This is a genomic window from Thalassospira sp. B30-1 (assembly GCF_015767575.1).
Lineage (GTDB): Bacteria > Pseudomonadota > Alphaproteobacteria > Rhodospirillales > Thalassospiraceae > Thalassospira > Thalassospira xiamenensis.
Window position 1 is genome coordinate 1,470,000 of the sequence record NZ_CP065232.1, and the last position, 115,343, is coordinate 1,585,342.

101 protein-coding genes, 2 tRNA genes and 1 pseudogene (1 of these 104 only partly in view) are annotated in these 115,343 nt (G+C 55.6%); 59 read left to right on the forward strand and 45 right to left on the reverse strand.

Annotation, left to right across the window (positions count from 1 at the left end; genetic code table 11):
• The 7 genes and pseudogenes from tolB to IT971_RS06960 all read left to right on the forward strand — a co-directional run.
• A protein-coding gene (gene tolB / locus IT971_RS06930; RefSeq protein WP_007092133.1) for a Tol-Pal system beta propeller repeat protein TolB crosses the window boundary here: on the forward strand, window positions 1-1,281 show its 3' portion. 90 nt of this gene lie to the left of the window's left edge; only the last 1,281 of its 1,371 coding nucleotides appear in the window; its start codon lies beyond the left edge, outside the window; the stop codon is at window positions 1,279-1,281.
• Between the two features lie 129 nt (window positions 1,282-1,410).
• Window positions 1,411-1,910 (forward strand): annotated as a pseudogene (gene pal, locus IT971_RS06935) (peptidoglycan-associated lipoprotein Pal).
• Window positions 1,911-2,292: 382 nt separating this feature from the next.
• Entirely contained in the window at window positions 2,293-3,453 is a 1,161-nt protein-coding gene (gene ybgF / locus IT971_RS06940) for a tol-pal system protein YbgF (RefSeq protein ID WP_223305050.1), read from the forward strand.
• Between the two features lie 10 nt (window positions 3,454-3,463).
• Window positions 3,464-4,936: a tRNA lysidine(34) synthetase TilS gene (gene tilS, locus IT971_RS06945; protein WP_063096136.1), complete on the forward strand. Its 1,473-nt coding sequence runs from the start codon at window positions 3,464-3,466 to the stop codon at window positions 4,934-4,936.
• An 86-nt stretch (window positions 4,937-5,022) separates the two neighbouring features.
• Window positions 5,023-6,966: an ATP-dependent zinc metalloprotease FtsH gene (gene ftsH / locus IT971_RS06950; RefSeq protein WP_007092129.1), complete on the forward strand. Its 1,944-nt coding sequence runs from the start codon at window positions 5,023-5,025 to the stop codon at window positions 6,964-6,966.
• Between the two features lie 13 nt (window positions 6,967-6,979).
• A complete protein-coding gene (gene folP / locus IT971_RS06955) occupies window positions 6,980-8,095 on the forward strand; it encodes a dihydropteroate synthase (protein ID WP_007092128.1) in 1,116 nt (371 codons plus the stop codon).
• 261 nt (window positions 8,096-8,356) lie between these two features.
• The gene (locus IT971_RS06960; RefSeq protein ID WP_063096134.1) at window positions 8,357-9,142 is read left to right on the forward strand and encodes a response regulator transcription factor; all 786 of its coding nucleotides are present in this window, start codon (window positions 8,357-8,359) and stop codon (window positions 9,140-9,142) included.
• Between the two features lie 15 nt (window positions 9,143-9,157).
• Here the strand turns inward: IT971_RS06960 and IT971_RS06965 are convergent, their stop codons facing one another.
• The gene (locus IT971_RS06965) at window positions 9,158-11,149 is read right to left on the reverse strand and encodes a sensor histidine kinase (protein WP_063096132.1); all 1,992 of its coding nucleotides are present in this window, start codon (window positions 11,147-11,149) and stop codon (window positions 9,158-9,160) included.
• Complete coding sequence (locus IT971_RS06970) at window positions 11,146-13,152, reverse strand: sensor histidine kinase (protein ID WP_063096130.1); 2,007 nt, start codon at window positions 13,150-13,152, stop codon at window positions 11,146-11,148. Before IT971_RS06970 ends, IT971_RS06965 begins: the two co-directional genes overlap by 4 nt.
• Before the next feature lie 279 nt (window positions 13,153-13,431).
• Here IT971_RS06970 and glmM point away from each other — a divergent pair, with 279 nt between their 5' ends.
• The 3 genes from glmM to IT971_RS06985 are packed head-to-tail and all read left to right on the forward strand — an operon-like array spanning window position 13,432 to window position 16,018.
• Window positions 13,432-14,781, forward strand: a complete 1,350-nt coding sequence (gene glmM, locus IT971_RS06975) for a phosphoglucosamine mutase (RefSeq protein WP_007092124.1) — start codon at window positions 13,432-13,434, stop codon at window positions 14,779-14,781.
• Between the two features lie 50 nt (window positions 14,782-14,831).
• A complete protein-coding gene (gene thiD, locus IT971_RS06980; RefSeq protein WP_063096129.1) occupies window positions 14,832-15,632 on the forward strand; it encodes a bifunctional hydroxymethylpyrimidine kinase/phosphomethylpyrimidine kinase in 801 nt (266 codons plus the stop codon).
• A gap of 29 nt (window positions 15,633-15,661) precedes the next feature.
• The gene (locus tag IT971_RS06985) at window positions 15,662-16,018 is read left to right on the forward strand and encodes a hypothetical protein (RefSeq protein ID WP_007092122.1); all 357 of its coding nucleotides are present in this window, start codon (window positions 15,662-15,664) and stop codon (window positions 16,016-16,018) included.
• Window positions 16,019-16,028: 10 nt separating this feature from the next.
• Here the strand turns inward: IT971_RS06985 and IT971_RS06990 are convergent, their stop codons facing one another.
• Entirely contained in the window at window positions 16,029-16,904 is an 876-nt protein-coding gene (locus tag IT971_RS06990) for an AEC family transporter (RefSeq protein WP_063096127.1), read from the reverse strand.
• 217 nt (window positions 16,905-17,121) lie between these two features.
• Between IT971_RS06990 and IT971_RS06995 the strand changes: the two genes are divergently transcribed.
• Complete coding sequence (locus IT971_RS06995; RefSeq protein ID WP_063096123.1) at window positions 17,122-17,766, forward strand: HAD-IIIA family hydrolase; 645 nt, start codon at window positions 17,122-17,124, stop codon at window positions 17,764-17,766.
• Window positions 17,767-17,779: 13 nt separating this feature from the next.
• On the opposite strand, the gene IT971_RS07000 is transcribed toward IT971_RS06995, so the two are convergent.
• Complete coding sequence (locus tag IT971_RS07000) at window positions 17,780-19,843, reverse strand: tetratricopeptide repeat protein (protein WP_063114454.1); 2,064 nt, start codon at window positions 19,841-19,843, stop codon at window positions 17,780-17,782.
• Window positions 19,844-20,343: 500 nt separating this feature from the next.
• Here IT971_RS07000 and ilvD point away from each other — a divergent pair, with 500 nt between their 5' ends.
• Window positions 20,344-22,197, forward strand: coding sequence for a dihydroxy-acid dehydratase (gene ilvD, locus IT971_RS07005; protein ID WP_037987909.1), 1,854 nt, complete (start codon window positions 20,344-20,346; stop codon window positions 22,195-22,197).
• Between the two features lie 73 nt (window positions 22,198-22,270).
• Here the strand turns inward: ilvD and IT971_RS07010 are convergent, their stop codons facing one another.
• Window positions 22,271-22,936 (reverse strand): LysE family translocator, encoded by a 666-nt coding sequence (locus IT971_RS07010; RefSeq protein WP_063093431.1) that lies wholly within the window; start codon window positions 22,934-22,936, stop codon window positions 22,271-22,273.
• A gap of 131 nt (window positions 22,937-23,067) precedes the next feature.
• Complete coding sequence (gene ald / locus IT971_RS07015) at window positions 23,068-24,183, reverse strand: alanine dehydrogenase (protein WP_063093319.1); 1,116 nt, start codon at window positions 24,181-24,183, stop codon at window positions 23,068-23,070.
• 168 nt (window positions 24,184-24,351) lie between these two features.
• Here ald and IT971_RS07020 point away from each other — a divergent pair, with 168 nt between their 5' ends.
• Window positions 24,352-24,810 (forward strand): Lrp/AsnC family transcriptional regulator, encoded by a 459-nt coding sequence (locus IT971_RS07020; protein ID WP_007092109.1) that lies wholly within the window; start codon window positions 24,352-24,354, stop codon window positions 24,808-24,810.
• Between the two features lie 50 nt (window positions 24,811-24,860).
• Here IT971_RS07020 and IT971_RS07025 read toward each other — a convergent pair whose 3' ends face one another.
• On the reverse strand, window positions 24,861-25,943 hold the full coding sequence (locus IT971_RS07025) for a M48 family metallopeptidase (RefSeq protein WP_063093320.1): 1,083 nt from the start codon (window positions 25,941-25,943) through the stop codon (window positions 24,861-24,863).
• Between the two features lie 12 nt (window positions 25,944-25,955).
• Entirely contained in the window at window positions 25,956-27,221 is a 1,266-nt protein-coding gene (locus tag IT971_RS07030; RefSeq protein ID WP_063093321.1) for a YjgN family protein, read from the reverse strand.
• 478 nt (window positions 27,222-27,699) lie between these two features.
• Between IT971_RS07030 and IT971_RS07035 the strand changes: the two genes are divergently transcribed.
• Window positions 27,700-28,413, forward strand: coding sequence for a TetR family transcriptional regulator (locus tag IT971_RS07035; protein ID WP_007092106.1), 714 nt, complete (start codon window positions 27,700-27,702; stop codon window positions 28,411-28,413).
• 89 nt (window positions 28,414-28,502) lie between these two features.
• On the opposite strand, the gene IT971_RS07040 is transcribed toward IT971_RS07035, so the two are convergent.
• The 5 genes from IT971_RS07040 to IT971_RS07060 form a co-directional block, all read right to left on the reverse strand.
• Window positions 28,503-29,342 carry an ABC transporter permease subunit gene (locus IT971_RS07040; RefSeq protein WP_007091765.1) on the reverse strand — a complete coding sequence of 280 codons (840 nt, stop codon included), beginning with the start codon at window positions 29,340-29,342 and terminating at the stop codon, window positions 28,503-28,505.
• Window positions 29,339-30,268: an ABC transporter permease subunit gene (locus IT971_RS07045; protein ID WP_037987892.1), complete on the reverse strand. Its 930-nt coding sequence runs from the start codon at window positions 30,266-30,268 to the stop codon at window positions 29,339-29,341. The genes IT971_RS07040 and IT971_RS07045 overlap by 4 nt, the downstream gene beginning before the upstream one ends.
• Entirely contained in the window at window positions 30,265-31,425 is a 1,161-nt protein-coding gene (locus tag IT971_RS07050) for an ABC transporter ATP-binding protein (RefSeq protein WP_007091767.1), read from the reverse strand. The genes IT971_RS07045 and IT971_RS07050 overlap by 4 nt, the downstream gene beginning before the upstream one ends.
• 412 nt (window positions 31,426-31,837) lie before the next feature.
• Window positions 31,838-32,941: a polyamine ABC transporter substrate-binding protein gene (locus IT971_RS07055; RefSeq protein WP_063093322.1), complete on the reverse strand. Its 1,104-nt coding sequence runs from the start codon at window positions 32,939-32,941 to the stop codon at window positions 31,838-31,840.
• Window positions 32,942-33,145: 204 nt separating this feature from the next.
• Complete coding sequence (locus IT971_RS07060; protein ID WP_063093323.1) at window positions 33,146-34,495, reverse strand: glutamine synthetase family protein; 1,350 nt, start codon at window positions 34,493-34,495, stop codon at window positions 33,146-33,148.
• Window positions 34,496-35,029: 534 nt separating this feature from the next.
• Between IT971_RS07060 and dgcN the strand changes: the two genes are divergently transcribed.
• The 3 genes from dgcN (at window position 35,030) to IT971_RS07075 (ending at window position 38,593) form a co-directional block, all read left to right on the forward strand.
• Window positions 35,030-36,034, forward strand: a complete 1,005-nt coding sequence (gene dgcN / locus IT971_RS07065) for an N-acetyltransferase DgcN (RefSeq protein ID WP_007091770.1) — start codon at window positions 35,030-35,032, stop codon at window positions 36,032-36,034.
• A 1-nt stretch (window position 36,035) separates the two neighbouring features.
• On the forward strand, window positions 36,036-37,016 hold the full coding sequence (gene dgcA, locus IT971_RS07070; RefSeq protein ID WP_063093324.1) for an N-acetyl-D-Glu racemase DgcA: 981 nt from the start codon (window positions 36,036-36,038) through the stop codon (window positions 37,014-37,016).
• A gap of 413 nt (window positions 37,017-37,429) precedes the next feature.
• A complete protein-coding gene (locus tag IT971_RS07075; RefSeq protein WP_063093325.1) occupies window positions 37,430-38,593 on the forward strand; it encodes a diguanylate cyclase in 1,164 nt (387 codons plus the stop codon).
• Between the two features lie 823 nt (window positions 38,594-39,416).
• Here IT971_RS07075 and IT971_RS07080 read toward each other — a convergent pair.
• Together IT971_RS07080 and IT971_RS07085 are read right to left on the reverse strand one after the other, a co-directional pair.
• The gene (locus tag IT971_RS07080; RefSeq protein ID WP_007091774.1) at window positions 39,417-39,986 is read right to left on the reverse strand and encodes a GNAT family N-acetyltransferase; all 570 of its coding nucleotides are present in this window, start codon (window positions 39,984-39,986) and stop codon (window positions 39,417-39,419) included.
• 41 nt (window positions 39,987-40,027) lie between these two features.
• Entirely contained in the window at window positions 40,028-40,894 is an 867-nt protein-coding gene (locus tag IT971_RS07085) for an N-formylglutamate amidohydrolase (RefSeq protein WP_037987882.1), read from the reverse strand.
• 206 nt (window positions 40,895-41,100) lie between these two features.
• Between IT971_RS07085 and IT971_RS07090 the strand changes: the two genes are divergently transcribed.
• From IT971_RS07090 to IT971_RS07100, 3 genes are all read left to right on the forward strand, one after another.
• Window positions 41,101-41,177 (forward strand) — tRNA-Val (locus IT971_RS07090).
• 17 nt (window positions 41,178-41,194) lie between these two features.
• Window positions 41,195-41,271 (forward strand) — tRNA-Val (locus IT971_RS07095).
• A 213-nt stretch (window positions 41,272-41,484) separates the two neighbouring features.
• The gene (locus IT971_RS07100) at window positions 41,485-41,745 is read left to right on the forward strand and encodes a SemiSWEET transporter (RefSeq protein ID WP_007091776.1); all 261 of its coding nucleotides are present in this window, start codon (window positions 41,485-41,487) and stop codon (window positions 41,743-41,745) included.
• A 23-nt stretch (window positions 41,746-41,768) separates the two neighbouring features.
• On the opposite strand, the gene IT971_RS07105 is transcribed toward IT971_RS07100, so the two are convergent.
• A complete protein-coding gene (locus tag IT971_RS07105) occupies window positions 41,769-42,458 on the reverse strand; it encodes a FadR/GntR family transcriptional regulator (protein WP_063093326.1) in 690 nt (229 codons plus the stop codon).
• 177 nt (window positions 42,459-42,635) lie between these two features.
• On the opposite strand from IT971_RS07105, the gene IT971_RS07110 reads away from it, so the two are divergent.
• From IT971_RS07110 to hydA, 5 genes are all read left to right on the forward strand, one after another.
• Window positions 42,636-43,433, forward strand: a complete 798-nt coding sequence (locus tag IT971_RS07110; RefSeq protein WP_063093327.1) for an ABC transporter substrate-binding protein — start codon at window positions 42,636-42,638, stop codon at window positions 43,431-43,433.
• 71 nt (window positions 43,434-43,504) lie between these two features.
• Window positions 43,505-44,176 carry an amino acid ABC transporter permease gene (locus IT971_RS07115; RefSeq protein WP_063093328.1) on the forward strand — a complete coding sequence of 224 codons (672 nt, stop codon included), beginning with the start codon at window positions 43,505-43,507 and terminating at the stop codon, window positions 44,174-44,176.
• Entirely contained in the window at window positions 44,176-44,913 is a 738-nt protein-coding gene (locus tag IT971_RS07120; protein WP_063093329.1) for an amino acid ABC transporter ATP-binding protein, read from the forward strand. The genes IT971_RS07115 and IT971_RS07120 overlap by 1 nt, the downstream gene beginning before the upstream one ends.
• 39 nt (window positions 44,914-44,952) lie before the next feature.
• Entirely contained in the window at window positions 44,953-46,218 is a 1,266-nt protein-coding gene (locus IT971_RS07125) for a cysteine desulfurase-like protein (protein WP_063093330.1), read from the forward strand.
• A gap of 13 nt (window positions 46,219-46,231) precedes the next feature.
• Entirely contained in the window at window positions 46,232-47,653 is a 1,422-nt protein-coding gene (gene hydA / locus IT971_RS07130) for a dihydropyrimidinase (RefSeq protein WP_063093432.1), read from the forward strand.
• Window positions 47,654-47,693: 40 nt separating this feature from the next.
• Here the strand turns inward: hydA and IT971_RS07135 are convergent, their stop codons facing one another.
• The 4 genes from IT971_RS07135 to IT971_RS07150 form a co-directional block, all read right to left on the reverse strand.
• Entirely contained in the window at window positions 47,694-48,836 is a 1,143-nt protein-coding gene (locus IT971_RS07135; protein ID WP_063093433.1) for an ABC transporter permease, read from the reverse strand.
• Between the two features lie 5 nt (window positions 48,837-48,841).
• Window positions 48,842-51,607: a ribosome-associated ATPase/putative transporter RbbA gene (gene rbbA, locus IT971_RS07140; protein ID WP_063093331.1), complete on the reverse strand. Its 2,766-nt coding sequence runs from the start codon at window positions 51,605-51,607 to the stop codon at window positions 48,842-48,844.
• Window positions 51,604-52,617, reverse strand: a complete 1,014-nt coding sequence (locus IT971_RS07145; RefSeq protein ID WP_037987877.1) for an HlyD family secretion protein — start codon at window positions 52,615-52,617, stop codon at window positions 51,604-51,606. The genes rbbA and IT971_RS07145 overlap by 4 nt, the downstream gene beginning before the upstream one ends.
• Before the next feature lie 198 nt (window positions 52,618-52,815).
• Window positions 52,816-53,958: an endonuclease/exonuclease/phosphatase family protein gene (locus IT971_RS07150; RefSeq protein WP_063093332.1), complete on the reverse strand. Its 1,143-nt coding sequence runs from the start codon at window positions 53,956-53,958 to the stop codon at window positions 52,816-52,818.
• A gap of 248 nt (window positions 53,959-54,206) precedes the next feature.
• On the opposite strand from IT971_RS07150, the gene IT971_RS07155 reads away from it, so the two are divergent.
• The gene (locus IT971_RS07155; RefSeq protein WP_158526645.1) at window positions 54,207-55,376 is read left to right on the forward strand and encodes an EAL domain-containing protein; all 1,170 of its coding nucleotides are present in this window, start codon (window positions 54,207-54,209) and stop codon (window positions 55,374-55,376) included.
• A gap of 35 nt (window positions 55,377-55,411) precedes the next feature.
• On the opposite strand, the gene IT971_RS07160 is transcribed toward IT971_RS07155, so the two are convergent.
• Window positions 55,412-55,720 (reverse strand): Dabb family protein, encoded by a 309-nt coding sequence (locus tag IT971_RS07160; protein WP_065702192.1) that lies wholly within the window; start codon window positions 55,718-55,720, stop codon window positions 55,412-55,414.
• A gap of 265 nt (window positions 55,721-55,985) precedes the next feature.
• On the opposite strand from IT971_RS07160, the gene IT971_RS07165 reads away from it, so the two are divergent.
• Window positions 55,986-57,473, forward strand: a complete 1,488-nt coding sequence (locus IT971_RS07165; protein WP_063093334.1) for a PAS domain-containing methyl-accepting chemotaxis protein — start codon at window positions 55,986-55,988, stop codon at window positions 57,471-57,473.
• An 87-nt stretch (window positions 57,474-57,560) separates the two neighbouring features.
• On the opposite strand, the gene IT971_RS07170 is transcribed toward IT971_RS07165, so the two are convergent.
• The gene (locus IT971_RS07170) at window positions 57,561-58,880 is read right to left on the reverse strand and encodes an aspartate aminotransferase family protein (protein ID WP_063093335.1); all 1,320 of its coding nucleotides are present in this window, start codon (window positions 58,878-58,880) and stop codon (window positions 57,561-57,563) included.
• 124 nt (window positions 58,881-59,004) lie between these two features.
• Between IT971_RS07170 and IT971_RS07175 the strand changes: the two genes are divergently transcribed.
• The gene (locus IT971_RS07175) at window positions 59,005-59,865 is read left to right on the forward strand and encodes a LysR family transcriptional regulator (protein WP_063093336.1); all 861 of its coding nucleotides are present in this window, start codon (window positions 59,005-59,007) and stop codon (window positions 59,863-59,865) included.
• 45 nt (window positions 59,866-59,910) lie between these two features.
• On the opposite strand, the gene IT971_RS07180 is transcribed toward IT971_RS07175, so the two are convergent.
• From IT971_RS07180 to IT971_RS07195, 4 genes are all read right to left on the reverse strand, one after another.
• Complete coding sequence (locus tag IT971_RS07180; RefSeq protein WP_037987864.1) at window positions 59,911-60,618, reverse strand: hypothetical protein; 708 nt, start codon at window positions 60,616-60,618, stop codon at window positions 59,911-59,913.
• On the reverse strand, window positions 60,611-61,468 hold the full coding sequence (locus IT971_RS07185) for a hypothetical protein (RefSeq protein WP_037987861.1): 858 nt from the start codon (window positions 61,466-61,468) through the stop codon (window positions 60,611-60,613). Before IT971_RS07185 ends, IT971_RS07180 begins: the two co-directional genes overlap by 8 nt.
• A 260-nt stretch (window positions 61,469-61,728) precedes the next feature.
• Complete coding sequence (locus tag IT971_RS07190; protein ID WP_063093337.1) at window positions 61,729-64,815, reverse strand: FAD-binding and (Fe-S)-binding domain-containing protein; 3,087 nt, start codon at window positions 64,813-64,815, stop codon at window positions 61,729-61,731.
• A 684-nt stretch (window positions 64,816-65,499) separates the two neighbouring features.
• Window positions 65,500-66,801 carry a pentapeptide repeat-containing protein gene (locus IT971_RS07195; protein WP_063093338.1) on the reverse strand — a complete coding sequence of 434 codons (1,302 nt, stop codon included), beginning with the start codon at window positions 66,799-66,801 and terminating at the stop codon, window positions 65,500-65,502.
• Window positions 66,802-66,991: 190 nt separating this feature from the next.
• Between IT971_RS07195 and IT971_RS07200 the strand changes: the two genes are divergently transcribed.
• Together IT971_RS07200 and IT971_RS07205 are read left to right on the forward strand one after the other, a co-directional pair.
• Window positions 66,992-67,138 (forward strand): hypothetical protein, encoded by a 147-nt coding sequence (locus tag IT971_RS07200; protein ID WP_156487962.1) that lies wholly within the window; start codon window positions 66,992-66,994, stop codon window positions 67,136-67,138.
• A gap of 62 nt (window positions 67,139-67,200) precedes the next feature.
• Window positions 67,201-68,403, forward strand: coding sequence for a LysR family transcriptional regulator (locus IT971_RS07205; protein ID WP_063093339.1), 1,203 nt, complete (start codon window positions 67,201-67,203; stop codon window positions 68,401-68,403).
• Window positions 68,404-68,527: 124 nt separating this feature from the next.
• On the opposite strand, the gene IT971_RS07210 is transcribed toward IT971_RS07205, so the two are convergent.
• Window positions 68,528-69,295, reverse strand: a complete 768-nt coding sequence (locus tag IT971_RS07210; RefSeq protein WP_223305052.1) for an outer membrane protein — start codon at window positions 69,293-69,295, stop codon at window positions 68,528-68,530.
• Between the two features lie 297 nt (window positions 69,296-69,592).
• On the opposite strand from IT971_RS07210, the gene IT971_RS07215 reads away from it, so the two are divergent.
• From IT971_RS07215 to IT971_RS07225, 3 genes are all read left to right on the forward strand, one after another.
• Window positions 69,593-70,708, forward strand: coding sequence for a patatin-like phospholipase family protein (locus IT971_RS07215; RefSeq protein WP_082822546.1), 1,116 nt, complete (start codon window positions 69,593-69,595; stop codon window positions 70,706-70,708).
• A 285-nt stretch (window positions 70,709-70,993) separates the two neighbouring features.
• Window positions 70,994-71,464, forward strand: coding sequence for a hypothetical protein (locus IT971_RS07220; protein WP_063093341.1), 471 nt, complete (start codon window positions 70,994-70,996; stop codon window positions 71,462-71,464).
• A gap of 177 nt (window positions 71,465-71,641) precedes the next feature.
• Window positions 71,642-72,202, forward strand: a complete 561-nt coding sequence (locus tag IT971_RS07225) for a sugar O-acetyltransferase (protein WP_063093342.1) — start codon at window positions 71,642-71,644, stop codon at window positions 72,200-72,202.
• A gap of 66 nt (window positions 72,203-72,268) precedes the next feature.
• Here IT971_RS07225 and IT971_RS07230 read toward each other — a convergent pair whose 3' ends face one another.
• Window positions 72,269-72,802: a cytochrome b/b6 domain-containing protein gene (locus IT971_RS07230; protein WP_063093343.1), complete on the reverse strand. Its 534-nt coding sequence runs from the start codon at window positions 72,800-72,802 to the stop codon at window positions 72,269-72,271.
• A 115-nt stretch (window positions 72,803-72,917) separates the two neighbouring features.
• Window positions 72,918-73,235, reverse strand: coding sequence for a PepSY domain-containing protein (locus IT971_RS07235; RefSeq protein WP_063093344.1), 318 nt, complete (start codon window positions 73,233-73,235; stop codon window positions 72,918-72,920).
• A gap of 187 nt (window positions 73,236-73,422) precedes the next feature.
• Between IT971_RS07235 and IT971_RS07240 the strand changes: the two genes are divergently transcribed.
• Together IT971_RS07240 and IT971_RS07245 are read left to right on the forward strand one after the other, a co-directional pair.
• On the forward strand, window positions 73,423-74,094 hold the full coding sequence (locus IT971_RS07240) for a response regulator transcription factor (protein WP_040060702.1): 672 nt from the start codon (window positions 73,423-73,425) through the stop codon (window positions 74,092-74,094).
• Between the two features lie 9 nt (window positions 74,095-74,103).
• A complete protein-coding gene (locus IT971_RS07245; protein ID WP_063093345.1) occupies window positions 74,104-75,504 on the forward strand; it encodes an ATP-binding protein in 1,401 nt (466 codons plus the stop codon).
• Window positions 75,505-75,646: 142 nt separating this feature from the next.
• Here the strand turns inward: IT971_RS07245 and IT971_RS07250 are convergent, their stop codons facing one another.
• Complete coding sequence (locus IT971_RS07250; protein ID WP_139190011.1) at window positions 75,647-76,531, reverse strand: DUF3800 domain-containing protein; 885 nt, start codon at window positions 76,529-76,531, stop codon at window positions 75,647-75,649.
• Between the two features lie 708 nt (window positions 76,532-77,239).
• Between IT971_RS07250 and IT971_RS07255 the strand changes: the two genes are divergently transcribed.
• The 6 genes from IT971_RS07255 to IT971_RS07280 are packed head-to-tail and all read left to right on the forward strand — an operon-like array spanning window position 77,240 to window position 82,966.
• The gene (locus tag IT971_RS07255; protein WP_063093348.1) at window positions 77,240-78,280 is read left to right on the forward strand and encodes a LacI family DNA-binding transcriptional regulator; all 1,041 of its coding nucleotides are present in this window, start codon (window positions 77,240-77,242) and stop codon (window positions 78,278-78,280) included.
• 11 nt (window positions 78,281-78,291) lie between these two features.
• Window positions 78,292-79,296, forward strand: a complete 1,005-nt coding sequence (locus IT971_RS07260) for an ABC transporter substrate-binding protein (protein ID WP_110252305.1) — start codon at window positions 78,292-78,294, stop codon at window positions 79,294-79,296.
• A 51-nt stretch (window positions 79,297-79,347) separates the two neighbouring features.
• Entirely contained in the window at window positions 79,348-80,217 is an 870-nt protein-coding gene (locus IT971_RS07265; protein WP_269061594.1) for an ABC transporter permease, read from the forward strand.
• 2 nt (window positions 80,218-80,219) lie between these two features.
• Window positions 80,220-81,038, forward strand: a complete 819-nt coding sequence (locus IT971_RS07270) for an ABC transporter permease (RefSeq protein WP_063093349.1) — start codon at window positions 80,220-80,222, stop codon at window positions 81,036-81,038.
• A complete protein-coding gene (locus tag IT971_RS07275; protein ID WP_063093350.1) occupies window positions 81,035-82,111 on the forward strand; it encodes an ABC transporter ATP-binding protein in 1,077 nt (358 codons plus the stop codon). The genes IT971_RS07270 and IT971_RS07275 overlap by 4 nt, the downstream gene beginning before the upstream one ends.
• Before the next feature lie 24 nt (window positions 82,112-82,135).
• Window positions 82,136-82,966 (forward strand): phosphodiesterase, encoded by an 831-nt coding sequence (locus IT971_RS07280; RefSeq protein ID WP_063093351.1) that lies wholly within the window; start codon window positions 82,136-82,138, stop codon window positions 82,964-82,966.
• A 29-nt stretch (window positions 82,967-82,995) separates the two neighbouring features.
• On the opposite strand, the gene IT971_RS07285 is transcribed toward IT971_RS07280, so the two are convergent.
• Complete coding sequence (locus IT971_RS07285; RefSeq protein ID WP_063093352.1) at window positions 82,996-84,186, reverse strand: FAD-dependent oxidoreductase; 1,191 nt, start codon at window positions 84,184-84,186, stop codon at window positions 82,996-82,998.
• A 232-nt stretch (window positions 84,187-84,418) separates the two neighbouring features.
• On the opposite strand from IT971_RS07285, the gene IT971_RS07290 reads away from it, so the two are divergent.
• The 4 genes from IT971_RS07290 (at window position 84,419) to IT971_RS07305 (ending at window position 85,985) form a co-directional block, all read left to right on the forward strand.
• Window positions 84,419-84,745: a multidrug efflux SMR transporter gene (locus tag IT971_RS07290; protein WP_037987828.1), complete on the forward strand. Its 327-nt coding sequence runs from the start codon at window positions 84,419-84,421 to the stop codon at window positions 84,743-84,745.
• A gap of 170 nt (window positions 84,746-84,915) precedes the next feature.
• Window positions 84,916-85,341: a hypothetical protein gene (locus IT971_RS07295; protein ID WP_139190012.1), complete on the forward strand. Its 426-nt coding sequence runs from the start codon at window positions 84,916-84,918 to the stop codon at window positions 85,339-85,341.
• Window positions 85,342-85,413: 72 nt separating this feature from the next.
• A complete protein-coding gene (locus IT971_RS07300) occupies window positions 85,414-85,770 on the forward strand; it encodes a hypothetical protein (protein WP_063093438.1) in 357 nt (118 codons plus the stop codon).
• A 47-nt stretch (window positions 85,771-85,817) separates the two neighbouring features.
• Window positions 85,818-85,985, forward strand: coding sequence for a DUF3309 family protein (locus tag IT971_RS07305; protein ID WP_065701942.1), 168 nt, complete (start codon window positions 85,818-85,820; stop codon window positions 85,983-85,985).
• Window positions 85,986-85,988: 3 nt separating this feature from the next.
• Here IT971_RS07305 and IT971_RS07310 read toward each other — a convergent pair whose 3' ends face one another.
• Window positions 85,989-86,948 carry an NAD-dependent epimerase/dehydratase family protein gene (locus IT971_RS07310; RefSeq protein WP_063093354.1) on the reverse strand — a complete coding sequence of 320 codons (960 nt, stop codon included), beginning with the start codon at window positions 86,946-86,948 and terminating at the stop codon, window positions 85,989-85,991.
• Between the two features lie 181 nt (window positions 86,949-87,129).
• Between IT971_RS07310 and IT971_RS07315 the strand changes: the two genes are divergently transcribed.
• Window positions 87,130-87,891: a S9 family peptidase gene (locus IT971_RS07315; protein ID WP_063093355.1), complete on the forward strand. Its 762-nt coding sequence runs from the start codon at window positions 87,130-87,132 to the stop codon at window positions 87,889-87,891.
• A gap of 43 nt (window positions 87,892-87,934) precedes the next feature.
• Here IT971_RS07315 and IT971_RS07320 read toward each other — a convergent pair whose 3' ends face one another.
• Complete coding sequence (locus IT971_RS07320) at window positions 87,935-88,399, reverse strand: RidA family protein (RefSeq protein ID WP_007091979.1); 465 nt, start codon at window positions 88,397-88,399, stop codon at window positions 87,935-87,937.
• Window positions 88,400-88,627: 228 nt separating this feature from the next.
• On the opposite strand from IT971_RS07320, the gene IT971_RS07325 reads away from it, so the two are divergent.
• The 3 genes from IT971_RS07325 to IT971_RS07335 all read left to right on the forward strand — a co-directional run bounded on the left by IT971_RS07325 (window position 88,628) and on the right by IT971_RS07335 (window position 92,145).
• The gene (locus tag IT971_RS07325) at window positions 88,628-89,533 is read left to right on the forward strand and encodes a DMT family transporter (protein ID WP_007091978.1); all 906 of its coding nucleotides are present in this window, start codon (window positions 88,628-88,630) and stop codon (window positions 89,531-89,533) included.
• A 193-nt stretch (window positions 89,534-89,726) separates the two neighbouring features.
• Entirely contained in the window at window positions 89,727-91,445 is a 1,719-nt protein-coding gene (locus IT971_RS07330; RefSeq protein WP_223305053.1) for a phosphoethanolamine transferase, read from the forward strand.
• 67 nt (window positions 91,446-91,512) lie between these two features.
• Window positions 91,513-92,145 carry a TetR/AcrR family transcriptional regulator gene (locus tag IT971_RS07335; protein WP_063093356.1) on the forward strand — a complete coding sequence of 211 codons (633 nt, stop codon included), beginning with the start codon at window positions 91,513-91,515 and terminating at the stop codon, window positions 92,143-92,145.
• Between the two features lie 15 nt (window positions 92,146-92,160).
• On the opposite strand, the gene IT971_RS07340 is transcribed toward IT971_RS07335, so the two are convergent.
• The 8 genes from IT971_RS07340 to IT971_RS07375 form a co-directional block, all read right to left on the reverse strand.
• Window positions 92,161-92,583: a secondary thiamine-phosphate synthase enzyme YjbQ gene (locus IT971_RS07340; RefSeq protein ID WP_063093357.1), complete on the reverse strand. Its 423-nt coding sequence runs from the start codon at window positions 92,581-92,583 to the stop codon at window positions 92,161-92,163.
• A gap of 42 nt (window positions 92,584-92,625) precedes the next feature.
• Window positions 92,626-93,459 carry a class III extradiol ring-cleavage dioxygenase gene (locus IT971_RS07345; RefSeq protein ID WP_063093358.1) on the reverse strand — a complete coding sequence of 278 codons (834 nt, stop codon included), beginning with the start codon at window positions 93,457-93,459 and terminating at the stop codon, window positions 92,626-92,628.
• A gap of 149 nt (window positions 93,460-93,608) precedes the next feature.
• Window positions 93,609-93,821, reverse strand: coding sequence for a DUF3185 family protein (locus IT971_RS07350; protein WP_063093359.1), 213 nt, complete (start codon window positions 93,819-93,821; stop codon window positions 93,609-93,611).
• Between the two features lie 183 nt (window positions 93,822-94,004).
• Window positions 94,005-95,861, reverse strand: a complete 1,857-nt coding sequence (locus tag IT971_RS07355; protein ID WP_196871138.1) for an autotransporter outer membrane beta-barrel domain-containing protein — start codon at window positions 95,859-95,861, stop codon at window positions 94,005-94,007.
• 179 nt (window positions 95,862-96,040) lie between these two features.
• Window positions 96,041-96,604, reverse strand: a complete 564-nt coding sequence (locus tag IT971_RS07360; protein ID WP_063093440.1) for an isochorismatase family protein — start codon at window positions 96,602-96,604, stop codon at window positions 96,041-96,043.
• Window positions 96,605-96,668: 64 nt separating this feature from the next.
• Complete coding sequence (locus tag IT971_RS07365) at window positions 96,669-96,917, reverse strand: hypothetical protein (protein WP_063093361.1); 249 nt, start codon at window positions 96,915-96,917, stop codon at window positions 96,669-96,671.
• On the reverse strand, window positions 96,910-97,488 hold the full coding sequence (locus IT971_RS07370; protein WP_063093362.1) for a hypothetical protein: 579 nt from the start codon (window positions 97,486-97,488) through the stop codon (window positions 96,910-96,912). Before IT971_RS07370 ends, IT971_RS07365 begins: the two co-directional genes overlap by 8 nt.
• A 146-nt stretch (window positions 97,489-97,634) precedes the next feature.
• On the reverse strand, window positions 97,635-101,345 hold the full coding sequence (locus tag IT971_RS07375; protein WP_063093441.1) for a vitamin B12-dependent ribonucleotide reductase: 3,711 nt from the start codon (window positions 101,343-101,345) through the stop codon (window positions 97,635-97,637).
• A gap of 967 nt (window positions 101,346-102,312) precedes the next feature.
• On the opposite strand from IT971_RS07375, the gene IT971_RS07380 reads away from it, so the two are divergent.
• The 7 genes from IT971_RS07380 (at window position 102,313) to IT971_RS07410 (ending at window position 106,415) form a co-directional block, all read left to right on the forward strand.
• A complete protein-coding gene (locus tag IT971_RS07380) occupies window positions 102,313-102,675 on the forward strand; it encodes an NADH:ubiquinone oxidoreductase subunit NDUFA12 (protein ID WP_007091965.1) in 363 nt (120 codons plus the stop codon).
• A 156-nt stretch (window positions 102,676-102,831) separates the two neighbouring features.
• Window positions 102,832-103,347: an outer membrane lipid asymmetry maintenance protein MlaD gene (mlaD, locus tag IT971_RS07385; protein ID WP_037991687.1), complete on the forward strand. Its 516-nt coding sequence runs from the start codon at window positions 102,832-102,834 to the stop codon at window positions 103,345-103,347.
• A 154-nt stretch (window positions 103,348-103,501) separates the two neighbouring features.
• Window positions 103,502-103,747, forward strand: a complete 246-nt coding sequence (locus IT971_RS07390; protein ID WP_007091962.1) for a hypothetical protein — start codon at window positions 103,502-103,504, stop codon at window positions 103,745-103,747.
• Between the two features lie 6 nt (window positions 103,748-103,753).
• The gene (locus IT971_RS07395; RefSeq protein ID WP_063093363.1) at window positions 103,754-104,197 is read left to right on the forward strand and encodes a DUF2155 domain-containing protein; all 444 of its coding nucleotides are present in this window, start codon (window positions 103,754-103,756) and stop codon (window positions 104,195-104,197) included.
• Window positions 104,198-104,618: 421 nt separating this feature from the next.
• A complete protein-coding gene (locus IT971_RS07400; protein WP_063093364.1) occupies window positions 104,619-105,212 on the forward strand; it encodes a YceI family protein in 594 nt (197 codons plus the stop codon).
• A 73-nt stretch (window positions 105,213-105,285) separates the two neighbouring features.
• Window positions 105,286-105,840 carry a cytochrome b gene (locus tag IT971_RS07405; protein ID WP_063093365.1) on the forward strand — a complete coding sequence of 185 codons (555 nt, stop codon included), beginning with the start codon at window positions 105,286-105,288 and terminating at the stop codon, window positions 105,838-105,840.
• Window positions 105,841-105,842: 2 nt separating this feature from the next.
• Complete coding sequence (locus IT971_RS07410; RefSeq protein WP_063093366.1) at window positions 105,843-106,415, forward strand: YceI family protein; 573 nt, start codon at window positions 105,843-105,845, stop codon at window positions 106,413-106,415.
• A gap of 89 nt (window positions 106,416-106,504) precedes the next feature.
• Here the strand turns inward: IT971_RS07410 and IT971_RS07415 are convergent, their stop codons facing one another.
• Both IT971_RS07415 and IT971_RS07420 read right to left on the reverse strand, forming a co-directional pair.
• Window positions 106,505-108,199 carry a methyl-accepting chemotaxis protein gene (locus IT971_RS07415; protein WP_063093367.1) on the reverse strand — a complete coding sequence of 565 codons (1,695 nt, stop codon included), beginning with the start codon at window positions 108,197-108,199 and terminating at the stop codon, window positions 106,505-106,507.
• Between the two features lie 240 nt (window positions 108,200-108,439).
• Complete coding sequence (locus tag IT971_RS07420; protein ID WP_063093368.1) at window positions 108,440-109,138, reverse strand: alpha/beta hydrolase; 699 nt, start codon at window positions 109,136-109,138, stop codon at window positions 108,440-108,442.
• Between the two features lie 708 nt (window positions 109,139-109,846).
• Here IT971_RS07420 and IT971_RS07425 point away from each other — a divergent pair.
• Window positions 109,847-111,184 (forward strand): MATE family efflux transporter, encoded by a 1,338-nt coding sequence (locus IT971_RS07425; RefSeq protein WP_063093370.1) that lies wholly within the window; start codon window positions 109,847-109,849, stop codon window positions 111,182-111,184.
• 20 nt (window positions 111,185-111,204) lie between these two features.
• Here IT971_RS07425 and IT971_RS07430 read toward each other — a convergent pair whose 3' ends face one another.
• Window positions 111,205-111,681 carry an Lrp/AsnC family transcriptional regulator gene (locus IT971_RS07430; RefSeq protein ID WP_007091953.1) on the reverse strand — a complete coding sequence of 159 codons (477 nt, stop codon included), beginning with the start codon at window positions 111,679-111,681 and terminating at the stop codon, window positions 111,205-111,207.
• Between the two features lie 481 nt (window positions 111,682-112,162).
• Between IT971_RS07430 and IT971_RS07435 the strand changes: the two genes are divergently transcribed.
• Together IT971_RS07435 and IT971_RS07440 are read left to right on the forward strand one after the other, a co-directional pair.
• Entirely contained in the window at window positions 112,163-112,660 is a 498-nt protein-coding gene (locus tag IT971_RS07435) for a GNAT family N-acetyltransferase (RefSeq protein WP_223305055.1), read from the forward strand.
• 4 nt (window positions 112,661-112,664) lie between these two features.
• The gene (locus IT971_RS07440) at window positions 112,665-113,111 is read left to right on the forward strand and encodes an Rrf2 family transcriptional regulator (RefSeq protein ID WP_007091951.1); all 447 of its coding nucleotides are present in this window, start codon (window positions 112,665-112,667) and stop codon (window positions 113,109-113,111) included.
• 86 nt (window positions 113,112-113,197) lie between these two features.
• On the opposite strand, the gene IT971_RS07445 is transcribed toward IT971_RS07440, so the two are convergent.
• Window positions 113,198-115,174 (reverse strand): DEAD/DEAH box helicase, encoded by a 1,977-nt coding sequence (locus IT971_RS07445; protein ID WP_063093371.1) that lies wholly within the window; start codon window positions 115,172-115,174, stop codon window positions 113,198-113,200.
• Window positions 115,175-115,343 lie beyond the last annotated feature (169 nt).

A 115,343-nucleotide genomic window follows, 5' to 3' on the forward strand; every position in this document is an offset into this window, starting at 1 on the left:
GTTGTACCCTCGGCACCGGCGCATGCCGAACTCCGTATCGACATCACCCGGGGTGAAGTCAAACCGATGCCGATTGCCGTTACCCGTTTCCCGGGTGAAGGTGTTTCGGAAACCGAAGTCGGTCAGAACATCACGTCGGTGATCAGTGCCGATCTGGCGCGATCGGGTCTGTTTGCGCCAATTGACGAAAAAGCCTTTATCCAGAGTGCCAGTTCGCTGGCGGTCAATCCGAACTTTGCCGAGTGGCGCGCGATCAATGCGCAGGCACTCGTCAATGGCCGGGTTGTTACCGAACCGAACGGGCTTCTGCGTGTCGAATTCCGCCTTTGGGATGTTCTGGCTGAAAACCAGATGGCAGGGGTGGCCTATCGCACCCAGCCGAACAACTGGCGGCGTATCGCACACAAGATTGCCGACGAGATCTATAAACGCATTACCGGGGAATCGGGTTATTTCGATACCCGTATCGTTTATGTCTCCGAATCGGGCCCGGGCGATAAACGCGTCAAGCGGCTTGCCATCATGGATCAGGACGGTGCGAACCACCGTTTCCTGTCGGACGGCAAGTTTCTTGTTCTGAACCCGCGTTTTTCTCCGACGGCCCAGGAAGTGGTTTATATGTCGTATTTCAACGATAAACCACGTGTCTATGTTCTGGATATCGATACCGGCGAGCTTGAATTGCTTGGCGATTTCCCGGGCATGACCTTTGCCCCGCGTTTTGCCCCAGACGGCAATTCCGTGGTGATGTCCCAGGCTTTGGACGGCAATAGTGAAATCTACCAGCTGGATCTGCGTACGCGCGAAAAACGCCAGTTGACGCGGCATCCTGCAGTTGATACATCGCCGTCATATTCTCCTGATGGTTCGCGAATTACGTTCAACTCGGACCGTAGCGGATCACAGCAACTTTACGTGATGAATGCGGATGGAAGCGGTGTCCAGCGCATCAGTTTCGGTGGTGGTCTTTATGCCACACCGGTCTGGTCGCCACGCGGTGACCTGATCGCATTCACCAAGTCACAAGGAGGTCGGTTCTATATCGGTGTCATGCGTCCAGATGGCAGTGGAGAGCGGCTTTTGGCCGAGGGCTTCCTTGTCGAAGGCCCGACATGGGCACCGAACGGAAGAGTGTTGATGTATCACCGCCAGCACCCGTCCAGGGACGGGACCAAGGATCGCTATCGTCTGTATTCGATCGATTTGACCGGTTTTAACGAACGTGAGATCGTGACACCGGCAGATGGATCGGATCCGGCATGGTCACCCTTGATTCCCTGATATCTCAAGAGTATAGTCATCGCGAAGCACTGAATGCGATTCGCATTAATCGCGGGCATTTTCGGTGTCGCGAGACATGGAAAACACCACAATCGGGCGAATGCGTCCGGTGTTAAGGGGAAAACTTAAATGAAACTTCGGATTCTGAGTGTTTTTGCTGCTGCCGCACTTCTGGCTGCCTGTGAAACCGCACCTGACAGCTCGGCTACTTCTGCTGGCGAAGGTGTTTCGACCACCAATCAGCCGTCTTCCACTTCGAGCACGCTTTCGGAAAGCAGCCCGGAATGGTTCGCGGTTAATGTTGGCGATCGCGTATTCTTTGGCTTCGACAAATATGACCTGTCGGGCGAAGCACGCCGTACGCTGGAACTTCAGTCTCTGCCTGGCTGAAAAAATACCCGCAGTACAAAGTGGTTGTCGAAGGCCATGCCGACGAACGCGGTACCCGTGAATACAACCTTGCACTGGGTGAGCGTCGCGCGAACTCCGTGAAAGATTACCTCGTTGCGCTTGGTATCGATCCGTCACGTGTCGAAACCATTTCTTATGGTAAAGAACGTCCGGTCGCGCTTGGCCACGACGAAGAAAGCTGGGCTAAAAACCGCCGCTCTGTTTCGGTTATCCGTTAAGCGCGTGCAGGTGAAAGCCTGAATTTCAAGGCGCCTGTTCCGAAAGGGACAGGCGCCTTATTTTTGCCGCCTGAAAATGTTGCAACATAGGGTCAGAACCCCCTAATTTGATTGGAATGGCAGGTGTTATATTTGCGAACTCCGACGTCAAATCCCTCGTCCGGGATGCCAACCCGCACCGCTGGCTTTTCCTTGGATTTCGCAAATATAACACCTGTCCTTCGGATCAATCAGATTTGCACGGGCTACTTTGTCGCAAAACCTTGAAAGATATATATCTTCCTGCGATTTTGCTTCGCGTATCCGCACAAATCTGATTGACCATTGCAACCAAATTAAGGGGTTCTGACCCTGGATGTTCCTTGATGATACTGGGAATGTGATGTTCGAAATTACGACGAAGGACCCGAAAATGATCCGAGTTGGCCCGAAAACCGGTTATCGAAATGACGCCCTGCCGCACCAGATTTCCGCGGCGGCGCATTCACCAACCGTTGGGGGAAAACAGGGGGCGCTGCGCCGTCGCCCGGTCGGCTATTTGTCGGTGTTTGCCGTCGCGGCGCTGCTGGGGATGACTGTTCCTGGCGGTGCACCGGTACGGGCGCAAGAATCCAACATGACCCGTCAGGTCGAACAGCTGCGCAAGGATCTTGATCTGTTGCAGCGTTATGTCTACCGCGAGGGTGTTCCTTCGGGTGGTGTTGCCGATGGTGGTTCAAGTGATGGAAGTCCGGCCGCGGCGCGCCAGCAGGTTCAGATCAACGAGATCGAACGCGCGGTGACCCAGCTTACCGGCCAGATCGAAGAATTCGACTTCCGCATTCGCAAGATTGAAGATCGCCTTGATCGTCTGGTTTCCGATGTTGATTTCCGCCTTGGTCAACTTGAAGGCGGCGCCAATGCTGGTGGCACGCAGACCGGTGCTGTTGCCCCGTCGGCAGCGGCCGGGGCCGCGGCAAACGGTGCGAGCGCATCGAATGCCCAACCAAATACCGCCGGTACGGGGCAACGGGTTGATGACCGTGGCACCCAATTGTTCGGTGTGATCGAGAATGAAGGTTCGCCGCCCTCTGTTCCGTCCGGCCCATCCAATACAGGGGCAGGTAGGCAGGCACCTGCCGCGGCCGCATCTGGTGGCAGTGGTGCCCTTCCGGCCGGGACACCGGAAGAACAGTATCGTTATGCTTTTGATCTTTTGCGCAAACAGAACTTTGCGGCGGCGGAAACCGCCCTTGCCGCGTTTGTCAAAAGCCATCCGGACAATGCATTGGCCGGGAATGCGCAATACTGGCTTGGCGAAACGTTTTATGTTCGCGAACAGTATGATCAGGCGGCTGTCGCGTTTACCGAAGGTTTCCAGACCTATCCCGATAGCAGCAAGGCGGCCGATAACCTGCTTAAACTTGGCATGTCGCTTGGCAATCTGGGCAAGAAGGACGATGCCTGCACGACGTTTGGCCATCTGATTTCAAACTTCCCGAATGCGTCGGCGGTCGTGCTTGACCGTGCCCGTCAGGAACGCAAGAACCGCGGCTGTTCCTGATGGCAGTCTGATGGCAGACCAACCGGAAAATATGATCAATCCCGATCCGGCGTCCGATGGAACCCCATTGGACGCCGTTGTCTTTTCACGCCTGATGAATGTTTTTGGCCCGTTTGAAGATCGGCCGAAAATTGCCGTGGCGGTTTCGGGGGGCGCGGACAGCATGGCGTTGGCGTTACTGGCGCATGAATGGTGCGGGTCAAAGGGCGGCGAATTGACCGCCATCACGGTTGATCACGGCCTGCGTGCGGAGGCGGCAGAGGAAGCGATCCGGGTTGGGGAGCAGCTTCGAAAACATGGCATTGATCATCGTATTTTGCGCTGGGACGGGACCAAACCGCAAAGTGGTATTCAGGAAGCGGCGCGCAAGGCCCGCTATGACCTGCTGGACCTCGCGTTGGGGGAAATGGGCATCCTGCACCTTTTGGTCGCCCATCATCGCGATGATCAGCATGAAACGCTTGTGATGCGGCAACAGCGCGAGAGTGGCGTGATCGGCCGGGCCGGGATGGCGGCGCGGCGTTATCTGCGCAATGGCAGAGTGTTGCGGCCTTTGCTGCCCGTGGCCAAGGTTGATCTGATTGCAACGCTTCGGACCCGCCAGCAGGACTGGATCGAAGACCCGTCCAACCGCAATGTCCGTTTTGAGCGCGTGCGCATCAGACACAGCCCGATGATGGACGGCCCGAAAAAAGAGACGGTTCAAAGCGGTGCCGATGCACGCCAGACCGCGGAATACCGGATTGCCGATCTTCTGGCATCGGCAGTGCAGATTAAAAATTGCGGTATTGCACGTATCGATTATTCGAAATGGCAGGATGCTGGCGGTGATGAAGTAACCGCACGCTATGCCCTTGGGCATATTGTCCGGGTGGTTGGCGGGGAAAATTATATGCCGGCACTGGGCGCGTTGACGGCGGCCCTGCTGCAAATCAACGAGAAGGAAGATGCGCGGGTCAGTCTGGGCGGATGTGTGTTGCATCGCCGGGGAGGCATTTTGCTGGTTTATAGAGAGATCGGGCGCGTGGACGCCCATCCGGTTCGCATCAATGCCGATTGGATGCGCGATGGTTTCGGGCAGCGTTGGGACAATCGGTTCGAGCTTTTTTTCGCAGATCATGGCGCGGGGGTAACCGCGGATTACAGTGATTTGGGGCGGTTTGTGATTGCGCCGCTGTCGGCTTGTGATGCGTTTCACACGCGTGCCTTTCGGACCGCCATTGGCAAAATCGCGCCATTTGTTGATCATTTGCCGCGCGCGGCCCTTGCATCCATACCCGCATTTTATGATAAAGAAGTTCTGCTTTCCGTTGGCGGGCTTGAGGTTTCAGGCATTTCCGACGTATTATCCGCCGCCGGTTGCCGCACGGCCCCGATGGGGGTAGAAAACGCAATCGGCATGCGATGGCGGTTTGCACCCCCGACACCTTTGTGGGAAAGTGGGTTTAAATCGTCGCCGAAACCCGACGTCCTACTTGCGTAAAGGTACCTTATCATTATCTGATGGTCAGGCCGTGCGCAGGGCGATTGCGCGTCATGGCGAACACAAATTGCGATCAGTAGCTTGGAATGAATATGGGAAAAAATCTCGCACTGTGGGTTATCATAGCCATCCTTTTGGTGGCTTTGTTTAACCTGTTTCAGTCGCCATCAGGACGGAGCGGCCAGTCAACGCTGGCGTTTTCGGACTTCCTGGCCGAAGTTGACAGCGGCCAGATTTCAGAAGTTACGATCCAGGGCAACACTCTTACAGCGCAAACCCGCGATAACCGGACCGTTAGTGTTTATACTCCTGATTATCCGAGCCTTGTCGAACGTCTGAACGACAAGGGCGTTCGTATTATTGCCCAGCCGGAAGAAAGCCTGTCGCCGCTTATGAGCGCGCTGATCAGCTGGTTCCCGATGCTGCTGATTATTGGTGTGTGGATTTTCTTCATGCGTCAGATGCAGGGCGGCGGCGGCAAGGCCATGGGCTTTGGCAAATCAAAGGCCAAGATGCTGACCGAGAAATCCGGTCGGGTGACCTTTGAAGACGTGGCCGGGATCGAGGAAGCCAAGGGCGAGCTTGAAGAAGTCGTCGACTTCCTGCGCGATCCGCAGAAATTTCAGCGCCTTGGCGGTAAAATCCCCAAAGGCATGCTTCTTGTCGGACCTCCGGGTACTGGTAAGACGCTTCTGGCACGTGCGATTGCCGGTGAAGCCAATGTGCCGTTCTTTACGATTTCGGGTTCCGATTTCGTGGAAATGTTTGTTGGTGTCGGCGCATCGCGTGTGCGTGACATGTTCGAACAGGGCAAAAAGAACGCGCCCTGCATCATCTTTATCGATGAAATCGACGCCGTTGGCCGCCATCGTGGTGCTGGTCTTGGCGGCGGAAACGATGAACGCGAACAGACCCTGAACCAGCTTCTGGTCGAGATGGACGGTTTTGAGGCCAACGAGGGTGTTATCCTTGTGGCAGCAACCAACCGTCCGGATGTTCTGGACCCGGCATTGCTGCGCCCCGGTCGTTTTGACCGTCAGGTTGTTGTGCCGAACCCCGATCTTGAAGGTCGTGAACGTATTCTTGGTGTTCACGCCCGCAAGGTTCCGCTGGGGCCGGATGTTGACCTGCGCACGGTTGCGCGTGGCACGCCGGGCTTCTCGGGTGCGGATCTGGCAAACCTTGTCAACGAGGCAGCGCTTCTTGCCGCCCGTCTTGGCAAGCGTGTCGTCACCATGGCCGATTTTGAAAACGCCAAGGACAAGGTGATGATGGGGGCGGAACGCCGTTCCATGATCATGACCGACGATGAGAAGAAGCTGACGGCTTATCACGAAGGTGGTCATGCGCTTGTTGCGCTGCATACCCCGGCATCCGATCCGATCCACAAGGCAACCATCATTCCGCGCGGTCGTGCACTGGGTATGGTGATGCGCCTGCCGGAACGCGATCAGGTTTCCAAATCCTACGAACAGCTGATTTCCGACCTGGCGGTTGCCATGGGTGGCCGCGTTGCCGAGGAAATCATCTTTGGCAAGGACAAGGTCACCACGGGTGCATCTTCGGACATCAACATGGTGACGCAGTATGCGCGCAAGATGGTGACCGAATGGGGCTTTTCGGACAAGCTTGGCAATGTCAAATATGTGGATAATCAGGAAGAAGTGTTCCTGGGTCACAGCGTTGCCCAGCATAAGAATGTTTCGGAAAAAACAGCCCAGCTGATCGATGAGGAAGTCCGTCGTTATTCCGACGAGGCCTATGTTTTCGCCAAGCGGGTTCTGACCGAGCATCTTGACGATCTGCATGTTCTTGCCAAGGGGCTTCTGGAATACGAAACCCTGTCGGGCAAGGAAATCGATGCGCTTCTGCGCGGCGAGGAAATCAACCGTGCGGGCCATTCCAATGGTGGTGGCAAGGACGCGGGCGGCGGACGCCGTTCGACGGTTCCGACCACCGGTGGTGCGCGCAAGGAAAACCCGGGTGAAGGTGGCGGGGATTTGTCCCCGGAGCCGCAGCCGGGCAGCTAACTGAAAGAGACTGATGGACAAGATCGAAGGATCGGTCCTGCGAAGCCCCGCCGATGTGCGGGGCTTTGCTGATTTTGACGGACCGTTATATTACGCACCTACCGGTTTCATCGACCATGCCGATGATCCCAATACGTTACCACTTGCCGGATCGCGCCGCGGCTTTTCCGCGCTTGAAATCATCCGCCGTCGCGACGGCGGCGGTGCCGAAAGCATGATCCTGCCGTTGCTGGCCCTTGAAGGCTGGGTCCAGAATTCCGGGCGGGTGGATGAAATCAATGACGTTCTGAACCGTCTGACAACCAAACGCGCCGATTTTGCCGGGCTTGATATGGCGTCCTGTCATGTGATGGGTATTATCAATGTCACGCCGGACAGTTTTTCGGATGGCGGCGATTACAACAGCACCGATCAGGCGATTGCGCGCGCGCGCGCCCTGGCGGCACAGGGGGCATCCATCCTTGATATCGGCGGGGAGTCGACCCGGCCGGGGGCGGAAGCCGTGTCCGAAGCCGACGAGATCGCCCGCGTTGTTCCGGTGATCCGGGCCCTGGCCGAAGACGGTCATTGCGTTTCCATCGATACCCGCCATGCAAGCGTGATGGAGGCCGCGATTGAGGCTGGTGCGGCGATCATCAATGACGTGACCGGGCTTGAAGGCGATGAACGGTCGATGGAAGTCGCCGTGGCATCGGGCAGGCCCGTGATGCTGATGCATATGCAGGGCGAACCGGGCACGATGCAGGAAAACCCGCAATATGATTGTGCGGTTCTGGATGTGTATGACTATCTGCTGGACCGGATCGAAAGTTGCGAACGGGCTGGGATTGCGCGCGATCGTATCTGTGTCGATCCGGGCATTGGTTTTGGCAAGTCGCTGTCGCACAATCTGGAACTGCTATCACGTCTGGCGATTTTCCATGGGTTGGGCTGCCCGGTGTTGCTGGGCACGTCGCGCAAATCATTTATTGGCAAGATTGATCCGGCAGCATCCCCGAAAGAGCGGCTGGGCGGATCGATTGCATCGGCGGTCAATGGATGGCGGCACGGTGTTCAGATGATCCGGGTGCATGATGTTCATGACACGGTTCAGTCGATTTCGGTCGCGACTGCGACATCGATGGTATAGCCATTTTCGACTATCAATCTATGGATGTATAGGTTGACCGGTTTGAACAACGAATTATAAAAGGCCCGCCGTTCTGGTGCATTTTCGGGTGCCAGAATTGCGGGTCTTTTTTGGTCCGGTGAATCTGGCAATTTCTGACAGATCGTGCTTGGGGCTTGCGGATTTTACCCAATCGCCACATACCATTAAAGATAAAGAGAATTGCGATCAGGAAGATCGCGCAAATGGTTGGTTTCGTGCAAACAGCGAAGGCGAAGTTGAATGAATGGATACAGCGCGCACGCGCGCGTTGAACAGCCGGAAAAGGCTGCGGGTCAGGAAACGATGGCGACTTGTGTTTTCGTGGTCGAGGACAATGCCGATCTTAATCGGGATTTGTGCGAATACCTCGAGATGTGCGGTTTTGATGTTGTCGGTTGTGAAACTGGCGCAGCGTTTCATCGCGCGCTGAAATCCAAAACACCTGCGGCGATCATTTTCGATATCATGCTGCCGGATGCCGATGGCTATGAATTGGCCAAATATGCGCGCGCCAACCTTGATTGCGGCATCATGATGCTGACATCCCTTGCGGGGATGGATCATCATCTTACGGGGTATAAATCCGGTGCGGATGTTTACCTGACGAAAGACAGCCCGCTTTCGGTGATCGAGGCGGCCTTGCGCCCGTTGTTGCGCCGGGTTGGCAAAAAAGATGACGATGCGGTTGAAGACCCGGAAAAAGACGGGACCTGGACCCTTGATATGCTGAACTGGACGCTGAGCAATTCGAGCGGCGGTTCTTCGACTTTGACCGCGACGGAACGCACCATCGTGCAATTGCTGGTCGAAGCAAACGGGGCGTGGCTGACACGCCCGGAAATCGTCATGGCGCTGGGCAAGGCCGATACGGCCGAAAATTGCCGTAACCTTGATACGGCGATCCGGCGCGTTCGTCAGAAAGTCCTGCGCGAAACGGGCGATGAATTGCCGGTTCGGACCGCATATGGGCGGGGCTATGCCTTTACTTCGCCCGGTATCATTTTGGGTGCTGGCGAAACCGCCTGATTGACTGTTATCCGTTCAGATGTCGAACGACCCGGTGCTGTCTTCGCATGGCAGCAACAGGCATAGCTCGATCCCGTCGGTGCCCTTGTCACGCAATTTGATTGATCCGCCATGTGCATCAACGATGCGCTGCGAGATATGAAGCCCCAGCGCATTCTGCATTGCGGTTGGCCCGATATCCTGGCGGAAGAGGGCGTCACTGATGCGCAGAATTTCCTGGCTGTTCAAATCTTTGCCGTGGCAGGGAATATCGATTTCCACCAGCCATTCGCCATTGCGACGGACGGTGATATGGATTGGAGCTCCTTGAGCGTAGCGCCGTGCGGTTTCAATCAGGTTGGTGATCGCAAGCCCGACCAGTGTGGCATCGACATAGGTTTCAAGCTGTTCGGTTCCGACGCATTCCAGAGTGATTTCGGCATCGGCGCGCGATGTATCTGCGACAAAGTCCGTCAGCAGACGATTGACCGGCACCAGTTCGCAGGCCAGCGCAAAGTCACCGTCATCGATGCCATCCTTGTTGAGGAAAATATCCACCAGACGCGATAGTTTGCGTGCCTGATCCTGAATGCGCTGCAGGCGGTCGGTGACGTCGCTGCGGGCATCGCGCAGCCGAAGCAGCAGCATTTCGGAAGACCGTTGAATAACCGCAAGCGGTGTGCGGAATTCGTGCGAGAGCATGGAAATCAGTTTTCGCTGTTCCCCGACAAGCGAGGTTGTTGCCGCGGTGACCCTGAGCATGTTCATGCGTTCCTTTTCGATCTGCGAAAGGCGGAACCCCATGAGGATGCCCATCGCGCACATATGGAAAAACAGCGTGAACTGATGCAAGCCAAGCCGGAACGGCGTGGCGGCAATCAATCCGGCATGGGTCAGTTGCAACAGCACGGCCCCGCCGATCGGGATCACAATGACAACCAGATAGATCCACAAAAGCCACTGCCTTGGTGCCCGGATGATCCGGTAGGCAACAATCAGGGACAGTGTCGTGAGTAACGCGGCATGCAGCGGCACGACATATGTGCCGTAAAGCGCATAAAAATCGGTGGTCACGGTTAGAGCGCAGGCAACCGAAAGCCCGCAATAGACTTTAGCGATCCGCGCGATCACAACATTCTGTTTGCCAAGATCAAGAATATAGAACCAGAGAAAAATGGAGGCAGCCGAGCCGACGACATTGGTCACCCCGACAATCAGGTCATTGGCATAGGGCCATTCGGGTTGAATGACCGCGAGCACAAGCCCGTTGACCGCGGATGCCAGTGTGCCAATCAAAATAACGCAGACACCATATGTCGCAATCGCACGATCCCGGACGAGAGAGCCCAGAACCGTGTAAACCACGCCGAGCATCAGGATGACACCGAAATAGATGCTCATTGCCCCGTCGCGGAGCGTCAGACTGGAAATAAGCTGATCGGTTGGCCAAAGTTTGGCGATCAATAACTGGGTGCTGTTCGATTTGGTGCGGATGAAAAGAGTATAATCACCCGGTTCGAGTGGCGGGAAGCGGTCGACATGCTGACTGCCGCGGGTGGGGCGCAGGCCTGCCGGGACATGATCGCCCATATGGCTTTGCCACAGATGGCGCGATGTTCCCTGCCTGATCAGATAAGCATCGATGAAATTCATGTAGTTTGGCTGAATTTCAAGTTGCAGGGATTGTGTCTGGCCCTGCGGAACAGACAGTTGCAGCCGGTACCAGACGCTATCGCCCGTATAGCCAAAACTTGGCACGCCGGTACTTGGGGTGAAATCATCGATTGGCAGGTTCAAAACGTCATTGAGTGTCAGATCGTTTGTCCGGTCTTCAAGCCACAGAACGTGATCATGCAAATTCACAGGGGCCGCGATGTCCGGCAGAAGGGTCAGTTTGCCGACTTCCGTTGCCGTTGCCGTTGCCGTTGCTGTGGCCGGGGACAGCGGGGCCGTGACCGACAGCATGGTCAGTAGCGCCAGCAGGAGCCGGAAACAGAAAAGCATCGGTCTGTTTTTCGGATGGCTCATGACGCATTTTCCGGGTCGGAGGCAGGTACCGTCGGGGGATCAAGATTGGCGGTGCGCGCCGCTTCAATGTTGTTTTTGGTCAGTTCGCGGTCATAGGGCAGGCGGATCAGGATGGTGGTGCCACCGTTTTCGCCGACGCTGACTGTCATGCGACCCATATGCCCGATGATGATCCGGTTGGTGATATGCAGACCCAGACCGACGCCATGGGTGCTGCCCGATCTGTTGCCACGGTAAAATGCGTCGGCAACAAGCGACAGATCATCGGGCGAAATTCCCGGCCCATTGTCGGTGACGCGGATATAGACATTTCCATCGCTGCGGTGGGTGAATCCGATGCGAACACTGGCATCCGGGGCATATTTAAGCGCGTTTTCAATCAGATTGCATATCGCGCGTTCGATCAGGGTTCTGTCGATGCTTGCGACGGTAAAATCCACCTCTTCCAGCTCAATGTCATGATCGGGCGTCTCGCGCTGACGTCGGAGGACAAGGTCGCGCAGGAACGGTGCCAGAACGGTTGGTCTGGGGGAAATACGGAAATTGGTGCTATCAAGTGTTTCCTTTGTCAGGAACACATTCACCAGTTCAGACAGTTGGGTCGCATTTCTGCGAATGGTTGCGATCCGGCTGGTTATGGCTTCCGGGGCGTCGCGAACATGAAGCGAAACCATTTCGGCGGCGCGCTGTATAATCGCCAGTGGTGTTCGGAATTCATGGGATAGCATGGTGATGAATTCGCGCTGCTCGTCGGCGAGCTGATTGGCGCGCGTGCTGTTTTGAACGGCTGTGACGCGCTGGCTGGCAAGTGCGTATGTTCGGCCTGCCATGGCAATGCCGAGCAATAGCAGGTGCACAAGTGATGCCACCTGATAGCAGTTGCTGGTAAATCTGTTGGCCGGAACAAGGCCCATCAGCATCAGCAGATGCACGATAGCCGCAGCGGCGGGCAATCCCAATGCGACGAAATAGATCCGAAGCTTTCGCGCATCGGGCTTGGTCGCACCAAAATAGAACAGATAGCCATAGAGGATCAGCAGCACACCGATATGGAACAGGAAAAAGCTGCGCGCAAAATGGATGTACAGGTCGCTGACCGATGTCAGGGAACACAGGCTTGCAAGTGCCGCGTAAACCGCAAGAGCGGTGAATACGGTGCGCTTGTATTTGTCCAGTTCAATGATGTAGGCCCACATCATCACACTGGTCGCAAGCGAGAAGGCCGTGCCGGCACCGGTGATGGCATCACTGGCAAATTGCCATGTGCCGGACAGAAGAAGCTGGGCATAGCCAGAAATGCCCGCCGTTCCGGCAAACAGGGCCAGAACATAAAGCCCGTACCAGACAATCGCCCGGTCGCGGATCAGCAGACCCAGCGTGAAATAGACCATGAAGCCGATTAAAAGGATGCCAAGATAAAGCCCGTACAGAAACGTATCCTGCACGTTTTCGGTGATCAGGGATGTATCGGATTTTATAGACGCATTCAAAAGCTGGGCGCTGTTGCTTGAAACGCCGATCACCAGCCAGTATTTTCCTGCCGGAAGGTTGGGCCATTCGCTTAGATGCTGGCGACCCCGGGCTTCGGATGGGTTCGGGGGGATATGATCCCCAACGACATCGTTCCAGACGGTTATCCGTGTATCGGCATCAAGGATCGCAAGCCTTATCCGGTTCAGATAAGGCGGTGAAATTTCAAGATAGCGTTTGAGTTCAAGCGGTTTTTCACCGTCTTTTGTGACAAGAATCTGCATCCGGTACCAGACGGCTTCAAGCGTGTAACCGGGGCCGGTTGATCCCATAAGCGGTGTGAAATTGTCTGCCGGGAGCATGGCGACATCGGCGGCTGTTCGAACCTGCCGTTTGGTTGACAGACGTTCGATCAGCGGTGCGAGGTCAATATCATCCTGATCGGCGGAATAGGATCCGATGACAAGTTCAAGAGGGCCCATATTGGCAAGGGCAGGGCGGGTCATGAAAATCATCGCGATGATGACCTGCACTATGATCCCTGTGATATAACCCTTGCGGCAACCGGTTTTCCGCAAAATGCCCCCGATTTCGGAATATTCAAACGCTTCGTATCCTAGATACCGGGTTTTAAAAGCAAGGTCATGGCTTTTATAAGCGAAGGGTAAAGGACGCGATTAACGGATCGGTTGCTTATGAGAGGTATAATCGGTCACTTGCCGGTAGCATTGCGCGGACACTTTGATATAACCGGCAGTCAGGAAAAATAACCCGCACGCCGATGTGCCGGGATGGAAGCAGAGAAGACGAGCATGAGCCGTAAATATTTCGGGACCGACGGTATTCGCGGAACCGCCAACACCGCCCCCATGACAGCCGAAGTTGCGCTTAAGGTCGGGATGGCCGCTGGCCATTATTTCACCCGTGGCGATCATCGTCATCGTGTGGTGATTGGCAAGGATACCCGTCTGTCGGGCTATATGCTTGAACCGGCCCTTGTTGCCGGTTTTACGTCGATGGGGATGGATGTGATGCTGGTCGGGCCGATGCCGACCCCGGCCGTTGCCATGCTGACCAAATCGATGCGGGCTGATATCGGCGTGATGATTTCCGCCTCGCACAATCCGTTTCAGGATAACGGCATCAAGCTTTTTGGCCCGGATGGCTTCAAACTGTCCGACGAGGTCGAACTTGAGATCGAAGCGATGATGGATAGCGACATGTCGGCGTTGCTGGTGGCTGCCGACAAGCTAGGCCGTGCGCAGCGCATTGATGATGCGCCGGGCCGCTATATTGAGGCGGTCAAATCATCGCTGCCGTCTTCGGTGACGCTTGAGGGGCTCAAGATCGTTCTGGATTGCGCCAATGGCGCGGCTTATTCCGTGGCGCCCAAGGTCCTGCGTGAACTTGGCGCGGATGTCATTGAAATCGGGACCAAACCGAACGGTCTTAACATTAATGCCGAATGCGGATCGACGCATACCCAAACCATGTGCGACCGGGTGTTGGCCGAAAAGGCCGATGTCGGGATTGCCCTGGATGGTGATGCCGACCGGGTTCAGATGTGTGATGAAAAAGGCCAGCTGATCGATGGGGATCAGTTGATGGGCCTTGTCACCACCCATTGGAAACGCACCGGGCAGTTGCGCGGCAATGCGCTGGTTGCGACGGTGATGTCAAACCTTGGTCTTGAACGTTACCTTGAAAGTAATGGGTTGCGCCTGATCCGTACCAAGGTCGGGGATCGTTACGTTGTGGAACAGATGCGCGCCCTTGATTGCAATGTCGGCGGGGAACAGTCCGGGCATATCGTGCTGTCGGATTTTGCATCGACCGGTGATGGCTTGCTGGCGTCCCTTCAGGTTCTGGCGGTTCTGGCGGATCGCGATGGTCCGGTTTCGGAAGTCAGCCGCGTTTTCGATCCGCTGCCGCAAATCCTTAAGAACGTGCGTTATGTGGCGGGTTCCGATCCGCTGTCACACAGCAGTGTGGTCGATGCGATTTCCAGTGCCGAACGGGCCTTTAACGGCGATGGTCGCGTCCTGATCCGCAAATCGGGAACCGAACCGCTGATCCGTGTGATGGCCGAAGGCGATGACGCGATCAAGGTTGAACAGATTGTTGATGGCATTGTTGCTGAAATCATGGCTGTTGCGGGTTAAGGCAGCAGGACTATCTTGAGGCGAATATCAGAAGTGCTTGGAGGTCGATCATGAAAGGTCGCGTATTGATCATTGCCGGCTCTGATTGTTCCGGCGGGGCCGGAATTCAGGCCGACATCAAAACCGTGACTGTTCTGGGTGGATATGCCGCAACCGCGATCACGGCGCTGACGGTGCAAAATACCACCGGTGTTTTTGATGTTCTGGGCATTGATCCGAAACTGATCGTCCATCAGGCCGAAGTCACGATTGATGATATCGGGGCCGATGCGATCAAGACTGGTATGCTGCATAGTGTGCCGGTGATCGAAGCGGTTGCAAAATTCATCCGGCACAAAGCCGCCGATATTCCGATTGTTGTTGATCCGGTGATGATATCGCAAAGCGGATCGCGTCTTTTGAACGAAGACGCGGTTGATGCGCTGATCAAAAACATGGTGCCGCTGGCGACCGTCCTGACACCCAATATTCCAGAGGCCGAAGTGCTTTCGGGGATGAAGATTTTGACCGAGGGTGACATGATCGAAGCCGCCCGCAAGATCGGTGAGCTGGGGGCCAAGGCGGTGCTGGTCAAGGGCGGCCATGCCGACGGCGAGCGGATTGTTGATATCCTGTGGCGGCATGATGGTGATATCGAAGGGTTTGAGGCGGATCGTATTCCGTCGGAAAACAACCATGGGACGGGTTGTTCGCTTGCCAGTGCGATTGCGACGGGGCTTTCGCAGGGCATGGGGCTTAGCGATGCGGTGGCGCGCGCGCGGGCGTTTGTACGCGAAGCGATCCGCACGGCCCCTGATTTTGGCAAGGGCAATGGCCCGTTGAACCACGCGCATCCTGTTACTGGTGAATAGTCAGAATACAACCTCCGTCGGGATTTCTAATGGCTTTTAACATTTCACACCGTACGAAGCGCCGGTTGTTCCTGATTGCGATCATCGCATTGGTTGCCGCAACCGTGGCAGAAGAATCACGGCGTTTCATTGCCGATCAGATCTGGACGGATGATGCCGCACCCTGGGAAAAGGTGACGGCGGTTTATTATCCCGATACGCAGAAACAAACCGATATCCGTATTTCGGATGCAAGGTTTGATGACGTTGCGCAATGCCGCGAACATATTGCCAAGCTGGCAACTGAAAACGGGGATGCGGACCTGCAAAAGGGACGGTCAGAATGTGCCGTCGGGTTTTACCGCGATGGTACGGGCGAGGGTAGCTATCGCCTGATCATCGAATAGGACGCCGGACCTAAAGCACGTACCACAGCAAGCCGGGCAGGGCGATCGCGGCAAGGAAGCTTGAACTGATGACCACACCGGCGACTTCTTCGGGTTCGCGGTTGTAAAGCTGGGCAAACAGATAGCAGAACACCGCAACCGGCATCGAACATTGCAGGATGACGACCCCGCGTTCGATCCCGGTAAGCCCCATGGCTTCGGAAAGGCCGACGCCAACCACAAAGCCCATCACAAGGCGCAGCATGCTAAGTGCGGTGCTGCGCGCGAGGCTGACCGGGCGGAGGCGGGCAAGTGACACACCCAATGTAAACAGCATTAACGGAATGGTGAGCTGTCCGATCAGGTTGGTCGTGTTGTAAAGCCATGCCGGGACTTCGGTATTGGTCGCAAGGAAGCCGGTTGCAATCAGGGTTGCCGGGATGATCGGCATTTTGATGATCGATTTAAGCGAGAAACTGCCCGAAACGAACGCCACCCCGATGGTCAGTTGCAAAACCACGTAAACCGCAAAGAACGCGACCGACAGCGCCAGACCATCCTGCCCGTATGCCAGCATGCAAAGCGGCAGACCGACATTGCCGACATTCGGCCAGGTCAGCGATTGCAGATAGGTCCGCGGGGCCAGTTTGAAAACTTTCAGGATCGGCCAGCCGATCAGAACGAAAATGATGTTCGCGGCAAGGGCGGCAGTACCCATCGATACCAGCGCATCCGCACCAAGATCAACCGTGGCAAGGGCGGCAAAGGTCAGGCAGGGGGTGGCAAAATAGGTGACGATGGATGTCACCAGTCCCGTATCGAAATGTCTGCCGGACCGTGCCCAGATATAACCAAGACCCGTGGTTATGAAAACCGGCGCAAGAATGGCAAAGATATCGGCAAACATGAAATTCAGTATCCCCAGATGGCTTGGCCCCGATGGCCCCCGGGTGAAATTGTCATGACCGATAGTCGCGGGGCAAGCGAATAATGGTAATACCAGTTGGTTTTCCGCATCGCGATAAGTCGACACAAACCTGCGTCGTGAAAACTTGTCATTCCGGATGTTGATGGTGCATGTTAGCCCGTCCATCAGCCCCAGAGACAAAAAGACAGGGTCAGGCATGAGCCCCAGAAAATACGATTTCGTTCACCGCCATTTCATTGATCCGGCTCCGCGCTGGCGCGATCAGCGCCATCCTGTGCCTGCGGTTTTTCTTGATCGTGATGGGGTGGTGAATGAAGAAGTCCATTACCTGTCAAAGATTGACGATCTTGCCCTGATTCCCGGAACCGCCGCAGCCATCAAACAGCTTAATGATGCCGGTATTCCGGTGATGATCGTGACCAACCAGTCGGCGGTGGCGCGGGGCTATCTGACCGAGGCGGGCCTTCGTGACCTGCATGAGGCGATGCTTGCGATGCTGGCGCGCGAGGGGGCATCGGTGCAGGGGATTTATTATTCGCCCTATCATCCCGACGGGGTTGAGGGATATCGCCGCGAAAGCGAATGCCGCAAACCAGGCCCAGCCATGATCCTTGCCGCGGCCGAGGATTTTGTGATTTCGCTGGGCGATAGTGTTCTGATCGGGGATCGGATCAACGATATTCGTGCCGGACGTGCGGCGGGCACCCATGCGGTGATCGTTAAGACCGGGCATGGGGCAAAGGAAACAATCTGGCCCGAGGCGGCAGAGGCGGACTTTATCGCCGATGATTTGCAGGCCGCAGTGACCGAACTTTTCGCGCGCGGTGTTCTGGCGCGCTAGGGCTGCTTGGTGATCATAACGCACACCAGGTTTTCCACATATCCCGGCAGGATTCTTCAAGTTCGCGCGCGGTGGCTGCACCGTTCATGGCCCTGCTGTTTTTCATCCGGTCGCGCATGCCGGCCCGAATGGTGGTAAGGGCGTTGATGTCCTGTGTCAGAAGGACGGCCTTTTCGACGTAACCCTTTTGCGTTTCCGCCGCCAGCGCATCGAGCCCGATATCGGATAACAGGCAAAGCCCTGCGCGTGATGCCGGTGTTTCACCTGCCATCGTGACAAACGGAATACCGTGCCACAGCATATCGAAATAGCGCGCGATATCAATCATCGGGAAGGGCGCCAGTCCGATATCGATCCGGGCGTAAAGATCGGGTTTATCTTCGGGGCTGACCGCACCAATCAGATTGACACGATCCGTATGAAGCCCGGCCTGGCGCAGACGATCCAGCATTGTCTTTCTGGCAAAGGCATCGCCCAGAACATCATCCTGAACGACAAGGCGACTGTTCCTGACCTTGTTTAATATGCGCGCAAAGCAGTTCAGGCTGGCGTCACTGATGTTTGATAACCGGTCAAAGCAGCCAAAGGTCACGGCTTCGTCAATTGCGGCTGGAAGCAGGCTGAGCATGGCGGCATCATCCGAGCCGACATAGGCAAAAGGCCCCGATCCCAGATGCTGCACATTTTCACAAAAAAGCCTGTTTTCGGCCGGTTTGGTCGGGATCGCGCGATGATGGACAAGGATGTAATCCATCTGACTGATGCCCGTCGTCATTGGTGCGATGCTGGCCTGAACCGGGGCGGCGCGATGGGCGAATACCGTGATCGGTTGATCCGTCACCGGGCCGGTCAGGTCAAACAGGATATCGACCCGGTCCTTCCGGATGCGCTCAGCAATCTGAAGCGGGCTTTGGCCGTAAACCTCGCGCCAGCCATCGGCCATGACCTGCCATGAACGGGTGGTCTGATCCGGGCGCGGGGTGGCCGAATACAGAAACAGTTCGACCTCGTTGCGGTTCAGGTGCCGGGCAACCCCCGCCAGCAGGGCAAAGGAGGCATGTTCGCAAAAATGCGGTGACAGCCAGCCGATGCGAAGCCGTTTATCAATCTGTTTGCTGTTGATAAATTTCGGTTCGGGCATTGTCGGCATGTGGCTTCGTGCCCATTGGCGGGCCTGTTTGAGATATTCGACCCCGCCGATATCGGGCAGCCTGGCAACCGCTGCCAGAAGGGCTGTGTGGGCATCCACATTTGCCGGGTGTTTTTCTACAAGCACGGTCAGTTCGGCAATCGCACTTGCGATATCGCCGCACCGCAATTCGATATCAGCAATTTCAAGATCGATTTCGATCCTGCCTTTGGCAAGGCGCTTGGCGGTTTTAAGGATCGCAATCGCCTTGGCATATTCGCCTTGTGCCGATAGGGCCCGCCCCAGCCCATGCAGGGCGGGGACATGACGGGGATCGATGCTGAGCGCGCGTTGATAAAGATTTTGCGCCATACCGGGATATCCAAGGCGCAGCGACACATCACCAACACGGCAAATCATATCTGGGGTGATCCCGGCGGCCTCGGCAGCGCGGTCAAGGGATGTGAGTGCTGCTTCTTCCTGTCCCAGTGCGTGCAATGCCTCGCCAAACAGCAAAAGTCCGTCAAAGTGATCGGGTTTCAGACCCAGCAACCGCCCCAGAAGGTCTACCGTCTGTCCGATATGTCCACGCGGCATTTCAAGGCGTGCCAGATGATAAAGGGCGGTCGGGAAATCGCCATGATAGCTGATGGCCTGACGGAATTCGTCAATCGCCTTTTCGATCTGCCCGGCCCGTTCGAGTGCAATCGCGAAATTGCACCGCACTGCCGGGTTGGCACCAAGTCGCGGCAGGCAGCTATCAAACAGTTCAAGGGCTTCGCGGTGGCGATCAAGGCTGGTCAGAAGAGTCGCCAGAAGATGTTCGACTTCGGGGTTGCCGGGCGACAGCGACAGTGCACGACGGTAAATTTTTTCGGCCTCGTCAGGACGGTTGCCTTCATGCGCGCTTAGTCCACGCCTGAGCAGGGTCTTGAGATCGGCCGACATCGATATGCTTTACCTCGTAAGATGGACAGTCCTGATTGCTGTCATATCAATCAGCATGCAGAAAAAGGAACGTTCTGTCATTGCTTTAAAGCATTTCGTTCTTTGATCAAAAGGAATGATCGGGCCGGAAAAAGCATAAAAAAAACCCCGGGCCTGCGACGCAGGCCGGGGCGAGAATGGGAGTGGGAGAATCGCCTGGCGGCGATAATCACCTGTTAAGATATGGATTATGGTCGAGGTCGTCGCCTATCTAATGGGATAGGATTGCGGGTCTTTGGTGTAGGTTCGCCCCCGAGAGGTGATGGAATTCCCGAAACTTAACCCGATGAGTGAAAGTGCTGCCTTGGAAATGGTGGTTATCTTTCAGGTAGCATTCGTTCCATATGGCGCAAAAACACGAAATTTTCGGGCAAAAAACTGTCATTGGGCGCGAAGACTGTGCTAGAACCGCTAAATATGTAACAATGATAAACACCCCGCGAAGATAGAGAGGTTCGACCATGCCGGAATATCGGTCCCGTACAACCACCCATGGCCGCAATATGGCCGGTGCGCGCGGCCTTTGGCGCGCCACGGGCATGAAGGATGAAGACTTTGACAAGCCGATCATTGCGGTCGTCAACAGCTTTACCCAGTTCGTGCCTGGTCACGTTCACCTGAAAGACCTTGGTCAGATGGTGGCCCGCGAAATCGAAGCCGCCGGTGGTGTTGCCAAGGAATTCAATACCATTGCGGTCGATGACGGTATCGCGATGGGCCATGACGGCATGCTTTACAGCCTGCCGTCGCGTGAAATCATTGCGGATTCCGTCGAATATATGGTCAATGCCCATTGTGCGGACGCGATGGTCTGCATTTCCAATTGTGACAAGATCACGCCGGGCATGTTGATGGCCGCCATGCGCCTTAACGTTCCGGCGGTGTTCGTTTCCGGTGGCCCGATGGAGGCCGGGAAGGTCACCATTGATGGCAAGGAACGTCATCTTGACCTTGTTGATGCGATGGTCGAAGCCGCCGATCCGAAAATCTCGGACGAACAGGTTGCGGTTGTCGAACGGTCGGCATGCCCGACCTGCGGTTCGTGCTCCGGCATGTTTACCGCCAACTCGATGAATTGCCTGGCCGAGGCGCTTGGCCTTGCACTGCCGGGGAATGGTTCGGTGCTGGCGACGCATGCCGCGCGTCAGGAACTGTTCCTTGAGGCGGCGCGCACATCCGTCAAGCTGGCGCGCCGTTATTACGAGGAAGAAGACGTTACCGCGACCCCGCGGGGCATCGCGACGTTCAAGGCCTTTGAAAATGCCATGGCGCTTGATATCGCGATGGGCGGTTCGACCAATACTGTTCTGCATCTGCTGGCGATTGCGCGCGAGGCCGAGGTCAACTTTACCATGGCCGACATGGATCGTCTGTCGCGCCAGATTCCGCATCTGTCGAAGGTTGCGCCCTCGCATCCGCTATATCACATGGAAGACGTCCATCGTGCCGGCGGCATCATGCGTATTCTGGGCGAGCTGGAACGCGGTGGGTTGCTGCATACCGATGTGCCGACGGTTCATAGCAAAACCATGGCCGATGCCCTTGAAAAATGGGACATCCGGCGCACCAAGAACGAAGCGGTGCATAAATTCTTCCGCGCCATGCCGGGGGGCATCCCGACCCAGACCGCGTTCAGTCAGGAACGGTATTGGGATGATCTTGACCTTGACGAAAAAGAAGGCTGTATCCGCGATATCGAACATGCCTACAGCAAGGATGGCGGTCTGGCGGTTCTGTTTGGCAATATGGCGGTCAATGGCTGTATCGTTAAAACCGCCGGTGTCGATGCCAGCATCCTGAAATTTACTGGTCCGGCCGTGATCTGTGAAAGCCAGGACGAGGCGGTTGCCAAGGTTCTGGGGGGCGAGGTCAAGGAAGGCGATGTTGTCGTCATCCGTTATGAAGGCCCCAAAGGTGGTCCGGGCATGCAGGAAATGCTGTATCCGACCAGCTATCTGAAATCGATGGGGCTGGGCAAGGCCTGTGCGCTTGTCACCGATGGGCGTTTTTCGGGCGGGACGTCGGGTCTTTCGATTGGCCACGTATCGCCGGAAGCCGCGGCAGGCGGGGATATCGCATTGATCGAGCCGGGCGATATCATCGAAATCGATATTCCGAACCGGTCGATCAGGATTGCGGTTGATGATGCGGTTCTGGCGGCGCGCCGTCAGGAAATGGAAGCCAAGGGCAAGGATGCCTGGAAACCGGCCAAGCCGCGCAAACGCAAGGTGACAACGGCCCTTCGTGCCTATGCCGCGCTTGCAACCAGTGCCGATCAGGGTGCGGTTCGCGATGTGACGCAGGTCGAATTTTAAGTCGTCCAAACCATAACAGCCAAAAAGCCGCCCGGTTCGCCGGGCGGCTTTTTGTTTGGGGTATCAAGAATGATTAGGGTTTGCGAAGCGTGCTGAACCCGTGTGCAAGGCTGTGGCCGAGGTTGGGCAGGGCATTGGCGATTGCCTGAACTGCAAAACCGATAAATAAAACCCCGGTGGCGCGCACGATCCAGATTTCGTGGCGCTGATACATCCGGCGCAACACGCCAAGTCCGACAATCCAGATCAGGATCAGATCGGCGATCAGAAACCCGACGGCAGAGGCCAGTAAAAGCCCCGTCATACTGTCCCAGCCAAGCGACGCGGCATCCTGTGCCAGAAGGGCTGTGAACATCGCGACCGCGACTGGGTATCCCTTTGGGTTGGTGATACCGAAAATGATGCCGCGCCGCCACGGGTGGCGGACGGTCATGCTCACCGCACCATCGACCTTGCGCTTGGCGGTGACAGCCCGGATACCAAGCCAGAACAGGTAGACCCCGCAAATCATCGCCAGAATATCAAACACCATCGGATCAAGGACGCGTGACCCGATGATCGCCACCAGCGCCAGACTGGCCCACATGATGTCCCCGGCAAAATGCCCGAACAGGAAACCGGCACTTGCCTTTCGCCCCTGTGCGGCACCAATGCCCAGCATCGCCAAAAAGGCCGGGCCGGGTGTCAGGGTATAGATGGCGGCCGCGACCATCGCCCCGATCAGCATCGATATTTCCATGATCATTTCATCCCGAATGTATTTTTCAGCAAGGCTAGCATAGCTCAGGACAACAAACCCCGCCAAAATGATTGGCGGGGTTTGCGTGGGGCAGGGTGACTAGTCCTGCCGGGAGGTTACGTTAAGCTGGTTTACGCCAGCACACGATCAAGGGGCAGGTAATCGTACCCAAGATCACGTGCGACGGCCTCATAGGTGATGCGACCTTCGTGAACGTTTAGCCCTGCCGCCAGATGCGGGTCGTCCTGGCAGGCTTTTTTCCAGCCCTTGTCGGCAAGGGCAAGGGTGAAGGGCAGGGTCGCGTTGTTGAGCGCAAAGGTCGATGTGCGGGCCACCGCACCGGGCATGTTGGCAACACAGTAATGCACCACGTCATCGACGATATAGGTCGGATCGGCATGGGTGGTGGCTTTGGATGTTTCAAAGCAGCCGCCCTGATCAATCGCGACATCGACAATCACCGAACCCGGCTTCATTTTTGAAAGCTGGTCCTTGTGGATCAGTTTCGGGGCGGCGGCACCCGGGATCAAAACCGCACCGACAACCATGTCGGCATCATAGACCAGTGCCTCGGTATCATCGATGGTGGCATATTGCGTTTTGATGCGCGGGCCAAACACATCGTCAATATAGGTCAGGCGTTTGACATTCTTGTCGAGAATGATGACATCCGCGCCCATGCCCGCGGCAATGCGGGCGGCATTGGTGCCGACAACGCCGCCGCCGATTACAACGACCTTGGCCGGGGCAACACCGGGCACACCGCCTAGCAACATGCCACGTCCGCCATTGGCCTTTTGCAGGGCCGCTGCACCGACCTGCGGTGCCATGCGCCCGGCAACTTCGGACATCGGGGCCAGCAATGGCAGACCACCATTTTTATCGGTAACGGTTTCATAGGCAATCGCCGTCACCCCGGATTTGATCAGACCCTCGGTCTGTTCCGGATCGGGCGCCAGATGAAGGTAGGTAAACAGAAGCTGCCCTTCGCGGAGCTGCTCGTATTCGACTTTCTGCGGTTCCTTGACCTTTACGATCATTTCGGATTTGGCAAAGATTTCGGCCGCGGTATCGACGATTTTTGCGCCGGCGGCGACGTAATCATCGTTGCTGCAACCGATACCGGCACCAGCATTGGTTTCGATGATGACGTCATGCCCGTGGGCCGTGGCTTCACGCACGGAACTCGGGGTCAGGCCGACGCGATATTCATGGTTTTTGATTTCTTTCGGAATGCCAATCAGCATTGTTTCTCTCCCGGACAAACGTGGCGATGATAACGGTTCTCCCGTTTTTAGTTATCTATGCAGGATACCCGAAAATTGTGGCAATTTCCCTTCAATCATCGGTGAGTTTGATGGTATTAATGCTATATAATTTTAAAAAATCCGCTTCAGGCAGGGAGAATATTCGAAATGCAGATGGACGAACGTGACCGGATGATCCTGCGGCTGCTTCAGCGCGACGGTCGTATCAGCAACGCCGAACTGGCCGAAAAGGTCAATTTATCGGCGTCGGCCTGCTTGCGCCGTGTCAGGCTTCTGGAAGAAGCCGGTCTGATTGATCGTTACACGATGCTGCTTAATCCGGCCCGCATCGGCAAACCGGGCAATGCATTCGTCAATATCTCGATCGCACGCCAGACCCGCGAGGCGCTTGAAACCTTTGAAAAGGAAATCCAGTCGGTCCCGGAAGTCGTGGAATGTTACCTTCTTGCGGGGCAGAGCGACTATCTGGTGCATGTGGTTTACAGCAATACTGCCGACTATGAACGCATCCACAGCGAAGTCCTGACCCAGCTTCCGGGGGTGGAACGGGTCCAGACCATCATCACCCTGCGCGAAGTCAAACGCACGACCGAATTGCCGGTCTGATCCGCTCAAGCGAGGCGGGCAGTTTTATGGCCTGTCCGGTTCCAACGTGGTTAGTCGCAGACCGTTTGCAAGGCTTTCCAGTCCTGCGGATTGATATCAAGCGTACCTGTGATGTCGCTTTGTTCAAACAGGTCGATCCGACCTGTCATTTCCGGGTGCGAGCTTAGGATTTCCGGCAGGAAACTGGCAATTTCGGCATATCTGCTTTCGGTGGAGATTGTGCGAAACAGCTTTGCCGTGCTTTGGGTTTCGATGCTGGCGTCACCCATCAGTTCAAGAGCAAAGTGATCGGCATCGGTTTCCATGTCCCGGGAATAGCTTTGTTCCATGACAAAGCCGACCGGAAGGTCGGCTCCGCCGGTCATCAATCGGACAAGCTGCCCAAGCGCGATACCTGAAAACAGTTTTTTAAGGCCATGCTGCATTTCCGTATGGCCGATTTCATGGGCCAGAACGCCAGCCAGAGCTTCGGGATTTTCCGCCTTTTTTATCAGTTCGGAAAATACAATGATCTGCCCGCCGGGCAGGGCAAGGGCGTTTTCGATATCGCTGCGCAGTACGGTGGTTTGGTAGTCATATGTCAGTGCGCCGGTTTGTTCAAAGCGGCCCAGAATGGTGGTGATGACCTTTTGTGCGGGATCGTTGATCGCACACGCACTTGTCCCGTCGCGGTCTTCGCCCATGATCGCCACGATCTGTTCGCGTGCGTTGCGTCCCATATCCGTTTCCATGGAACGTGGATACACCGCGATGACCAGATCGATCATCAACGGCATGCCCTGCCAGATCAGCAGGGCAATTGCCGCGGAGAAACCGATGATACCAGACGCAAGCCGGACTTTTGCCCGTGTGGCCCCTTCGTCCACGGCAAGTCCGGGCAGGTTTTCGACAATGAAGGCCTTGGAGTGCGGATCGTCAAAAATCAGGCGAAATCCATCATCCTTGCGCTTTCGCAAACGAAGCGGTTTTCCCTTTTCGATCTTTTCACACAGATAAACACTGTCTTTTGACAGCACCTGTTCCCCGCCGTCTGGCAGATACAGGGTAATGTAACGGTCGGATATGCCGACCGTTACATTCGTTGCCAACGATGTTTTACCGTCAAAAAGACGGGCATTGGGCAAGCTGTTCATCAAAATGCCTTGTTAAATCCCGCCCAGATCAAAGGCTTCTGCAAGACCTTCGCCGGTGCGCGGGACGTTCTGTGCATCCGTGTTCTGATGCAGTTCTGCGATGTCACCGTCATATACCAGCGATGAAACATGCAGTGCCAGCATCGGATGGGTCAGCCCGACAAATGTCAGGATGCCGAAGACAGGTGTTGCAAGCAGCATCAGGATAAAGAACGGTGCCAGGATCGCCAGAACCTGTTCCGGTGGCATATAGGATGCCGCGTTATTTGCAAGGATCGAGAATGCGGCAAAACCACCGGTGACCGACAGCAGGGCAACAAAGACAATCCCCGCCAAAACCATCAACAGCAGGAAGCGCAGCAACAGTTTGATATATTGCCTGGTCGCTAGCGTGCTGCCAAATTGCAGGCCTGCAAGGGTGGTGTTTTCGCTTTGATACCGGAAGCACCATACATGGTACCAGGCCATCCCGAAGACGATCACGAGATACGGAATAAAGGCCAGCGGCACGATATAAAACGGGGAGTGCGTAAAGTTAACCGCCGCCGCAATAATGCCGCCCGATATGGCAATCGCGACCAGACACAGGAGCCAGGTCAGGATCCACTTTTTGAAGGCAGGGCCGAATGTACCGGTAAAGCGTGCCTGATGGTCGCCGATCCAGGTGTTGTTGGTTTCATAGCGGGTCAGCGTAATAAAGCTGAGCGGCATCAGAATGCCCAGCGACAGGATGGCTGCCAAAAAGCTGCCAAAGCCGATCAGGGCATATTTGAAGGACGAACCGCCCAGTTTCCCGCGAATGCCGCGCCAGAAGGTGCGGCTCATGCGATAGCGCGTGGCGCGATAGATCGCGACAAAAATCAGAAACAGAATGACGGCATACATCACGATAATCTGCAATCCCTGCATGGCCGGGGGCAGTTGGGCCGAGATAAAGCCCAGCAGCAGGGACGCGGGGATAAAGATGACCGAGATAATCAGGAAGCCAAGGAAAAGTTCCAACCCGCGGCCGGTATATTCCAACGCATCACCATCAATGACGATGTTGCTCCAGATATAGCGGCGCATCCGGGTTTTGGCCCAGAAACGGAATATGCCCAATGTCAGGATGGTCCAAAGCGTGTTCCAGCAGCAAAGTTTCAGAACGTCCTGCCAGCGACCGTAATATTGAATCTGGCCGTTATGGTATTCGGCGTTTTCGCTGTTTTCAGCAATATCTGCCGCCGCCTGAGAGCCATTATTGGCTTCAGGAAGTTCATTTTCGTCGTGTGTGCTCATAGTCCCCTCGGTTCTAAGACCAGTTTCAGGATCAGTGGTGAAAAATGACACCGCTTGTTTTCGCGGATTTTAATCTTCCCCAAGTTTGATTTAACGTGGTTTATCAACAAGATCACCCACTCAAAAGGTTAGGGACGCCCAATCAGGGCCATTTTTGTTACCAGAAGTAGCTGGCGGTTGAATGGTTTTGGTATGAAGGCTACCCATCAGGTATTTCGCGCGTGCCGCAATCGGGACTTCGCAGCCGCAGCGAATCAAATCTGTACAGATTCGCGATTTTTGTTCGCAAATACGTTTCGTGATTGCTGTGTGGTGACTATTGTTCATCTAACGTGCGCTCAAAAAATGCAGGCGAACTGTTTGTTACATCGACGTTTCTTTGATTTTATCTATCGAAAGTCACCGCGCGATTTGACTTTTGAATGAATTAATAGGCATTAATATAAGTTCAGGGAGAATGTTGGGGGAATAATTCTCTATGGAAAACGAATGTCTTGTTCGTGCGCGTAGCCACGAGCAAAAACTGAAACGTAGAAACGATATACTTGTCGCAGCCGAGGCGCTTTATCTTGAGGGGGACGGACAACTGCCATCGGCAGCCGAAGTCGCCAAAAAGGCCAGTCTCGCCAAAGGCACGCTGTATCTTTATTTTTCAAGCAAGGAAGCCCTTTTTCTGGAAGTCCTGCGCGGGTTCCTGAAGGGGTGGTTTGAAAACAACCTTGAAGTGATTGAACAGGAAGCGTTACGCCGTCCCGAAGAACGGGATTCAGCACGCGTTGCACAACAATTCGTGCAGTATCTTGTCAAACGGAAGCAATTCCTGCATCTGGCGTCCCTGTCACAGGGGGTTCTTGAGCAGGGGACGGACGATGAAGCGGTTCTAAGCCATCGAAGATTTATTTCTTCCATGGTGAAACGGACGGCAGATGCCCTGTCCGAGCTGTATGCCATCACGCCCGAGAATGCCAACAAGCTGATGCGGACATCCTATGCATTGGTGATTGGCATGTGGCAGATGTCACAGATTCCGGAACGTGTTGCCGAACTGATGCGCCAGAACGCGCTTGATAATCTGATTATTGATTTCAGTGTGGCAACCGAAGAAGCGGTGGTGTCGTACTGGCGTGTTCTTGCGCCGGGTATGAAATGTCGTGAATTCCTGCGTCAGATGGAAGAACAGAACCGGGCCTGATTTCGGTTTTGCCATCGGCTTTTCAATCAGCATCAAAAAAAAAGCAGCACCCGCGAAGGTGCTGCTTTTTTGCATTGGGCGACATGACATCAGGTATCGATTGTCGTCTGGTTCATGGATCGGGTTCGCGCCCGTTCTGACCGCAGGATCAGCAGGCTAGAAATTACGATCATCACCGATACGGCAAGGATGATCAGTGTCGCGAGCGCGTTGATTTCCGGCGAAACACCCAGTCGCACGGATGAGAAAACCTTCATCGGCAGGGTGGTGGAGCCCGGACCGGCGACGAAGCTTGCAATCACCAGATCGTCAAGCGACAGGGTAAATGACAAAAGCCACCCGGCCAACAGGGCCGGCAGGATCATGGGCAGGGTAATGACAAAGAAAATCTTTGCCGGTTTGGCACCAAGGTCCATCGCGGCTTCTTCGACCGAGGTATCCATGCCCGCCAGTCGCGATTGCACAACAACTGCGACATAGGCGGCACAGAAGGTCGTATGTGCGATCACAATCGTGGTTACACCACGCCCGGCTGGCCATCCGATCAACTGTTCAAGGGTGACAAACAGCAATAGCAGGGACAGGCCGGTGATGACTTCGGGCATCACAAGCGGGGCGGCAACCATGCCCGAAAACAGGGTGCGGCTTTTGAACCGTCCGAAACGGGACATGACAAGCCCGGCCGGTGTGCCAACCGCAAGGGCCAGCGTTGCCGACATCACCCCGATCCGAAGGCTGTTCCAGGCGGCATCGATCATGCCGTCATTGGAAAACAGCGATACATACCATTTGAACGAGAAACCGGTCCAGACGGTGACCAGCTTGCCCTCGTTAAACGAATAAATGATCACAAGCAGGATCGGGACATACAGAAATGCAAAGCCGAACACCAAGGCGCTTAGAAGGAAAGTCGAACGTTTGCCGGTCATTGTCCGTTTTCCTCCTGCTTGGTCTGGATATGCTGGAACCACATGATCGGTACGACAAGGAACAGCAGCATCGCAATCGCGACCGAGGATGCAATCGGCCAGTCACGGTTGGCAAAGAATTCGTTCCAAAGCGTGCGACCGATCATCAGGGTATTCGGCCCGCCCAGAAGTTCCGGGATGACAAACTCGCCAACGGACGGAATGAACACCAGAAGCGATCCGGCCAGAATGCCGGGCATCGATAGGGGCAATGTCACCTTCATGAAGGCTTTCCATGGCTTGCAGCCAAGATCAAGGGCGGCCTCGATCAGGCTGACATCCATTTTTTCCAGCGTGGAATAAAGCGGCAGGATCATGAAGGGCAGGTAAGTATAGACAATGCCGATATAGACCGCGAATTCGGTCTGACGCATGATCAATGGCTCGGAAATAATGCCAAGGTTCAGCAACAGCGCATTGATCAGCCCCTCGCGGTCCAGAATGCCGATCCAGGCATAAACGCGGATCAGGAAGCTGGTCCAGAACGGCAGGATCACCATCATCAGCAGCACACTGCGAAGCGATCCTTGCGCGCGTGCAATGCCATAGGCCATCGGATAACCGATCAGAAGCGTGATCACGGTTGAAATCGCAGCAATCCGGATCGAATTCAGATAGGCCGATATATAAAGACTGTCGCTAAGCAGAAACAGGTAATTGCCGAAATTGATCGTGATATTGACCCCTTCGTCAATCCACGTGAACAGCGCGCTATAGGGCGGCTGGGCGTATTCGGCGGTGGCGAAGCTGATTTTCAGAACGATCAGGAACGGGATCAGGAAGAACAGCATCAGCCAGAGATAGGGCAGGCCGATCACAAGGACCCGGCCATGCTTGAGCATCAGGCGATCATAACGTTGTTTCAGGGTTGGCTTGTCACTGCTCATTGGTTCAGAACCGAAGCAGCCCCGGCCTCCCACGTTACCCAGACGCGATCTTCCCACGTGTAACGTGGTTCGATATGGCGGCTGGAATTGGGTTCGGTGACCTTGATGCGGAAACCGCTATCAAGGCGCACGTGATAGGTCGAAAGCCCGCCAAGATAACCGATTTCCTCGACCTTGCCAGACAGGCAATTATATTTCGTATCGGTCGGTTTTTCGGTCAGCAGGCGCAAACGTTCCGGGCGAAGCGCGATCCAAAGTGTCGCCCCTTCGTGGCCCTGAACGGCGTGATCGATATAAATTTCACCACCGGCATCGTCGGAATGAATGACGGCGTATTTTTCGTCATCATCGACAAGCGTTCCTTCGATCAGGTTGACCTGACCGAGGAAGTTCGCGGTAAAGCGGCTGTTGGGATATTCGTAAAGTTCGAACGGGGTGCCAAGCTGACGGATCACACCTTCATTCATCACCGCAATGCGCGATGCCATTGTCATGGCTTCTTCCTGATCATGGGTGACCATGACAAAGGTGGTGCCGACCTTTTCCTGAATGTTGACCAGTTCGAACTGTGTCTGTTCGCGCAGCTTTTTATCAAGTGCGCCAAGCGGTTCGTCGAGCAGAAGAACCTTTGGCTTTTTGACAAGGGATCGCGCCAGAGCAACACGCTGGCGCTGCCCGCCGGAAAGCTGATGGGGTTTGCGTTTGGCAAACTTGGTCATTTGCACAAGGGCCAGCATATCGGAAACTAGCGTGCGGATTTCCGATTTCGGCAATCCGTCCTGATGCAGGCCAAAGGCCACATTCTGTTCAACTGTCATGTGCGGGAACAGGGCATAGGACTGGAACATCATGTTGGTCGGGCGTTCATAGGCCGGGACGCCTGCCATATCGACACCATCGATGAAGATTTTGCCCGCTGTCGGTTCCTCGAACCCGGCCAGCATCCGCAAAAGGGTTGTTTTGCCGCAGCCCGATCCGCCCAGAAGGGCAAATAATTCATGCCGGTAAATATCAAGCGACACATCATCGACGGCATAAAAGTCGCCGAACTTCTTGGTCACATTCTCGAAACGGATAAACGGGACCGCTTCGGGATTGTTCCAAGGCTGAGTCTTGTGCACATCCTCGTGTGCTTTCTGCAAAGCCCCCTGCGACACCAAGCTTCTCCCCTTGTTTGTTGTCGAGATATACCCAAAACATCGGGCGACATGCCCGGCTATGCATTCGAGCGCGGTCGGCCGAAGCTTGCCGTCCGATGTTTTGGTTCTGCCTGATTAACAGGATGAAGCAATTCCACAATCTGTAAAGAGGGGTGTGCGATATTTCGAACGTTTCGTGGTTGAAATTGCGATAAATGGCGGAAAAGTCAGCAGAGGTGTTCAGAAAATGTGCATTATTGACGGTTTCATCTTCGTTTAGCGCGGCTTTGGCACCCTGCGCAATTTCACGCACGTCATCACGAGTCACAGTTCGCAATGTCACAAAAAAGGGGCGCTGCGAACTGTGCAGCGCCCCTTTGGGCATGTCTGGTATTAACCGGACCGATTACTTGATCGATTTATTGATCGATTACTGGCCGGTTTTAAGCTTGGTCCACAGACGGGTACGGGTCCGAAGTTCTTTCGAGCCCGGCTCGATCTTGGAACGCAGGCGTTCCTTGACTTCCTGCGACGGGTAAACACCCGGATCGGCTTTCAGATCTTCGTCGATGAATTCCATGGCAGCCTCGTTCGGGCTGGCATATTCGACATAGTTGGCAAGATCGGCACCGACATCGGCGCGCAGGATGTAATCAATGAATTTGTGGGCCAGATCCGGGTTCGGCGCGTCGGCCGGGATCATCATCACGTCAAACCAGATCAGGGTGCCTTCTTTCGGGATCACGTATTTGATCTGGTTGCCATTGCCGGCTTCTTCGGCGCGAAGGGCGGCCTGGCCAACGTCACCTGACCAGCCGATCGATACGCAGACGTTACCATTGGCAAGGTCGTTGATATATTGCGAGCTGTGGAAATAGGTGATGTAGGGACGGACTTTTTCAAGCTCTGCCATTGCGGCTTCGATATCCGCGGTCGACTGTTTGGAATCCGGCTTATCCAGATAGAAGTTGACGAGCGGCACGATTTCGCCCGGATCGTCAAGCATGGTCAGACCGCATTTTGACAGTTTTTCGGCATATTGCGGATCAAAAACCAGCGCCCAGCTATCGAGCGGGGCATCGTCACCCAGAGCTTCCTGAACCTTGGCAACGTTATAGCCAATGCCGTTGGTGCCCCAAAGGTACGGAACAGCGTAATCGTTGTTCGGGTCGTATTTGGCGGTCTGGTTCAGGATCACCTTGTCCAGATTGCCAAAGTTTTCCAGTTTGGATTTGTCGACTTTCTGGAAGATGCCTGCCTGGATCAGGCGCTGTGCATCGGCCAGAGTCGGAACGACAAGGTCATAACCCGAATTGCCAGCCAGCAGTTTGGCTTCGACAACCTGGTTGCTGTCATAGACGTCGTAATTGACCTTTACGCCATATTCCTTTTCGAAATTGGCGACGGTTTCTTCGCCGATATAGTCAGACCAGTTATAAACGTTAAGGACTTCCTGTGCCGATGCGCTTGCGGCAAAGCCCGAAAGGGCTGCGGCAAGGACAACCAGGCTGGAAGATTTAAGAAGTGATTTCATTTCGCTGAGCCTCCCATGTGGCAGCGTTTGAAAATTTGAAGGTCCTGTTATTGCTTTCTCCAAGACCCTCATATCCTTCGAATGCCTCAGGTTTTTGTCAAATACAAGATGGATTTTTGGGCATTTTTCGCATCAAGTGAAAAATTAGGCATTCATCATGCAACATTCTTGCGCCAGAGATGATGCCCTGGCGCAAGAATTCAATCAAACGTTCAGCAGAAGGTGTTCACGCTCCCACGCGCTGATCACCGTCTGATAGGCATCCCATTCGGCTTCCTTGACGGCGAGAACGGCGGCCGAAAATTCTTCGCCCAACAGGTCTTTTAGCGGTTTGCACCGATGGAATTTGGCCAGTGCTTCGTGGATGTGACGGGGCAGGGAATGCGCCCGGTCATAACCCGACCCTTCGATCTGGGCGGTCGGATCGACTTCCTCGATAATACCCAGCAGGCCACAGGCAAGCGATGCCGCAATCGCCAGATACGGGTTGGCATCGGCCCCCGGAATGCGGTTTTCGATACGGCGTGCATTGGCCGGGCCGTTCGGCTGACGCAGGCCGACAGTCCGGTTATCAAGTGACCAGTGCATGTTGATCGGGGCATCCGACCAGGGCTGCAAACGGCGATAGCTGTTCATGTTCGGAGCCAGAAGCGGCATGGCAGCAGGCAGATAACGCTGCAAGCCGCCGACATAGTTCAGGAACATCTGCGAGTTATCGCCATTGTCATCGGCAAACAGGTTTTTGCCTGTCTTGATGTCGATGACGCTTTGATGGATATGCATGGCACTGCCCGGATGGTTGCCCATCGGTTTGGCCATGAATGTGCCATAGACCCCGTGCTTGAGCGCGGTTTCACGCAGCGTGCGTTTAAACAGGAAGGCCTGGTCGGCCAGTTCAAGCGGCGCGCCGTGATTGAAGTTCATTTCAAGCTGGGCGGGGCCCGACTCGTGGCTCATGGTATCGGCGTCGATATTCATGGCCTCGCAATAGTCGTAAAGGTCTTCGATCAGTGGATCGAATTCGTTGATCGCATCGATGCCAAAGGCGTTCGATGCCCGTTCCGGGCGGCCCGAACGTCCGATTGGCGGTTCAAGCGGGTTGTCCGGGTCGGTGTTTTTTGCCACCAAATAAAATTCAAGTTCCGGGGCAATGATCGGTTTCATGCCGCGTTCTTCAAAGGCCGCCAGGACACGTTTCAGAACGTGGCGCGGTGAGATCGACACCTCGTCGCCATAAAAATGATAACAGTCGCAAATAATCTGTGCTGTCGGTTCTTCGTACCACGGCACGACGCGAATGGTTTCCGGATCAGGGACCATGACAACGTCTTTTTCCGCCGGGTCGAGAAACGCGTCGGTTTCTTCCGGGTAGCCCCCGGTGACCGTCATGGAAAAAATTGCCTCGGGGATGGCAAGGCTTTTGGCTTCAAGCCCGCGCAAAAACTTTTGCGTCGGCAGAACCTTGCCGCGTGCCACCCCGGACATATCTGGGACAATACATTCGACTTCTTCAATTTTGCGGTCAGAAAGCCACTTTTTGAGATCGGTACTCATATGTAGTCGGACGCTTTCGCGCCAGTCCTTCAAAATTGCATTTTCTTGCTTTTTCCGGGCGTTTCCCGGTCAAATTCACAAGAAAGGAGGTTTGTCTTCGATGAATTCAGAATGTTTTTTTGTTATTTGCTTCGATATTCGAATTTTGTGCGAGTATTTCGGTGGATAGTCGAAGATATCAATTCATATATCTGGATGGCTCCCACCAAGTTGCGTTATAAGCAGGGGTCTGGACCCACTAACATGATCACAATGGTCGGTCAGATTTGTACGGATACGCGAAGCAAAATCGCAGGAAGATGTGCATCTTTCAAGGTTTTGCGACAAAGTAGCCCGTGCAAATCTGACCGATCCGAAGGACACCAGCTATGAGCGCGAACTCCTGCGTCAAAGCCCTTGACCGGGGTGGCGGCCCGCTCTGCGGTCTTTTCCTTGTATTTCACGATCATAGCTGGTGCCATTGTGGTCATGTTAGTGGGTCCAGACCCCTGAAGATTATAAGGGCAGCGGTTGGACGCTGGTCAAGGAGGTAAAATGAAAATCGAACATCCGTATCTTATGTTTCTTGGTGATGCACCCGACGAATTGGCGGCAAAAACCGCGATTGGCATCAAACAGTGGCGCCCCGAATGGTGCGTCGCACAGCTAAGCCTTCCGGGCTGTCAGGCCGATCTTGGCCTGCCGGAAATGTCGATTGCCGAAGCCAAAGCCGCCGGTGTCAAAACCATCGTTCTGGGCGTTGCCAACCGTGGCGGTATTATCGGACCGGCATGGATGGAAACCCTTCTGGCAGCGATTGATGCCGGGATGGATATCGCCAACGGTCTGCATACGCGCCTGTCGACGATTCCCGAACTGGTCCAAGCCGCCAACGCCAAAGGCGTAAAACTTTTCGACGTCCGTCACTTTGATGGCAAGCTGCCGGTCGGTAACGGTGAAAAACGTCCGGGCAAACGTGTTCTGGCGGTTGGGACTGATTGCTCGGTCGGGAAAATGTACACCGCCCTTGCGCTTGATGCGGAAATGAAAAAGCGCGGCATGAAGTCGACTTTCCGTGCCACCGGCCAGACCGGTATTTTCATCGCGGGCGAAGGCATTTCGGTTGATGCCGTGATTTCGGACTTTATTTCCGGCGCGGTTGAAACCATTGCGCCGGCCAACGAGCCGGACCATTGGGACGTTGTCGAAGGGCAGGGCAGCCTGTTCCATGCCTCGTTCGCCGGTGTATCCATGGGGCTGATCCATGGTTCGCAGCCCGATGCCATCATCGTTTGCCACGAACCGACCCGTACCCACATGCGTGGTCTGCCGGGCTATAAGTTGCCGGACCTGAAAACCACGATGGACGTCAACCTGATGCATGCGCGCCTGACCAACCCTGATTGTGTGGTTGCCGGTTTCGCCATCAACACCAAGTCGCTTGACGATGCGGCGGCCAAAAAGCTTCTGGCCGAGGTCGAAGCCGAATTTGGCCTGCCATGTGTGGACCCGGTTCGGACCGGTGTTGCATCAATCGTCGACAAATTGCAGGAGATCTGATGTGCCGCGCATAAGTGTCACATCTGAAGTCTGGCCGCTGCGCGGGGCGTTCAAAATCTCGCGCGGGGCCAAGACCGAGGCCCATGTCGTCAAGGTCGCCCTGACCGACGGTGAATATACCGGATATGGGGAATGCGTTCCCTATGCACGTTATAACGAAACCGTCGAAGGCGTCATAACCGATATCGAGGCCCAGGCTGATGCCCTTTCGCGTGGGATGACGCGAAAGGAATTGCAGGACGCGATGAAGGCCGGTGCGGCGCGCAACGCGGTTGACTGTGCCTATTGGGACCTTGAGGCAAAGCGATTTGGGCGTCGTGCCTGGGAACTTGCCGAACGCAAGGCACCCGAAGGCCTGATTACGGCTGAAACGCTTAGCCTTGATACGCCTGATGCGATGCGTGAAGCCGCGCGCAAGGCGGCGTCTGCACCGTTGCTTAAGCTTAAGCTTAACGGCGAAAACGTTCTCGAATCCGTTCGTGCGGTTCGTGAAGGTGCGCCGACATCGCGTTTGATTGTTGATGCCAACGAGGCATGGTCGATTGCGCTGCTTGAGGATATCGGTGCGGAGCTTGACGCGCTTGGTGTGGAAATGATCGAGCAACCGCTGCCCGCCGGGCAGGATGACGGTCTGATTGATCTTGATTGTCCGGTGCTGCTTTGTGCCGATGAATCGATCCATACCGTTGCCGACATCCCGCGTTTGTCGCAGCTTTACGACATGATCAATATCAAGCTTGATAAAACCGGTGGTCTGACCGGCGCGCTTGAGCTTGCCGATGCTGCCGCTAAGGTTGGCATGCAGATCATGGTTGGCTGCATGGTCGGGACCTCGCTTGCTATGGCGCCGGCGATGATCGTTGCCGCCGATGCCCGCATTGTTGATCTTGACGGTCCGCTATGGATGGCAAAAGACCGTGAAAACGGTCTGGCGTTTGACAAGGGCGTCATGGGGCTTCCTGATCGCGCCCTTTGGGGCTGATTCCCCGGGGCTAAGCCTGAAATTCTGTTGATTTTTGCCGCCATACCGGTTTTTCGGTGTGGCGGTTTCTTTTTGGTGCGGCTTATGATTTCGGGATGATGCGAGTCGCGACCATTTTGCAATTCGCGTTACGGTTTTAAGGGTGCTGTTGTTGTGAAAAACAACTTAGGGGCGCGAAAATACGTTAATTATTGTGTTGAAACAGGTGGTTGTTTTTATTTTTTCTTTCTTAATTAGCTAAAAATTAATTCAAAAACAGCGTGCCACCTCTTCTGGATAGTTGAATTGCCGGTTAAATCAGGGAACGATCATGCAGTTATTCGGGGCTGCTGTGGCTCCTTCGCATAGATGAGTTGGAGCTGACCCGCGTGCTATCCGGTCCCCGAAGAGATAGTCGACGCTTCGCAGGGCCCTTGCGATGTCGATATCGTGATTTTCTTTATACGCCCCGGCATGCAGAACTTCTGCATCTGCGGCGTAAGGAATCGGTACAGCTAACCGCGCGCTTCGCGGCCTTTTTCACCCTCGTTCTTCTGGCGCTTGTCCCGATCTGGGACGGGGCCTATGGCAATGGCTTCTGGCAATCGCAAGCCGTGATCATGCGCCTCCTTGTCATGGGGATTGCGGTTGCGGTGCTGCTTAATCGGGCGGTCAGTTCGAAATGGCGTCGCCGTGCGCCTTATCTGCCGATGCTGTTTCTTGTGATTGCCGCCGCCCTGCTGTGCGGTTTTTCGGGGCTTGATCTTGCGGCGTCGCCAAAGATGCTGACCTCGCACAGTTTCCTGCTTCTTGGCATTGTTGTCCTGATTGCCATCATGCCGCTGACACTGGCCGAGGCGGGAATAATGGTTTCTCCGATCGTTGTGTTGCTGTTCTTTGGTGCTCAGGGGCCCGTTGCAGGCGGTTATGTGCCGGTTGAAATGATTTTGCCCGTCTTGCTGCCGCTTGCGGTGATGGCGGCCATGGTTCAGCTTTATCGAACGATTGTTGCCGCGCAGGAAATTGCGATTGATCCGCTGACGGGAGTCTATACCCGTGCCTTTGGCATGGAAATGCTGCGTCTGAATTTTGAAGCCGCCTATCGTAAGCGAAGCCCGCTTACCGTGGCCTTTGTCGATCTTGATGACTTCAAGAAAATCAATGATCAGTTCGGCCATGATTACGGTGACCGCATTCTTGAAGAAGCCGGGCGCAATCTGGCGCATCGGTTCCGGAGCACGGATCTGGTGATCCGCTGGGGCGGGGAGGAATTCCTTGTTATTCTGCCTGACCTGACATTGGCACGTGCCAATGAAGTCATGCATCGCGTCATGGCGCCGGGTCTTGCCGATCTTGCCAATGGTTTGACCCAGCAGGCAAGTTACGGACTGGCCGAGCGGATCGAAGATGTCATTTCCCAGCCGCATAACCTGATCGACCTTGCCGATCAGCGCATGTATGACGCCAAAAAACGCCATGACCGCGAACAGATCGTTGCTGATGGCCTGTCGGGTCGCAAGATTTCCGGGGCTGCTGCCACCACGTCATCGGCGCGTGCGGCCGATGCCAGCAAGGTCGTCAATCAGACCGTGAATTAACCCCGCGACCTTTGCGGCCTTTTCGAAGGTCCGGCATAAGGTTCTTTTTCTTGTTCTGCTTATTCCTGGATTTTGACAGGCGCCGCTTTTTGGGGCGTCTTTTTTGCGAATCTGCCCTAATTGGTCATGTTGCGGGGCAATTTTATCCGATTGTATTTTTCGGGATCCCGCGATGCTGATGGGTGCGAGACCGCGTAAATGAGAGTTTCTGCGGGTTTGGAGCAGATTCTCATGATGGGAAACGAAAGCCGAATTTTCGACTCTGCTGATGGAATCGCAGTGTTTCCGCCGTTCCTGATTACAACTTTTGATCAGATTTGCCGATTTTTCGGAAATGAACCGTGGCGCGGAAAAATGAGGATGCTGAAAAAATGATCGCATCTGGTCGGGACTCAGTTCGAAAAAGTGTCAATTTGGTGAAATTTTGACCAAAAAAAGTGCATTAATTTTTTTGATAAAAAAATAGTCAAAAACGTGTTGCGTTCGCCCGATCTAATGGGTAATGTCTATTTGTGCGCTGCGGTAGGACGCAGTGCATTCCGGCGAGCGACTTGTCGCTCGTTTCTTGGACGTTTCCTCCCTAGACTTGGGCCGCTGTCACAGGCGGCCTTCTTTTTTGCCTGAATTCCAGGGTTTTACAGGTTTTTCCGGGGTACGGGAATTCGCGCCGCAAGTACCATTATGTCGCCTGCGCGGGATTGTGCGGTGCAACTCGCGCCATGGTTAAGGGTGAATGCCATTCCCCATCGACATCAAAAAGGAAAGGCACCGTCTGTCTGACTGGTGCCTTTGTTCGCGTGTCGCAAGGTTATGGCGATAGGGGTTATTTCTCCCGCCCTGGATCGCGTTCCGGGAAGTTGCCATCCCCGTCACCAAGGCCGCGCTGCATGATCACGCTATCGACCCAGCGGCCAAGTTTGAATCCTGCCGACTGCAATGTGCCCGCCACCCGGAAGCCCAGGCGCGCGTGCAACCCGATAGAGGCGACATTGGCGCTATCGCCGATCACGGCAACCATCTGGCGATAGCCAAGGGCCGTACAGCGTTTGATCAGTTCGGACAGAAGCGCGCGACCGGCCCCCTTGCCGACCACATCGGGCGCGATATAGATCGTGTCCTCGACCGTAAAGCGGTACGCCGGGCGCGGGCGATAGGCCCCGGCATAGGCAAAGCCTTCGACGCGGCCATCAATTTCCGCCACCAGATAGGGCAGGCCGCGTTCGCGGACATGCTGCCAGCGGGTTGTTAGTTCGGCGATTTCAGGCGCACGTTCCTCGAACGAGGCCAGGCCATGCAGGACATGGTGGCCGTAAATTTCGGTAATGCGGCCAAAATCCTCTGGCTCGGCATCGCGGATCACAAGATCCTCCAAGGGCGCGGCGCCATTTGGCATCGGTTTTCCTGATGGTGTGGAAGAAACGGGGCTGGATGTCATCAGAAGGGATTCCCGTCAAGATCGTGGAAGCACGATATCAGATGCGTCATCTGTTCGCGCAGGGTGTCAAATCCGCGATGGGGCGTGATCGTGTCTTCGTCCATGTAAAGCGAGCGTGAAAGCTCGATCTGCAGGCTGTGCACGTTGTTTTCCGGTTGCCCGTAATGGCGCGTGCAAAAACCGCCTGCATATGGATCATTGTGCGACGGGGTAAAGCCCAGATCGCGGACACGATCTTCGACAAAGCGCGTCAAAGACGGATGGCAGGAACTTCCATAGCAATCGCCCAGAACCAGATCAACGCGGTTTTTGCTGCTGTCGACAGAATCGCCGGGCATGGAATGGCAATCAATCAGGATGCAATAGCCAAACTGATCACGCGTTGCATCGATCAGCTTGCGAAGCGCACTGTGATAGGGGTGATAAAAGGTATCGATCCGGTGCATTGCCTCGGCGACCGGCAGGCGGGTTTTGTAAATTTCGATCCCGCCGCTGACGACGCGCGGGATGGATCCCAGTCCCGAGAGGGCGCGCATCGAATGAATGTCGGCGTCCGAGGGCAGGGGGCCGTCAAACATGCGCGGGTCAAGTTCCAGCGCCCCGCGATTGACATCGACAAAGGCACGCGGAAATGTCGCGCACAGCAGGGGGGCGCCCAGTTTGGGCGCACTGGCAAACAATTGATCGACAAAGGCATCCTCAGACGCGCGCAGCGCAAACGAATCAATGCGCGCAATCTCGATCAATTCCTGCGGATAATGGCGCCCGGAATGGGGCGATGCAAACACCACCGGCAGGGTTTGCCGGGATGGCAGGATGACGGTTGCCGGTCCATTGCCGGTAAGATCCGATGGCAACTGGTTCATTGTCGTTTGTTATGTCTTCCCTAAACTGGATGATGATCATAGCAACAGCGATCCATCCCGTCCCCCATAGATGAAGATTTTTTGTCAAAAATCCAATTGAGGGGTTGCACCTTTCACGGCCTTGGGCTAAATACCGCCTCGCCGTCACAAACGGTGCTGGCCAAGCCTTCTGCCTTGAAGGCCGGTCAGATGAAAGATGGGTAAGAGGGCCTATAGCTCAGTTGGTTAGAGCGTTCGCTTGACATGCGAGAGGTCACAAGTTCGAGTCTTGTTAGGCCCACCATCTTTCCCCAAATACAGGGGCCTATAGCTCAGTTGGTTAGAGCGTTCGCTTGACATGCGAGAGGTCACAAGTTCGAGTCTTGTTAGGCCCACCATTTCCTCCCCGCCGGTTTCCGAGCGGGGTTTTGTGTTTCTGGCCCCAGAAACCGTTCATTTCCCAAGGTTATCAAGGCTTCCGGCGCATCATGATCGGCCCGGATATTTCCCGCTTGAAGTCGTGTGTAATATGTGTTGAATGCATTCAAACGAGCGTTCTGTTTCGGCCTGATGCCTTGTCATTCGGCCCGATGATCTGACGGAGGCCTGCCATGATCATGTCTTTCGAAACCGCCCTTGGCCTTCTTGCCGGATCACTGACCACGATTGCCTTCCTGCCGCAGGTCATCCGCACCTGGCGCACCCGCTCGACGGCTGATATCTCACTTGTGATGTTTCTAATCCTGTGCACCGGGATCGCGCTTTGGCTGGTTTATGGCCTGGTCCGTGGCGACTGGCCCGTGATCATTGCCAACGGCTTTACCCTTGTCCTGGCCTCGACCATCCTGTTCTTCAAGCTGCGTCACGGATAGGGCGTTTTTCCCGACTGCCAAATTCAGGGTTGCAGGCCCGCGCATCTGGCAGTGTTGCGGATATGGGTTTCCATTTCGCGGCGGGCGAGGGGGCCGTCATTGTCGCGAAGAGCGGCAATGATCCGTCGATGTTCAGCGATGGATGCCTTCATGCGTTCCGGATCGGTAATCGGGATCGGCTGGCGCTGTGTTTCGGTCAACTGGTCGCGAACATTCTGATAAAGTGCGCGCAACATCGCATTGCTGCATGCTGCGACAATCGTGTCGTGGAATGATAGATCGGCCTCGACATTGGCGATCAGGTCCTGATTGGCCCAGCAATCTTCCATCTGCTTGGTGGCCTGTTCCATATGGTCAAGCTGGTTGGCGGTTAGCCTGCCGCTTGCCAGTTCGGTAATCTGGCCTTCCAGCATGATGCGGGTCTGAAATACATCAAACACGGAATAGCTGTCGGAATAGCGCCACGGCGCCATGCCCGGTTTGGTCACATTAGATGGATCTGTGACAAAGGTGCCGCGACCAGCCTCTGTCTTGATCAGTCCAAGTGTTTCAAGTGTCAGCAGGGCCTCGCGCAGGGAAGCGCGGCTGACGCCGAACTTTTGCGAAAATTCGCGCTGGGACGGAATCTTTTCCCCCGGCTTCAGTGCGCCGCTTTGGATCATTTCCTGAATTTCTCGCGCAACGGATTGCGGCAAGAACGTTTTTGTAAGCATGCCCTAGACCTTTATTGCTTATTATCCTTGGACGTGCCGCCTTTCGTTGAAGGCGGCTTTTTTGATTTTTGCATGATCCAACTTGCAAATGCCATTGAAACATGTTTGTCTGGTCTAACTGGTCTGACCAGTTAGACCAGACTATTCAGGGACGGTTTAAAAAACAAGGGAAACATCATGCAACTCCTCTCGTACCTCAAATCATCGCTCGTTGGCGGCGTTCTGGCGGTTTCGGCAATCGCGTCGGCAAATGCGGCTGATCTGACTGTTGGGGCCAATATCGGCAACGTTCCGTGGGAATTTCAGGATGCCGATGCCAAGACCGTCGGTTTTGAAGTCGATCTGGTAGCCGAGGTCGCCAAGCGTCTTGGCAAATCTGTTGAATTCGTCAACATCCCGTTCAACGGCCTGTTCCCGGCGGTACAGTCGGGCCGTATCGATATGGCGGTATCGTCGATCACCATTACCGACAAACGTCTGGAGTCGGTGACTTTTGCTCAGCCATATTACGATAGTGACCAGTCACTGACCGTTGCTGCGGCAAGCGGCATCGAAGGTATGGACGGCATGGCTGGCAAGATTGTCGGTGTCGATACCGGATCGACCGGAGACATGTGGGTCGGCAAACATGGCGCGGACTATAAACTGGCTGAAACCCGTCGCTACGAAGGCCTTTCACCGGCGATGCTTGATCTGGTAGCGGGTCGTATCGACGGCTATATCAGCGACATTCCGGCACTACTGTATTACGTCAAGGACAAGCCGAACCTTAAAGTCGTTGAGCGTATCACCACCGGTGAAAAATATTCGATCATGTTTAACAAGGACGCACCGCTTGCGACCGAGGTAAACGACATCCTGACCGAACTGAAAAAAGAAGGCTTCATCGCACAGCTGCATGAAACCTGGTTCGGTGCAAAACCCGAAGAAACCACTTCGACCGTCGCGGTCATGGATATGCCGACCCTGAAGTAACAGGGCGTTCCGTCCCGTCCGGCGGTGGGTTTCGGCCTGCCGCCGACACTCCTTATCGAAGTGGTAGTATTATGGACCTTCTATCGACATTCTTTAATGTCCCGGTGTTGCTTGCAAGCTTGCCGCAACTGATGTCTGGGTTGCTGGTGACATTGCAAATCGGCGTCACCAGTATTGTTTGCGGCCTTGTTGGCGGTCTTTTTCTTGCAGTGACGCGGCTTTATGCACCGGGGTTTGTGTGTGTAATTGTCAGGCTTTACATCGATATTTTCCGATCGATCCCGCTGCTTGTTCTGCTGATTGTTGTTTATTACGCGCTGCCGTTTGTCGGCATTCGTCTGTCGCCTTTTCTGTCTGCGGTTACGGCGCTGACTTTGGTGTCATCGGCCTACACCGCCGAAATTTTCCGCGCGGGGATCGAGGCCATTCCACATGGCCAATTCGAAGCATCGGCCGCGCTTGGTCTTTCCAATCGTCACACGATGATTGACGTGATTCTGCCCCAGGCCATCCGCATCGTGATCCCGCCACTGACCAACAATTGCATCAATGTGATGAAAGACACGGCACTGGCGTCGGTCGTTGCCATGCCCGACCTTTTGAAACAGGCGACCCAGGCGCAGGCATTGTCGGCAAACCCGACCCCCCTGATCGGGGCGGCACTGATTTATCTGATCTTGCTTTGGCCGATGGTGTGTGTCGTTGCCCGACTTGAAAAACGTTACAGCAAGGGGAAACGATAATGGCGGCCCTGATCACGATCAGTAATCTTAAAAAAGCATATGGTTCGTTCAAGGTTCTGCACGGGATTGACCTTGATATCGCACAGGGCGAAGTCGTCTGTGTCATCGGTCCGTCCGGGTCAGGGAAATCGACCCTGATCCGGTGCATCAATCATCTTGAGGCATTCGACGCCGAAAGCGAGATCACGGTGGATGGCATCCCGGTCAAGCCGGGCCGTGCATTGGCCAAGGTCCGCGCTGAAGTCGGCATGGTGTTTCAGTCCTTCAACCTGTTCCCGCATATGACGGTGCTGCGCAATGTCATGCTGGCACCGATGCGGGTGCGCCATGCCAAAACGGCTGATGCCGAAAAACATGCACGCAACCTGTTGCAGCGGGTCGGCATTTCCGAACAGGCCGATAAATATCCCGGGCAGCTTTCAGGGGGCCAGCAGCAGCGTGTCGCGATTGCCCGTGCGCTGGCGATGGAGCCAAAGGTTCTTTTGTTTGATGAACCGACATCGGCCCTTGATCCGGAAATGGTTGGCGAGGTTCTTGATGTCATGAAAAAGCTGGCCGGGACAGGGGTGACGATGGTGATTGTGACCCATGAAATGGGCTTTGCCCGCCAGGTCGCGGATCGCGTCATTTTCATGGATGGTGGCAACATCATCGAAGCCGGTCCCCCGACACAGATTTTTGATCAACCGGTCGAAACGCGCACGAAAAGCTTCCTGCACGCCGTTCTTGATCACTGAAAAACAAATAAAAAACACGGACATTCCGGAGGATAGTTTATGACAACCAACAAACAGCTCGATATGGATTTTGTGCGCAGCCAGTTTCCCGGTCTGTCAAAGGGCTGGGTGCTTTTTGACAATGCAGGGGGCTCGCAAATCCTGAAATCGGCGGTGGAACGGATCAATACATTCCTGTTTGATAAAAACGTTCAGATCGGCGGTTCTTACGAGGTGTCGCAAAAGGCGGCCGAGGCGCTGCTTGAAGCGCGCACCAGTGCGATGCATCTGGTCAATGCCAGCCGCCCCGAAGAAATCGTGTTCGGAAGCTCGACCACAGCACTATTGCAAAACCTTGCCCGGGCCATGCAAAGCCAGCTGTCGAAGGGTGATGAAATCATCGTTACGGTTGCCGATCATGAATCCAATATCGGTCCGTGGGACAGACTGCAAAGTGCCGGGATCAAGGTGAAGTTCTGGCCACTGGATCGCGAACAGTTAAGGCTTGATCTGAAAGACCTTGAGCCGCTTATGACCGACCGCACCAGACTTGTATGCGTGACCCATGTGTCCAACATTCTTGGTGAAATCAATCCGATCCGCCAGATTGCTGATTTCGTCCATGCGCGCGGGGCGCGTATTTGCGTTGATGCGGTGGCCTATGCCCCGCATCGTGCGGTTGATGTGCAGGCATTTGACGCCGATTACTATGTCTTCAGCCTCTATAAGACCTATGGGCCGCATTATGCGCTGATGTATGGCAAATACGACCATCTGCTCGAACTCGATACGCTTTATCATTACTTCTATGGCAAGGATAAGGTGCCGGGCAAACTTGAACCCGGTAATCCGAATTACGAGCTTGCCTATGCCACCTGCGGCATTGTCGATTATCTTGTGAAACTTGGTGAAATGACTGCCGAAACCGGTTCGGTGCGGCAAAAAATCGTTGCTGCCTATGACGCCATCACCTTGCAGGAAAACGCCCTTGTCGAACGGTTGCTGGGATACCTTCGCAGCCGTAATGATTGCACGATCATTGGCCGTTCGGACAACCGCGATGGCATTCGAATTCCAACCATCAGCTTCCGCTTTGATGGCATGGATGCCAGCGAGGTCTGCAAAATCATTGATGACGAAAAAATCGCCATCCGGTTTGGTGATTTCCATTCCCGTCGTCTGGCGGAATATCTTGATGTCACCGACCATGGCGGCATGGTCCGGGTTTCGATGGTTCATTACAATACGGTTGAAGAAGTTGATCGTCTGACTGCGGCCTTCGACCGGATGCTCAATGCCGGTAAATCCGCCGCTGCCGCACGATAGGGGAGCCGATCACATGCAGTTTGACCGCATCATCAAAAACGGCACAATCGTTACCGCCAGCGACATTTACCGCGGCGATATCGGGATTGTCGACGGGCGCATTGCCGCGATTGCCGCAAATCTTGATGGCAGTGACGATATTGTCGATGCCACCGGGCTTTATGTGATGCCCGGCGGGATCGACAGCCACGTCCACATTTCCCAACCATCGGGCGACGGGATCGTCATGGCCGACGATTTCGAAACCGGGACGCGGTCGGCGGCGATGGGGGGCAATACCTCTATCCTGAGTTTCTGCATGCAGGAAAAGGGTGACAGCCTTCGGGAATCATTAAAGGTCTATCATGCCAAGGCAGACGGCGAATGCCATATCGATGTCGCCTTTCACCTGATCGTCACCGATCCGACCCCGGCGGTTCTGGGGCAGGAGCTTCCGGCGCTGGTGGAGGATGGCTATACGTCGATCAAGGTTTTCATGACCTATGACGGGTTGCGTCTGCGAGATGATGAAATCCTTGATACGCTTGAAAGTGCGCGGCGGTCGGGTGCATTGGTGATGGTGCATTGTGAAAACGAGGATGCCATTCGTTTCCTGATCGGGCGGCACGAAGCCAATGGTGATCTGGCGGCGAAATTCCATGCCACGACCCGTCCGATTGCGGCTGAACGCGAAGCAACCCATCGCGCTTTATCGCTGGCCGAAATTGTCGATACGCCGATTGTCATCGTTCATGTTTCGAACCGCGAAGCCATGGAAGAAATCGAACGGGCCCGGATGCGCGGCAGCAAGGTTGTCGGGGAAACCTGCCCGCAATATCTGATGCTGACGGCCGATGATCTTGATCAGTCGGAAATGGAGGGGGCAAAGTTTGTCTGTTCCCCACCGCCGCGTGACAAGGCCAGTCAGGATGCCTGCTGGGATGGGATCGAACGCGGCGTCTTTGATCTGTTTTCATCCGATCATTGCCCATTCCGGTTTGACGATCCGGCGGGCAAGCTTAATGAAAAGGGCAGGAAAAGCTTCCGTTGGATCCCCAACGGCATCCCCGGTGTTGCCACCCGTCTGCCGATCCTGTTTTCCGAAGGTGTTCAAAAGGGGCGGATTGATCTGTGCCGCTTTGTCGCGATCACCGCGACCAATCACGCCAAGCTTTACGGCATGTATCCGCAAAAGGGCACGATTGCGATTGGTTCGGATGCGGATATCGTCCTTTGGGACCCGGAAAAGAAGGTCACCATTACCAATGATCTGCTCGCCCAGGGGGCGGATTATACCCCGTTCGAAGGGCTGGAAATTTCCGGCTGGCCGATACACACGATGGTGCGCGGCAAAACTGTTGTCAAAGACGGCAGGCTGATCGGGGAAAAGGGATATGGGGCCTATGTCGCGCGTGAACGGTCATCCCTGACCGCGTCGCAAAAAACGGTTGGCTAGGTTCGGCATCAAAGATTTCAATGAATGGCGGCAATGCGTCCTATCGCATTGCCGCGATGCTTTTGCGGAACCTGATTGCGCTGAAGGCGAAGAACAGGGCGGCGATCACGAAGACGATCAGAAATTCCTGCCAGACGACATCTATCCCGGCATCGCGATACAGGATCGCCTGTGCGAAGCTGACAAAGTGGCTGGACGGGACGAATTGCATGATGTTCTGAAGCGTTTCAGGCATGCTTTCAAGCGGCGTATTCCCGCCTGACAACATCCGCATCGGCAATACGACAAGGATGAAGAGAAGCCCGAATTGCGGCATTGATTTCGTCATGGTCGCAAGGAAAATGCCAAGGGCGGTGGCAAAAAACAGATACAGCATGGTTCCGGTAAAGAACAGCAGCTTGGAGCCGATAATCGGCACGCCCAGCATCAGTTCGACGACAAAGAACAGCGATACCGCACTGGCGATCAGGATCACAAGACCGTTGGCCCAGACCTTTGCCAGCATGATTTCAAACGGATCAAGCGGCATCACCAGCAGATGTTCAATCGTGCCATGTTCGCGTTCACGAATAAGTGCTGCTCCCGAGAGGATGATCGACAGCATTGTGATGTTGTTGATGATCTCCATCGTGCTGGTGAACCATGAACTGGTGGCGTTTTCGTTATAGGCATAACGTGTCACAAGTGTCGCCGGTGGTTCGTGATTTGCCGCGACATAGGCTGAAACCCCGCCCATGAAGGTCCGGACTTCCTGGGCGATGATATTGCTGACATAGCCTTGGCCGATCCCGGCCTGCATCATGGCGGTGGCATCGATGTTAAGCTGAATTTCCGGTTGATGACCGGCAATCAGATTCTTTTCAAAATCGGGCGGGATCACCAGAACAAAGGTGTATTCGCCGCCATCCATGGCCGCGTCAATGTCACCTTCGCTGATTTCCCCGGGTATCTTGAAAAATGGTTGCAGAAACGCATCGCCGATCTGGCGCGACAATTTGGATTTGTCCAGATCGGCAATCGCGATCGATGCGTTTTTAAGGTCATGGGAAAAACCGGTGGCGGCATTGTAAATCGCAAATGAAAACGCCCAGCAGATCAGGATCAGCAACACGACATCGCGACGGAGGCTGAAAAGCTCCTTGATGCCGAGGCGATAGATATTTTCAATCCGTTTGCCAAACATCAAATTTACGCCTCCTGCTTTTTAAGCAGCAGCATCGAAAGGGTGGTTAATACCGGGAAGAAAATCACAAGCGTTATGATTTCCGGATAAAGTTCGGCAAAGCCAAGCGCCTTGGTAAAGACCCCGACACTGATCGACATGAAATGCGATGTCGGCATGATGGTCGAAAGCACGGCGGGCGCCCCTTCAAGCGAGGATATCGGCTGCATCATTCCGGAAAACATCACTGATGGCACCATCGTCGCAATCGCGGTTCCGAACAGTGCGGCGATCTGGGTCTTGGTGAAGGACGAAATCAAAAGCCCCAAACCGGTTGTGGCAAAAACAAACAGGAAGGCCCCGACAATAAGGGTAAGCGGATTGCCCCGCATCGGGACTTCGAACCAGAACAGCGCCATCGCCACCATCAGAACGAAATTGATCAGCCCCAACCCGACATAGGGCAATTGTTTGCCAATCAGGAATTCGATCCGCGTGACCGGCGTGACATAAAGGTTGGTGATCGATCCCAGTTCCTTTTCACGCACCACGCCGACCGCCATCAGAACGGCGGGGATAAACATCAGCAGCAGCGCAATCACCGATGGCACCATGGCATAGATGCTTTTGAAATCCTGATTATAGCGATAGCGTGTCTCAATGCTTACCGGCAGAGTTTGCGCGGGCAAACCTGTGTTGCGCATGCTGCGTTCGTTCAGATATTTGCTGTGAATGCCTTCGACATAGCCATGGATGGTTTCGGCGCGAAACGGCATGGTGCCATCGATGGTTGCGGCGACTTCGGGGCTGCGTCCGGCTTCAAGGTCGCGGCCAAATCCCGGCGGAATTTCAATCGCCAGCGTGATATCGCCCGACAGCAACCGCTGTTCGAGTTCGTCATTGCTGTTTAACGGCGGCTGTTCGCTGAAATATCGCGACCCTGCAAGGTTTTCAAGATAGGTGCGACTGGTTTCCGTCCTGTCGCGGTCGAGTGCAGCATATGTCAGATTTTCAACGTCAAAGGTAATGCCAAGCCCGAAAACCGGCATCAGAATCGCCGTACCCAGCAAGGCAAACATCAACCGGATCGGATCGCGGATCAGTTCCATGGTTTCGCGCAGTGAATAGGCCCACAAACGGCGCAAACTGAAAATCGATGCCTTGGCCGGTTTCCATTTCGCAGGCGCGGTTTCATCGTCCCCGCCAATGGCCGATGCATCCGGGGCAGGGGCGTTGTCATCAATGCCGCTGGCTTCTTCCAGATGGCTGATGAAGGCTTCTTCAAGCGTTTCGCAACCGCGTTTCTGCGTGATTTCATGCGGGGTGTCGCTAATCAATACCTTGCCCGCATGCATCAGCGATATGCGATCACAGCGTTCCGCCTCGTTCATGAAATGGGTAGAGATAAAAATCGTCACCCCCTGATCGCGCGAAAGCTCGACCAGCAATTGCCAGAACGCGTCACGTGCCACCGGATCGACGCCCGATGTCGGTTCGTCCAGTATCAGGATTTCCGGGCTGTGAATGATGGCAACCGCCAGCGATAAACGTTGCCGCACACCAAGCGGCAGGCTTTCAGCCATGTCATCGTGATATTCGGTCAGGCCGAACCGCTCCGAAAGCTCGTCAATCCGCGGCTTAATCCGATCTGACGGCAGATGAAACAGCCGCGCGTGAAGCTCCAGGTTCTGATAGACGCTCAGCTCGGCATAAAGCGAAAAGGCCTGGCTCATATAGCCGACCCGTTTGCGAAGTTCGGTATCCTGCCCATCGACCGGTTTGCCGAAAAGCTCTGCCGTGCCTTCGGTCGCGGGCAAAAGCCCGGTCAGCATCTTCATGGTTGTCGTCTTGCCGCACCCGTTCGAGCCGAGAAACCCGAAAATCTCGCCTTTTTCGATGCGGAAACTGACATTATCGACGGCTGTAAAATCGCCAAACCGCATGGTCAGGCCGTCCGCGACGATGGCCGGAACATCGCCATGTGTGGTGCGCGGCGGAATGACAAGGTCCTTATGGCCCTTGCGTTCTTCTTCGGGCAGCAGCCTTACAAACGCGGTCTCAAGGTTATCGGCCCCGGTGCGCTCCAAAATCTCGTCCGCTGTGCCGCTTGCCAGCACCTTGCCGTCATTCATCGCAATCAGTTGGTCGAAACGGGCGGCTTCATCCATATAGGCGGTTGCGACCAGCACGGTCATGCCGCTTTGGGTTTTGCGGATCTGGTCGATCAGTTCCCAGAACTGTCGACGTGACAGGGGATCGACGCCGGTTGTCGGTTCGTCCAGTATCAATATTTCCGGATCATGGATCAGGGCACAACACAGGCCAAGCTTCTGCTTCATCCCGCCGGAAAGCTTGCCGGCTGCGCGCTCGGTAAAGGGTTCAAGGCCGGTCGCCTTTACCAGCTTTTCAATCCGGTCATTGCGTTCGCGCGCCGACTGGCCAAACAAACGGCCAAAGAATTCAAGGTTCTCGCGGATCGTCAGGTCCATATAAAGGTTCTTGCCCAGTCCCTGGGGCATATAGGCGATTTTGGGCAGAACGCTGTTTCGGTGGCGCGTGTCGTCCATCGGCCCGCCCAGCGTCTCGACCACGCCATCCTGCAATTTGCGCGCACCCGATATCAGGGCAAGGGCGGTGGATTTACCCACACCATCGGGCCCGATAAAGCCGATGGTCCGACCTGTGGGGATATCGAGGCTGATATCGTCAAGCGCATGAACATGGCCGTATCGGTGGCGGACATGGTCCAGCCGCGCGGCAAGATTTGCGCCATTTGCAGGAGCATTACTCATTCCTGAAGGCTCTGGTTCAGTGTCGCGTCATCGGGAACATTGGGGGTAAAGCGTTCCGGCCAGTTTTTATGATCGGCCAGCATGACATAGGCCTCGCCGGGCAGGCCGGTTTTGACCCGTTTGCTATGCTCTTCAAGCAATTCGCGCGCGATGCGGATTTTAACCCGGAACATCAGCTTGTCGCGTTCACTTCTGGTTTCGACCTCGCGCGGGGTGAATTGTGCATCATCAGCAACGAATGATACATAGGCCGGGATCACAAAATTCGGTGCGGCATCCAGAACAATGCGCGCCTCGTTGCCGACAAAGGCCAAACCGGCCTGCCGGGTCGGCAGGAAGATCGTCATGTAAACATCGGTGAGGTCCAGAACCGTTACCACCGGGTCGCCACCCGCAAGAACTTCGCCGGGTTCGGCAAGGCGATATTGCACCCGCCCGCCGCGCGGTGCCTTAAGCACGGAATCATTGATCTGCACCTGAATGCGGTCAAGTTCGGCCTGGGCGGCTTCGACATTACGTTCGCTGCTTGTCAGGCGCGATTTTGCCGCCGCAAGGGCGGCCTCGGCCACGTCGCGTTCCGATTTGCGCTGATCGACCTGTTCACGCGCGATATTGTTGTTTTTGACAAGCTCGTTGGCGCGTTCAAGCTGTCGCTGCGCGAGCGAAAGCTGGCTTTCTTTCTGAGCGATATCGGCCCTGGCTTCGAAAATGCCTTGTTGCGCACTCGCAACTTCGGCGCGGGCCTTGGCAAGGCTGGCCTGAAGTTCGGCCGTATCCATCCGCGCCAGAACCTGACCGGCTTGGACCACATCGCCCTCATCGACCAGAACCTCGTCGACCCGGCCGGCATATTTGGTTGCCACCCGGACTTCTTCGGCCTCGATCCGGCCATTGCCGCTGGCGATGAATTCGGGAAGGGTTTCCTGATTTTGCTGCCAGTAATAGTAACCGCCCCCGGCAATCGCGATGATCACGACAAGGATCGCCAAAGGCACGCGCAGTTTGCTCATTCCGCCCTCCAAGACAGGATTGCCGGGTTTGTGGCCACGGATGTGCCATCGGCATATAGGGGTTATCGCAAGCAGGTTATAGCTTTAACGCGATAAAGTCTGGAATGATCCTGACCTGAACAGCAAGGTAAATCTTTGATCTTACGCAATTTAGAAAAGTATCAGGAAGGTCGCGAAAGGTATTGTGATCCAACGCGCTTAGATATCGATATCAGCCCAGATCAGGTGATGATCCGATGCTGCCTGATGTTTCCTGATCAGGTCGGGATAGGTTTCCCAACGCGGCGGGCGTGATCCTGGCCAGATGCCCTTGCGGTAAATGCCACCCTTGGTGACGCGGTCAAACAGGGCAGGCGATAACAAAAGATAATCGATTTTATCATCATCATTGCCAAGGCCATGCGTGCCGGTCCCACGGTCGCCATTACCGGCATTGAATTCAAACTCGGTAAAGCTCGGGTGGGCCGAAACATCCCGAAGGGCCGTACCATGCAGCAACGGATCAAGTTCGGGACTGTCGGGGGTATCGTTAAGATCGCCCAGAACCACTATATTTTCGAACCCCTCGGCGATCAGACGATTGTAATAGGCGGCAACCGCCAATGATTGCGCCAGTCGCTTGGCGCGGCTTGCCGGGTCATTGCCGCCATATTTGCTTTTGAAATGGTTGGGCAGAACCATGATCTGCGCGCCCGATGGTGTGATGATTTCATATTCCGGGCAATCGCGGCTGAAAATCGGGGCACCGTCGGGTTTCAGGTCATCGACGTGGCTGCGCATTTCGCCAATCGGGTAACCTTCGTGGGTAGCAAGGCCGACATCAATGCCGCGCCCGTCATTGCCATCAATGATCATCATATGGCGATAGGGCACCGGCAAAACGCCCTTTTCGCGCATGAAATCCTGAAACGCCAACAATACCGGGCGGCTTTCGATCTCGACCAGTGCCAGAACATCTGCCCCGATATCACCGATCATGCGCCCGGTGTTAAGCATCGCGGCCTCGTCCACCGACCCCATGCGAAGCTCGCACCAGCCGACCCAGTCATCACGGCCATCGGCCTTGATATAGGGTTGTTTTGGCGGGCGCGGGCGTGAAATCAGCTGGCCACGGATTTTGCGAATGCGGGTAAAGGGGCCTTCGTCGCCGCGCAACATGCCCAGTTTTGTTATCAGCGTTAACATCTGTGCCTTGTCGGCATCGCTGTAAACCGGCTTTTCAAACAGCTTGTTTAGTTCTGCATGGGCATCCAGCACATCGCGATGGGCTTCGGGGTTTTCATCGTTAAAGACTTTTGCCCGGTCAAACAGGTTTTCGACGTTAAACGCAGCAATCCGCATGACGTGCCCCGATGCTCATGTCGCCGTGGCGTGGTGAAGGATGAAATTCTACCACAGGTATTATGCGGGCGTGGCGTCAAATATGAAGTGTCATGTTTGTGACGATATCGGGAAGGACGGGCGATTTAGTCCCCATATGGGGATGTTTTGAAATCCCGACCCGCCATAGGGTCCGGCATGTAACGGGCGATCGGTTGTGTGAAGCACTGCGGGATCGCGTTCTGCTTCATCGGGAAGGCTTTGCAAATATGAACAACGTTAACCCCTTCAAACCGACCGTCGTTTTTGTCGATGATGACGAAAATCTGCTGCGTGGCGTTGTACGGGCCCTGGGGCTGCGTTACAACGTGGTTTCCTTCTCCGATCCGGTCGAGGCTCTTTCATGGCTGCGCGATAATCATCGAAAAGTTGACGTGATTGTTTCGGATCTGGCCATGCCGGGCTTTTCCGGCATGCGGTTGTTACGCGAAATGGTCAGTATTGCGCCGAATATCCCGCGTGTCCTGCTATCGGGGCATCTTGATAATTCTGCAATGAACAAGGCCATCAACACGGCTTTTGTATCGTGCATATTATCCAAGCCCGCATCGATTGAACTGATCCGCAAATCCATCGAACAGGCGCTGAGTTCGCGGGCGATTGATCTGGCCGGGACCCTGATTACACCGGGGCTGGTCATGCGGGCGATCAAAAATAACGGTTATTCGATTGTCTTTCAGCCGCGCATCGAGACAAAGACCGGCTTGGCCTGCGGGCTTGAAGTCCTGATCCGTTTTCCGAACCTTCAGAAACGTTTCCTTCTTGAGGAAATCATTCTGGCCTGCGAAGGGCATCCGGCCATCAACCTGCTGACCACAGCGGTGATGAATGAAGTGCGCAGGCAGGCCAAGGATATCCGGTCCCGGTTCGATTTTTCGCCGACCGTCTCGATCAACTGTTCGCCCTATTCCATTCGCAATAATTGCTTTCTCGAAGAAATCCTTCATTTCCGAAGCGATATGCTGCTTCGCGATATCAAGATCGAAGTCGAAATCACCGAACATAGCGACATCGTCAAAGATCCGGCATTTCTTGCCAATGCCAAAATGCTTAAAAACCGGGGTGTTGCGATTTACATTGATGACTTCGGTTCGGGCAGCAATTCGGTGGAGCTTCTGGAAACCGGTGTTTTCGCCGGGGTCAAGATTGATCGCGAATTCATCGCAACAGCAAACGGGGATTGTCTCAAATCATCATTTGCCGCGTGGGTTGTGAAAGCTTCGCATGATCTGGGCCTGCGCGTTGTTGCCGAAGGTGTCGAAGACGCCAATGTCGCGCAAAGGATGCAGGCGCTTGGTGTTGAAGAAATGCAGGGTTTCTTTTTCGCAAGGCCGGCAGCGCTTGATAAAATACCGACCGGTGCTTTTGCCCTTTGCTGAAAGCTGTTTTACCTTTGAACGGCTAAAGCTGATTCTTACATCTCCAGATCAAACACGATCAGCCCGGAAATCTCGCCATCGGCGGCTTTGACCAGTTCGGCACCCAGCGCCTGATGTGCCGGATGCACGAGATAGGCATCGCGCGCCCTGGCATCGTCAAAATCGATGCAGAAACCATGCGTGAAACCCTGTTCGAGTTTTTCCGGGCTGACCGATACGCCGCCATCAAATCCGCGCATGCCTGCGATCTGGTTGCCAAGTTCTGCCAGTGCATCAAACAGGCTGTCAATCACGGCCTCCTCAATACCGGGTTTGAATTTGATCAGGACGATATGACGGATCATGGCGGGGCCTTTCATTTGGCGACGGAAACGCTTGATTGAACCGGTATATCGCGTTGGGTGTCAATAGAGGGGATCAGGCTATTATGCGTAATGGCATAATGGTTTATCCAAAAGTTGTGGTTGAAAAAATGTGCCATACCGCACTTCTGTGAATTTTTCCTCTTGAAATATAGTATCAAATACATACTTTAGGATAGGTTTGGTTGCGCGGTATAGGTGTTTTTCCCTTGCGCAGTCGTAATCGGGTGAAAAGGGGATAGGTGCAATGGCTTTCAATATTTTCGGGAACAATGGATCTTCACAAGGACAGCAGATCTATGAAGCCCTTGGCAGATCGATGGCGGTGATCGAATTTTCGCTGGATGGCAAAATCCTGACGGCCAATGCCAATTTCCTTTCGACGATGGGCTATGAGCTTGGCGATATCGTCGGCAAGCAGCATGCCATTTTCGTCACTGCCGATTACGCAAAAAGCCCGGAATACAAGCAGTTCTGGAAAACCCTTTCGGATGGAAAATTCGTCGCCGATGCATTTCAACGTGTGCGCAAGGACGGGGATACAGTCTGGCTTGAAGCGACCTATAACCCGATCCTGAATGCGGCAGGAAAGCCGGTAAAGGTCATCAAATTTGCGACCGATATCACCGCACGTCGCAAGGAACGGGCGCTTAACGACGGCGTTCTGACCGCGATTGACCGATCCCAGGCGATGATCGAATTTGATCTGACGGGCAAAATCCTTAAGGCCAATGCGAACTTCCTGAAAACCATGGGCTATTCCGAAGGGGAGGTTGTCGGCAAGCATCACAGCATGTTTGTCGCCCCGGGCTATGCCCAATCAACCGAGTATAAGGATTTCTGGGCCAGCCTGCGTCGGGGTGATGTGCAGGCCGCACAGTTCAAGCGACTTGCAAAAGGCGGCAGGGAAGTCTGGCTTGAGGCGACCTATAACCCGATTTTTGATCAGAATGGCAAACCTGAACGGGTGATCAAGCTCGCTACCGATATTACCGAGCAGGTGCAGCTTCTGATCGACCTGAAAGCGATGATTGACAACAATTTCACCGAAATTGACAGCAATATCGCAAGCCTCGACAAGGCCGCCCTGAGCGGCACATCCGCCGCGGCGCAAAGCTCCAACTCGGTCCAGACCGTTGCCGCCAGTGCCGAGGAATTATCGGCATCAATTGCCGAAATCTCGCGCAGCATGGCGCAAAGCCGCGATGAAACCGAACGTGCGTTCTCGCAAACCGTCAACGCCAACCAGTCGACCCAGAAAATGGCCGATGTGGTTGCCGCAATGACCGGCATTGTCGAAGTCATTCAGGGCATCGCCGGGCAGATCAACCTGCTGGCGCTTAACGCAACCATTGAGTCCGCTCGCGCGGGCGAGGCTGGCAAAGGCTTTGCCGTGGTCGCCAACGAGGTCAAAAACCTAGCCAATCAGGCGGCCAAGGCCACTGATCAGATTTCGGCCGAAATCAGTGGTGTTCAGGAAATTTCAAACGAGGTTGTCAATTCGCTTGAAACCATTCGTGGTTCCATCGAAACGGCGCGCGATAGCGTGACCAATATTTCGTCCTCGGTCGAAGAACAGAGTGCGGTGACCGAAAGCGTGTCGCAAAACATGCAGACAATGGCCGTATCGGTCGATGAGCTTGTCCGGCGGCTTGACGAAATCCGCACGATTTCAAGCGGGGTTGGCGGATCGGTCAAACGTACCCGCGAAGCTGCCGAGGTTTTGACGCGCTAGGTCCGACGATATCCGATACGATAAAAGCCCGGTTGGTAAGAGATCAGCCGGGTTTTTGTCTTTTTTGGCGGGGTGAGTAGGGGGCGATTAGCGGCCCGACAATGCGCCTTCAATCGATTTGGCTATGATCGACAGGCCAAGGTCGAGCTCCGCGTCGCTAATCGTCAGCGGCGGGGCAATGCGGAACACACCGCCCATGCCGGGCAGCTTGACGATATTCATGCTAAGCCCGTTTCTGAATGCCTCGGTCGCAATCGCCGCCCCCAGTTCATGATCGGGTTCCCGGAACTGTCCATCCGCGCCACGTTTGACGATCTCCACACCGAGCATAAGCCCACGCCCGCGCACATCGCCGATACAGTCAAAGCGGTCTTTGAGCCTTGATAATCCATCAAACAGCTTCTGACCCGATGTCCGGGCGCGGTCGACCAGTTTCTCGTCGCGCACCACGTCAAGCACCGTCACACCGACAGCTGCGGGCAGGGGATCGGACACATGGGTGGTATAGAACAGGAAGCCCTTTTCATGGGCGGCATCCTCGATTTCAGCCGTGGTCATGACGGCGGCAAGCGGCAGGCCGGCACCGATGGTTTTGGACAGGGTCATGATATCGGGTGTCACGCCATCGCGTTCAAAGGCGAACATATCGCCGGTGCGGCCCACGCCCGTCTGGGCCTCGTCCAGAATAAGCAACATGCCGCGTTCAACGCATTTCTGTTTAAGGGCGGCCAAGTATCCCTTGGGCAGGGGCAACATGCCGCCCGATGACAGGATCGGCTCGGCAATAAAGGCGGCAAGATTGCCGGTCGACTGGCTATCGACCAGATTAAACGCGTCATCAAGCTCCGTCTGCCAATCAAGCGACCCATCAGCATGTTTGAACCGCGGGCGAAACGCATTCGGGGCGGGAATGGCGAATGATCCGACCGCGGCCGGGCCATATCCCTTGCGCCCGGCGCTATAGGTTGCCGATGCGGCAACGCCGGTCATTCCGTGCCAGCTTTTGGAAAAGGCGACGATTTCATGCTTGCCGGTGACAAGCTTTGCCATGCGGATCGCGGCCTCGTTGGACTCGGCCCCGGTGGAAACCAGCAAAACCCGATCCAGCCCCGGTGCCAGTTCCGCCAGACGTTCGGCCAATGTCACCACCGGGCGGGACAGCATGCCGCTAAACAGATGGGCGACCTTTTCGACCTGGCTTTGCACGGTTTCGACGATTTTCGGGTGTCCGTGACCCAAAAGCGCACTCATTTGACCCGATGTGAAATCCAGAATGGGGCGATCATCGGCATCATAAACGAAGGATCCCTTGGCGCGTTCGATGATGGCCGGTTCGAACGTGCCGCCGTAGCGGATCAGGTGTTTTTGGGCGGTGTCCCAGAATTTCGGATCGGCGTTGTGCGACATGATGGGCTCCCTGAAAACGTGTGTCTTGTGGCTGATCCTCATCGTATCTGCTGGCACGCCACCCGTAAAATTGATAGTTATGGCATTCTGGTATTGGAAAAATTGATATAATGCTGGTGCGGCGATGCAGACTTTGCTTGATCTCAAACTGCTTGCGACATTCGTGCGGGCCGCGCATTCCGGCACGCTCAGCGCCACCGCCATTCAGGTGGGCCGCACCCAGTCAACCGTGACCATGCAGATCCAGCGGCTTGAGGAAACGCTGGGCCAAAGCCTGTTTCACCGAAGTGGTAGCGGCGTCAGCCTGACCGGGGCGGGGGAACGGTTTCTGGGCTATGCCGAACGGATTTTGCGCCTGCATGACGAGGCCGTTTCGGCCTTTTCCGACAAGGGATTGCATGGCTCGATGGTGTTTGGCTGTCCCGAGGATTACCTGATCACGTTTTTCCCGGCCCTGCTTAAAAGCTTTGGCACCATCCACCCGGATGTCGAGATCAAGGTGGTGTCGGCACCAAGCCCGGAATTGAACCGCCTGCTGCATGCCAGCCAGATCGATATGGCCATCACCTCGACCCCGGAAATCCATGACCGGCAAAAGATCGTGCGCACCGAACAGCTCGCCTGGGTCGGAAGCAAACCGGCGCTGGAACTCCATGATTTCCCCGATGGCGCCATTCCGCTTGCGATGCCGGCCTCAAACGCCATGGATCACAAGGCGGCCTGTGATGCGATGGATGAGGCGGGGATGCGCTATAAAATATCCTATGCCAGCAATAGCCTGACCGGCCTGATCGCGGTGGCACGGTCCGGCCTTGCGATCAGTGTCATGATGCAAAAGGCCGTCCCGGCGGACCTTTACATCCTCAAATCCCCGATGCCTGCCTTGCCGCAACTGGGTTTGCAGGTCGTGACATCAAGCACCGCGCGCAGCCCGGCGATTAGCGCGTTTGGGGATCACATCCGCAATTTGTTGCCGTTTTTGTGATTATGAAAATAACATTCTAGGTTTTGTTTGTATATTTTTTTGAGTTTAGGTTGTTTCGTTTGATTGTATTTCTTTTATTATTTCTTTGCATAATTTTTCTTCAATATCTATTTTTCCATATTCTTCTAATCCCTCTTCGTGGTTTTCAATTTTTATTTTTATGTTAATCTCCTTTTTTATTTCATCTTCGATTTCAGAAAAGAAGCTTAACTGTCCGATTTTTGTTGCTCTTGTGTACGGTTTAAATTTCTCAAAGAATCCTAAAGGTCGTGACGTGGGCATGCTTTTAAAGTGTGGTGTATATTTTTCGCCGTACTGATTTGATTTTTTTGAAATTTCCGAAGATATTTCTTTGTTTCTGAAGTTAAACAAATCAATTTCCATTGATTTTTCTAGTTCTTCTTTTTTTATAAGTTTCTTTATGGAGTTTTTTTTGTTTATTTCCATTTCAACTATTTTTGATTCATAATCTTTTTTGGTCGTTATAGATATAAATCTACCAAAAAATTTCACGTTTTTATTTTTGTCTGTGTGTCGAAATTCTGCTTCGAATGTTCCGAATAAAGTAAATGTTCCATCTATGTCAAATTCAATTATTGAGTGATCTGTGAAAGGGATTGACATTGGCGAAATGTTTTTAAATATTTTTGATTTATCTATTCCTGCATCGTCAGCTATTCGTGCAATTTCAGTTGACTGACTTGAGAAGATTCGTTGTATGGCTGGGATATTCCATTCTTTATCATCACTCATCTTCCCATTCCTCTTCGATCATAGGGGCCGTAGACAGATCGCATAGCGTGAACGTGCTATGATTTGCTCCGCTTTTGTCGAAGGAGAGGCCAGTTTCCATAAGCTTGTTCCTCAGAAACTGTTCTGCCAGAAATAGTTTTTTGGGATCAGACTTTTTTGTATCTTTCCATTCAAGGTTCTCTGCCTTGTAACGGATATCGCTAATATGGATATCTTCTCTTTTGCACCGAATGGTAAGCTGTACTTCCGGTTCTAAAGCTTTGGAATCTTTGCCTCTCTCATCGCGTATCGTCATTAGAGGCTGTTCTTTAGGATCCCATCCGCTACCCTCTAAAAAAGCCTCTTGGCTATTTCCTGCTTGTAGTTCATGTGCGGGTGACAACAACCATATTGGATTGCCATCGTTGCCGTAAGTTGTTGTGATTTTTATCTCAAATAAATCGCGATTATTTGTAAGCTGTCGCTCGTGCTGCTTTGTGGTATTGGCTTCGGCAACGAGGCTTGCATCTGCGAGGATTCCGCTGGTTTTGGCTATTAATGCAAGCCCTCCACCAACCTTGGATGACTTCTGTTCCTTAATGCTTTCTGTGTGATTCACTGTTTTGACGCGAGAAAGATCAAGTGTTTTCTCGGGGTTGATTTTAACATCACCAACTGGTCGAGCTAATATTTCTGCTGCTTTTAACCTGACTGCGAATTCGACATTGTCGTTGTCGCCTCCACCGAGCCTTCCTTTATGAAAATGTACGCGCGCATGGATTGTCATTATTTTTGATGATCGATTTTTCTTCTTGTGCCATGCGTCCACCCCAAGCAGAGCATCAAGATGTCGTATTCTGTTACCTGCCATCGTAGGGGGCTCTCCACGTTCTTTTGGGGGACAGAAAATGTTAATACGGCTTGGTTTTAGCTAAAATCGAAAGATTATAACTCAGTATTTGTATGCTTTGAATGCGCTCAAAGCTGATGATGCCTAATTGAAGGCAAATTTTAATAAAACTTTGAAATAAACTCTCTCACGAAGCAAGAAGAAATCCTTTCTCTCGAAAATGAACTATGTATTTCAAAGTCATAGATTTTTAGCGGAGATAATTTTTCCGTTGATGGGGCTTAGACCAACTCCGCCAGATATTCCACGGGATGCTTGGGCTTCGCCCCTTCAAATCGTGCGACCTGACAGCGGCAGGAATAGCCGGTGACGAGCATGTTATCCAAGCCCGTCTGATCGACTTTCTTTTTCCAGCTTTGGTCATAAAGGGCGCGGGAGGTTTCCTGATGGCGGGTTTCGTGGCCGTAAACGCCGGCCATGCCGCAGCATCCGGTTTTCCCGGTCGCGAGTTTGATGCCGAAGGCCTCGAAAATCTTTTGCCATTTGACGCCGACATCGGGGATCGATGTTTTTTCCGTGCAATGCGGGAAGAGGGTTGCCGGGGCCGTACCCCCTGCATTCCCGTTGTTTGTGGGCATGGTGAGGCGGTTTTCCGTGATCTCGCCCGCCAGCCATTCATGGAACAGATGCACGCGGTAATCCGGGCGGTCCGTGCCAAGGCGCTGGGCATATTCCTGCCGATAGGTCAGCGTCACGCTGGCCTCGATCCCGATCAGCGGCACGCCGGTTTTCGCCAATCGGCCATAGACGATATCGTTTTGTCTGGCCTGATAATCAAAGCGTTTGAGGAAGCCCTTCACATGCAAGGCCTTGCCATTCGGGCGATAGGGCGGCACGAAAACGCGGTAGCCAAGCTTTTGCAGCAGGTCGATATGGGCGGTGAAAACATCGATGTCATAGTGGCTGGTGAAGCAATCTTGCAAAAGCACCACGGATTTGGCACGATCGGCATCTGATAATGCTTCAAGATCGGCCAGTTTGAACGGGCCGATGCCGCGTTTGCGCAGGGCCGAACGCACGCTTTGGCGGCTGAGTTTCGGCAGGTCGGTCAGGCCGATCAGGCTTTTGAAAATCCACGGCAGCGGCGGAATTGACTGTAAAGTATTGAAAAGCAAGGGGGCCTTTGCCATCAGGGGCGCGATGCTTTCAAGCTGTGCAATCACATAGTCCTTTACCGGCCGTTTGTAGCGGGTGTGATAGGCCTCCAGAAACCGTGATTTCATTTCCGGAATATCGACCTTGACCGGGCATTGCCCCGCACAGGCCTTGCAGGACAGGCAACCGGCCATGGCATCATAGACATCGTGCGAGAAATCGCGCGCATTGATCACGGCGAGGTCCTGATTGCGCGGATCGGTACCGACCGAAAGCTGCCGGATCCATTCACGGACAAGGCCCGCCCGGCCCTTGGGCGAATGAACGCGGTCGCGTGTGACTTTGTAGGACGGGCACATCGCATCCATCAGGTCCCAGTTAAAGCAGGCCCCGTTGCCGTTGCAGCGCGTCGCGTTAAGGTATTCATCACGCAGCCTGTCTTCGATCTGGCGGTCAAGCTGGCCACGCATCGGGGCTTCGTCAATTGCGGTGATCGGGGTGTTTTTCGAATAGGGGGAGGCGATCTTGCCGGGGTTTAATTGTCCTTCCGGATCAAAGGCTTCCTTGATGCGCTTGAGCACATCATAAAGCTCCGGCCCGAAATAGGTCGGGGAATATTCGCCGCGGAAACCCTTGCCATGTTCGCCCCAGATCAGGCCGTTATATTTTTTGGTCAGGTCCACAACCCTGTCCGACACACGGCGCAGGCGCGCTTCGTCCTGCTCGTCACACATGTCAAGCAACGGGCGGACATGCAGACAGCCGACATCGACATGGCCAAACATGCCGTAATCAAGACCTTCGGCGTCGAGCAAAGCGCGGAATTCCGCGATAAAATCGGCAAGGTTTTCGGGTGGAACAGCGGTATCTTCGACAAAGGGGGTCGCGCGGCGTTTGCCCTCCAGATTGCCAAGCAGGCCAACCGATTTCGCCCGGATTGACCAGATGGCGGCGATTTGCGTGGGATCGGTTGCCTGCACAAAGCCGATGGGGGCATAATCGGCATCCGGGTTGGCCTCAAGATAGGCGCGCAGTTCGGCCTGTTTTGCCGCGACTTCCTCGGGCGTTTCGCCAACAAATTCAACGACATTGAAGCCGCGTGTCTGGACCGTGCTGCCCTCTGTGCCCAGCAATTTGCCCAGCAGATGCCAGCTTTCATCCTGCTTTGCCAGCTCCATGACCTTGTCATCGATGCTCTCAATCGCGACCGGGTCAAACTGCACGAGGGTGCCGACATGGCGTAGCGCGCTGTCGAAGCTGTCATAACGCACCACCGTGACCGCCTTGTGCTTTGGCAGCGGAATAACACGGAGCGTGATTTCCTTGACCATGCCAAGACTGCCCTCCGCCCCGGCGATCAGGAAGCTTAAATTCATATCCCCTTGATCCGAAACGGCTTCCTTGAGGTTATAGCCCGTAAGCCCGCGGTTCATTTCCGGGAAAATCGCGTTGATCTGATCGCGACGCGGCATGATTTCATCATGGATTTTGCGGTAAAGCCGACCGGTCCGATCCTCGCGTGCCATGATTTCGGCGGCGTCCGTGGCACTCATCGCGTGGGTGTGGAAATCGGTGCCGTCGATCAGAACCGTGGTCATGTCATTGATATAATGGCTTGTTTTGCCATAAATCCGCGATCCCTTGCCGGAGCTATCGGACCCGATCATGCCGCCGATGGTCGCCCGGCTGGCGGTGGATACGGCGGGCGGGAAGAAGAAACCGTGCGGTTTGAGCCAAGCATTCAGCTGATCAAGGACCACGCCCGGTTCGACATGGACCAGCCCCTTTTCGGCATCAAAACCCAGTATGTTATTGAGATGCTTGGATGTATCAAGGGTGATGGTATTGTTGAGAGACTGGCCATTGGTGCCGGTGCCACCACCACGGGGGGTGATTTTGACCTCGCTGAATTCCTCGCGCCCGGCCAGTTCCATCACAACGTTGATATCATTGCGGTTTCTGGGCTGCAGGACAGCGGTCGGCATCACTTGGTAGACGCTGTTATCGGTGGCATTGATCAGGCGGGACGGGAAATCGGCATGGATTTCACCGGCAAATTTGCCTTCTTTTTCAAGGGCTTTGAGGAAACCGAGTGTGAGACTGTCAAGCGAGCGGTCCGGGGTCAGGACCGGCAGACGGTTGAAGCGCGAAAAGCTGCGGGGGGCGGGTTTGGGCGCGGGTGTCGGCTTGGCGGTCGGGGCGGGCACGGTCATGATGTCTCTCTGGGCTTTTTTGCGGCGCGGGCGGCGTTATTTTTCCCATTTGACAGGAGGCCGATTAAATAGACAAATTTAAAATTCCGAAGGATTATTCATTTTTAGTGAATAATCCGATTTTTCAACCCGGTCGGCGACCCCGTGCCGACCGTGCCGAAGGGACAAAAAAGGGCTCCGGCGTCGGTTTTGTTAAAGTCGTATCATATGAGTATAATGAATTTAGTATAAATTATACTATCGCTTTGGCGCGCAAATGGTCCCGATCCATCAGGAAAACGGCGGTGTTCAGGGCTTTGAAGCACCGCCGTTACCGGAAATTATAAAAGTCTTATCATATGATTTTTGTTGATGCTGTCTGAGCCACATTTCCGCCCCTGATTCTGACTCTGATCCGTTCCCGACCCGACATTCCCACGAAGCGAAATCGGGTGCCTGTGGTGCGATGGCGACCGGGCCTGTGCCCGGAAGGGCGGGTGGGGTGAGCCGGAACCGGGGCGGCGAAGTCCCGACATGATCGCTTGTGCCAGCTATCGCGGGCCGCTTCGTTGTTCCGCCCCTCCCGCAGAGGCGAGAGGCCATGGGGCGGTGGCTCCGGTGGTGATTTTGGCGGATGCGGCACCAAGGACTGGATTCCCGCCTTCGCGGGAATGACCGGGGTGGGGCGATTGACCGTGCCGCGCGTTACAGACGGAACCGGTTGCGCAGGCCAAGGCCGATCAGGAACAGGAAGATGAAACTGAGAACGCCTTGGGTGATCATGAGGGCGTCTATGAATGAGCTAGGATCGGTCGTGTCGTAAAGGGCTTGTAAGGCACCTGTACGTAATTCGCGCGATTGCGGCAGGAAGGGCAGGCTGTTGCTGGCCGAGAGCAGGGCAGCTTGCACCCAATCCGCCCAGCCATCGGTTGCGAGCTTTGGTATCTGCTTGGCTTTGTAGGCATACATGCTTAGGGCAAAGATGACGCCAAGCCAGAAAGAAGGTCGCAATATGCTTTGGCCGTAATTGCTGAACGCACTAAAGGCCATATCGAGAACCGAGCCAAACCACGAGGTTTCGATCCAGCGTTTCGCCCGGTTTTCATCGGCGGAAAAACGCAAGGCGGCCTGATGATCCTTGTTGGTTTCGGCGATTTCTTTGAGGCGGCGTAATCTTGCGCCGTCTTGCGGGTCTTCTGCCACGAGCGAGAGTTTCGGCGGCCAGCCAAGTGTTGGTGATATGCGCGGGAGTTTGACTTTCAGGTCGCTGAGATCAACCTGATGTGAGTATCGGGTGCCGCGCAGGTCCGGGATGATTGATAGATTGCCTCTGAGAGTTAGCGGACCATCAAAAGATGCGCTGTGCAGATTGAAGGATTTTAAACGGGCAGCAGAGGGGGGAAGGTTGAAAATAGCGCGACCTTTGATGGATAATCCTTCTGCCTTAATGTGGCTGGTTCCTGTAGTTTCTGGGCTAAAATGTAAGTTGCTGATCTGAGTCTGGCTGAAGTTTATTTCACCCTTGCCGAAAGTAGTATCATAGAAGTACAGGTCACCGTCACCGAAGTTGGTACCATAAAAATACAGGTCGCCATTGCCAAATTTGGCATCAGAGAAGTACACGTTACCAGTGCCGAAAGTGGCTCCAGCGAAGTACATGTTGGCGTGGCCGAAAGCGGTATCATAGAAGATCACGTTGCCATCGCCGAAGTTGGTTCCAGAGAAGTCGACGTTATCGCCACTAAAAATCGCCCCAAAGAAGCGGACGTCGCCCTTGCCGAAAGTGGCATTGGAGAAGTTTACGTTGCCGTCACCGAAATGATAGTCTGCGAAAGACAGGTTTCCGTAAGGATCTCTCTCGGTTGAGAAATCAACACCCTCAAAGCTGATATTCCAACCCGGATGTTGATCAATCCAACTGTTCCAAGCATCCGGCCCCTGACGCCAAAGTCTGAGGGCTGCTTCGCCTTCCAGCGTTGGTCTTTTCTGTTCGACTTCTTCCGTCATATCCCTGGGTTCATTCTCTGTTTTGCGCGGGTGTGATTGCGCGTCAGAATGCCCTTTAAAGTAGCGTTTGGCGATATAAAACCGGTGGGGGCGGGAGAGGTTTTGTCGTCGGCAAGCTCATCCCCTATCCGTCATTCCGGGCGAAGACCCGGAATCCATTGGGCGGCGGGTTCGGTGGCGATTTTGGCGGATGCGGCACGAAGGACTGGATTCCCGCCTGCGCGGGAATGACGGGGTGGTGGGGCGCTGCGGTGCGCTGGGCCGGGCTGTCCTGTGGTGTTGTGCTGCGTGGGGCGGGGCGGTTTGGCGCGGAATGAGCGGGCGCATGCAGGAATAGCTGCACAATCGGCGCGTTACCCGTTAGTGTTGCAGTCCGGTCAACCAGTTAGCGGATGAAACATGCTGTCTTCCATCAGTTTGCGCCATATGCGGGTTTTTGTGGCGGTCGCCGATCATGGCACTTTTACCGCTGCGGCGGAGGTTTTGGGGCTGACGCCGTCGGGATTGACGGCGACGATCCGGCAGTTCGAGGATGTGGCGGGCACGCCGCTTTTTGATCGCACGACGCGCCAGGTGACGTTGAGCGCCACGGGCGCGCGGTTTTTGCCCACCGCACGCCGGTTGATCAGCGAGTTTGAAGAGGCGCTTGGCGATCTTGATGCGCTGTCCAAGGGGATTGGCGGGACGATCCGCATTGCCGCCGCGCCCTCGGTCCTGACGCGCATTCTGCCCGGCGTGATCAGCCGGTTTGTCGATGAACATCCCGATGCACGGCTTCGCCTGGACGAGTTGAACGCGGGCGAGGTGCATGAGGCGGTGGCGCGCAACGAGGCGGATTTCGGCATTGCCGGGGAATGGCATGCCCTGCCCGATATTGCGTTCAGCCCGCTGTTTTCCGACCGGTTCGGGGTGCTGTGCCGCCCGACCCATGCCTTTGCCACGCGCCGCGCGATTGCGTGGTCGGAACTGGCCGATCAGGCCTTTGTCGGGCTGGGCCCGGAATCGGGCACGCGCGCGATGATGGCGGCACCGGGAAGCTGGGCCGGTGGTGCTGGTGGCACTGCCGGTTCTGGTGGCGGTGGCGCGGGAGAGGTGCCGGTGGACCCGGCGGAGGTCGCGGCCTCCGACGTGCTGAAACGCGCCGCCGCCCTTGGCCTGCCCGAGGCGCAAATGGCCTTGCGCCGGGCGAATGCCAGTGAACGGGCGATTGAGCGGGTGGCGAAAATGGCGAAATCCCGCCAATCGGATGCGATCCCGAACGGCAACGGCGGCGGGGCCAAGGACGGGCCGGGCAGTGCGATGATCGACCCGGTCGCGCAATTGCGCCCGATTGTCGAAACATCCAATACGCTGACACTGGCCGCGATGGTGGCCGAAGGGGTGGGGATCACGGTGCTGCCGGAACTGGCCGCGCGGGTTGCCGACCTTGCCGCGCCCGGAAAGCTGGCCTTCGTGCCGCTGTGCGAACCCATCCGCAAACGCCCGATTGGCATCATCACGCGGCAAAGCAGAAGCCTGTCGCCGATTGCGCGGATCTTCCTTGCGATGGTGATGGAACAGGCCCCGAAAATGGATTTGCCTGCGGCGATTGAGTGGGGGTGAGGGGCGGTGTTACTCGCAAAGAGAATGCCGCACCAGAAGGCGGGCGTGGTGCGGCATTCTGGTGCGTTTTGACTTTGGCGCGTGCCGGTATCCCGACCCTAGGGTCTGACCCTGGGACTTGATCCTAGAAGCGTTTGATCAGGCCAATGCGGATATTATGGGATTGGAAATCCGAGTCATATTTGAAATCGTCGGTGTTTGCATTGTCCAGATTGTCGCTGCCATCAGTGATGTCGGGATAGTAGCTGAAGACATAATCGCCGCGCAGGACCCAGCCATCGTCAAGCATATAACCCGCACCGATCGCCGATGAAACGCCGATGGCGGTTTTGGTATCGGTGAAGGTCATGCTGTTCGGGGCTGCGTCGCTGAACCGGTGTGTGGTTTTAAACCGGCTGATGGACGGGCCCAAAGAGGCGTAAAGCTGGACCCTGTCCTGCACATATCCGATTTTTGGCCGCAGGCTTAGCGAGAAGTTTGTTTCAATGGTTGTGCTGCTGCTAAACGCGTTGGCATTTGTGTTGTAGTTTCCGCTGAAATTCTCGGTTTCAGAGAAATCCATCACGCTGACATCGCCTTCAAGCCCGTAGGTGATGTTGCCAGTTTGCCAGTCATACCCTGCCAGTAACGAGCCGGTGACATCCCATCCGTCGATCTTCCGTTGCAGCAACGGGTCAAGCTGTGTCTTGTCCCCCGCGAAGAAATAGGGCGACACGATAGCGTTTGAGTCCGGATTTGCGGCACTATAGGCACCGCCCAGTGCCAGACCGCCATAGAGGCCCTGCCAGTTCTGGGTGGATTTTGCATCTTCGGCAAATGCCGGAGTGATCCCCGAAATCATTGCCGTCATTGTGCCAAGCATCAAGGCCGCAGCCATTCTGCGTGTGTTCATTTCCCCACCCCTATATGTGAATATCGCACTGAAACTGTTCCTGAACTTTTGGGGAAAATCGTTGAGGGAAGCAAGCATATTCGTGTTTTTATATGTTTGGAAAAGCTTGATAAATTGACAGTGGGATGTATCTGGCGGTGTGCCATTGGCTTGCCATTGGTTTGCACCGCGTGGGGTGGAGGGCAAACTGATCCGGTTCCTGGCCAATTTTAACCCTTCCAAACTGGCAATTCTTCGCATGTGCAACATATCATGAGGGTGGGCGTGGCCCGCGAGTGATGTGACGCAGGAGTTGGCATGAGCGAGAGTGCGAAGACGTCGACGGCGAAGAGCAAGGCGAACGGGCGCGGGAGCGCGAACGGCAAAACCGGCGGCAAGACCAATGGTAACGGCAAGGCCAGAAAGCCGCGCAAGCATATCAGTCTGGCGTTGCAGGGCGGCGGGTCGCATGGGGCGTTTACGTGGGGCGTGCTTGACCGGTTGCTTGAGGATGAGGAAATCACGGTTGAGGCGATTTCGGGGACCTCGGCCGGGGCGATGAATGCCGCGGTGGTGACGTCGGGCTTTGCCAAGGGTGGCTATGAGGGGGCCCGGATCGACCTTGAGACATTCTGGCGGGCGGTATCGGAAGCGGCCCGGTTCAGTCCGCTTCAGCGCAGCCCGATTGATATTCTGTTTGGCAACTGGTCGCTTGAAAACTCGCTGGCTTATATGTGGCTGGATATGAGTGCGAAGATGTTTTCGCCCTATGATCTGAACCCGGCGGGGGATAATCCGTTAGCCGCGATTTTGAACGAGGTTGTCGATTTCAGGGCGATCAATGAAAGCCCGGCCAAGCTTTTTGTCACCGCGACCAATGTGGAAACCGGGCAGGGGCGGGTGTTTCGCAACCCCGATATCACGGTGGATGTGCTGCTGGCGTCGGCCTGTCTGCCGACGATTTACAAGGCGATTGAGATTGACGGGGTGCCCTATTGGGACGGCGGATATTCCGGCAATCCGAGCCTTGGGCCGCTGGTGCGCGAATGCGGATCGGATGATACGGTTCTGGTGCAGATCAACCCGGTCAAACGGCCCGGCGTGCCGAAAACATCGCGCGAGATTGCCAATCGGCTCAACGAGGTATCGTTTAATAGCAGCCTGATGAAGGAGCTTCGGATGATTGCGATCCTGCGCCACGATGCGCCGACCCATGCGTGTGAGGCCAGCAAATGGGGGGCGATGCGGATGCATTGCATCGCAAGTGATGTGATGCTGGAGCTTGATCAATCCTCCAAACTCAATGCCGAATGGGATTTCATGACCATGCTGCGCGACAAGGGGCGCGAGGCGGCAGCGAAGTTTTTGCGCAAACATCGCGGCGATATTGGCGAGCGGCCGACACTGGACCTTGATCTGTTTGCGCCGGATTGACCTGAGAGGGGCAATGAGGTCGGCGGCGGGGTTTGAGGATGTGGCACGAAGGGCTGGATTCCCGCGTGCGCGGGAATGACGGTTTTTGGGGGGAGGGGTTTTCCATCCGTTCGTCACTCCCGCGAAGGCGGGAGTCCATGGGGCTTGCGGGCTCGGTGGTGGGTTTTGAGGTTGCGGCGCGGAGGGCTGCTCTCGCGCGGCTCTCCAAGCTGTGATCGGGGCTTGATTTCCGGTTTCGGGCAAAGGCGGGTACACCGGATGGAAAGATCAATCCGGAGAAAGCAGATGTTGAAATCGGTTGTTATGGGTGGCGGGATTGCGATGGCGATGCTGGCAGGGTTTGCCGCCCCGTCGCAGGCCGCCCCGCAGGTTATCGAAATCACGCAGGTGCCCTGCCAGTTTCTGGAGCCCGAGGGCACCAACCATCATTACACCAGCACCAAGAAAGCCGATTGCGTTGCGATCAATAACGAAAGCGGTGATGCGCGGGTGGCAAAGGCCGGTGAAATGACCCTACCGCCCGGTGATTACATTTTCCGGGTGGCGAATGAGGGCGTGCCCTATGAGGTCGGTTTCTGGCTGCGTGACAAGGATTATGACTGGACCGACAAGATATTGAGCCAGAAGATTTCGGTGTCGGGCGGCGGGTTGCTTAAGGGCAAGACCAAGGATTATGCCGTGACGCTTACGCCCGGTGAGTATCTTTATAGCTGCCCGCTTAATACCACGCCCAATTACAGGCTTGTCGTGAAGTAACGATTTTCTGCCGCCTCCCTGACGACCCGACTGGCAGGTTTGAAGATGTCTCCCCCCTGATCTGACCTGCCGTAAAACCCGCATATGCCCCCACATATGCGGGTTTCTTTTATTTGCGCGAGATGCGGGCGGGGCGTAATCTGGGCCCCGCCATCCTTAACAACGCCCCGGATCGATATGCCCCAAAGCGAGTTTGAAAAAATGAAGGCAGGGCAGTGGTATAGCTGCCTTGACCCGGAACTTGATGCCATGCGCGCCCGTGCCCATGAGGCGGTGCATGAACACAGCATGATGAGCCCGTCGGAGCGCGGCAATATCGCGCCGAAGCTGCGTGCGCTGTTTGCGGAATGTGCTGAAGACGCGCGGATCGAAACGCGGTTTCATTGTGCATACGGGGTCAATATCCACCTTGGGCGCGATGTGTTCATCAATGTCGGCTGCACGATCCTTGATACGGCTTCGGTGATCATCGGTGATCATTCAATGCTAGGCCCGAATGTGCAGATTTACTGCGCGCAGCATCACAAGGACCCGGAGCTTCGAAAGCAGCATCTTGAAATCGCGCTGCCGGTGACGATTGGCAGGAATGTCTGGATCGGCGGCGGGGCGATCATCCTGCCCGGGGTTTGCATCGGCGATGATGCGATTGTCGGGGCCGGTTCGGTGGTGACAAAAAATGTCGAACCCGGTGTCACGGTGGTCGGCAATCCGGCGCGCGTGATGGGCGATAGGGCGTAACGCCGCCATGCGTCCGCGCACAAAAAACGGGCGGGGATAAACCCGCCCGTAAGGGACATCGAAAAATCAGGAAATATCGTCAGACCCGGCAACCCGTTTGCGGCCATTGATCATGGCGCGGACAAGGTTTTCGTGGTGGCGCAGGCTTGCCAGCAGCACCCCGCCAATATGGACCAGCACAAGGGCAAGCAGTGCATTGGCAAGGAATTCGTGGGTTTCTTCGACCCAGTCCACACCCCAGAAGGCGTCGGTGGTGTACATCCAGCCCGTGAGCGCACAGCCGATCATGCCGATGATCAGGGCGACAATCATCGCAGCCCCGGCCGGGTTATGGCCGATATAGCGGTTTTCGCGGCCGGTGATGATATCGCCAAGATAGGCCATCACGACCGACGGGCGGCGGATGAATTGCGAGAAACGGGCATAGCGCGAGCCGATCAGACCCCAGATCAGGCGAAAGCCAATCAGGCCGCCGGCGGCATAACCGGCCCAGTGATGCAGGGCATCCCATTCATCAGCGGTGATCCAGGCGAGGGCGAAACTTGCCGCCAGGCCCCAGTGAAAAATACGGACCAGCGGGTCCCAGACTTTAACCTGCATTGATCGGGTTCCTTTTTGGCGGATGCTCCGGTGATGGGCGGGTGAGGGAGCGTCACATCACCGGAGCGGGGGCAACAGGGTGCGGTTCGAGAAGATCGGATTGGAAAGGCCGTAATCAGTCTTCTTTGGTTTTGACGGCTTCGAAGGTTTTCGGGTTGAAATAGGCCTCGACCCGCTTGCCATCCGGCGTCTTGGCGTAAACTTCGTAGCAGCCGTCTTCGGTTTTGATTTTCTTGACGGTCCAGCCATCGGCCGTCAGCTTGGCCTCAAGGTTTTCCATCGGCTGCCATTCGGCTTTGGGGACGTTGCACAGATCATCGCTGGCGCGTGCCGGGGCGGATTGCAGGGTCAAGGCGGCACCCGCCAGAAGGGCGAAGGTCAGTGCGGTTGCGGAGGCCGCAGCAGAGGCAGTCGGGAAAAGCGTTCTTTTCATTGTCGGGGTCCTTTAAGATCAATTTGAAACAGTCAAGGTTGGCGTATCGAATGGGGTGATCCTGACGCGGTTTGCTGACAGGAAGCTGAACGGGGTTTGGTCCGGCCTTCAGGTTGTTGTCAGCTTTGCACGGCATATCTGCCGGTTTGGGATCGTATTCGAACGGGAAACGGGGACGCGGGGCGCGATGCGGATTTTGCTGGTGGAAGATGAACGTTATCTGGCCGAGGCGGTGCGCGACCATTTGCTGGCGTCGGGGGATGCGGTCGACATGACCGAAAGTGTGGTCGAGGCCGAGATCATGTTGCGCGGCACACCTTATGATGTGCTGCTGCTTGACCTGAACCTGCCCGATGGCAGGGGGATTGATCTTTTGCGCGGCATGCGGCGGGCGGGCAGTGTGACGCCGTGCATCATCCTGACCGCGCAGGACCAGATTTCAGACCGGATTGCCGGGCTGAATGCCGGGGCGGATGATTATCTGGTCAAGCCGTTTGACCTGCATGAGCTGTCGGCACGGTTGCTTGCCGTCGCCCGGCGTTATTCGGGCAACCCGAACCCGTTGATCCGGCTTTCGGGGGATAACGGCGGTGCGATTGAGGTTGATCTTGCCAGCCGGTCGGTTGTGATCGACGGGCAGCAGACCGACCTGACATCGCGGGAATGGGCGTTGCTGGATCAATTGCTGCGCCGTCCGGGCGCGACATTATCCAAGGCACAGCTTGAAGAAGCGCTTTATGAATTTGGCGCGGAAATCGAAAGCAACACGGTCGAGGTTTATGTCAGCCGCCTGCGGCGCAAGCTGGGCAAGGCGGTGATCCATACCGTGCGCGGCGTTGGTTATCGCATTGAAGGATGATCCGAGCTTATGAGCAAGATGGCCAAAAACAGCCTGCAATTCATGCTGGCGCGGCGATTGACGGTGACGGTCAGTATCTTCTGGCTGGCGGGGTCGGTTCTGGCCGGTTACAGCATGTATCACGAAATGCAGGAAGCGTTCGATAACAGCCTTGTCACCACGGCCTATCGCTATGCGCCGCTGATTGATGACTATCTGCAACGCCATGATGGCGGGAGTGCGCAGGAAGTGCTGCCAAGCCCGGCCAAGGGCGAAATCCGCACCGAGGACCACGGGGATGGCGACGGGGACGAGGAACTTGGCGAGGATTACCTGATGTATCAGGTGCGTGAGGGCGGGGGCGGGCTTTTGCTGCGGTCCTATAACGCGCAGGAAAATCCGTTTGAAGCGCCCCTGATCGAAGGATTTTATAACGAGCAGGATTTCCGCATTTATACCGCCGTCCTTCTGGGGGGCACGCGGATCATTCAGGTGGCAGAGCCGCTTGAACACCGGCGCGAGGCGCTTTTTGAAAGCGTGATGGCGCAGTTCCTGCCGATTGTGCTGCTGATCCCGGCGGTGATTATCGGGGTGATCGTAGCACTCCGGCGGGGGTTAAGCCCGGTGTTGCGCGTCCGCGATGCAATCGAGGAACGTGGCGAGGGCAATCTGCAGCCCCTTGAACTCGACGATGCGCCCGAGGAAATCAGCACCATCGTCACCGCCGTCAACCGGCTGATGGAAAAGCTTGATGCGGCACTCAGTGCCGAGCGGACCTTTACCGCGCATAGCGCGCATGAATTGCGCACCCCGATTGCCGCGGCATTGGCGCAGACGCAAAGGCTTGTGCTCGAACTGCCCGAAGACCATCCGGGGCGCATCCGGGCCCGGCAGACCGAGGAAAGCCTGAAACGGTTGTCGCGGCTATCAGAAAAGCTTTTGCAACTGGCCCGCGCCGAGGCCGGGGTCGGCACCAGCCCGACCGGCGAAAACCAGAAACTGTGCGCGACACTGGGGCTTGTGATTGATGATCTGGAACGGGTGGCCGATGGGGCGGGGCGCATCGCCTTTGACGCCAGATCGGCAACTGCGCTTTCGGCCAATATCGATCACGATGCCTTTGCGATCTGCATGCGCAACCTGATTGAAAACGCGCTTAAACATGGCAGCGATCAGGAAAAGGTCATGGTGGAAGTCATTGGCAGCGACACGGTCAGGGTTTCGAACGCGGGCGATGCGGTGCGGCCCGAAGACCTTGATGACCTGACATCGCGGTTCAAACGATCCAATACCAAGGCCAGCGGGGCGGGGCTTGGCCTTTCGATTGTCAAAACCATCGTTGGCAATATCAATGGGGAATTAACGCTCCATTCCCCGCGCCCCGGCAAGCCGGATGGTTTTATGGCGGAGTTGCGGTTGCATCAGAGTTGAGGGGGGAGAGGGGTGCTGTGCAAGCCGGTTCATATTGACAAAGGGCAGGGCCGGTGCCATTTTGATGCTGGAGGTTCGGCCCGAAGATGGTCCGCTTGGCGATAGCCTTGAGGGATGATTATTCGGGGCTTTACCTCCTTTTTTATTTGTCGCGGGCAGTGTACGGATCGGGAACGTAAAAAATTCCGTAGGTTTTGAAGGTCTTGCCGTCGCGATATCCGTCCCCTGAAAATTGCAGAGCGTGACAGCGCGGGGCGAAGCCGATTGCGATGTCGTCGCGTTGCGGTCCGGTAAAAGACCATTCCGGCAGGCGAAATCCCCAATTGATGCAATACAAACAAAGATCTGCTGCCTGAACGCCGGGCGACATTTCCGAATCAACAAATAGCGGGGCGGGAACGATCCAGCGTGTTCTGTGTCGGCCGGCTGCCGTTTTCAGGTAATAATCCTGAAGCTTTCGGACAAACCGCCTGTCATTTGCCTTCTCGGTCTGGTCCATGACGAACAGGCCGTGTTGCTGTTCCATTTCCAGAAAGTAGAAGAAGCGTTCCTGCAAAAAGATATGATCTTTGCGCAGGAAATGGGGATATTGATAATCCTTCGGGGGCTTGGCCCCGCACGGGATCAGGCTGGCAAAGATCTTTGCATTATGTTTGTGCAAAAGATCAAAGATCGCATGTGCCATAAGGATGCTGGCTTGGCCGTAGGCCGCAAAATCACGTGCTGCGGGACTTTCTTTTTGCAGTCCCTTTGTGAGAAAGCGCCTTACCCCGTTGTGGCGGATATTGGCATCAAGCGTGGCGGAGGCATCCGCCCATTTGACACGTTTGAGATCAAGTAATTTGCTGCCTTTGATTTCTTTGCTGTATTCCGCAAGACGCACCCCGAAACAGTCCAGTTCGGCCTGATGGAAATCACGGACAAAATCCCAGATACGACTTGCATGAATGGCGACGCCGCCGCGAACCTCCATCGGCATGTTGCGATGGTCATGACCACTTTCGTCCATGAAGAGCAACCAGCTCAAGACGCGACCCTTTCCTGCAATGGGGCGTTGTATATCCCTTTGAAATGCACGCCGGATTGGATCACATACGGGGTGTGTTGTGCAAATTTTTAGTCAGGCAATATCGACAGGTTCTGGACGAAGGTTGGGGGGATGGAAATTCAGTTCCTTTATGAGGTTACTCAGCTTTTAACATTTTTCCATCTTCGGCTGGTTGCGGGTTCTCATGAAATCATCCGAGACGCTTTGTGTGTCAAAGAAGCTGTCCCATAGCGGATCGGTTGGTGGAAAGTCATGAGGATTTCCTGCTGCCGGAGCCTTTCGACGCGGGAAAGCGGATTTCGGGGGCTTCGGGGTCATTGCGGATGCCTCCACCTTTTTTGATCATTAATTATATTTTGGTGATGGGCGGCACGGGTCAAGTGTATATGCGCGAAAGCCGCGCATATGGCGCGGGGGTGACGATTTTTGGGCGTGCGCGTCGTGGGCGGAGCGAAGGTTGGGGATGTGCCGACGGGTGGGATATTCGGGGCCGGGCTGGCGGGGAAAAACAAGGGGGCGGGGCCATGCCGGGGCTTGGGGTGTCGGGTTTCAGGGCAGGGTCGCGGCTTTGTGAAATCGCGGTTTTCTGCCGATGTAAACGTTTCAAATGTTCATAAAACGGCAACAAATGCGTTATCAGACTGACTTGTAACTTGCCTATGGTGGGGGCGTTACAGGAGTTCTGGTATGTCGTCAAAACCCACCATGCGCGATGTGGCGCGCAAGTCCGGTCTTTCTATTGCGACGGTATCGCGGGTGATCAATTTCCCCGGCGAGGTTCCGGCGGAAACCGCCGAAATCGTGACCGCGGCGATGCGGTATCTGAATTACCGGCCCAACATCAATGGCCGCCGGTTGAAGATGAGCCAGACCCGCACGGTCGGCGTTCTGGTGCCGACCCTTGCCAACCCGGTATTTGCCACATCGGTGCAGGGGATCGAGCAGGAAGCCAATATCGAGGGGCTTACCGTCCTTCTGACATCCTCCAATTATGATCCCGAACGCGAAATGGGGGCGGTTTCAGCCCTTTTGAACAATCGCGTCGACGGGTTGATCCTGACACTTGCCAATGCGGATAACAATCCGGTGGTGGATTTGCTGCTGGCCGAGAAAATCCCGTTCGTGTTGCTGTTTAACCAGCCCGAACGTGCCGATATCGCCGCGATCAGTGTTGATAACGCAAAGTCCGCCTTTGACATCACCAACGCCATGATTGCCAAGGGGCACCGGTCGCTTGTGATGGTGGCAGGCCAGTTTGAAAGTTCGGACCGGTCGCGCCAGCGCTATGACGGGTTTTGCCGGGCGCTTGATGAAGCCGGGATTGAGAAGAAGCATCTGGTGCAGGTGCGGTTTGGTGAGACCGATCTGGTGGAGCCATTACGCGATCTGCTGTTGGGGCCGGATGCGGTCACGGGGATTGTCTGTTCGACCGACATGCTGGCGATTGCCGCGATCAGCGCGTGCCGGGCGCATGGGTTATCGGTGCCCGGTGATGTTTCGGTTGGCGGTATTGACGGAATTTCGGTGGGTGGGCTGATCACGCCAAAGCTGTGTTCGGCAGTTCAACCCACCCAGGAGATGGGCCGGCAGGCGCTTGCATTCCTGCGCGGCCTGATCAAGGGGCAGACAAACCCGCAGAGTTTGTTGCTGCCTCATCATCTAAGCGACGGGGACTCCATTGGAGCATTCCGAGGGGATTCCCGACGCCGTTCATCAACCCGAGTATAGGAAGATCAAAAGTGCGTTTCAAACAACTTGTCATGGGTGCGGCGTTTGCTGTTGTGGCTGCGCAGCCTGCCTTCGCCGAAGATGTTGCGATTTGCTATAACTGTCCGCCAGAATGGGCCGATTGGGGCGGGCAGCTTAAGAACATTGCGCGCGACCTTAAAATCGATGTGCCGCAGGACAACAAGAATTCCGGTCAGACGTTATCCCAGCTTCTGGCGGAAAAGGATAATCCGGTTGCCGATGTGGCCTATTACGGGGTTTCGTTTGGCATCAAGGCCAAAGAGGAAGGCGTTGTTGCCGATTACAAACCGGCCAATTTCGACAAGATCCCGGCGGGCCTGAAAGATGAGAACGGCGCGTGGTTTGCCATTCATTCCGGCACCATCGGGCTTTTTGTCAATACCGAAGCCCTTGGCGGGGCACCGGTTCCGCAAAGCTGGTCGGACCTTTTGAAGCCGGAATACAAGGGCATGGTGGGCTATCTTGACCCGTCAAGCGCGTTTGTCGGTTATGCCGGTGCGGTTGCGATCAACCGGGCGATGGGTGGATCGCTTGACGATTTCACGCCGGGGATCGAGTTTTTCAAAAAACTGAAAGCAAACGATCCGATCGTGCCGAAACAGACCGCCTATGCGCGGGTTCTGTCGGGCGAAATTCCGATCCTGATCGATTATGATTTCAATGCCTATCGTGCGAAATACAAGGACGAGGCGAGTGTCGCCTTTGTCATCCCGACCGAGGGCACGGTTGCCGTTCCCTATGTCATGAGCCTGGTGAAAAACGGGCCGCATGCGGACAATGGCAAGAAGGTTCTCGATTATGTGATGTCGGATGCGGGGCAGGCCCATTGGGCCAATGCGTTCCTGCGCCCGGTGATTGCATCGGCGATGTCGCCGGAAGCCTCCGAAAAGTTCCTTCCGGCCGCGGAATATGAGCGTTCCCAGCCGGTCGATTACGCCAAGATGGCCGAAGTTCAGGCCGGTTTTGGCGAGCGTTATCTGTCCGAGGTGCGGTAAGTGTCGTCGGTTGAACATATCAAAGAGGGGCGTTCGCGCCCTTCTTTCCCATTGTCTTTATTATCCCGTGTTTTCGGGCGGGCAACGCCGGGGGCGGGAAGCCCGGCCATTCTGGCATTGTTGATGTTGCCCGGCCTGATCATTGTGGCGGCGTTTTTTATCCTTCCGATGGCGCTGGTGGCGATGCGGGTGGCGGATGGGCCGGACGGGCTTGCGACCTATTTCGTGATCCTGACAAATGAGCGTTATCTCGCCAGTTTGATCCAGACGCTTGTGATGTCGGCGGGGGTGACGGTGACGGCGCTTATTCTGTGCGGGATTTGCGGGCTGTTTCTGGTGCGCAACCGGTTTGCCGGGCGCAATGTGATTACCGCCCTTTTGACCCTGCCGCTCTCGTTTCCGGGGACGGTGGTTGGGTTCATGGTGATCATGCTGGCGGGACGGCAGGGCGTGATCGGGTCGGTCACGGATGCGCTTTGGGGCGAGAAGATCGTCTTTGCCTATGAAATCACCGGGCTGTTTGTCGGCTATCTTTATTTTTCGATCCCGCGGGTGATTTTGGCCGTCATGGCATCGGCCGAGAAGCTTGATCCGCAGCTTGAAGAAGCCGCCCGGTCGCTGGGTGCTCCGACATGGCGGGTGGTCCGGGATGTGATCCTGCCGGGGCTTCTGCCCGGTCTTGTGTCGTCGGGTGCGATCTGTTTTGCGACCGCGATGGGGGCGTTTGGCACGGCCTTTACGCTGGCGACCGATATCGATGTTCTGCCGATGGTGATCTATACCGAATTTACCCGAAACGCCAATATCGCGGTGGCAGCGGCGCTCAGCATCGCGTTGGGTGCGATGACATGGGCGGTTCTGGCCGCGGTGCGCATTTTTGTTGGTAATGGTGCGACATCGGGCACCGGTGGGGGAGCGTGATCATGCGGCGTGACGGGAAATTTTACAGCCAGCTTGGCCTGACGATTGTGCTGTGCCTGTTTATCGTGGTGCCGGTGGTGATGTCGGCATTGGCCGGGGTGACGGTCAATGTGTTCAAGGGGCTATCGTCGGGATTGACGTTGCGCTGGATCTTCGAGGTCTGGGACCTTTATGCGCAAAGCATCCTGCTGTCGCTTGGCATTGCGATGGCGTGCCTTGTGGTGACGTTGGTGGCGGGTGTGCCGCTGGCTTATGTGCTGGTGCGACGGCCCAGCCGGATGATGCGGCTGTTTGAGGAATTGCTGACACTTCCGGTGGCCATACCGGGGCTGGCATTGGCGCTGGCGTTGCTGATCACCTATGGCGGGGTCAGTGGATACAGATCAAGCTGGCTTTTCATCCTGACCGGGCATGTTTTGTTTACCCTGCCTTTCATGGTGCGCTCTGTCGCGGCCGTGATGGCAGCGATGGATATGAAGATGCTGGAAGAAGGGGCGGCAAGCCTTGGGGCCGGGTTCTGGCGGCGGTTCTTTGGCGTGATCGTGCCCAATGCCAAGCCGGGTATTCTGGCAGGGGCGCTTATGGTGGTGACGCTTTCCATCGGGGAATTCAACCTGACCTGGATGCTGCATACGCCGTTAACCAAGACATTGCCGGTTGGTCTTGCCGATGCCTATGCATCCATGCGCCTTGAAATCGGCAGTGCCTATACCCTGATTTTCTTTGTTTTGATCATGCCGTTGCTGATTGCGATGCAGGCACTTGCCAACCGGGGCAGTCGCGCATCCAGACGCATTGATACGGCGGAGGATACGTTATGAGTACGCAGATCAGACTTCGCAATTGTGCGAAAACCTTTGCCGATGGCACGCGCGCCCTGGCCCCCTTTGACCTGACGATTGAGGGCGGGGAAACGATTGTTCTGCTTGGCCCGTCGGGATGCGGCAAGACGACGATTTTGCGCATGATTGCCGGGTTGGAATTTTCTGACGCGGGCGGTGTGATCAGCTTTGACGGGGATGATGTCACCCGCCAGTCGATTGAAAAACGCCGGGTCGGCATGGTGTTTCAGTCCTATGCGCTGTTTCCCAATATGACGGTGGCGGAAAACGTTGCCTATGGGCTTAAGGTGCATGGGGTGCCGGGCAAAGAACGCGATGCACGCGTCGATGCGATGCTGGAAATGATGCATATCGATATGCTGGCGGACCGGCGGATTGACCAGCTTTCGGGCGGGCAGCGCCAGCGTGTGGCATTGGCGCGCGCGATTGCGGTGCAGCCGCGTGTCTTGTTGCTCGACGAACCCCTGACCGCACTGGATGCGAAACTGCGCGTAAGGTTGCGCACCGAGATCAATGCGCTTCTGCGCAAGCTTGGCATTACGGCGGTTTACGTCACCCATGATCAGGAAGAAGCCATGGCGCTGGGGGATCGGATTGTGGTGATGCAAAAGGGCGAGATCGCGCAGATCGGCACCCCGCGCGAGATTTACCGCAAGCCGCAAAACCCGTTTGTCGCCGATTTCGTCGGCGCGGCCAACCGGATGACAGGGCAGATGCGCGACGGGCGATTGCATATCGGGACCCATGTTTTTGATGCGGTCGATGCGTTTGATCCGCGTCATGGCGCGATTATCGATCAGGGCCCGGTGGAGCTTTATTTCCGGGCGGACGGGCTTTCGCCCTGTGACCTGAGCGAGGCGCATTTTACCGGCCGGGTCGAGGCAGTTTCGTATCTGGGTGAACGGTTGCGACTGACCGTGTCGGGGATTGGCCCGCAGGCGATCACGATGGATACCCATGCCGATGACGTGATTGAAGCCGGGGCCGATGTGCATTGCCGGGTCAATGCCGACCGGCTGACGGTTTTTCCCGCTGTTGCGGCCCAGTCATAAAACAAAAGAAAGAAATCAAAGAAAATGCTGATTGCACAATTGACCGACCTGCATATCGGGGCGGGCCGCAGGCTTGCCTATCGCAAGGTGGATACCGCAGGCGCGCTTGAAAAGGCGGTTGCCCATGTGATGGCGATGGTGCCGCGCCCCGATGTGGTGCTGTTTACCGGCGATATTGGCGACCTTGGCGACCAGCAAGAATATGCGCTGGTAGCGGAAATCCTGACCAAACTGACGATCCCGTATTTCATGGTGCCGGGGAACCATGACCGACGCGGGCCGCTGCGGGCAGCTTTTCCCGATGCCACGCCGGTTGGGGCCGATACCGGATTTGTGAATTATGTGGTCGATGATTTTCCGCTGCGCCTGATTGCGCTGGATACGCTTGATGAAGGCAAACCGGGTGGCGTTCTGGGGAAGACACAGCTTGACTGGCTGCGCGATGTGCTTCTGGACGGGGATGGCCGGGATTGCGCGATTTTCATGCATCATCCGCCGATTGTGACCGGTATTGCCCATATGGACGCGCAAAATCTGGGCGAAGGTGCGGAAGAACTCGCGGCAATCGTTTCGGTGCATCGTGACCGGATCAAGGCGATTTTCTGTGGCCATGTGCATCGCCCGATCCATACGATCTGGGCCGGGGTGCCGTTGATGATCGGCCCGTCGGTCGCCCATCAGGTGGCGTTTGATTTACGCGCCGATGGACCATCGGCCTTTGTCATGGAACCGCCCGCGATGCATCTGCATGTGTGGGATGCGGGGCAGCATAATTTGATGACGCATCTGGCCTATCTTGACCGGTATGACGGACCACATCCGTTTTTCGGGCCGGATGGGAAGCTGATTGTTTGACTGTTTTGGCGGAACCGGGTGGGGCTAAGTTATTTCCCCACCCCGACCTTGATCGCGAGTTTACGCAGCGGGCCGATGCGGTTGATGGCGGTGAGGCCCGCATAGCGCAGATCGCGCAGTGTTCTGGGTTCGAACATGGATGCGCGGTTGAGCAGATCAATGCCGCCAACCCGTGCGAGCGTTTTGGGAAGCTGTTTGCGTTCGTAGGATTTAAGCAACGTGGTGGCCCCGATATCCTCGCCCTTGAGCTTGGCCTTTGCCATCAGGTCGGCCAGGGTTTCGATGTCGTGCAGGCTCATGTTAAGCCCCTGCGCACCAATCGGCGGGACGACGTGGGCGGCTTCGGCGACCAATGCAAGCCTTGCCGAAATCAGGCGTGACGGGACCTGTGATATCATCGGCCAGACCGCGCGCGGGCTTGCGACCGTAAGCGGGCCAAACATCGACATGGTGTCACGGGTGATTTCAGCCGAAAGGGTGGCGTCATCCATATTGTAAAGCTGCTGGGCGCGGTCGGCGGGCGTCATCCAGACGACGGACGAGCAGGGTTTGCCATTGAGATCGGGCATGGGAACCAGGGTCAGCGGCCCGCCGGTGCGGTGGATTTCGGTCGAGATATTGTCATGCGGTTTGTCGTGGGTGACGACAAAGACCAGCGCACTTTGATCATAGGCCCAGCGGCGATGCTTGATCCCGGCAAATTCGCGAAGCGATGAATTGCGGCCGTCGGCGGCCACGACCAGCTTGGCGCGGACGGTTTCGCCGCCGGATAATGTGGCCTCGCCATAACGTGCGGTGCCGGTGAAGCCGGTGACGGTGGTGGAAAAGCGGAAATCGACATTGGGCAGCGTTTCAAGTTTCGCCATCAGCGAAACACGCGCGGCCTTGTTCGAGACATTCCAGCCAAAGAAGCCCTGCGTGGTTTCGGCCCCATCAAAATCGGCGGTTTCGCGCGGGGTCATTTCAGTGCCCCCGGCATCGACAATGCGCATGACGCGAAGTTCGGCACCCGTGGGTTTGATCGCGTCCCAGACACCAGCCTTTTTAAGGGTATCGATGCCCGGTTGCAGGAAGGCGGTGGTGCGAAGGTCCGTCCCCTCGCCAATGTCGGCGGGGGCGGGATCGACAATCATGATCCTGTGGCCGTCGGCGGCAAAGCGGGCCGCCGCACTCATGCCGGCGATGCCGCCGCCTGCAATCAGAATATCGGTTTCGATCATGTCATTATCCCTGTTTTATTCGGGCTTCAAATCCGGGCGCAGTGTCGCATGTTGGTGGCCGGGCCGCAATGTGCCCGCAATGTGCCTTGGCGTGCAGTTATACGCAATGGCTTTGGCAGGTGGTTTGATGCAGATCGGGGCAGGTCGAAAATTATCGCGACGGATGGCTTGCCCCGCGCGTTGGTTTTGGCCATTTTGGGCGCACAAATCTTTGACCGTGAAGGGGTTGGTAATGCTGGCGTGGGTTTATCTGTTGGGCGCGATCTGCCTTGAAGTGGTCGGGACGGTGTCGCTTAAATTTTCCAACGGTTTTACCGATTGGCGGTTTGCGGTTTTGAGCCTGTCGCTTTACGGGGTCAGTTTCTGGGTGCTGTCATTAACGTTGCGCACGATCCCGGTCAGCACGGCCTATGCGGTGTGGTCGGGGCTTGGCACGGCGGCGGTGGCGGTGATCGGGATGATGTTTTTCAAGGAACCGATGAGCGTATTAAAGGCGGTTTTCCTGTTGATGATCATTGGCGGGGTGGTCGGGCTTAACGCGATCAGCGGCAAGCATTAGGATTTCAGCACGATTTTCAACAACAACCCTAACCTGCATCAGTCCTGAAAATACAATTGGCGACTACAATATCCGACAGGTGTTTCTTTTCCAGCCCCAGAGTATTTCGGGGGAACACTTCGGGATGGTCTGTCTGGCCGATCCGAACCGTGCTGGTCAAGGGGCTTGTTGTGGCGCATTATTCCTCGTCTATCGGTCTTGACACAAAATACGACCAGTTCCTGCAAATGCCGGTTGGTGATGACAGCAAAGGGACCAGTGTTACGGTTCTGTCGATGCTGGCACGGCTTGGTGTTGATCCGTGGCAGGAGGCATCCGACCTTGCGGCGCTGCCGAAAAAATCCGCGTGGGAACGGCTTGACGGGCTTGTTGCGCGCTTTACCGATGTGCCATCGGTGATTGCCGAACGTGCCGACGCGGTAAGCCGAATGATCGCATCCCTGCCCGGCGGGGAGCTGGCGGATCGCACGCGTCAGGCAAACGCAGGCACAGGCACAGGCACAATACTGCCCGATATCCTTGGCAACCGGCTTTATCTGATGGTCGCGATTGCGTTTCTGGTGATTCAGGTCGCCGTTTTCTGGTTCGGCAAATAGAAGCCCCATCCGCCGCCAAGCCTGATGCTTCTTCTGCGGATTGATTCCCAAATTGTGCGCAAAGGCCAATTGATGACAGACAAAGACGATCTATGGGTGCTTGAAAAGAAGTTCTGGACCGAAGGGGCGGATGGTGTTCATCACCTGACGGCCAAGGGGGCGATTGCGGTTTTGCCCTATCCGGCGGGTATTCTGGTGGATGAGGCGATCTGGCGCAACAACGCGGTCGCCCAAAGATGGCGGACGGTGGCATTCAGCGATCTTGCGATCACGCGCAAGGGCGATGTTGCGGTTCTGGCCTATTGCGTCTCGGCGGAACGGGCCGAAGACCCGATTTACGAAGCACTTTGTACCTCGACCTATCTGAACGATGACGGTGTGTGGCTGCGGCTTTCGCATCAGCAAACGCCAAACGGGCCGCAAGAATAAAGCCAAGATTCACTTTATTATTTTAAACAAAACAGGAGACGATCCAAATGTCATTAGTAGGTATTATCCTTATCGTTCTGCTCGTGATTTTCCTGCTGGGCGGGTTTAGCGGCCGCTTTGGCGGGTATGGCTATGGTTTTGGTCACACCAGCATCGGTTTGCTGGGCGTCGTGCTGATTATCGTGGTCGCGCTGGTATTGCTTGGCCGGATTTGAGGATTAGGCTGCTGCGGAAACCCCGCAGCAGCTTTGCAGGTCACGCGCGATATCGGTATGGCGCGGTTGCCAGCCGAGTTCGCGGATCGCCTTCTGGCTGGTCATGCGGTGGCTGTGCGCAAGGCCAAGCGCCCATTGCCCGTATTCGCGGGCGATGTCATCGGGGCTGATATGCTCGATCTCGCAATCGGCCCGGCCAAAGGTTTGCGCGATCTGACGGGCAAGATCGCCAGTCGCGATACCTTCGATGCCAACCCCGATATAGCTTTGACCGCGTTCGCCGTTTTCAAGCACCAGCCGATAAAGATCGGCCAGATCATCGGCATGGATCAGCGGCCAGACGACTTCATCCCCCGGCCCATCGCCAACAATCCGAACGCGGTTTTCATCGCGCGCCCTGCGGGCCATGTCATGAAGCGCCCCGCCCGGCAAGGTCGGGCGGGTGCGAGACGGCGGATCGGTGCGATAGACGGTGGCGGGATGGATCACCATGCCATGCAGGGCCGGATCGGACAGGATTTTGGTGAGCCCTGCGACCATCCATTCAAAACCCGGCACCGGGGCAAAGGGCGTTTTTTCATCATGGATGGCGTCAGAAGATTTCATCGCGGGGTAAAGCCAGCTTCCGCCAGTATAGATGAAGCGTGGCAGGGCGGGGGCCTTTGGCCCGGATTGGCGATGCAGAACGTGCAGCAATTCGATCAGCATCCCGGCATCAACCGCGCCCATATCGGCGGAAAAATCACATGCGGCATGGATGACGGCATCGACAACGGGCAGTTTATCGCACCACGGGCCGGGATTGTGAATGTCGCCGCGGATCGGCCATGCGCCCATGACGGCAAGATGGGCGGCACTGTTTTCGTTGCGTGCCAGGGCAAAGACATGATGCCCGGCCGAAACCAGATTGCGCACAATCGCCGCCCCGATCAGGCCGCTTCCGCCCAGAATAAAAACACGCATCGCCATTCTCCTGAATTCGTGATGCGTTTGTTCATAGAACCTCAAGTAAGGGTAAGGTCAAGGGGGAAATTTGGTTGTGGCTGAACAATGAAATCGCCGGGCAAGATTCTGTTTTGGGTTGTAGTCTGTTTGTGGTCTGGGCATCCTTGATTGTGGTGTTCTCTAAAACAGGAACGGTAGAATGAAGCTCGCGATTGTAAGACGGCTTATCCCTGATTGGGGGACGACCTATGGCCCGGCAGGCGACGGGCCGTTTCCTGCGGTTATGTTGCTGCATGGGTCGGAGGGTGGTTATTCGGGCTGGAGCCATCGCAATGCTGTCATGTTGGCCGCGCACGGTTTTCTGGCATTTCCGTTTCCCTATTCCAATGGCGGGAACGCGTGGAATGCAGGCAGCATCACCAATGTGCCACTGGAGCGGACAATGGAAGCATTCCGCGCGTTGCGTGCATTTGCGTTTTCGGACGCGAAAGTCGGGCTGTTTGGTGTGTCGCGCGGGGCAGAACATGCGTTGCTTGTCACCTCGCTTATGGTGCGCGATGGCGAAAGCGGCCTTCCTGATGCGGTTGCGGCTCTGGCACCGCCGGATGTGATTTGCGGGGCGTTTGATGCACGACGTTTTCGTGATTCAGGCGATCCGGGGTTTCAGGAATGGGACCCTGCGGAGCGGGCCTGGACGTGGAAGGGGGCGTCGGACTGTCTGCTGCCGACCACACCGATTGCGATAGAGGATTACGACGGGCCGTTTTTTCTGGCGCATGGCAAAAAGGATAAGGTTTGGTCATCGCACATGACCGAAAGATTGACCGCGCGACTTCGGTCTGCGGGGCGTGCACCGGAGGTGCATCTTTATGAAGATCAGGGGCATGTCCCCGATAGCGCGGGCGAGAATGTTTTCAATGCCGATCTGATCGGTTTTTTTGAGCGGACTCTTTGCCAATAAGCCGGGCATGTGCCCGGCTTTTGGATGTTTGCGAAGGGCGTATTTACGCGACTTCGAAGATGCCGTCGATTTCGACCGCAACGCCGAGCGGCAGGGACGCGACGCCAACCGCAGAACGGGCGTGCTTGCCGGCCTCGCCAAAGATTTCGACCATGGTGTCGGATGCGCCATTAACAACCTTGGGCTGATCGGTGAAGGCGGGGTCGGAATTGACGAACGCATTCAGTTTGACGACGCGTTTGACATTATCAAGATCGCCAATCGCGGCACGGACCTGTGCAATCAGGTTGAGCGCGCAAAGCCGGGCGGCTTTCTGGCCGTCTTCGACCTGATAATCGCGGCCAAGTTTGCCGATGAATTTCAGTTCGCCGTTTTCCATGGTGATCTGACCCGAGACATGCACAAGATTGCCGGAACGGACATAGGGCACGTAATTGGCAACCGGGGCGTTTGCCTGGGGCAGGGTGATGCCGAGTTCGGCAAGGCGGGCGTCGATTTTTCCGGCCATGGATTTGATCCTCGTGATTGGGTGTGGCGAAAACGGTTCCAACTTATCGGCCTTGGCGCGCAAACAAAACCATTTCTTTTGTGTGAAATGGCATGGCGCGGTGGAGCCGTCCATAAGCAATGCTGATCGATTGATGAGAAATTTGGATTTGTCATATACCCCAATCCGTCGCACAAGAAAGCCAAGCCGTAAACGGATGGCATAAAACAATCAGGGGACGCGGACGAAATGGGATCAGGACGGTTTAAAATTGCCGATTTGCACGGTGCGTGGCTTGTGCTGATCGGGGTTCTGATCATCAGTCCCGATGCGCTTCTGGTCAGGCTGGTCAAGGCCGATGACATGACAACCGCGTTCTGGCGGTTGCTGATCCTTGGGTCCACACTTGCCCTCATCGCGTTCTGGCGCGGGATGCGTCGCCGTCAGTCATTGCGCCATGCGATGATGCCGACCCGCGATGAAATGCTGGCCGGGCTGTTTTATGGCGGGACAAGTGCGTGTTTCATCCTGTCGATCCGCAATACCGATGCGGCCAATACATTGGTGATCATTGCCGCGACCCCGTTATTATCGGCCCTGATTGCGGTATTTGTGTTCAAGCGCGTTCTGGCCGTGCGGACATGGATTGCATCCGTCGTGGTGTTTGTGTCGCTTGCGGCGATTGTCGGGGCGGGGTTTGGCGGGGCCAATACGCTTGGCGATATTCTGGCGCTTGGCACGGCGATCTGCATGGCGTGTTATTTCAATGTGGTGGGTACGCGCATTCATATCGATGCGGTGCGTGCGATGATGGTGGGCGCGTTTCTGGCGACATTGGTGATGGTACCCAATGCCAGCCCGATGGCGCTTGAGCCGCTTGACCCGATTTGGCTGATCCTGCTGGGCTGTGTGGTGTTGCCGCTGTCGTTTCTGTTCATTACTGCCGGTGCCAAGAAAATCCCGGCCGCCGAGGCAGGCCTGATCATGCTGAACGAGGCGATTTTCGGATCGCTTCTGGTGTGGCTGGTGATTGATGAGGTGCCCAGCCGCACGACATTGATTTGCGGGTCAATCGTGATCGTCACACTGGCGACGCACAGTTACCTTGGACTTCGGCAAAGCAGAATGCGCAAGCGGGCCGCCAAAACCGCCTGAACCCCGTTTTGCCAACGCAGGAAAGCTCCGTTCAGGTTGCTGTCAGTTTCGATTGATAGCAATCGGGGGCCGGTTGGTTTGACCGGTTGCCCCACGTGATCGGGTTGATCCCGGCATTGTTGGTCCGGTTGCCAAACGCGGACACATATTGCAGCGCAGACGTGGGGCATTTGCCCCTTTTGTGCGAGTGCCGATGTCCCGTTTCAGCCTTCCTGTTCGCTTTTTTAACCGGATGCGATCACGTTTTTCGCCGATTGATTATCGCTTTGTCATTGTCGGGCTGGCGGTTTATTTCGCGCTTGTCCTGAACTGGAAGGTTCTGGGGCATTTTTATCAAATCCTCGGGCAGCTTGACGCCTATGACCTTGGCTTTGCGGCCAGTGCGCCGTTTGTTTTGCTGCTGGGGTCTATCGTTTTATTCACGCCGTTTTCGTTCAGATACCTTTTGAAGCCGTTTTTTGCCCTGCTGCTGATTACCGGTGCGCTTGCGAATTATGCGATGGTCAAATATGGCATCGTGTTTGACCGCGGCATGATTGAAAATGTGGTCGAAACCAATTCAGCCGAAGCGTTTTCGTATCTGAATGAGCAATCGGCGATCTGGTTTATCGGGACCGGGATCGCGCCGGTGATTTTGCTGTTCCTGCTGCCGGTGCGCTATCCGCGCAGTGTTTTGCGCGGGTTTGTGCAACGGGTGGCGATGATGGCGGTGCCGCTGGTGCTTTTTGGCGGGATTGCCGGGCTTTATTTCAAGGATTACGCATCGGTCGGGCGCAATCACAAGGTGCTGGGCAAGGAAGTTTCGCCGGTCAATTACGTGACGGGCAGTATTCAGTATGTCAAACGGCGCTATGTATCTTCATCGATGCCATTCCAGACGGTCGGCAATGACGCCCATCAGGTGGTGAAGGTCGCGGGCAACGGCAAGCCGACTTTGATGTTCCTGGTGATCGGGGAAACCGCACGGGCGCAAAGTGTGCAGGCCAATGGCTATGCCCGCCCGACATCGGAATTTACCGGTAAAATACCGGGGATGCTGGCGTTTCAGGATGTGCGGTCCTGCGGGACGGCAACAGCGGTTTCGGTGCCGTGCATTTTTTCGGTCATGGATCATGCAAATTACAATGGCGAGGTCGCCAGCCATAGCGAAAGCCTGATGGATGTGGTCGCGAAGGCCGGTGTTTCGGTGTTCTGGAAGGAAAATGACGAAGGCTGCAAAGGGGCGTGTGACCGCATCCCCAATGTTGACATCAAACCCGAAGATTTCCCGCAATATTGCGGTAATGGCACCTGCCATGACGAGGTGATGCTTGACGGGCTTGACGAACAGATTGCCGCGATGGCGGGCGACCGGCTGGTGACCCTGCATCTGATGGGCAGCCACGGGCCGACCTATTACAAACGTTATCCCGATGAACACCGGTTTTTCACCCCCGACTGCCCGCGCAGCGATATTGAAAACTGCACGCAGCAGGAGCTGATCAATACCTATGACAACACGATCCGCTATACCGATTTTGTGATTTCAAGGCTGGTGGAACGGTTGCAGTCCTATCAGGATCGGTACAATACCGTGCTGCTGTATGTGTCCGATCATGGGGAATCGCTTGGCGAAAGCGGCATGTATCTTCATGGCGCGCCATACATGTTTGCCCCGGACGAACAGACGCGGGTGCCGATGTTTGTCTGGGCGTCTGACGGGTTTGTCGCCGATCACGGGATCAATCGCGTCTGTCTTAGCGATCAGGCCAGAACCGGCAGTTTTTCGCATGACAATGTGTTTTCAACCGTGCTGGGCGTGATGGGGGTTGAAACATCGGTCTATCGCAAGGGGCAGGATATCTTTGCTCCTTGCGAAAACGCCACCTATCAGGCGGAGCTTGAAACGCAGCCCGAAATGACTGGCAATTGACAGCGGCAGGCATCAGGTTTAATTGAGTATGCTCATTGAGTATGCTCAATTAAACAGGGGATGTCTTATGCAGACCGGTGTGAACAGCCGTGCCACCAAACGCGAACAGACGCGTGAAAACATCCTGATTGCGGCGCGCAAATGCTTTGACGCGCAGGGTTATGACGGGACATCCACGCGCGAAATCGCCAAGGAAGCCGGGGTTGCCGAAGGCACGATTTTCAGTCATTTCCCGACCAAGGAAGAATTGCTGATTTCCAGTGTGGGCGACCATCTGGCTGATGCGATCAAGCAGGGGCTGCATACGATGGAGCCCGAATGGTGCTTTGTCGACAAGCTGATGCATATCGCATCCTATCGCTTTGCGCAGATCGCGTTGCAGCCGGGACTTTGGCAGGTGATTTTGCAGCAATTGGTGTTTTCACCGCGCAAGGGGGCGGTCAAGGAACTGATGCGCGGTAGCGGCCTGATTGATGCGGTGATGCGCCTGATCGAGGATGGGCAGCTTGACGGGGAACTGAACCCGGCAATTGAACCCGCAGCAATCCACAAAACCGTTATCGCCCTGTTTTTATTCACCATCCATGAACATGTCGGGGCGGAGAATTACGATTGCGAGGATATGTGCGCGACCTTGCGCAGCCTGCTTGATACCCAGATCAAGGGCATCTGGCTGCGTCGGCCGGAAATGGCGGCGTAAGGCGGCAAGCCGGGCTTATTCCCCGATCAGATGCAGGGTGATCTGGCGGCGGTGCGGTGCGTGGCGATGTTCGAACAGGTAAATGCCCTGCCATGTGCCGAGAACCGCACGACCGTTTGTGACCGGGATGGTCAGTGACACATCGGTGAGGCTGGCCCGGATGTGGGCCGGCATATCGTCCGGCCCCTCGGCGGTGTGGCGATAGAGGCTGGGGTTTTCTTCGACCAGCCTTGCAAAGAAGGTTTCGAGGTCCAGCACGACATCGGGATCGGCGTTTTCCTGGATCGTCAGGCTGGCGGATGTATGGCGGCAATAGATCGTCACCTGACCGGTTTTGATGCCGGTTTGTTGCAGCCAAGACTGGACCTGATCGGTGAATTCAAGCAGGCCCTGTCCGGTGGTGGCGATTCCAAGGGTGGTCTGGTGTTGTGACAGCATGGCATCCCGCTTTGTTTCGGGCGGCCCTTATGATCGGTGTGATCAGGCCGCCGCCGTGGCGCTTTGGGGATCGTAAAAGCGCAGGGCCGTCATGGCAAGGTTGCCGAATTCAAAACTGTCATGCAGGGTTTCAGGCATGAAACCCTCGTCCGCTGCACCGAGTGCCACATAAAACGGCATCAGATGATCGTCTTCGGGATGAGCCATGGCGGCGTGCGGGGCCTGTGCGCGGTAATCAAGCAGGGCATCGATATCACGGGTGGCCAGTTTGCCCAGCATCCAGTTGGTGAATTCCTGCGCCCACGGATCAATCGGGCCTTCGTTGCGGTCAAGGGCGCGCAGATTATGGGTCATCGCCCCGCTGCCAACCACCAGAACGCCAAGATCGCGCAGGCCGCGCAGCTTTTTACCCAGTTCATAATGATCCGCCGGGCTGCCATGGGCCAGAATGGAGAGCTGAAATACCGGGATATCGCCACCGGGGCGGGCGATGATCAATGGCATCCATGCGCCGTGATCAAGACCGCGCGCGGCATCGGTTTCTGCCCCGATCAGACCGGCGATTTCGGATGCCAGTGCGGGATCGCCCGCAACATCATAATGCAGGTCATAAAGCGGTTTGGGAAAGCCGTAAAAATCGTGGATGGTTTCCGGGCGGGCCGCGGTCGAGATGGTCGGTGTCGCGGTCTGCCAATGGGCCGATATCATCAGGAGGGCGCGCGCGCCATCAAACTGATTGCCAAGATCGCGGGCAAAGAAATCGAATGCCGGGGTGGTTTGGCGCGCAACCAGCATCGGCGATCCGTGCGAGATGAAGATCGGCGCGAGATTGTCCTGCGGGGCGGCAGAAACAGAGGGGGCAACGGGACTGGTCATGGTGGGGCACCTCGACATTCACAAAACATTGATTGCGAATATGTGCCTGTTTGGTCCACCTGACCAGTCACCGTTCGTCAACAGTGTGTTGCCATCACCCGCGAAAGGGCGGTTTGGGGAAACAATGACAACAGCCGGATCGGGAAGGATCAGCGGGCCTTGGCACCAAACATCATCATGATGAAGCCCCCGACTGCGGCGGCACCACCAGCAATCAGATACCAGAGCGTTTCATCGGTGTAGCTGCCGAGGAAGGTTTCGGAGAGCTGGTCGGCGGCACTATCGGATGCGTTGAGACCAACGATCAAAAGGGCAATGCCGATGACGCAGATGACGATGCCGGCAATACGACTGATGGGCATTGGGGACTCCTGTTATTTTTGTTTGCGTTTGCGCGTGTCCCGAAAGCGGGACTTGTGTAACTGAGATCACAACGCGGCTTTCGCGCAGTTGTTCCCGCGGGTAAATAATTGATCTGGCTGGATGTATGGTGAAACGCAAAACCCCCGGCCTGTGACCGGGGGCTTCTGGTTGCGTGCCTGCGATCAGAAAGGCATCGATATCTGGATTTCGAGCCTGCTGGTGTCGGTATCGTCATCATCATTGGCAACCGACATCATGTGGCTGAGTGCAAGTTCGCTGGTAAGCGGACCGGTATCAAAGCCCAATCCGGTGCGGATGCGCTGATTGCCATATTCGTTGAGGTTGCTGGCAAAGAATGGCGTGACGATCCCAAGGGATCGGCCATCATCCCCGGTCAGGGTAAAGCCATAAGTCACCGTGCCGCCGATGGTGTATTCGGTGTAATCCGCACGCCCGGCAAGATAGTTGCCTTCAAGGGCGGCATCCAACCCCGTGAGGCGGTCAGACAGTCGCACACCGCCGCCGATATTGAACGCGGTTTTGTCATTGTTGATTTCATCGGTGAAATCAGGGATCAGGCCGGTTTCAAGGAAGGGCGAGATGGTCAGGCTTTGGGTCGGGGTGAAGTCATAGGCGGCCTCGATGGCCGGTCTGATCTGCCGGGTGTTGGATCGGCTTGTATCATTGTTTGTGCCATCGCTTTCACGATAGGCATCAACCGTCTTGCGTGCGGCGATAAAGGCCAGTGACGGGGTGAGGGACACGGGCAGGGTTTCAATCGGGCGGGCCCGATAAGAGGTGGTCAGGGCGGCATACCACATATCGGATTCCGTATTGCCCGATACCGCACCATTATCGCGGGTGACGTCAATATCGCCCATGCCATATCCGGCTTCGCCCGCGATGGTCAGGTTTTCCATCGGGCGGTAAATGACATAGGGCGATGCGACCCAGCCGGTTTCCTGATAGCTGCCATTGTTAAAGGCGGTGGTCAGGTCGGTATCGTTATAGCCAAGTGACAGGCCGGCAATCAGCGCATCGGCAAAACGGTAATCCAGCCCGATATTATAGCCCCAGACATCGCCGTCATAGCGGCTGTCGGTGGTGCCATTGACATGGTCGTTATCGACCGCAGTAAAGGAACCATGGCCCCAGACGGTAAAGGGCGTGGTGGTGGCAAAGGCCGAACGCCCGTCAATGCCGCTTGCCCCGCCGGTTGTGCCCTGATCGGTCGGGCCAAGGCCAAGCATCTGCATGCCCTGTCCGGTGGAGCTGTCAAAACTGCCCATCATCGCGATACGGCGCAGGGCATCATCTTGGTCGGTGATGCTGTTGGTGTTGCGATCATCATCGGGCGTTGTGTCGGTCGGGCTGGTGCGATGGGGGCCGGTTTCGACCATTGAGGCGGTTCGGGCGGGCACGTTATCGATATTGGCATTGTTGGTGGTGCTGATCGCGGATGAGACCCGCGCGCTGATATTCTGTTGAATGACCGTGGTTTGGGAGCGCGAAACGGCATTGATAACGGCGGAGGTAGTGCTGGCGGAGGATTTTAACTCTTCTGCTTCCGCGACCGGTTCTGTTCCGGCAACGCAGGTTGCGGTCATGTTGTACATCGCGCCAAGGGCCTTTATGGAAAGCTTGCCGTCTGTCGTATCGGCCGGGATTTGGAGGGTGAGGGTGACGGTGTCGCCAATGATGGTGCTGCCGGGCGTGACAGACCGCGAATTGGCGGCGTTATTGTTGTCGGTATAGGTGAAGGTGTAGTTGTTTGGCGAATTGCCGCTTTGATGTGTGAAGGTGACCTTGGCGACCTCCCACGCGCTAAAAACTTCGTTGGAAGTCACTATGGCGCTGGTGCTAATTGTAAGGTTCCAAAAACCGCAACCGACGCTAATGGCGAAGGCGCTGTTGGCAAAGGGCAGCGACAAGCCTGTCAGGGCCAGCGCACAAAGCCCTTTTTTCACGACAGATTTGCACGCGGCGAGGTGCGAACGATCAGATCGTTCCTGTTTGAAGGTGCTTCTGATCTTATGCATTGTTCGCCATGCCCATGTCCTTTTTGATCGGTGCCGATAGATCGGTCCGTTGCAAGAGCTTTAGGGGCGGCGCATTGTGGGGGCTATGCTTAAAGGGGGGATTGTGTCGTTTCTTGACACTAAGTGGATGGTCGTTGCGCAAAGTGGATAGAAGGCCCGGTTTTCGGGCCGCACTGTCGTTATGCGGGCAGGGCGGCGATCACGTCATCCGTGGTCGAAAGCGCGCAATATTCCGATCCCAGAACCGCGGCAAACAGGTCAAACACGGTTTGCGCATCGTGACGGATACCCTTGGCGTCGGTCACGTCAATCGCGGTGGTGGCATCAAGCGGCAGGATGGCGTCAAAACCCAGACAGTGCGCGACGCGGATCGAGGCATCCATCGAATTGTGGATGACGACGCCGGTAAAAATCAGGCGGGTAATGCCATGATCGTGCAGGTATTTTTCAAGATCGGTGGCGATGAAGGCGCAATTGACGTTTTTGGCAATGACCGGTTCGCCCGGCAGCGGGGCGACTTCGGGTTTGATCGCGTTGCCGGGACCATCGGTGTGATAGGTCGAGGCGGGATTGGGTTCGTCATGACGGATATGGATCACCGGAAGGCTGGCTGCGCGAAAGGCGGCCAGCAGATCGACGATTTTATCGACATAGCCGGGATTGTTTTTTGACGCCCATTTCGGATCGTCGATGGCCTTTTGCACGTCAAGGACGATAAGCGCGGTTTCTTTTGTGTATGTCATCTTCACCAAAAACAAAAAGCCTCAGCTTAAGCCAAGGCTCTTGTAAAGGAAAATCGCGACGGAGCTACTTTAGATCGTGACAGTCGCTATCGTTCAGATCCTCTTCATCAAGGTCTGAATCCATCAGGATTGCATATTCTTCCGATGCATCCCAAGACTGCCATTGTTCGTCACTGATCTCGTCAACAAGGGTCTTAACTTCCGGGCTGTAGACTTGTTCAGCACGCTTTTGCGCAGCAGTAACCTGTTTTGCGATGTCGTCAGACTGATCGACTGCAAAATCAACTTTCTCTGCCAAAATGCTGCTAGTCATGTTCTAGCTCCTTACCCAAGTAGGTTCCGCAGGCCCCTCTTAGAGAAAACGGGGTGAATCCGTACTTTTCATATATATCAGAGTCAATAGGATTCTTTATCAAGACTCTTCTGCATCCCAGCAATCTTGCATACTCATATGCGCATGCCAGAGTGGGCAACAAGATGCCACCTCGAAAGTAGTTTGGGGCAAAAGACCTCTCTATCCAGTTAATGGTCAGGTGGGTCTTGCCCCGTGAGGGTCTTCCTATACATAGTCCTTGAAGAACGTCTTCGCCAGCAATGTGTTGCCAGATTGCCAAATCGAAGAAAGACGGTCGATATGAAAATTTGTGATAAATTTCAGGCCAACCGATTGGAAAACCATTGAAATTTGGCGCGTTGCTATAGTGCTTGGGCCACTCAATTCGGGCGAAGTCCAATGCATTTTTCTTTACTGAGGACAGAGTAACAATATCCCAGCTATGCGGTCCGCCAGTTTTTCGGAAACGCTTGATAAAGCTATCTGCAACCTTTTGACGACTGATAAATTTCAAATGGTCGTAATAAGCTGCAGGGTTGCTATCAAGCATAAAATGCCTCGCATATAGATGATATTTTTCTAAATAATGATGCGCATGATTGTGTTTTGTCAACCTTGGGGCGAAACAAAACCGGCCGGGAAATCAATCCCGGCCGGTTTGCTGATCAGATCAGGTTTGCGACGGTGCCAGAGTTCTTACGAGCAGCCCGTCGTGCTGCCGCAAGAGTCGCATTTCAGGCAGGTGCCGTTGCGCACAAGGGTGAAGTTGCCGCATTCGGGGCAGCCGTCGCCTTCGTAGCCTTTCATGCGGGCTTCGCGGATGCGGTCCAGTTTGGCATCCGTGGCCGACATGACTTCTTCGCTGGCGTTCAGGATCGCGGTTTCGCTGCTGGTCGGGGCAGCGGTGGTTGCGATGCTGGCGGTTTCGGCCTGATGGCTGTGGTCATGCGAGTGGGCATGATCGGTGCCGGTGGCTTTCATCACCACGCGTTCTTCGACCGGCGCACCGCCATCGACAACGTAAAGGTTGCGACGCACGAAGCCACTGGATGCGACCTTGCGGATGGTTTCAATCGCGCGGTCTTCGGCCTTGGCTTCCTCGCCAAGGTCGCCCTCAGCCACGCCCTTGCCAACGGCGTCCGGCAGAACGTCGGACGGCTGGACATGGGCGAGGTCGTTACGGCCCAGATAGGAAATGGCCAGTTCGCGGAACATGTAATCAAGGATCGAGGTTGCCATTTTGATGGCGTCGTTCCCGGAAACCATGCCTGACGGCTCGAAGCGGGTGAAGGTGAAGGCTTCGACATATTCTTCAAGCGGCACGCCATATTGCAGGCCGATGGAAACCGCGATGGCGAAGTTGTTCATCAGCGAGCGGAAAGCAGCGCCTTCCTTGTGCATGTCGATGAAGATTTCGCCAAGTTTGCCGTCTTCATATTCACCGGTGCGCAGATAGACCTTGTGTCCGCCGACGGTGGCCTTCTGGGTATACCCCTTGCGGCGCGACGGCAGCGAACGACGGTCGCCACGAATGACGCGTTCGATGATTTTTTCGACGATCTGTTCGGAAACAGCGGCGGCCTTGGCAGCAGTCGGCTGATCGGCGTAATCGTCTTCTTCGACCAGGGCTGAGTTCAGCGGCTGGCTGAGTTTCGAGCCATCACGATAGAGCGCGTTTGCCTTGAGGCAGAGACGCCAGGACAGCATATAGGCGTCCTTGCAATCCTGGATCGAGGCATTGTTCGGCATGTTGATGGTTTTCGAAATCGCACCCGAGATGAACGGCTGTGCCGCGGCCATCATGCGGATGTGGCTTTCAGCCGACAGGTAACGTTTGCCGATACGGCCACACGGGTTGGCGCAATCGAAAACGGGCAGGTCTTCGTCCCGCAGATGCGGGGCCTGTTCGAGCGTCATCGCGCCGCAAACATAGGTGTTTGCCAGTTCGATCTGCTTTTTGTCGAAGCCAAGGGCGGCCAGCATGTCAAAGTCCATGCTGTTGAGTGCCTTGGCATCAAGGCCGAGTTGCTTGACGCAGTATTCTTCGCCAAAGGTGTATTTGTTAAACACGAATTTGATGTCGAATGCGTTGGCAAGTGCGCCTTCGATTTTCGAAATCGCGTCATCGTCAAAGCCCTTGGCCTTGAGATCGTCATGGGTGATGGTTGGCGAACCGACCAGGGTGCCATGACCGACCGCGTATTTTTCAATGTCACGGATCTGGCGTTCGGTATAGCCGAGTGTGGCGAGTGCAACCGGAACGGTGCGGTTGATGATTTTGAAGTAACCGCCACCGGCAAGCTTTTTGAACTTCACAAGGGCGAAGTCCGGCTCGATCCCGGTGGTGTCGCAATCCATGACCAGACCGATGGTGCCGGTCGGGGCGATAACGGTGGTCTGTGCGTTGCGGTAACCGTGTTTTTCGCCCAGTTCCAGCGCCTTGTCCCATGCGGCACGTGCGGCAATCGGGAGTTCGGCATAAGGAGAATCAGCGGCAACCAGCGGCACCGGATTGATCGAAAGACCTTCGTAGCCTTCCTGTTCTCCGTGTGCGGCACGACGATGGTTGCGCATGACACGCAGCATTTCCTTGGCGTTATCGGCATAGCCCGGGAAGGCACCGAGTTCAGACGCCATTTCGGCCGAGGTGGCATAGGAAACGCCACACATGATCGCGGTAAGCGATGCGCCAATCGCACGGCCTTCGTCGCTGTCGTACGGGATGCCCATGCTCATGAGCAGGCCGCCAATATTGGCATAGCCAAGGCCAAGCGTGCGGTAACGATATGACAGTTCGGCGATACGATCCGACGGGAACTGCGCCATCAGAACCGAGATTTCCAGAACAACGGTCCAGAGACGCACGGCATGTTCATATGCCGCGACGTCAACACCACCGTCGTCAGAACGGAAATTCATCAGGTTGAGCGACGCCAGGTTACAGGCGGTATCGTCAAGGAACATATATTCCGAGCACGGGTTGGACGCATTGATGCGACCCGAATTCGGGCAGGTGTGCCATTCATTGATGGTGGTGTCGTACTGGATGCCCGGATCGGCGCACGCCCATGCGGCTTCGCCGACCTTGTCCCACAATTCGCGGGCGGCAAGGGTTTTATGAACCTTGCCATCGGTACGGCGGATCAGTTCCCAGTCGCCATTATCAAGAACAGCCTGAAGGAAGTCGTTCGAGACGCGAACCGAGTTGTTCGAGTTCTGACCTGAAACGGTCAGGTATGCCTCGGAGTCCCAATCGGTGTCATAGGTCTTGAAGCTGATTTCGGTGAAGCCCTGACGGGCGAATTCGATGATCTTGTTGATATAGCTGTCCGGGATCATCACCGCACGGGCGGCCAGCACGGCTTCTTTGAGCTGCGGGTTGGCACGCGGCAGGAAGCGATCCTCGGAATCGGCGGCACCGTCCCAGTTGGTGCAGGCCGCGAGAACGTCGGTGAGGTGCTTTTCGGCCAGTTTCGAACCGGCGACGAGGGCTGCGACCTTCTGTTCTTCGACGACTTTCCAGTCGATATAGTTTTCGATGTCCGGGTGGTTGATATCAACCACGACCATCTTGGCCGCACGGCGCGTGGTGCCGCCCGACTTGATCGCACCAGCAGCGCGATCCCCGATTTTAAGGAAGCTCATGAGGCCGGAAGAACGGCCGCCACCCGAGAGCGTTTCGCCTTCGCCGCGCACATTCGAGAAGTTCGAACCGGTGCCCGAACCGAATTTGAACAGGCGGGCTTCGCGGGTCCAGAGATCCATGATGCCGCCCTCGTTGACGAGGTCATCGGAAACCGACTGGATGAAGCAGGCATGGGGCTGCGGATGTTCGTACGCGCTGGCCGATTTGGTCAGTTCGCCGGTTTTGAAATCAACATAGGAGTGACCCTGCGCCGGGCCATCAATGCCGTAGGCCCAATGCAGACCGGTATTGAACCATTGCGGCGAGTTCGGCGCGCCCATCTGGTGGGAGAGCTGATAGCGCATTTCATCAAAGAAGGCCCGGGCATCGGATTCGGCATCGAAATAGCCGCCCTTCCAGCCCCAATAGGTCCAGGTGCCCGCAAGGCGGTCAAAGACCTGGGTGGCGCTGGTTTCGCTGGTGTAGCGGGACTCTGATGGCATTTTTTCGAGCTTGGCCTTGTCGGGCGCCTGACGCCAGAGCCAGGACGGAACGTCCTTTTCCTTGACCGGTTTCAGCGCGACCGGAACACCCGCCTTTCGGAAGTATTTCTGCGCCAGGACGTCACTTGCCACCTGCGACCAGGAGGACGGGACGTCGATATCTTTCATTTCAAAGACCACCGATCCATCGGGGTTTTTGATGACGCAGGATGACTTACGAAAATCGATGTCTGCGTAGGGGCTGACACCTTCCTGGGTGAACTTTCTGCTGATCCGCATGGTCTGCTCCGTTTTGGTCAGACTTGATGTCGTGCGCATAAGCACCAACACGGCCTGAACATTATATAGTTTGCTCAACGCTCATACGCTGCCCCCTGGCCCTTATAAACGGCCATGATTGGGCGAACGGAATTCGGTAATCTGTGGTGGTGGTTCCTTGGTTGTCCCCCCTTGGAACCGTCCTGTCCGTGGGCAGGACTATAAGGGGAAAATTTCGGGCTCGTCCACCAAACTTTGTGGTTGACATCAATTTTTATCACTAGATGTAGTGGTTCAATTGATGTCGCGCATATCTGATGTTTGGAAAATCTCGTTAAGATTGTTTAAACGCGCGGCAAGCCCGCGGAATACTGCGCTTTTGCCGCGACGGCGGCGAGGGCAAGCCCGTAAGACTCGGACTACATGTTGTGCCGGGACGAGAGAACCCCCACAAGGCAAAAACAAGCTAACGCCGTTTGGATTTGAAATCCAGCATCAAGCACAAACAATCTTGTTCCTGTTGTTTTGTTAGCATGAAAAAGTTCGATAACATTTTGATATTTATGTGAAAATCGTTGTTTTCGTCCGGCGCGAATTTTCAAGCCGGGCAGGGTATGTTTCAAACCGTTCGCGTTGAAATGCTGTGGATAAACAGGTGGACAAGGCGGCGTGATGATTGTGTTGCAATGAGTCGGGCATACACAAGTGGTTGTGGGTTGTTTTGATGGTGTTTTCGCGGAGTCATACCCCATATTGTGTGTATATTGTGTGTCTGTGGCGGTTTCGGGCGGCCGTGTGCGGGAAATGCGATGTGATGGCCTGTCTGAAACATTGACTTTGCGCTAACATCACGACATATAAGGTCCTTATTGACCGCCGGACACAGGCCGCAAAATCAGACCCGCCAGCAAACACCGGTTTGCATATACGGGCCTTTTGTCTGCGCGCCGCCGAAGGCGGAAGAACCAGATCTGGAGAGAGACCACACATGGCCACCGTCGGGACCCGCATTTTTACCGCGCTGTATGGCAAACGCGTCGGCGAAGACCGTTTTGGAAATATCTATTACACCGAAAAGAAAGCCGCCAATGGTCGCCGTGCGAAACGCTGGGTGATCTATAAGGGTATTACCGAGGGTTCCAAGGTTCCGGCTGAATGGCATGCATGGCTGCATTACACCGTTGATGCGCCGCTGTCGGAAAAGGCCGAAGACCGTTACGAGTGGCAGAAAGAACATCTGCCGAACCTGACGGGGACCAAGCATGCCTATCGCCCGAAAGGCCATGAATATAGTGGTGGCAAGCGTGCGAAAGCGACCGGTGACTATCAGGCATGGTCGCCGGAAGGCTGATCAAAGATCGGTATATTCTGCATCCGGGCGCGACAATATGTTGGCGCCCGGTTGTGTTTTTGCTGTGTTTTGCCTGATGGTAATTGACCCGGTTGTTTTTTCGGGTCGCACAAGACAATATGCAGATCAACAAGATACCACAGACGGATCGTATCCATGAGCAACAGACTGATCGAGAGCCTTGCCGGGGCAGCCGTAATCGCAGTGGCGGTCGGCTTTGCGGCCTATTCCTATTCCCGGGCGGGCATCGAGTCTGTTGACGGATACGAACTTTCGGCAAACTTCAACAGGGTTGATGGTTTGGTGGTTGGCAACGATGTGCGGATTTCGGGCGTCAAGGTTGGTTCGGTCACGGCACAGGACCTGAACCCGCAGACCTATATGGCCGTGGTCAGGATGACGGTGCGTTCGGATATCGAATTGCCGACCGACAGTTCGGCCAAGATTGCATCGGACGGTTTGCTCGGCGGCAAGTTTGTATCGCTGGAGCCGGGCGGGGATATCGATATGCTGGCCCCGGGTGGCGAGATTGAATACACGCAAGGATCGGTCAATCTGGAAGAACTGATCGGGCAGGTGATTTATTCGTCCGGTGGCGGTGCTGGTGGTGGCTCCGGTGGGGGTGCCAATAATGAGGCGGGCAGCACTTCATCGGAAGAAAGCCCGCAATAGGCAGACAGGGCAGATCGGTAAAGGCGGCCATGATTTTGCCGGTTTTGCAGGTCAGTTTCCCGGAATATCCTTTGGGCAGCTTGCGTGAAGCGATGTCGACACCGATATTCTCGGCAGATATCCAGAGCAGATCGAAAGGCAGCGGAGCCAATTGATGAGCAAGTCTGAGAGCATGAACAAGAATTTCCCCACATGGCAGGATCCGAAAGGGGCGCCTCTTTCGTGTGTGGAGAAAATCAAGGTTCTGAACGAGAATTTCGGCGAACTGCGTGACATGATGCAGGACGCCATGGAAGACGCGTTGCTGATGGGCTGCGACGAGGAACAGTTCCGCCAGGTGATGCGCAGTGTCGTTGAAGAGCTGCACAATCCCTATGGCAAGCCAGACGATCAGGACTGATTATTGATGAAAACCAAGATAGTGTTTGGTGCTGCTGTTGGCGCGGTTGTTTCGGTGGCGGCAATGTCGTCTGCCTTTGCGCTGGATTACCGCCCGGCCGAGATCGCCCAGCTTCAGGGGCTTGATAAAATCACCGCGCGTATTTCGACATTCGAGGTACCGGTCGGGCAGATGGCGAAATTCGGCACGCTTTCGATCCGGGTGGATGCCTGTTATCGCACGCCGCCGGAAGAGCGCCCGGAAAGTGCCAGTTTCCTTGAAATTTCGGACCAGCGCGAAGATGCCAGTGGCACGGTTGATCAACTGTTTTCCGGCTGGATGTTTGCATCTACCCCCGGTCTGTCAGCCCTTGAACACCCGGTTTATGACGTTTGGGTCAAGGAATGCATTGATGCAGGCGATCAGGGAACCGGGGCCACCGAACAGGGGCAACCGGCACCGGCCCAATAATCTTGCCGCCGGGAATGCGTGATGCGCCATGTGTCCCTAAAACCTTCGGAGCATCAATTGTTTCCCAATGCTGGCCGATGCACAGTGTGTCGGCCACAATTGTTTGTACGGGATGATTTGTGACGGCGTGATTTCAAGCGGTTTGACGTTACGTCATGCGGGGGATTCGCAGCGTGGATGATGCGCCGTTTGCCTGTTGTTGCGCGAAATTGCGGGCAAAGTGCCGTGATTTTAGTTTCAATATAAGACCGTTCTCATTCTGGATAAAATAAGGCGGAAACGCCGATGATTGTTTCCATATGAGAAAATGAGTGTTGAGGACTGCCCGACTTGAGGCGGCGGAGGTCAAGTGTCATTCTCTGTTCAGTTTGTTGCGATGCGGTATTGTGTGTCGGACGATTTTGAAACAAGGGATGTGCATATGTTTACTTCGATCAAAAAGGCCGGTTTTGTTCTGGCGATTGCGGCGGGTCTTTCGGGTGCGGCTTTTTCGGCGCAGGCAGCCGAGAATTACAAACTTGATCCGACGCATACCAGCGTGATTTTCATCGTTAACCATCTTGGTTTTTCCAACTTCCAGGGCCGTTTTGGCGGCACGAGCGGCGAACTTACCCTGGACCGTGAAAACCCGGCAGCATCGTCGGCCACCATTTCGATTGACCTGACACAGGTCGATAGCGGTTTCGAAGGTCTCGACAATCATATGAAAACCGCTGATTTCCTGAATGTTGAACAGAGCCCGACCGCGACGTTCAAAAGCACTTCGGTTGAGATGACTGGCGACAAAACCGCCACCATCACCGGCGATCTGACCCTTCTGGGCCAGACCAAGCCGCTGGTTCTGGACGTGACGCTGACCGGTGAAGGCGATCACCCGATGACCGGTGATCATGTTCTTGGCTTTGGCGCGACCGGCACGGTGACCCGTTCGGAATATGGCATGAACTATCTGGTTCCGGCTGTCAGCGATGAAGTCGAACTTCAGATTTCGGCCGAGTTCCTGAAACAGAAATAATGATACTGACACACCGGCGGCGGCAGATGATGGCCCCGCCGGTGTGTCTGTTTTTGATCAGAAAGGATCACATATGGCGCTTCGCAGTACGCAAACGGGCTTTGGTCCGGTGACCAAGGGGTTTCACTGGCTGATTGCGATCCTGTTTGTCACCATGTTTGCGATTGGCTGGTATATGGATCTTCTGCCGCTGGGACTGGAAAAGCTGGCATGGATTTCACGCCATAAATCGATTGGTGTGACCATCCTTTTGCTGGTGGTTTTACGCATCATCTGGCGTCTGGCCGAACAGACACCGGAAGGGCTGGGCGAAAAGGCATGGGAACGACAGGCCGCGAAGCTTGCGCATTTCGCGCTTTATGCCGTGATGCTGGCCATGCCGCTTAGCGGGTGGTTGATGTCGTCAGCGGCGAATTTTTCGGTCAGTGTGTTTGGCCTGTTCACGCTTCCTGATCTGGTCGGGCCGGACAAGGCGCTTTATGAACAGCTTCGCTTTACCCACTGGATACTGTCCTGGGTGATTGTCGGCCTTGTCGGGCTGCATGTGGCGGCGGCTTTCAAACATCATTTTATCAATCGCGATGCGACGCTCCGCCGGATGCTTCCGGGGACGGGGAAAGGGAATTGATCATGACGTCTTTGTTTAAAAATATTCTGCGGGCTTCGGTGATTGTTCCGGCGATTGCCGTTTGGGTACCGGCCTTTGCCGCCGATACATGGCAGGTCAAAGCCGATGACAGCGATATTAAATTTTCAGGCACCCAGCTTGGTGCGGATTTCGAAGGCGCGTTCGATAAATTTACCGCCGAGATCGTATTTTCGCCGGATGATCTTGCCGGATCAAAGGTTAGCGTTCTGATCGATATCGCGTCGGTTGATACCGAAAATGCCGATCGCGACAGCCAGATCATTTCCGCAGACTGGTTTGATGTCGCCCAGTGGCCGACCGCCAGGTTTGAAACCAAGTCGTTCCGGGAAATCGGCCCGGGGCAGTATGAGGCGGTCGCCGATCTGACGATCCGGGACGTTACCAAGGAAGTCGTGTTGCCCTTCAATCTTGAGATCGAAGGCAACGAAGCCGACGCGGAAGGGACGCTTGTGATCAAGCGTACCGATTTCGGCGTCGGGCAGGGCCAGTGGAGCGACACCAGCCAGGTTGGTGATGAGGTCACCATTCGTATTGATATCGACGCGACCCGGTAATCCGGATCGCCGTCTGGTTCTGATCCATGCAAAACAGCCGCCCGGATTACAGGCGGCTGTTTTTATTTGGATCGCAGAGTTGGCTGAAATCAGGCCGAGGCGCTGCGACGCAATTCGGCAAGGAAGCTTTCGACGGCTTCGTCGAGGGATACGGCTTCGGTGACCAGCTTTTCGGCGGTCTGGGCAAGCTGGGTCGTGCCCGAAGATACCTTGCCCGCATTGTCATTGACGGTTTCAATGCGTTCGGACACTTCGCGGGTGCCGTTGGCGGCTTCTTCGACGTTGCGCGCGATTTCGCCGATGGCGGCGTGCTGTTCTTCGACCGCGGCCGCAATGGCGGTGGAGCTATCGGCGACCTTGGCAATGGTTTCGGAAATGCGGCGGATGGCGTCGACGGCCTCGCCGGTTTCGTTCTGGACCGAGGTGATCTGCTGGTTGATTTCCTCGGTCGCCTTGGCGGTCTGGTTGGCAAGGTTTTTGACCTCGCTTGCGACAACCGCAAAGCCCTTGCCGGCATCACCTGCGCGGGCGGCTTCGATGGTGGCGTTCAGGGCCAGAAGGTTTGTCTGTTCGGCGATGTCACCGATCAGTTTGGCAACGTCGCCGATTTTTTGCGCCGCATCGGCAAGGCCGGTCACGGTTTCATTGGTGCGGGTGGCTTCGTCATTGGCCTGATTGGCGATATCGGCAGAATGCGCGATCTGCTGGGCGATTTCATCGGAGGATGCGGTCAGTTCCTCGGTCGCGGCCGAGACGGTCTGAACGTTGCCGGATGTCTGGGCTGTGGCGGTTGCAACCGCACCGGACAGCTTACTGTTCATTTCGGTCGCGGACTGCATGTTTGCCGTCGCCTTTTTCATATCGGCAATCGATGCCGATATGGACCGGATCAGCCCCTTGACGCGGCTTTCGAGACTGCCGGCCATGTCGAGGATATCCTGACGGCGTTTCTGTTCGGCATCTGCTTCCATCTGTTTCTGGCGATCCTGCAATTGCAGGTTTTCATGCGCCTGTTTGCGGAAGGCAACAACGGTGCGCGCCATATCACCAACTTCGTCGGCGCGATCCTGACCTTCAATTTCACCTTTGAGGTCACCATTGGCGATCTGGGTCATTCGACCCGATAGCTGGCCAAGGGCGGATGTTATGTTGCGGCCAATCGCCAAACCGGAAAGAACCAAAACCACGACGATAACAACACTGATGATGATTGCGGTCGTGGCTGCACTGCGAAAGGCGGTTTCAACATCATCAATGTAAATGCCGGTGCCAAAAATGTCGCCCCACGGCAGAACCATGGCAAAAGAGAGCTTTTCAAACAGCACGTCTTTGGCTTCGCCGGGTTTGGGCCACATATAGGTAAAGAAGCCATCGGTGCGGGTTGCCTTGATCATATCCTGAATGATGAAGGCACCGGTCGGGTCCTGAATATTGTACATTTCCTTGCCGACCAGCGCGGGGTTGGCAGCATGCATCACGTTGCGACCGGTTTCGGTGTAGGAAAAGTAGTAGCCGATGTCACCGTCAAACCGGCCCGATGAAACGGATTTGTAGAAGGCGTCAATTGCCTGCTGCTGTTCGAGTTCGCCTGACTTGACGCGCGCCTGATAACCTTCGGCCATGCTATGGAGAAGTTCGGTCGTGGCACGTATTTTGTCCTTCCGGTCTTCGAGAAGGGTGTCTTTGAGTGTCATGAGCTGAACACTGGACGCGATGATCAGGCCGATCAGGGCGATAAGCGACAGTAGAGCCAGCTTGTATCCGATTTTGATGTTTTGCAGCATTTTATGCAGATCCGTTTTCAATTCGCACACGCGGCGACGTTGTTTCCGCTGATCAATCGGATCACCGGCATTTGATCATTAACATGATGATGTACGAATGTTTTTGATTTATCCCAATTTCACAAGGCTTTAGGCATATTGTTGCGGCGCTGACGGTTTCAAGATGAGCCATAAGAAAAAAGGCCATCCGGGGAAAACCGGATGGCCTTTTCGCAGTCATGATCGCGACAGATGCGCAGATCAGCCAAGATGCTCTTGCAGGAATTTCGTCGCCAGCATGATGCCTTCTTCGTCGATGCCGTGCTGAAGGCCGGGGCGTTCGTGCAGTTCGGTGTCAAAGCCGTTGGAGGTCAGGGTATCACGTGCCAGGCGTGATGCCTCGATCGGGACGACCGGATCAGCGGTGCCATGGACCAGCAAAACCGGCGGTCTGGTTTTGATCGCACTTGCAAAGGCTTCGTCGCCCAGAAGCGCGCCAGAGAAACCGACAACACCAGCCAGGGCCGGATCGCGGCGCGGGGCGGTTTGCAGGGCCATCATTGTGCCCTGCGAGAAGCCGATCAGCGCCAGTTTATCCGCCGGAAGGTCATGTTCGGCCAGAAGGGTGTCGATGAAGCTGTCGATATAGGCGGCATTTTTCGCCGCCCCCTCGGCCATGGCGCGAAGCGCGCCGGACATGGTTTCCGGCTGGCGACGGAGGAATTCCGGATCATATTCGGCCAGACTGAACCATTGCCGTCCGAAGGGCGACATTTCGCATGGAAACGGGGCATTGGGCGAATAAAACGCGGTGTCGGGCAGGGCACGGGCGAAATGCGGTGCCAGCCCGATCAGGTCATTGCCATCGGCACCATAGCCATGCAGCAGGATCACGATGCTTTTGGTCGTGCCTGATGCGGCCGGCAGCATCGGGCCGTTCAATGCGGTTTCAGCGGTCATGTCAGATCAGATCCCTTTGTTTGTCTTTGTTCCTGATTAGCAATGCTACGTGGCAACGGCCAGTCTTTTTATATCTGCTGATATCTGGTGATTTCCTGTGGCCGCAATTTGACCGCGCCCTGGGTTCCCCTAAATGATGCGAGAGATGATCGGTCTGCCAAGGATTGCATCAGGCCAAAGAGCAGGTCCGTCGGACAAATGCCGGATGGGTATGCATCGGGCATGTAAATGACGGAACAGGGGTGTGATCCGGGTTGTGATAGCGCCTGTGGATAACTTTGGGGATAATTGGTTCGGTATAGTCAGAATTGATCAGGATTTCTGCTGTGAAAGTATGAAACTGCGTCGAGAGGCTATGCATTGGGATAGTATTTTGGACAGGAAGCATGACCAAATGGCCGAAAATTTTTTCATAAATTTATCGCAGTTTCACAGTCGTTTGAGGGGGATTGTGAAAAAACTGGGGGAGGACATTTCACGCCAAACCGGAAATTTACCGATGCCGGGCACGCACAAAAATCACCTAAAGGGTGAATAACCCGCGGAGGTTGTTCACGAATGTGGATTCTTTGATGCATAACAGTTCCAAAGGTGCCTTTTGCGCCGGTGCAAACTGTGTCACAAGAAGTCATCCGGGTGATCCGGAATTCGCCCCATCCGATCAGACGATTTTCCGAGGCCCCGATGAGTTCCCCGACGAGTTCCCCAGTGAGCCGCACGCGTCGCTGGTTCGGCAAGGGGGATCGACGCGTTCTGGCGTTGACCCTGCCGATTATCCTTTCGAATGCCACCGTTCCGTTGCTGGGCGCGGTTGATACGGCTGTGGTCGGCCATCTGGACAGTCCGCATTACATTGGCGCGGTTGCGGTCGGGGCGCTGATTTTTTCCTATGTGTTCTGGAGCTTTGGCTTTTTGCGCATGGCGACCACCGGGCTTGCCGCACAGGCCGATGGGCGGCGTGATCCCAACGGGGTCCGGGCGGTGTTTGCCCGTGCGGCCCTGATTGCGGTGACGGCGGGGCTTGCGGTTATGGTGCTGCAATGGCCGATCATCGAGCTTGCCATGGCCTTGATCCAGCCGACCGCCGCGGTCGAGGCGGCGGCACGGGATTATTTCCATGTGCGCATCTGGGCATCGACCGCGACATTGATGCAGTACTGCATGCTGGGCTGGTTGCTGGCGATGCGTGATGCGCGCGCGGTGTTTATTTTTCAGGTAGTTCTGAACAGCCTGAACATGGTTCTGGATATCCTGTTTGTCCAAGGCTTTGGCTGGGACGTCAAGGGGGTGGCCGGGGCCACGGTGATTGCCGATTATTCCGGTGTGATGCTGGGCTGGTTTTTGATGCAGCCGCATTTAAAGCGGCTTGGCGGGACGTGGCGCGGGATTGGCATTTTTGATCGTACGCAACTGGCGCGCCTGATGAAAATCAATGGCGATATCTTTGTGCGCACCATGGCGCTGACATCGGCCTTTGCAATTTTCACCAGTTTTTCCGCCCGCTTTGGCGAGGTGACATTGGCGGCGAATGCGGTTTTACAAAACTTCCTGATGTTTGGCTCGTTCGCGCTGGACGGGTTTGCCCATGCCGCAGAGACGCTTGTCGGGCAGGCCTATGGGGCGGAACGGCGCAAACAGTTCCTGTGGGCGGTGCGCAAGACAACGATCTGGGCGATTGTATCGGCGGTGGTGATGGCGGCGATCTTTGGCCTTATGGGGCCGTGGATCATTGATGGCCTGACGTCGATCCCGGAAGTCCGCGATGCGTCATACAGCTATTTGCTGTGGGCGGTGATGTTGCCGATTACCGGGGTGCTTGGTTTTCAGTTCGACGGGGTGTTTCTGGGCGCGATGCAGACCAAGCACTGGCGCAACATGATGCTGTTGTCGGTGGCGATCTATGCCGGGATGGCATGGGGGGCCGTAGTGGCGGATAGCAACCATCTGCTGTGGGCGTCGTTCAATGCGTTCTTCCTGCTGCGCGGGGTGACGCTGGCGGTGCTGTTCCCGACGATCATTCCTGCCCGCCGGGTTGCCACGGTTTAGGGCAGGGGTTCGCGTGTCCCTTATGCCTCTGGCACGGGCAGGGTGGTGCTGTTTTTGACTTCGTGCAGGGTGAAGCTTGATTTGATGTTGGCGACACCAGGCAGCTTCATCATGACGTCGGAGAGGAAACGCTGATAGGCGGCCGGGTCCTGCACGACGATGCGCATCATGTAATCCTGATTGCCGACCATGGCATAGCAATCAACGATTTCCGGGTGGGATTGCACCGCGGTTTCAAAGCGGCGCAATGACGGTTCGTCATGCTGGGTCAGGGACACGGTGACAAAAACATTCACGCCCAGACGCAGATGTGACGGGGCCAGCAGGGCGACATATTTGCGGATTACGCCGCTTTCTTCGAGCTTGCGCAGGCGACGCAGGCAGGGAGACACGGAAAGACCGACCTTATCGGCCAGTTCGACCATCGAGATACGCCCGTCTTCCTGAATCTCGCGAAGAATTTTGCGATCAATTGCGTCGAAACCGTTGCGCGCCATGGCGTGCCCCACTCCTTATACTCGATGGATATTATTGTGATCCGGGTTGATTTTGCCGCATTGCGGGCTTTGCATAAATTACCCGCCAGCGCAAAAATCATGCTGCGCGATAAGCCATGACTTCGCGTTCCTGTCAATCCTTGCGTGATCCGGGCGTGATCTTTTTACGGTAACAGATTGTGATTTCGAAGCCGGACCAAAAGACCCCGAAATTCCCGGTTGCCGGACAGGGCAAAACAGTCTGGTTTGCAGTGCGAAAAGCGTTAGGACTTGCATGGAACAAATATCGGCGTTATGTCGTTCAAATCCTTGCATTGCTTTGCTTTGTTCGCACTTGCGGCGGAACTTATCGTTGCCGCGCGTGGTAATGACAGTGTAGTATAATCGTACCAATTTACGTATTTTTACGGTGGTTATTCTCCTGTCAGGAGCTGGGGGGTTGGGGTTTTGCCAACCTGCAGGACAAGAAAGGCATTACGTGGTGGACGCTGCGCAAGATACACCGGGATATAACCTGGTCTCGATTGGCGAGCATAAAATCAATATCCGTCCGGCGGTCAAGGATGACCTTGCCAATGTGGTCGCACTGGATGACCGCACAACGGGCCTACGCAAGCCGGAATATTGGGATGACCTGTTCACCCGTTATGGCAATCGTAAGGATTCCCGGTTTTTCCTGATTGCCGAAGAAGGCGATACGTTGCTGGGCTGCATTTTCGGGGAAGTCCGGTCATGGGAATTCAACTCGGTCCCGTGCGGCTGGGTCGGCACTGTCAGTGTCGAGCCGAATTTGCGCATGGGCGGGATCGGCAGCATTCTTTACAAGGAAATCTGCCGCTGTTTCCGCAAGGCCGGTGTGACCAAGATCCGCACCATGATCCCGCGCGATGCGACCGACCTTATGTCGTTTTTCCGCGCGCAGGGCATGATGGCCGGACCCTTTATCCAGCTTGAAACCGATATGGACGAAGGGGTGTAACGCCATGATGTCTTTGCAAAAGGCGACCCTGTTTGCGCTTTATGCCGTGCTGGAACTGGCCGAGGATACCGACCGGCAGCTTTCGGCATCCGAAATCGCTGAGAGATACAATATTTCGACCAACCATCTGGCGAAGGTCCTGCGCGATCTGGGCCGGGCGGGGCTGGTTGAATCGGTCCGTGGGGCCGGTGGCGGTTATCGTTTCTGCGGCAATGCCAAGCGCACGACGTTGCTTGATGTTGTCAGGCTGTTTGAGGAGGTCGGAGCAGGCCCGACAAGCGGCATTGTGCAGGACACCAATGCCGGTGTTGCGCTGTCGCAGGTGATGGACGAGATCGAGGAAATCACCCATGCGACGCTTCTGTCGATTTCGATTGAAACCATGCTGAAACTGATGCGCAAGCGCCGACCGGAAAAACCGCGGTCGACAGGATTGTTCCGCGCGGTATAAGCCGCCATTTAAGATAATCGCACCAAAATCAAAAGGCCGTCAGAGCAATCTGACGGCCTTTTTCGCATTCGATGAACCGGTAGGGATCAGCCTTCGCTGCCGGTCGTTTCGGCGTCCGCAGTTTCGGTCTTGGCGGCCTTTTTCGGGGCCGGTTTTTTGCGCGGACGACGGGCGGCTTTCGGTTTTTCTTCCTTGGCGGGCGCGTCATCGGCCACCGGTGCAGATGCCGGTTCCTGAGCCGAAGCTGGAGCTGGAGTCTGAGATGCAGCAGGAGCAGAAACGGCTGCTGCCTCGTCCTTGGGCTCTGGTGCCGGGCTTGCCTTTTTTGCGGTTGCCCGTGTGGTTCTGGTGCGGGTCGGTTTGGCGCGTGCGGTTTTCGCCGTACCGGTTTTTTCCGACGCGGATTTTTCAGCCGTTACTTTTTCGGCAGAGGCCTTTGACGGTGTTTTTCTGGCCGGTACCTTTTTCTCGACCTCGTCGGCGCGCGGCTTTCCAAGGCTAGAGGCCGGGACCGGGGTCAGAAGGAAGGCCGGAACATGATCTGCAAAACCGATGACCGGCTTGTCGTCACGATCATGACGATCATGACGGTCATGCCGGTCATAACGATCATCGCGATCACGACGCGACGCGGAACGGCCAGAAGAACGATCATTACGATCCTGACGTTCAGGACGGTTCGAACGTTCGTTACGCGGCTTTGCGTCACGCTGCGTCGTATTGTCACGCGGCTGCTGGGCCGGACGTGCGTCCTGCTGCTTTGCTTCTGGCGCGGCAGGGACATTGGCACCGGTATTGGCAGCCTTGCTGTCGCGTTCTGCACGGTCGTTACGGTTATTGCTACGTGCCGGACGATCATTGCGCGGGGATGCATCACGCTGCGGCGCCTTGCGGCTTTTCTTCACACGGCGTTTCTTGCCGGTGAAGTCGAGTTCAAGGGTTTCGATGCCTTCAAGCTCGGTCAGCGGAATATCCATGTTGATGGATTTGTTGATCGCAGCAACAAGTTTGCCGTCTTCGGGTACGGCCAGCATGAAGGCCTTGCCTGCGCGACCTGCACGACCGGTACGGCCGGTACGATGGACGTAATCCTCGGCGTTGAAGGGCACGTCGAAGTTAAAGACGTGCGAGACATCGGCAACGTCAATGCCGCGCGCGGCAACGTCCGAGCAGATCAGCAGGGTGATTTCGCCCGTTTTGAATTTATCAAGCGTTTCGGTGCGTTCGCTCTGGACCAGATCGCCATGCATGCGACCGGCATTAAAACCGTGCTTGGTCAGCGATTTGAACAGAATATCGACGTCTTTTTTGCGGTTGCAGAACACAAAAGCGTTTTTGACGTCTTCCTGACGGACTAGTTTGCGAAGGGCTTCGCGTTTGTCCATTTCATCCATGACAAGGAGTTTATGTTCCACCGTGGTCGCCATGGTCGAGGGCGGGGAAACGGTGATTTCCTTGGGGTTGGACAGGAATTTGTCGGCAAGGCGACGGATTTCCTTGGGCATGGTCGCCGAGAAGAAAAGCGTCTGGCGCTGCTTGGGCAGCATATTGACGATTTTTTCAATGTCGGGAATGAAGCCCATATCAAGCATGCGGTCGGCTTCGTCGATCACCAGCAGTTTGCAGTCCGACAGAAGCAGTTTGCCGCGTTCAAAGGTATCGATCAGGCGACCCGGGGTCGCGATGATGACGTCGGCACCCTTTTCAAGGATTTTCTGCTGTTCGACGAAGGATTCCCCGCCAATGATCAGCGCCTTGGACAGCGACATGTATTTGCCGTAGGTGTCGAAGTTTGCTGCTACCTGGGTCGCGAGTTCGCGGGTCGGTTCGAGAATGATCGAACGGGGCATCCGCATGCGCGCACGGCCATGATGCAGGATATCAAGCATCGGCAGGACGAAGCCTGCGGTTTTGCCTGTACCCGTCTGAGCACAGCCCAAAATATCACGTGCCATCAGAACGGACGGAATAGCCTGGCTCTGAATGGGGGTCGGGGTATCATAGCCGGCGTCTGCGACGGCTTTGAGGATATCTTCGCTCAGACCGAGATCGGCGAAATTCATATGGTTCGTTTTCCCGCAATAGAATGCGTTATGATGTGATTATCGCTGCGATAAAGCAGCTTGCGTCGTAAAGCGAAGCCTTAATTAAGTCAAGAAAAACGCCTCAAAAAAGGGTTAAAGAGGCAAATTAACCCGGTGCGAGAGGCTTGTTTGCCACAGACCGGAAGCG

Bases quoted from the DNA above. Each gene is read 5' to 3' on its own strand.
- ybgF (WP_223305050.1), top strand. From the start codon at position 2,293: ATGTTCGAAATTACGACGAAGGACCCGAAAATGATCCGAGTTGGCCCG.
- tilS (WP_063096136.1), top strand. From the start codon at position 3,464: ATGGCAGACCAACCGGAAAATATGATCAATCCCGATCCGGCGTCCGAT.
- ftsH (WP_007092129.1), top strand. From the start codon at position 5,023: ATGAATATGGGAAAAAATCTCGCACTGTGGGTTATCATAGCCATCCTT.
- folP (WP_007092128.1), top strand. From the start codon at position 6,980: ATGGACAAGATCGAAGGATCGGTCCTGCGAAGCCCCGCCGATGTGCGG.
- IT971_RS06960 (WP_063096134.1), top strand. From the start codon at position 8,357: ATGAATGGATACAGCGCGCACGCGCGCGTTGAACAGCCGGAAAAGGCT.
- IT971_RS06965 (WP_063096132.1), bottom strand. From the start codon at position 11,149: ATGAGCCATCCGAAAAACAGACCGATGCTTTTCTGTTTCCGGCTCCTG.
- glmM (WP_007092124.1), top strand. From the start codon at position 13,432: ATGAGCCGTAAATATTTCGGGACCGACGGTATTCGCGGAACCGCCAAC.
- thiD (WP_063096129.1), top strand. From the start codon at position 14,832: ATGAAAGGTCGCGTATTGATCATTGCCGGCTCTGATTGTTCCGGCGGG.
- IT971_RS06985 (WP_007092122.1), top strand. From the start codon at position 15,662: ATGGCTTTTAACATTTCACACCGTACGAAGCGCCGGTTGTTCCTGATT.
- IT971_RS06990 (WP_063096127.1), bottom strand. From the start codon at position 16,904: ATGTTTGCCGATATCTTTGCCATTCTTGCGCCGGTTTTCATAACCACG.
- IT971_RS06995 (WP_063096123.1), top strand. From the start codon at position 17,122: ATGAGCCCCAGAAAATACGATTTCGTTCACCGCCATTTCATTGATCCG.
- IT971_RS07000 (WP_063114454.1), bottom strand. From the start codon at position 19,843: ATGTCGGCCGATCTCAAGACCCTGCTCAGGCGTGGACTAAGCGCGCAT.
- ilvD (WP_037987909.1), top strand. From the start codon at position 20,344: ATGCCGGAATATCGGTCCCGTACAACCACCCATGGCCGCAATATGGCC.
- IT971_RS07010 (WP_063093431.1), bottom strand. From the start codon at position 22,936: ATGGAAATATCGATGCTGATCGGGGCGATGGTCGCGGCCGCCATCTAT.
- ald (WP_063093319.1), bottom strand. From the start codon at position 24,183: ATGCTGATTGGCATTCCGAAAGAAATCAAAAACCATGAATATCGCGTC.
- IT971_RS07020 (WP_007092109.1), top strand. From the start codon at position 24,352: ATGCAGATGGACGAACGTGACCGGATGATCCTGCGGCTGCTTCAGCGC.
- IT971_RS07025 (WP_063093320.1), bottom strand. From the start codon at position 25,943: ATGAACAGCTTGCCCAATGCCCGTCTTTTTGACGGTAAAACATCGTTG.
- IT971_RS07030 (WP_063093321.1), bottom strand. From the start codon at position 27,221: ATGAGCACACACGACGAAAATGAACTTCCTGAAGCCAATAATGGCTCT.
- IT971_RS07035 (WP_007092106.1), top strand. From the start codon at position 27,700: ATGGAAAACGAATGTCTTGTTCGTGCGCGTAGCCACGAGCAAAAACTG.
- IT971_RS07040 (WP_007091765.1), bottom strand. From the start codon at position 29,342: ATGACCGGCAAACGTTCGACTTTCCTTCTAAGCGCCTTGGTGTTCGGC.
- IT971_RS07045 (WP_037987892.1), bottom strand. From the start codon at position 30,268: ATGAGCAGTGACAAGCCAACCCTGAAACAACGTTATGATCGCCTGATG.
- IT971_RS07055 (WP_063093322.1), bottom strand. From the start codon at position 32,941: ATGAAATCACTTCTTAAATCTTCCAGCCTGGTTGTCCTTGCCGCAGCC.
- IT971_RS07060 (WP_063093323.1), bottom strand. From the start codon at position 34,495: ATGAGTACCGATCTCAAAAAGTGGCTTTCTGACCGCAAAATTGAAGAA.
- dgcN (WP_007091770.1), top strand. From the start codon at position 35,030: ATGAAAATCGAACATCCGTATCTTATGTTTCTTGGTGATGCACCCGAC.
- IT971_RS07080 (WP_007091774.1), bottom strand. From the start codon at position 39,986: ATGCCAAATGGCGCCGCGCCCTTGGAGGATCTTGTGATCCGCGATGCC.
- IT971_RS07085 (WP_037987882.1), bottom strand. From the start codon at position 40,894: ATGAACCAGTTGCCATCGGATCTTACCGGCAATGGACCGGCAACCGTC.
- IT971_RS07100 (WP_007091776.1), top strand. From the start codon at position 41,485: ATGATCATGTCTTTCGAAACCGCCCTTGGCCTTCTTGCCGGATCACTG.
- IT971_RS07105 (WP_063093326.1), bottom strand. From the start codon at position 42,458: ATGCTTACAAAAACGTTCTTGCCGCAATCCGTTGCGCGAGAAATTCAG.
- IT971_RS07110 (WP_063093327.1), top strand. From the start codon at position 42,636: ATGCAACTCCTCTCGTACCTCAAATCATCGCTCGTTGGCGGCGTTCTG.
- IT971_RS07115 (WP_063093328.1), top strand. From the start codon at position 43,505: ATGGACCTTCTATCGACATTCTTTAATGTCCCGGTGTTGCTTGCAAGC.
- IT971_RS07120 (WP_063093329.1), top strand. From the start codon at position 44,176: ATGGCGGCCCTGATCACGATCAGTAATCTTAAAAAAGCATATGGTTCG.
- IT971_RS07125 (WP_063093330.1), top strand. From the start codon at position 44,953: ATGACAACCAACAAACAGCTCGATATGGATTTTGTGCGCAGCCAGTTT.
- hydA (WP_063093432.1), top strand. From the start codon at position 46,232: ATGCAGTTTGACCGCATCATCAAAAACGGCACAATCGTTACCGCCAGC.
- IT971_RS07135 (WP_063093433.1), bottom strand. From the start codon at position 48,836: ATGTTTGGCAAACGGATTGAAAATATCTATCGCCTCGGCATCAAGGAG.
- rbbA (WP_063093331.1), bottom strand. From the start codon at position 51,607: ATGAGTAATGCTCCTGCAAATGGCGCAAATCTTGCCGCGCGGCTGGAC.
- IT971_RS07145 (WP_037987877.1), bottom strand. From the start codon at position 52,617: ATGAGCAAACTGCGCGTGCCTTTGGCGATCCTTGTCGTGATCATCGCG.
- IT971_RS07150 (WP_063093332.1), bottom strand. From the start codon at position 53,958: ATGCGGATTGCTGCGTTTAACGTCGAAAACCTGTTTGACCGGGCAAAA.
- IT971_RS07155 (WP_158526645.1), top strand. From the start codon at position 54,207: ATGAACAACGTTAACCCCTTCAAACCGACCGTCGTTTTTGTCGATGAT.
- IT971_RS07160 (WP_065702192.1), bottom strand. From the start codon at position 55,720: ATGATCCGTCATATCGTCCTGATCAAATTCAAACCCGGTATTGAGGAG.
- IT971_RS07165 (WP_063093334.1), top strand. From the start codon at position 55,986: ATGGCTTTCAATATTTTCGGGAACAATGGATCTTCACAAGGACAGCAG.
- IT971_RS07170 (WP_063093335.1), bottom strand. From the start codon at position 58,880: ATGTCGCACAACGCCGATCCGAAATTCTGGGACACCGCCCAAAAACAC.
- IT971_RS07175 (WP_063093336.1), top strand. From the start codon at position 59,005: ATGCAGACTTTGCTTGATCTCAAACTGCTTGCGACATTCGTGCGGGCC.
- IT971_RS07180 (WP_037987864.1), bottom strand. From the start codon at position 60,618: ATGAGTGATGATAAAGAATGGAATATCCCAGCCATACAACGAATCTTC.
- IT971_RS07185 (WP_037987861.1), bottom strand. From the start codon at position 61,468: ATGGCAGGTAACAGAATACGACATCTTGATGCTCTGCTTGGGGTGGAC.
- IT971_RS07190 (WP_063093337.1), bottom strand. From the start codon at position 64,815: ATGACCGTGCCCGCCCCGACCGCCAAGCCGACACCCGCGCCCAAACCC.
- IT971_RS07195 (WP_063093338.1), bottom strand. From the start codon at position 66,801: ATGACGGAAGAAGTCGAACAGAAAAGACCAACGCTGGAAGGCGAAGCA.
- IT971_RS07200 (WP_156487962.1), top strand. From the start codon at position 66,992: ATGCGGCACGAAGGACTGGATTCCCGCCTGCGCGGGAATGACGGGGTG.
- IT971_RS07205 (WP_063093339.1), top strand. From the start codon at position 67,201: ATGCTGTCTTCCATCAGTTTGCGCCATATGCGGGTTTTTGTGGCGGTC.
- IT971_RS07210 (WP_223305052.1), bottom strand. From the start codon at position 69,295: ATGAACACACGCAGAATGGCTGCGGCCTTGATGCTTGGCACAATGACG.
- IT971_RS07215 (WP_082822546.1), top strand. From the start codon at position 69,593: ATGAGCGAGAGTGCGAAGACGTCGACGGCGAAGAGCAAGGCGAACGGG.
- IT971_RS07220 (WP_063093341.1), top strand. From the start codon at position 70,994: ATGTTGAAATCGGTTGTTATGGGTGGCGGGATTGCGATGGCGATGCTG.
- IT971_RS07225 (WP_063093342.1), top strand. From the start codon at position 71,642: ATGCCCCAAAGCGAGTTTGAAAAAATGAAGGCAGGGCAGTGGTATAGC.
- IT971_RS07230 (WP_063093343.1), bottom strand. From the start codon at position 72,802: ATGCAGGTTAAAGTCTGGGACCCGCTGGTCCGTATTTTTCACTGGGGC.
- IT971_RS07235 (WP_063093344.1), bottom strand. From the start codon at position 73,235: ATGAAAAGAACGCTTTTCCCGACTGCCTCTGCTGCGGCCTCCGCAACC.
- IT971_RS07240 (WP_040060702.1), top strand. From the start codon at position 73,423: ATGCGGATTTTGCTGGTGGAAGATGAACGTTATCTGGCCGAGGCGGTG.
- IT971_RS07245 (WP_063093345.1), top strand. From the start codon at position 74,104: ATGAGCAAGATGGCCAAAAACAGCCTGCAATTCATGCTGGCGCGGCGA.
- IT971_RS07255 (WP_063093348.1), top strand. From the start codon at position 77,240: ATGTCGTCAAAACCCACCATGCGCGATGTGGCGCGCAAGTCCGGTCTT.
- IT971_RS07270 (WP_063093349.1), top strand. From the start codon at position 80,220: ATGCGGCGTGACGGGAAATTTTACAGCCAGCTTGGCCTGACGATTGTG.
- IT971_RS07275 (WP_063093350.1), top strand. From the start codon at position 81,035: ATGAGTACGCAGATCAGACTTCGCAATTGTGCGAAAACCTTTGCCGAT.
- IT971_RS07280 (WP_063093351.1), top strand. From the start codon at position 82,136: ATGCTGATTGCACAATTGACCGACCTGCATATCGGGGCGGGCCGCAGG.
- IT971_RS07285 (WP_063093352.1), bottom strand. From the start codon at position 84,186: ATGATCGAAACCGATATTCTGATTGCAGGCGGCGGCATCGCCGGCATG.
- IT971_RS07290 (WP_037987828.1), top strand. From the start codon at position 84,419: ATGCTGGCGTGGGTTTATCTGTTGGGCGCGATCTGCCTTGAAGTGGTC.
- IT971_RS07300 (WP_063093438.1), top strand. From the start codon at position 85,414: ATGACAGACAAAGACGATCTATGGGTGCTTGAAAAGAAGTTCTGGACC.
- IT971_RS07305 (WP_065701942.1), top strand. From the start codon at position 85,818: ATGTCATTAGTAGGTATTATCCTTATCGTTCTGCTCGTGATTTTCCTG.
- IT971_RS07310 (WP_063093354.1), bottom strand. From the start codon at position 86,948: ATGCGTGTTTTTATTCTGGGCGGAAGCGGCCTGATCGGGGCGGCGATT.
- IT971_RS07315 (WP_063093355.1), top strand. From the start codon at position 87,130: ATGAAGCTCGCGATTGTAAGACGGCTTATCCCTGATTGGGGGACGACC.
- IT971_RS07320 (WP_007091979.1), bottom strand. From the start codon at position 88,399: ATGGCCGGAAAAATCGACGCCCGCCTTGCCGAACTCGGCATCACCCTG.
- IT971_RS07325 (WP_007091978.1), top strand. From the start codon at position 88,628: ATGGGATCAGGACGGTTTAAAATTGCCGATTTGCACGGTGCGTGGCTT.
- IT971_RS07330 (WP_223305053.1), top strand. From the start codon at position 89,727: ATGTCCCGTTTCAGCCTTCCTGTTCGCTTTTTTAACCGGATGCGATCA.
- IT971_RS07335 (WP_063093356.1), top strand. From the start codon at position 91,513: ATGCAGACCGGTGTGAACAGCCGTGCCACCAAACGCGAACAGACGCGT.
- IT971_RS07340 (WP_063093357.1), bottom strand. From the start codon at position 92,583: ATGCTGTCACAACACCAGACCACCCTTGGAATCGCCACCACCGGACAG.
- IT971_RS07345 (WP_063093358.1), bottom strand. From the start codon at position 93,459: ATGACCAGTCCCGTTGCCCCCTCTGTTTCTGCCGCCCCGCAGGACAAT.
- IT971_RS07350 (WP_063093359.1), bottom strand. From the start codon at position 93,821: ATGCCCATCAGTCGTATTGCCGGCATCGTCATCTGCGTCATCGGCATT.
- IT971_RS07355 (WP_196871138.1), bottom strand. From the start codon at position 95,861: ATGCATAAGATCAGAAGCACCTTCAAACAGGAACGATCTGATCGTTCG.
- IT971_RS07360 (WP_063093440.1), bottom strand. From the start codon at position 96,604: ATGACATACACAAAAGAAACCGCGCTTATCGTCCTTGACGTGCAAAAG.
- IT971_RS07365 (WP_063093361.1), bottom strand. From the start codon at position 96,917: ATGACTAGCAGCATTTTGGCAGAGAAAGTTGATTTTGCAGTCGATCAG.
- IT971_RS07370 (WP_063093362.1), bottom strand. From the start codon at position 97,488: ATGCTTGATAGCAACCCTGCAGCTTATTACGACCATTTGAAATTTATC.
- IT971_RS07375 (WP_063093441.1), bottom strand. From the start codon at position 101,345: ATGCGGATCAGCAGAAAGTTCACCCAGGAAGGTGTCAGCCCCTACGCA.
- IT971_RS07380 (WP_007091965.1), top strand. From the start codon at position 102,313: ATGGCCACCGTCGGGACCCGCATTTTTACCGCGCTGTATGGCAAACGC.
- mlaD (WP_037991687.1), top strand. From the start codon at position 102,832: ATGAGCAACAGACTGATCGAGAGCCTTGCCGGGGCAGCCGTAATCGCA.
- IT971_RS07390 (WP_007091962.1), top strand. From the start codon at position 103,502: ATGAGCAAGTCTGAGAGCATGAACAAGAATTTCCCCACATGGCAGGAT.
- IT971_RS07395 (WP_063093363.1), top strand. From the start codon at position 103,754: ATGAAAACCAAGATAGTGTTTGGTGCTGCTGTTGGCGCGGTTGTTTCG.
- IT971_RS07400 (WP_063093364.1), top strand. From the start codon at position 104,619: ATGTTTACTTCGATCAAAAAGGCCGGTTTTGTTCTGGCGATTGCGGCG.
- IT971_RS07405 (WP_063093365.1), top strand. From the start codon at position 105,286: ATGGCGCTTCGCAGTACGCAAACGGGCTTTGGTCCGGTGACCAAGGGG.
- IT971_RS07410 (WP_063093366.1), top strand. From the start codon at position 105,843: ATGACGTCTTTGTTTAAAAATATTCTGCGGGCTTCGGTGATTGTTCCG.
- IT971_RS07415 (WP_063093367.1), bottom strand. From the start codon at position 108,199: ATGCTGCAAAACATCAAAATCGGATACAAGCTGGCTCTACTGTCGCTT.
- IT971_RS07420 (WP_063093368.1), bottom strand. From the start codon at position 109,138: ATGACCGCTGAAACCGCATTGAACGGCCCGATGCTGCCGGCCGCATCA.
- IT971_RS07430 (WP_007091953.1), bottom strand. From the start codon at position 111,681: ATGGCGCGCAACGGTTTCGACGCAATTGATCGCAAAATTCTTCGCGAG.
- IT971_RS07440 (WP_007091951.1), top strand. From the start codon at position 112,665: ATGATGTCTTTGCAAAAGGCGACCCTGTTTGCGCTTTATGCCGTGCTG.
- IT971_RS07445 (WP_063093371.1), bottom strand. From the start codon at position 115,174: ATGAATTTCGCCGATCTCGGTCTGAGCGAAGATATCCTCAAAGCCGTC.